The following is an 89649-nucleotide window of genomic DNA, read 5'->3' as shown; positions in this document are numbered from 1 at the left end:
GTGGCTCCGCACCAGTCGTTGGTGGCTGCGGTGCAGGCGTTCGAGGACGCGCTGGACCCCGACGGTCCGGAGCCCGACCCCACCGAGGGTCGCCGGCTCACGATCGCGAAGCACGCCGACGGCAGCGTCACCGGCCGGTTCGACCTGGATGCCGTGGGTGGGGAGAAGGTGCAGGCGGCGATCGAGTCGATCGTGCAGGCCGACCGACCCCAGGGCGACGACCGGACCCGAGCCCAGCAGAACGCCGACGCGCTCGTGCAGCTGTGCGACAACCAGCTGGCCTCGGGCGACCTGCCGATCCTGCGCACCGTCAAGCCGCACGTGGTGGTGGGCATCGACCTCGACGACCTGGTCGACCCTGCGACCGGCGCGGGTGCGGCGGGGATGGGCTTCGGGGCGACGATCTCGGCAGCGCAGGCCCGCTACCTGGCTTGTGACGGCAGCATCTCCCGGATCGTGATGGGCCCCGACGGGGTGCCGCTGGACCTGGGCCGGGACCACCGGGTGGTCACCCCCGGGCTGCGCAAGGCAGTGGAGCGGCGGGACAAGGCCTGCGTGTTCGCCGGCTGCGGCGCCCCGTCCTGGTGGTGCGACGTCCACCACCTCATCCACTGGCTGCACGGCGGCGAGACCAACCTGCAGAACTCAGCGTTGTTGTGCGAACGGCACCACACCAAGGTCCATCACGGCTTCCGGGTGGAACGCCCACCGGACGGGCGATGGCGCACCTACCGCCCTGACGGCACCGAGATCCTCATCGCTCCGCTGCTGTAGCGGCCTGCACTCGAACGGTCCTGCACTCGGACGGACCGCTCCTCAGACGACCCTGCGCTCGGCGGTCAGCTCGCTGGGGGTGTCGCCGGTGTTGACCGTCGCGCTCGGCTCGACCAGCAGCACCTGGGCGCCGTCCGGGCTGTACGGCTGGTGCGGGGTGCCCTTCGGCACGACGTACAGCTGACCCGGGCCGAGGGTGACGTCGCCGTCGTCCATCCGGATCGTCAGCGAGCCGGAGAGGACGAGGAACACCTCGTCGGTCTCCGGGTGGCTGTGCCGGGTGAACTCGCCGCGGGTGTGCACGACGCGCAGGTCGTAGTCGTTCAGCACGGCGACGGTGCGGGGTGACCACGGCTGGTCGACGGTGCTCAGGACGGCGGCGAGATCCACGGGTTCGGGCACCTGGTCATCCTCGCCCACCAGGGGAGCGCGTCAACGCCCGTAAGGTGGTCCTGCCCGAGCGAGCTTGCGAGCTCGGCCAATGCACACAGCAGTCCGGACGAACGCGGACGACGAGCGAAGCGAGGAGTACGCGTGAGTCTCACCATCGGGATCGTCGGCCTGCCCAACGTCGGCAAGTCGACCCTCTTCAACGCCCTGACCAAGAACGACGTGCTCGCGGCGAACTACCCGTTCGCGACGATCGAGCCCAACGTCGGCGTGGTCGGCGTCCCCGACCCGCGGCTGGCGAAGCTGGCCGAGGTCTTCGGCTCGCAGAAGATCATCCCGGCGACGGTGTCCTTCGTGGACATCGCCGGCATCGTGCGCGGCGCCAGCGAGGGGCAGGGCCTGGGCAACAAGTTCCTGGCCAACATCCGCGAGAGCGACGCCATCTGCCAGGTGATCCGGGTGTTCACCGACCCGGACGTGGTGCACGTCGAGGGCAAGGTCTCCCCGTCCGACGACATCGAGACGATCAACACCGAGCTGATCCTCGCCGACATGCAGACGCTGGAGAAGGCGATCCCGCGGCTGGAGAAGGAGTCGCGCAAGGAGAAGGACCGCAAGGTCCTGCACGACGCCGCCGTCGCGGCGCAGGAGGTGCTCGACAGCGGCAAGACGCTGTTCGCCGCCGGTGTCGACGCCGAGCCGCTGCGTGAGCTGACCCTGCTGACCACCAAGCCGTTCCTGTACGTCTTCAACGTCGACGCCGACGAGCTGGCCAACAGCGAGGTGCTCGACGAGCTGCGGGCCCTGGTCGCCCCGGCGGAGGCGATCTTCCTCGACGCGCAGACCGAGTCCGAGCTGATCGAGCTGCCCGACGACGAGGCCGCCGAGCTGCTGGCCTCCATCGGCCAGGACGAGCCGGGGCTGGACCAGCTGGCCTCTGTCGGCTTCCGCACGCTGGGCCTGCAGACCTACCTGACCGCCGGGCCCAAGGAGTCGCGGGCCTGGACGATCCCGGTCGGCGCCACCGCCCCCGAGGCGGCCGGCGTCATCCACACCGACTTCCAGCGCGGCTTCATTAAGGCCGAGATCGTCGGCTTCGACCAGCTGATGGAAGCCGGCTCGATGGCCGAGGCAAAGTCCAAGGGCTGGGTGCGGATCGAGGGCAAGGACTACGTCATGGCCGACGGCGACGTCGTGGAGTTCCGCTTCAACGTCTAGCCATCGCTGGGTGCTCTGCCCCCAACCGTGCGCCAGCCCGCGGCTGCGGACGATCGGTGCCAAGGTGAGCACCCAACGTGGCGACGGCGGTGGTGACCGCGCCACTCCCCGTACCCGGAGGACCTGTTCATGGTCGTGGCGCACACCGCGATAGCGATCGCCGTCATCGTCCTGCTCATCATCAAGGCCAAGGTCGACCCGGTCATCTCGCTGATCATCGGGTCGCTCTACCTCGGCCTCGCGACGGGTGTCGGCTTCGCGGCGACGCTGGTGGCGATCGCGACCGGCTTCGGCGAGATCATGGCCGAGGTCGGCCTGCTCATCGGCTTCGGCGTGCTCATCGGGGCACTGCTCCACGCGGTGGGCGCCTTCCGGAAGATGGTGGCGCTGCTCGTCAGCCGGGTCGGCGCGCAGCGGCTCCCGTACGCGTTGACGGCGGCCATGTCGACGGTCTTCCCGTCGATCTACGTGGACGTGCAGGTCGTGCTGGCCTCGCCGGTGGCGCGGTCGACGGCGCCGTTCATCGGCCGGACCGGCCTGCCCCTCATGGCCGGTGCGCTCGGTGCCGGGATCTTCGCCGGCTACGTCTTCGTGATCCCGGGACTGGCCGCGATCTCCATCGCGGGCCTGCTCGACGTCCCACTCGGGACCTGGCTGGTCTACGGCTTCGTGCTGGGGCCGTTGACCGCGATCGTGACGACGATCGTCCTCCGGCTGCTCCTCCGTGGCCGCTACTGGAACTCGGCCACGGACGAGCAGGTGGACGAGGCCATGGCCGAGCAGGAGAGCGCTGAGCTGGTCGAGGAGGAGAGGTCGACGCCCCCGCTGCTCGTGAGCCTGCTGCCGATCCTCGTGCCGCTGGTGCTGATCGCGTTCGGCGCGTTCGCGGAGCTCCTGGAGTTCTCCAACGACTTCATCGCCTTCCTCGGCGACGCGAACTTCGCCCTGTTCCTCGGCCTGGTCGGGGCCTACGTGCTCTGCCGGCGCACGCTGGGCTCGGCGGGCACGGAGACCGCGATGAGCGAGGGCTTCCACACCACCGGCGCGATCCTGCTCATCACCGGCATCGGCGGTTCCCTGGGTGCCGTCATCGGGGAGACCGGGCTCGACACGATCCTGGCCGGTCTCTTCGCTGCCGACGCAGCGGCGCCGGTCGTCCTCAGCATCCTGCTCGCCTGGCTGATCGCGGCGGTGCTGCACCTGGCGATCGGGTCGGTGTCGGTGGCGGCGATCGCGGCCGCCGGGATCATCGGCCCGGTGCTCGGGTCGATCGACGTGGCACCGATCGTCATCGGTCTCGCCATCGCCTCGGGTGCGATGTTCGCGCTGCAGGTCAACAGCAACTTCTTCTGGATGTACAAGTCGCTGCTGGGGCTGTCGACCCAGGGGACCTTCAAGACCCTGACCATGGGAACCTCCATCGCCTCGGTCGTCTCGTTGCCGATGGTCATGGCGGTGGCGCTCATCGCGTAGGGGCGAAATCGGGCGACCAGCCGGCCGCTGCGCGCGATGCTGTGCCGGTGGACGTGGGCGAGCCGATCTGGCAGGAACTCGATGGTCCGCGCGACCTGACCAAGGACGAGCGCCGGTTGCTCGAGCGGATGGTCGGCGTCGTCGGCGAGCCGGCGCTGCAGCGCCAGCTGGACGTCGCCGTCGTCACTGCCCGCTGCTGCTGTGGGTGCTCCTCCGTTCGGCTGCACAGCACGGAGCCGCCCGTGGCCGAGGGACGGGTTCGCCAGCTCTCGCGCCTCGACCGCTCGGACCACTTCTCCGTCGATGCGCGCAGTCGTGCTCCGGGCCTCACGGACGTGCACGTCGTCCTGCACGTCGTCCAGGGGCGGGTCGAGGAGCTGGAGCTGTTCGCCGGAGAGGGGATCGCCGTCCCACTCGCAGACCTCGCTGACCCGACCGACGTCACCGTGGCCTGAACACCCACGCGCCGGGTGCTCAGGCTTGCGGCACGCCGCGTGCCCCGTCGCGGGTCGCCCGGACGAGGCGGGGCGGGTCAGCCCAGGGTCGCGGTCATGACGACGTTCTCGGGCGTGACCGTCGTGCACTCGAGGTTGAGCGGCCCGGCCGACACGCTCTCGCCCTCGCTGCAGGAGACCTCCTGGCCGGCGATGCCGACGGTGGCCCGGCCGTCCTGGACCTGCCCGAGGGTCACGGTCGTGCCGAGCACGTCCACCTCGGTGCCATCGCCGGAGAGCGTGACCACGCAGGAGCTCCCGGAGCACTCCACGCCGGACTCGGTGCTCGTGGCGCCCCCGGTCTCGGTCGCCATGGCGTCGGTCTCGGTGGCGGTGGCGGAGTCGTCCGTCATCGTCGGCTCGCTCGTCTCCCCCTCGGCTGGGGTCTCGGTCGCGGTGTCCAGTGCGCTCGTGGCATCGTCCACGGGCTCGTCAGAGCAGGCAGAGAGCGGGACGAGCAGCAGGCCCGCGGCGGCGAGGCCGGACGCCAGGCGGCGGGTGCGGGTGGGAGTAGTGGCCATGTCGGGAGCGTAATGTGATCCAGATCACTTCGCGCCCGGTGTGGGGAAAGCTTCACGTCAGCGTGACCTGCCCGCCACCCACGGCCCGAGGGCGCGGCGCGGATGACTGACCGCAGCCTCCTGGAGCATCCTCCTCGCATGCCGGTCGACCTGCACCTGCTCGACGTCCTGGCTGCGGCCGCGGTCGAGGACGTCGACGTCGTCGTCGAGGACGACATCGCGGTCAGCGAGGTCCTCCAGGCGCTGGCGGTCTTCCTCGCCTCCATCCTGCTCGCGGTGCTGCTGCGACGGCTGCTGGTCCGCGCCCTCGACCGCGACGCGAACCGGCACGTGGGGCTCGTCGCCGGTCGCTTCCTCGGCCTGGTCGCGGTCGCCGTCGGCATCGTCTACGCCCTGGACCTGCTCGGTGTGCAGATCGGCCCGCTGCTCGGCGCCCTCGGCGTGGGCGGCATCGCCATCGCGTTCGCCGCCCAGGACATGCTGCAGAACCTGATCGCCGGGGTGATGTTGCAGATCCGCCGTCCCCTGCGGCTGGGCGACCAGGTCGCCAGCGGCGACTTCGAGGGCGTCGTCACCGACGTCAACCTCCGGACGACGGTGCTGCAGACCTACGACGGCCTGATCGTGTACCTGCCCAACGCCGAGGTGCTCAAGAACCCGATCATCAACTACACCAGCACCCCGCTGAACCGGACGACGCTGACCGTCGGGCTGGCCTACGACACGGACCTGGTCCGCGCTCGGGAGGTGCTGTTGGCCGCCTGCGCCGCCGCGGACGGGGTCGCGGACACCCCGCCGCCGGAGGTGTGGGTGGAGGAGTTCGGCGACTCCTCGATCAACCTCGCGGTGCGCTGGTGGCACCCCGCGGACATCGCCAGCCGCTGGCGGGTGCGCAGCGGCGTCGCCATCTCCGTGAAGTCCGCGCTGGACCAGGCCGGCATGACCATCCCGTTCCCCCAACGGGTCCTCTGGTCGGGGGAGTAGGACTGACCGGCGCCCGGGGTCAGGGCCGGATGACGACGTCGGTGCCCCGGGCGCGCACCACCAGCCCCTCCGCCGCACCCTCGATCGCGGTGAGCTCCTGGCCGAAGGGCAACGGGTCCAGCGGCACCCGCAGCGAGAACCGCTGCCCGAGCAGCAGCCGGCTGGCCGGGGCGAGGTCGGACTCGGTGTCCAGTGCGGTCGGGGCGATCGACAGCGCCCCGCCCTGCGGCGACAGCTGGGCCAGTGTGGAGGCCGACACGGACTGCCCGAGGAGGTCGACCGTCCCGGTCAGCTGCACCTCCTCCCCGGGTGCCGGCCCGAGGCTGATCGGGCGCCCGGTGACCTCGAGGTAGCGGTTGAGGTCGTCGTAGCCCAGGAACGCCTCCCCGACCGACCGCTCGATCCACACCGGCGCGGGCTCCTGGGTGAGGAGGTCGTGGAAGGAGATGTGCACGCCGGAGAGCCGGGCGTACACCGCGTCGACCGACATCGGCCCCGACGACACCTCGCGGATGCTGACCTCGACGTCGTCGTAGCGGCCGTCCACCGCCTGGAGCAGGAAGAACGCGCCGTGCACCTGGACCTGCGGACGGTCGGCGACGCCGGTCGCCTGCTGGATGTCGCGCGCCAGCAGTGACTCGGCCCCCCACCGGGCCAGCCGGTCGGTGCCCCACAGCAGCAGCAGCGTGCCCACCACCACGGCCACCCCCACGACCACGGTCCGCAGTGCCGGCCGGGGGCGTGGTGCGGTCTTCCCGTGGGCGGTCGCCCCGCCGACGTCCGAGTCGACCCAGCCGTCGTGCGCGGGCTCGCCGTCAGCGGTCACCGTCGTCCCACCTCCGCGCCGGCCGGCAGGCTCTCGCGTGCCTCGTCGTCCCGTACCTGGTCCTCCAGCGACTCGTCCCGCACCACCTCCGGGCCCCCGCTCCGGGCTCCCGCGGCCCCGGTGCGGCGCAGCTCGTCGACCGGCACCGACTCGGTGCGGATCCGCTTGCTGGGCCAGCTGGCCGCCCGCCCCATCAGGGTGAGCACCGCCGGGGTGAGCACCGGGCGGATCAGGAACGTGTCGATGAGCAACCCGGCGGCCATGGTGAACGCGACCTGCCGGAACGTCTGCAGCGGGATGATCGCCACCATCCCGAAGGTGGCCGCGAGGATGAGGCCGGCCGCGCTGATCGCCCGGGACGTGGCCGGCATCGCCAGCATGATCGCCTTGCTCAGCGGATGTCGGGTGGCCGCCTCCCAGATGGAGCCGACGGCGAACACGTTGTAGTCCGACCCCAGCGCCAGCAGCAGCACGGCGGTCGCGAACGGGACGTAGAAGGCCAGCCCGGGGTCGCCGAGCACCACCTGGAAGAGCAGGACGCTCAGCCCGAGCGCCGCCGCGACGCCCAGCGCGCTGCAGGCCATCAGCACCAGCGGGGCGCAGAGCGCGCGCAGGTACACGATCAGGATCAGCAGCTCCACCAGCAGCACCGCGGTCAGCGTGATCTGGAGGTTCTCCCGGGTGATCGCGGCGAGCTCAGCGGCGATCGCGGTCTGCCCGGTCACCGCCACCTCGGCGTCCTGCAGCCCGGCCTCTGCGGCCAGGGTGTCCAGCTGGTCGGTGAGCCCGCGCAGGTCGCTGATCGCCGGTGCGGCCAGGGGGTCGCTGTCCAGGATCACGACGAAGCGGGCGGCGTCGCCGTCGGGGGAGAAGACGACGCCGAAGCCGTCGGGGAGCGGGTTCTGGGCCGGGCCGAGCACCTCGGCCACCCCCGGCTGGGCCGCGATGGCCTGCTGCAGCTCCTCCAGCTCCGCCCGCTGCTCGATGACCGCGTCGCCCTCGACGATCACCTCGGTGGGGGCGATGACCCCCCGGATCCCGGAGTCCTCGAGCACCGCCGCGCCCCGGCTCACCGGGTCGTCGGCCGGCAGGCCCGAGGTGAAGGACAGGTCCAGGCGCATCTGCAGCAGCGGCGCCGCGGCCAGGAGGAGCACACCGGTGGCCAGCAGCGTCGCCACCGTCGCGCCGCGCCGGTCGACGACGATCCGGAGCAGCCAGCTGTTCCCGCGCCGGCTCGGGGGGCGGCGTGAGGTGCGCAGGGTCCCCAGCCCGAAGAGCCGCTCGCCCAGGATCGCCATCAGGGCCGGCACCAGGGTCAGCGACACCAGCACCCCGATGACGACGGTCAGCGACAGCGCCGGCCCGAAGGCCTGGAACAGCTCGAAGTCCGCGGCCAGCAGGGCCGCGGTGCCGGCCGCGACCGTGATCCCGGCGACGGCGATGATCGGCGCGTTGGTGCGCACCGCCCGCCGGGTCGCCTCCAGCCGCGGGAGCCCACGGTCCAGTTGCTGCCGGAGGCCGGCGAAGAACAGCACGCAGTAGTCGGTGACCACCCCGATCAACAGCGCGGCGATCAGCGGCTGCAACTGGTCGGGGAGCGCGAAGCCCAGCGCCGCGGCGAGCACCCCGAGGCTGCGGATGGCGACCAGGTACCCCAGCCCGGCGGCCAGCAGGACGACGAAGGGCGCCACGACCGAGCGGAAGGTGAGCCCGACGACGAGGGCGATCAGCACCAGGGTCGCGACCTCGAACAGGTGCAGCCGGGACTCGAGGTAGTCAGCCTGGGCGACCTGGGCCGGCACCACACCGGCGACGTAGGTCTGCACCGAGCTCTGGTTGTGGAAGTGGGCGGCGTACTCGCGGGCCAGGTCCCTGGTCCGTTCCAGCGACGTGTAGTTGGAGACGTACAGGTAGGTGACCGAGGTCTCCGGCGTCGAGGTGGGCAGCGGGACGGCGGCGACGATCTGTCCGCGCCCGGGCGGCACGTTGCCGTCGATGTACGCCTGCGTGTGGGTGGCCGCCCACAGCGCGATGTCGGCCTGGGTGAGGACGCTGAGGCCGTCGGGGTCGTGCACCACCACGGAGGTCTGGGAGAGCACCGGCACCCGGAACAGCTCCAGGGACCGTTCCTGGACGGCGGCCGCCGGGCTGCCCTCCGGCAGCAGGTTGCCGATGTCGGCGCCGCCCCCGCCGCCGGCGGTGGGGAGGGACGTCGACACCACCACGGTCAGCAGGAGCCACCCCACCACCACGAACCAGCGGGCCTTGACGACGGCGTCCCGGTAGGCGCGGGCGGCCCGCCGCAGCGCGTACCGGGCTGGTCGGGTCGCCCATCGGACGGCGGCGGCCAGCGCGGTGAGCCAACGCGGGACGGCCGTGGCTGGCACCGGGGCCTCCAGCCTCGCGGTCCTACCGGATGGGCTCAGCAGCCGTAGGCTACCGGCGGTTGTGCGCCCGCGCTCGACGGTGAGAGGACGACCATGGCCGACCCCGAGACCGATGCCGAGACCGATGCCGGGACCAGTTCCCCGGACCCCGACGAGCGGTCCGGCCGGGCGGTGCGGTGGTGGCTGGCCGCGGCCACCTTCGTGCTCGGCGTCTTCGTCGGCGGGCTCGTCGTCGGGTTGCTGGACGACGGGTCGGCGCCGGTCCCGGCCGCCACCCCGGCCGGGCCCGCGACCGACGTCGGCGTCCCGCTGCCGGGCGCCCCGCCCACGGGGGAGACCGCCGAGGTGGTCGTCAACGCCGCCTGCCTGCGCGCGGTCAACGGGGCACAGGACGTCGTCGCCGCCATCGACGAGCTGGGTGAGGCGGTCGGCGAGTTCAACGCGGCCCGGCTGGACGAGGTCATCCGGCAGCTGCAGCCCCTGCAGGGGCGGCTGAGCGGCGACATCGCCGGCTGCCAGGTCGTCAGCGAGGTCGCGGAGGCGACACCCACGGGGACAGGGACGCCCACGGGCACGTCGCCCGCGAGTCCGGCGCCGCCGCCGCCGCCCACCACCGTCGCACCGCCGAGCTGATCGGGGGGCGCCTCACAGGCTGGACACACCTCGGGCACAGTGGCGTGCCACCGAGCCCGGCGAGCCTGGGGGCATGGCAGCGACGACGTTCCCCGGCTCCGACACGACCGGACCAGCCCGGAGGGCACCGGACATGGACGACGGCGCCGGGATGACCCGGCGGGACTTCCCGTTCCCCGAGGCCGGCGACCACCACATGCGGGAGTGGCCGCTGGTCTGGCACCCGGTGCGCGGCCACTTCGAGCGCACCTGCCCGCACGGCGTCGGGCACCCCGACCCCGACGACGTCGTGTACCTCCAGTCGGTCGGCGGTGTCTCCGGCGCGCACCCCTGTGACGGCTGCTGCATCGCGCCGATGCGGGACTGACCCCGCGGTCAGCGTGGCTCCGTGGCCAGGTAGACCGTGTTGGTCGCCGGTCGGCCCTGCAGCGGGTTGGGGAAGCTGACGACCTCGGCGGCGACGTCGACGAAGACCTCGGCCAGCACGGCCAGGTAGCCGTCCTCGGGCGGGTCGTTCGACCACAGCGAGAAGACCCCGCCCGGCCGCAGGTGCCGGGCCAGCCGCCGGGTGCCGTCGACCCCGTAGAAGCCGGCGCTGCCGTCGGCGAGCAGGTGCCGGGGTGAGTGGTCGATGTCGACGACGACGGCGTCGAACACCCGGTCCGGCGCGGCGGGGTCGAAGCCGGTGCCCGTGGCCATGGCGAAGAAGTCCCCGTGCACGAACCGGCAGCGGGGGTCGGCGGTGAGCGTGGGGCCGACCGGCACCAGCCCGCGTTCGTGCCAGTCGATCACCGGCTCGAGCAGGTCGACCACCACCAGCTCGGCCACCCGTGGGTCGGCCAGCACGGCCTCCGCGGTGTAGCCGAGGCCCAGCCCACCCACCGCGACGGCCAGGCCGGGCGCATCCGGGGCAGGCGCGTCGAGGCGGGCCAGGGCGAGCCGGGCCACCGCCACCTCGGCCACGGTGAACTGGGAGGACATCAGGAACTCGTCGCCGAGCTTCACCTCGAAGACGTCCAGGCCGGTCGCCGGGTCCCGCCGCCGGCGCAGGCTCACCTCGCCGATCGGCGTGGGGCTCCAGTCGAGCTCCTCGAACCGGGCGCTCATCGGGTGACCACGGTCATCGGCCGAGCCTACGAGCGAGGGAGTGCGGTCCAGTCGATCCGGTCGGCCAGGCGGTGCAGCCGCGCGCCGAACGCAGGGTCGACCGAGGCGGCCCAGGCCACCCGGCCCAGCACGTGGTCGCGGAAGGTGTCCGGGTCGCGGTCCCGGGTCTGCGTCGTCCAGCCGTGGACGGCGCAGTTGTGCAGCAGCGCCCGCAGCGCGTCCCGCTCCGGCCTCGGCAGCGTGGGGTGGTCGTTGACCACGGTGCCCAGCACCGCCTGCCGGCGGGCGGCGCTGGTGGCCGAGGTCTTCGCCGCGTTCACCCGGAAGCCCTCCTCGGTCACCACCTCGGTGACCAGGTCGGCGAACCGGTCGCGGGCGATCCGCCGGTCCCCGCTGAAGGTCAGGTCGTCGACGTACCGGGTGTACGTGCCACCGGAGGCCGCGGCGAGGCCGGCCAGTCGGCGGTCGAGGCCGTGGCAGACCAGGTTGGCCAGCGCCGGGGACGTCGGTGCACCCTGCGGCAGGTGCGGCACCGTCAGCCGCTGCTCCAGGCGCCGGTGCCGCTCCCGCGCCTCGATGCCGTCCGGGGGCGGGATGCGTCGCCACACCTCGGTCGGCAGCACCGTCGTCATCAGGCCGGTGAGCACGTGGGCCACCGGTTCGGGCAGCCCGGCGACGCCGAGCAGCAGGCCGTGCACCCGACCGGCGGCGACGCTGGCGAAGAAGGCCTCCAGGTCCATCCGCAGCACGACCGCGGACCCGGCGTGCGGGGCGACCGCGGTGCGCACGGAGCGGCCGGGCACGCAGCCGTGCGCGGCGTCGTGCACCGGGACGCGGTCGAGCACGTGCCGCAGCAGCCGCCGCTGCGCCTCCTTGAGCCGCGGCTTGGGCGCGGCGAGCAGCCGGACCCCGGCCGGGCGCTGGACCACCCGCCACCGGTAGTGCCGCAGCGCCTCGCCGGCCGTGCGCTCCAGCCGGCGGGCGTCGGCGAACCACGCCAGCTCGCCGGCGTCGACGTCGAGCAGCCGGGCGACCGCGGCCTGGTCGGGGAGGTCGGCGACCGGCCGCCGGCGCCAGGCCAGCTCGGTCGGCACCGGCTCCCACCGCACGGGCCGGGGGCGCGGGCGCCGGGACTGCCCGCGGTCCCACCCGCGCGTCGTCCGGACGACGGCGGCCAGCTCCCGAGGCCGGTCGACCGGGGCGGTGGGGTAGACCGTCTGCACCTCGCCGACCAGCGTGCCCACCCAGGTGCGGGCGCGGGCCTGGCCCAGCGCCACCGCCACCCGGCGGACCATCTCCCGCCGTCGCCACGGGCCGGCCAGCAGCGCGGTCGCGATCGCGGCGGCGGTGGCGGCGGCCTGCCGCTCGACGGTCATCGCAGCTCCCGGCGTGCACGGCGGGGCGGGCAGCCGCTCCTCGCTGGAGGCGCCGCCTGGTGCGCGGAGCGCACAGCGCGGCTCATGACGCGATGCCCGACCTGCTCACGATGCCCCGGGGTTGCCCCGGGGTGATCGGCCGTTGCCGATCGTCCTGCCCGCCCCGTCGTGCACCCGGCCACCGTAGTGGTGTGCGGACCGCCGCCGGGGTCACATGCGGGACAGCCGGCCGCGGGATGCACCAGGATGGGCCCCCGTCGTCCCCGACCCCCTGGAGTGCCGCCGTGACCTCTTCGCCCTCCGGCCAGCCGCCGGCCCCGATGGCCGTGCCGGCCTTCTTCGTCTCGCAGCGGGTCACCATGATGGTCAACCGCTACGAGATCCGGGCCGCTGCCCCCGACGGCTCCGAGGGGCAGCTGCTGGCCCTGGCCGAGCAGAAGCGGATGAAGCTGAAGGAGGAGGTGGTCTTCTTCGCCGACGAGACGAAGAGCCGCCCGGTCTTCTCCTTCAAGGCCCGCCAGCGGATGGACGTCTCGGCCCAGCACGACGTCTTCGACGAGCACGGTGCGCCGCTGGGCATGTTCAGCAAGCAGTTCGGGGCGAGCCTGCTCCGCTCGACGTGGACCCTCTCGGCCCCGGGCATCGAGGCGGTCGGCCGGGAGCGCCGGCCGGTCCTGGCGGTGGTGCGCCGGGTCTGGACCGCGCTCCCGGTCGTCGGCGACGTCCCGGTGCCCTTCGTCTTCCACTTCGACTTCGTCGACACCGCGACCGGGGCCCCGGTGCTGATCAGCGAGCGGAAGAAGGCGATCCGGGACCGCTACACCGTCACGGTGCCGGACCCGCGGCTGGACTTCCGGGTCGCCGCCGCGATGGCCGTCGCCCTGGACGCGCTGCAGAGCCGCTGAGCCGGGCGGGCGCTACAGGTAGCGGCTCTCCAGCTCCGCGAAGAACGCCTTCGCCAGCGCGGTGAAGTCCGCCTCGCGGACGGCGATCTCGTCGCCCACCCGGTACTTGAGCACCGTGCGCGCCGGGTCCAGCCGGATGTGCTTGTCGGCGATCATCGTGCGGCCGTGCACCAGCGACTCGGCGATCAGCCGCACCTCGTTCAGCGCGTTGCCGTCCGAGCCCTCGATGCCCCGGCCGCGGTGCACGAACCAGTTCTCCAGCACCACGACCAGGTCGTTGAAGAAGACCGGTTCGAACTCCCGCAGGGCGGCCGGCTCGGTGGCGGCGGCCAGAACCCGGTAGGCGTCGACGCGGGCGTCGACCGCCGCACGCCGTCCGTCGATGTAGTCCAGTGCGTACGTGCTCTGACACAACACGGCTGCTCCTCACCCGATCGCGACGCTGCGTTCCGGCTGGCACCTCCAGGGTGACACCCGGTGCGGCGATCTGGAACGGGTTCGGGTGCGGGACCGGCGGTCAGGCCGAGGTGGAGTCGGGCTGCAGGCTGCGGGGGACCGGCAGCGGGGGGAGCGGTGTCGGGGTCCGCCGGGGCTGCCCCCGGCCGGGGAGCTGCAGGTCCGGCCGGGTCCGCGGCTCGGAGGCCGCTCGGTCCGGCCGGGGGAGGCGCAGGTCGGCCAGGTGCACCCAGCTGGCGCGGCGCAGTCCGCCGACGACGGCCTGGACGCGTACCCAGCAGGTGCCGTCGGGCTCGTGCGCCCAGCCGAGCAGGACGGCGGGGCGCCAGTCGCCGTCGAACAGGAACTCCACCGGCAGCGGCTCGCCCAGCAGCGACGTCATCTCCTGCACGACCGCGACTGTAGGTGCGCGGACGATCACTGAACGGCAGGCGCGCGTGCGCCGTCCCGGCTGGGAAGGGCACCGGGGCGCCGTGCGTTGTCCCGGACAACCAACGCGAAAGGCTCTTCCCCATGCGCATCCCGCTGTCCGTCCTCGACCTCGCCCCGATCGCTCGCGGGGAGACCGTCAGCAGCAGCATCGAGGCCAGCGTCGCCCTGGCGCAGCGCGCGGAGGAGCACGGCTACCAGCGGGTCTGGTACGCCGAGCACCACAACATGCCGACCATCGCGTCCTCGGCCACCAGCGTGCTCATCGCCCACGTCGGTGCCCGGACCAGCCGGATCCGGCTCGGTGCCGGCGGCGTCATGCTGCCCAACCACGCGCCGCTGACCATCGCCGAGCAGTTCGGCACCCTCGACGCGATGTACCCCGGCCGGATCGACCTCGGCCTGGGCCGCGCGCCGGGCTCGGACCAGAACACGATGTACGCACTGCGCCGGGACCCGAACTCCGCCGACACCTTCCCGCAGGACGTGCTGGAGCTGCAGGGGTACCTGACCGGCTCGAGCCGGGTGCCCGGCGTCGACGCGATCCCCGGCAAGGGCTCGGACGTCCCGCTGTACGTGCTGGGCTCCTCGCTGTTCGGGGCCCACCTGGCTGCCGCGCTGGGCCTGCCCTACGCCTTCGCCAGCCACTTCGCGCCGCAGGCCCTGGAGGCCGCCGTCGCCACCTACCGGCGGGAGTTCCAGCCCTCCGCCCAGCTCGACGCCCCCCACGTGATCGCCGGGGTCAACGTCATCGCCGCCGACACCGTGCGCCAGGCGGAGGAGAACCTGCAGGCGGTGCGCCGGACCATGGCCGTCGGCCTGTTCGGGCGGGGCCGCAGCTTCACCGACGAGGAGGCCGACCTGCTGCTCGAGCAGGGGGCCGGGCAGCACGTCAGCTCGATGTTCACCTACGCCGCGATCGGCACCCCGCGCGAGATCGGCGACTACCTCGAGGGCTTCCGCAAGCAGGCCGACGCCGACGAGCTGATCGTCGCCCACCAGGCCCCCACCACCGAGGGCCGGCTGCGCTCGGTGACCCTGACCGCGGAGGCCATGGAGTCCGTCAGCGCGTAGCCGCGTCAGGCGGTGGGGCGGGTGCCGCCGATGAAGCCGCTCCACCGCATCGACGTGACGCGGAGGACCGAGCCGCTCTGCGGCGCCTCCAGGATCTGGCCGCCCCCGAGGTAGATGGCCACGTGGTGGATGGTCGCGGGGCTGTTCGTGTTGGTGGCCCAGAAGACCAGGTCGCCGCGCTGCAGCTCCGACCGGGAGACCTTGGGCAGGGCCGCGTACTGGGCGCGGCTGTTGCGCGGGATCGAGATGCCGGCCTGGGCGTAGGCGTAGCGGGTGAGCCCGGAGCAGTCGAAACCGACGATGCCGGCGTCCACGCCCCAGCCCATGCTCGGTCCGTTGAGCGACCCGCCGCCCCAGGAGTAGATGGTGCCCAGGTGGCGCCGGGCGTCGGAGATCGCGGTCTCGACCGCGGAGGAGTCGCCGGTCCCGGCGGAGGTGCCGCTCTGCGGTGCGGAGACGAGGGAGCGGGTGGGAGCCGGCGTCCGCTCGGCGGTCGCCCGCTCGGCCGTGGCGCGCTCCGCTGCAGCCCGCTCGGCGGCCGCGGCGCGCTCGGCGGTCACCTGCTGGGCGGCGTACTGCTCGGCGGCGGCGCGGGCGCCCTCCAGGCCGAGGAGGGCCTGCTGGGCCTGGGCGAGCTCCTGCTCCAGGGTGGCCTGCCGGGCCGCCAGGCCGGAGGCCTGCGCGCGGGCGCCGGCTTCCAGCTCCCCGGCGGCGGCCAGCGCGTCCTCGGCCTCCTGCTTCAGCGTCGCGGCCTCGGCCAGGGTGGCGTGCGCAGCGGTCTCGGCGGTGCGGGCCCGCTCCTCGGCGGCCGTCACCTCGACGACGACGTCACCCTGGTGGGCGCCGGCGGCCTCGAGGAGGGCGGCGCGCTCCAGCATCTGGGCCGGCCCGTCGGCGGTGGTCAGCGCCTCCAGCGTCGGGGAGGTGCTGCCCTGCTGGTAGCTCTGCCGGGCGAACGCGGCGATGGCCGTGCGGGCGGTCGCCAGCTCGGCGGCGGCGTCGTCGGCGGTGGCCGCGGCGGCGTCGGCGGCGGCCTGGGCGACCTCGTACTCGGCCTGCTCGGCCTGGAAGGTGTCCAGCGCGATCGCCGACCGGGCCCGGGCGGCGTCCACCTCGGCCTGGGCGGTGGCGAGCTCGGCAGACAGGGCGCCGACCTGCTGTGCGGCGGTGTCCTGCTGTTGCCGGGCAGCGCCGATCTGCTCGTCGGAGGGGTTGGTCGGGGTCGCTCCGGCGGTGCCGGGAGCCGCCACCAGGCAGAGGGCCGCCACGACGACCACCCCGGCCATGCGGCGCACCGGACGGTGGCCGGTCCGTCGCTGGGTCGTTGCCTCGGTGCCCATGTCCTCGTGTCCCTCCACTGCCCTCGTTCACCCGATCAGGTGACCTGACAGAGAGGTCGGACGTTCCGGGACGCTCCTTGAGCCTCTCGACACCATGAGTTGTGGAAAGCAACTCGGGGCCTGGGCCCGGTCACTCGGGGGCACGGGCAGCGGAGGGGAGACCATGGGGGCATGAACGTCTTCACCGACTACGCCGAGACGCACTGGGTCCCGATCAACGGCGACATGGTGACCGTGCAGACCATCGACACCGCGGGGAAGCGGGAGACGCACGTGCTCTCGGTGCCGGACGCGCTGGCCCAGTTCAAGGTCAAGTACCCGTTCGTGGACGACGCCCAGGCCGCCGCGCTCTTCGCCCAGGGCGGCTGAGCCGCCGCAGCGAGGTCCGCGTCACGGCACACCGGGCGGCAGCGCGGCGTTGACCGAGGTGTGACCCTCCGCTTCCTCGTCCTCGGTGACTCCCTCGCGTTCGGCACCGGCGCCGCGACGGCGCGGGACACCCTCGGCGCACGACTGACCCGTTCGCTGCGAGAGGCCGGGCACGACGTCGACCCGCAGGTGGTCGCGGTGCCCGGTGCCACCTCACTCGACCTCGCCGCCCAGGTCCGCCGGGTGACCGGGCCCGTCGACGTCGCGTTGCTCGTGGTCGGCGCCAACGACCTGACCCGGCAGGTGTCACCGGTCCGGGCGGCCGCGGCGCTGGGCGCGGCCGTCCAGGACCTCCGGAGGGCGGGCGCGGCGGTGCTGGTCGTCCCCACGCCCGACCTGTCGTCGGTGGCCTGGGTGCCGCCGGCCCTGCGGGCGGTCGTCGCGGGCATCTGCGACCTGCTGCGCAACCGGCAGACCGTCGCCGCGGAGCGGGCCGGCGCCGTCGTCGCCCCGGTCGCCCCGGAGCTGGCGCGGCGGTTCGCCGCCGACCCCTCGCTGTTCTCCGCCGACCGGTTCCACCCGTCCTCGGCCGGCTACGCGCTGGTCGCCGAGGCCCTCGCCCCGACCCTGCTCCGCCTGGTCGCCGAGCGCACCGACGCAGCGGCCTGACTCAGCCGGCGTCCGGCGGGGGCACCCGGCAGGCCGCCGTCCCGCCGGGGAGCCGGTGCCGGTTGGTCGCCACCAGCCGGTAGGCGATCGGGGCGACCCACCGCACCGGCGGCACGGAGAGGACAACGCCGGGCACCGACCACGGCAGACCCGCCGCCCGCAGGGCCTGCGCGACCGCCGGGGCACCACCGGCCACCGCGCCGTCCCGGTCGAACCACAGCACCTCCGTCTGCGCCCGTGCGGCGCTCACCCCGGCCGCCGCCAGGTCGGTGGACTGCCACGGGACCACTCGCACGTCGGCCGGCAGCAGCCGCCGGGCCACGTCGGCGCAGCGGGTGCAGAAGGCGCAGTCGCCGTCGAAGACGAGCGCGGGTCCGGTCACGGGGGTCATCGTGTGTCTCCACATCGACTCGCAGGACGACGAACGGGCCGGCACCCCAGTGGGGTACCGGCCCGTTCGGTCGCGTCCTTCGTTCAGCTGGTCGGGACGCCGCCGGCCCGCAGCGCGCCGAGCAGGTCGTGGTTCAGCCGGGAGATGGTCTCCATCGAGATGCCCTTGGGGCACACGGCGGAGCACTCGCCGATGTTGCTGCAGCCACCGAAGTCCTCGGCGTCCTGCTGGGCCACCATCTTCAGCACCCGGCTGTCCCGCTCGGGCTGGCCCTGCGGCATGAGCCCGAGGTGGGAGACCTTGGCCGCGGTGAACAGCATGGCCGAGCCGTTCGGGCAGGCCGCCACGCAGGCACCGCACCCGATGCACGTCGCGGCGTCGAAGGCGGCGTCGGAGTTCTTCTTCGGCACCGGGGTGGAGTGCGCCTCGGGAGCCGTGCCGGTGGGAGCGCTGATGAACCCGCCGGCGGAGATGATCCGGTCGAAGGACGACCGGTCGACCGCGAGGTCCTTGACCACCGGGAAACCGCCGGCGCGCCAGGGCTCGATGTCCAGCACGTCACCGTCGGAGAACGACCGCATGTGCAGCTGGCACACGGTGGTCTGCTCCGGGCCGTGCGCGATGCCGTTGATCATCAGACCGCAGGAGCCGCAGATGCCCTCGCGGCAGTCGTGGTCGAAGGCCACCGGGTCGTCGCCGTCGAGGATCAGCTTCTCGTTGAGCACGTCGAGCATCTCGAGGAACGACATGTCGGGCGAGACGTCGGTGACGTGGTAGGTCACCATCTTGCCCTTCTTGGTCCGGTCGCGCTGACGCCAGATGCGCAGCGTCAGGCTCATCGTCCGTGTCTCTGTGCTGGTCACTTGTAGCTCCGCTGTGCGAGGTGGACGTACTCGTACTCGAGGGCCTCGCGGTGCAGCACCGGCGGCTCGCCCTCCGGGGTGTACTCCCACGCGGCGACGTAGGCGTAGTTCTCGTCGTCGCGCAGCGCCTCACCCTCCGGCGTCTGGCTCTCGGCCCGGAAGTGGCCGCCGCAGCTCTCGTTGCGGTGCAGTGCGTCGACGCACATCAGCTCGGCGAGCTCGATGAAGTCGGCGACCCGGCCGGCGTGCTCCAGGTTCTGGTTGAAGATGCCCTGCTCGCCGGAGACCTTGACGTTGGTCCAGAACTCGTGCCGGATCTCCGGGATCCGGTCCAGCGCCTTGCGCAGGCCCGGCTCCGAACGCTCCATGCCGCACAGGTCCCACATCAGCTTGCCCAGCTCGCGGTGGAACGAGGCCACCGTGCGGGTGCCGTTGATCGACAGCAGCCGCTCGGTCTGGGCGCGGACGGACTGCTCGGCCTCGACCGCCGCCGGGTGGGTGGCGTCGACCGCGGGGAACGGCCCGTCGGCGAGGTAGTTGCTGATCGTGCTGGGGAGCACGAAGTAGCCGTCGGCCAGGCCCTGCATCAGCGCGCTGGCACCCAGCCGGTTGGCGCCCTGGTCGGAGAAGTTGGCCTCACCGATGACGAACAGACCCGGGATGTTGGACGACAGGTCGTAGTCGACCCACAGCCCGCCCATCGTGTAGTGCACGGCCGGGTAGATCCGCATCCCGGTCTCGTAGGCGTTCTCACCGGTGATCCGGTTGTACATGTCGAAGAGGTTGCCGTACTTCGCCTCGATGGCGGCCTGGCCGACCCGGGCGATGGCGTCGCTGAAGTCCAGGTAGACGCCCAGGCCGTTCGGCCCGACACCACGGCCCTCGTCGCAGACCGCCTTCGCCTGGCGCGAGGCGATGTCGCGGGGCACCAGGTTGCCGAACGCCGGGTAGTTGCGCTCGAGGTAGTAGTCCCGCTCGTCCTCGGGGATGTCCTTGGGGTTGCGGTCGTCGCCGCGCTCCTTGGGCACCCACACCCGACCGTCGTTGCGCAGCGACTCGCTCATCAGCGTCAGCTTCGACTGGTAGTCGCCGCTGACCGGGATGCAGGTCGGGTGGATCTGCGTGTAGCAGGGGTTGGCGAACAGCGCGCCGCGCTTGTGCGCCCGCCAGGCCGCCGTGACGTTGGAGCCCTTGGCGTTGGTGGAGAGGTAGAAGACGTTGCTGTAGCCACCGGAGGCCAGCACCACGGCGTCGGCGAAGTGGCTGGTGATCTCGCCGGTGATCAGGTGCCGGACGACGATGCCCCGGGCCTTCCCGTCGACGACGATCAGGTCGAGCATCTCGGTGCGCGGGTGCTGCTCGACGTTGCCCAGCCCGATCTGCCGCTCGAGGGCCTGGTAGGCGCCGTAGAGCAGCTGCTGGCCGGTCTGGCCACGGGCGTAGAAGGTGCGCGAGACCTGGGCGCCACCGAAGGAGCGGTTGTCCAGCAGGCCGCCGTACTCACGGGCGAACGGCACGCCCTGGGCCACGGCCTGATCGATGATCGCGGCGCTGACCTCGGCCAGCCGGTAGGAGTTGTCCTCGCGGGAGCGGAAGTCACCGCCCTTGACGGTGTCGTAGAACAGCCGGTGCACGCTGTCGCCGTCGTTGCGGTAGTTCTTGGCCGCGTTGATGCCGCCCTGGGCCGCGACGCTGTGCGCGCGCCGGGGGCTGTCCTGGAACCAGAAGTTCTTGACCCGGTAGCCCATCTCGGCCAGCGTGGCCGCCGCCGAGCCACCGGCCAGGCCGGTGCCGACGACGATGATCGAGAGCCGGCGACGGTTGGCCGGGTTGACCAGCCGGGCGCGGAACTTGCGCTCGTTCCAGCGGTCGGGGAGCGGGACGTCGCGGGGTGCCGTGGTGTCGGCGATGGGCTCGCCCACGGTGAAGAGCTCGAGAGGCATGACGGTGTCCTTCTCTCTCAGTCGATCAAGCCGAAGGCGACGGACAGCGGTACGAGCAGGAAGCCCACGGTGATGACCCCTGCGACGAGGTAGGCGAGGCCGTTGACGGCGCGCTCGCGGCGCTTGTTCGTCTGGCCGAGGGTCTGCGTGGCGGCGAAGATGCCGTGCCGCAGGTGCAGGCCGAGCAGCACCATCGAGACCACGTAGAAGAGCGTGATCGGGATGTTGGAGAAGCTGGCGACCAGGCGGTCGTAGGGCGTGGAGTCGTGACCGACCGGGTTCACCGCACCGAGCGTGAGGTCCAGGATGTGCCAGATGATGAACAGCGCCAGGATCAGCCCGCCCCAGCGGACGGTGCGCGAGGCGAAGCTCTGCTGCACCCGCTTCTTGGTCACGTAGGGCACCGGGCGCGCGCGCCGGGCCTGGCGCCACAGCGAGATGGCCGCCCAGAAGTGCAGCACCACCGCGGCGAGCAGCACGATCCGGATGATCCACAGCGCCGTCTGGGCCGGGAGCGCCGGCTCACCGATGGTGCGGATCCACCCGGAGTAGCTGTTGAACGACTCGGGACCCGAGAAGGCCTTCAGGTTGCCCACCATGTGGGCGAGCAAGTAGAGGATCATGATGATCCCGCTGACCGCCATGACGGTCTTCTTCACGACCGAGTTGTCGAACCGGCCGGTCTTGGGGGCCCTGCGCTGGGCCGGCTGCGTCGTCACTGTCGCCACAGGGCCAAAGGTAAGCCCAGTGCCCACATGACACCCAGGTGAACGCACCGTGACACAGCTCATGTAAGGCGACCCTGACCGTTCCGGGGGTCCGGACGGGGGACCGGCCCGGCCGGGGGAGCGGTGTCACCACCCAGGGAGACGGCGGCCCCGGGGGTGGAGGAAGATCGTCCTCGCCCCAGTCCGGTGCCCCGAGAGGACGACGACGTGCCTGGACCAACCCGCGGCTTCCTCGGCCGCCGCCGCGCGGCCGGAGACCCCCGGCTCCCACCCGGCCAGTACGACGCCGGCAGTGACTGGCCGGTGCTGACCGCCGAGCCCACGCCCCGGATCGCCCCGGAGACCTGGAGCATCACCGTCGACGGCGAGGTGGCCACCCCGACCACCTGGACCTGGGACGAGGCGCACGCGCTGCCGTCGGCCGAGTACCGCGGTGACATCCACTGCGTCACCACCTGGTCGAAGTTCGACACCCGGTTCGGGGGCATCAGCGTCGACTCGCTGCTCGACATCGCCCAGCCCACGGCCGAGGGCCGGTTCGTGATGGCGACGTCCAAGACCGGCTACACCACGAACCTGCCGATCGAGGACGTCACCGGTGGCAAGGCGTGGCTGGTGTGGGAGTTCGACGGCAAGCCGTTGACCGCCGAGCACGGCGGGCCGGTGCGGATGCTGGTGCCGCACCTGTACTTCTGGAAGAGCGCCAAGTGGATCAGCCGGATCACCGTGCTCAAGCGCGACCAGCCCGGCTTCTGGGAGCAGAACGGCTACCACGACCGCGGGGACCCGTGGAAGCAGCAGCGGTACCAGGGTGACTGACGGAGGACGGGCGCCGGCGGGCGGCTGGACCACGGCGACTGTCGCCGGGCTGCGCCGGCCGATCGCCCGGGCGGTGGAGCTGCGGCTGGACGTGCACGACCGCATCGGCCACCTGCCCGGCCAGCACTACGTCGTCCGGCTGACCGCCGAGGACGGGTACACCGCGCAGCGTTCGTACTCGGTGGCCTCGGCGCCGGGCGACCCGCTGGTGGAGCTGTTCGTCGAGCGGCTGGACGACGGCGAGGTCTCCACCTACCTCGCCGACGTCGTGGAGCCCGGTGACGAGCTGGAGGTCCGCGGCCCGATCGGTGGCTGGTTCGTCTGGGACGGCGTCACCCCGGCACTGCTGGTCGGTGGGGGGAGCGGCGTCGTCCCGCTGGTCGCGATGGTCCGGCACGCCCGGGCGCTGGGCAGGCTGGACCTGCTCCGGGTGGCGGTCTCCGCCCGCACGCTCGCCGAGCTGCCCTACGCCGACGAGCTGGTCGAGGCAGGGGCGCTGATCGCGCTCACCCGGGAGACGCACGGCATCCGCCCGGGGGCCCGGTTGACCGCGATGGACCTGCTCCCGCTGTGGGAGCCCGGGCAGACCGCCTTCGTGTGCGGGTCCGCGGGCTTCGCCGAGTCGGCCAGTCAGCTCCTGGTGGGCCTGGGGCTGCCGCCGGAGTCGGTGCGGGTGGAGCGGTTCGGGCCGTCGGCGCTGGAGCTGCCGAAGCGCTGACCGGGGTGCCGGGACGCAGTCGCCTGCGTCCCGGCACCCCGGTGCGGGTCAGGCGGCCGGCGGCACCTGCGAGGCGGTGACCAGCGGCGCCCGCTCCCAGACGCGGTGCTTGCCCATCGCCGCGATCAGGTCACCGACCAGGGCACCGGCGCTGTCCGCGGTCAGCACGCCGGGGCCGTCGACGTCGATGCCGGTGGCGGTCAGCACGTCGGCGCCGTCGCCCCACGCGCCGATCGCCTTGAGCTGGCGGTAGCTCTCCAGCAGCAGGACGACCGACTTCACGTCCTTCTCCTTCGGCGCACCACCGGCGACGACGACCGCGTCGAACTCGACCGACCGCGCGGTCACGAAGGTCCGCTCCACGACCTCGGTGGCGCCCCCGTCGCTCAGCTCGCCGCCGGTGGGGGCGATCAGCTTGGTCATCGCGCCCTCGGCCTCCAGCGCCTCGCGCAGCGCGGTGACCCCGGCGATGTCGGCGCCGGGGCCGGCGACGACGCCGACCAGCCGGCCCTCGATCGGGTAGGACGCCCCGGTCACCTGGGCCAGTGCCGGGCTGGGCGCCAGGTGCTCCACCGGCGTCCCCTCCGGTGCCGGCAGGCCGAGGCCCTCTGCCACCGCCCGGCACAGCTCGGTGTCGATCTTCGCCAGCACGCCGAGCGTGCGCTCCTTGATCGCCTGCTCGTAGACCTTGCCGAGCTCGAACGTGTACGCCTCCGCGACGTGCTCCTGCTCGTCCGCCGAGAGGCTCGCGTAGAACAGCGCGGCGTGCGAGAAGTGGTCGTCGAAGGACGCCGGGGCGCCCCGGACGACCTCGCCGGCGACCTTCCGCGGGACGTGCACGTAGGCCGCCTGGCTCGCGTCGGCGAGGGCGGGGGAGTCGTCGTCCACGCTGTTCGGCTTGTACGCCGCCAGGCCCTCGGGGATCCCGTGCTGGTGGAAGCCGTCCCGGGAGTTGTCGTTGACCGGGGCGTGCGGGCGGTTGATCGGGATCTGGGTGAAGTTCGGGCCACCGAGCCGGCTCAGCTGGGTGTCCAGGTAGGAGAAGTTGCGGCCCTGCAGTAGCGGGTCGTTGGTGCCCTCGATGCCGGGCACCAGGTGGCCGGTGTGGAAGGCGACCTGCTCGGTCTCGGCGAAGTAGTTCGTCGGGTTGCCGGTCAGCACCAGCTTCCCGATCCGCTGCACCGGGCAGAGCTCCTCCGGGACGATCTTCGTGGGGTCGAGCAGGTCGATCCCCTCGAAGGTCTCCTCGTCGGTGTCCGGCATGACCTGGACGCCGAGCTCCCACTCCGGGTACGCGCCGGCCTCGATGGCGTCGGCCAGGTCGCGGCGGTGGAAGTCCGGGTCGACGCCGGCGGCGATCTGCGCCTCCTCCCAGATGAGGGAGTGCACGCCGAGCTTGGGCTTCCAGTGGAACTTGACCAGCGACGTCTCGCCGTCGGCGTTGACCAGCCGGAAGGTGTGGATGCCGAAGCCCTCCATCGTCCGGTAGGAGCGCGGGATGCCCCGGTCGCTCATGTTCCAGATCGTGTGGTGGGTCGCCTCGGTGTGCAGGGAGACGAAGTCCCAGAACGTGTCGTGGGCCGACTGCGCCTGCGGGATCTCCCGGTCCGGGTGCGGCTTCCCGGCGTGGATGATGTCGGGGAACTTGATCGCGTCCTGGATGAAGAAGACCGGCATGTTGTTGCCGACCAGGTCCCAGGTGCCTTCCTTGGTGTAGAACTTCGTCGCGAAACCGCGGGTGTCGCGCACGGTGTCGGCCGAGCCGCGCGAGCCCAGCACCGTGGAGAACCGGACGAACACCGGCGTCTCCAGGCCCTCCTCGGCCAGCACCGCGGCCCGGGTGACCCCGGCCGCGTTGCCGTAGGCGGTGAAGACGCCGTGCGCCCCGGCGCCGCGGGCGTGCACCACGCGCTCCGGGATCCGCTCGTGGTCGAAGTGCATGATCTTCTCGCGGAGGTGGAAGTCCTCCAGCAGCACCGGCCCGCGGCGTCCCGCCTTCAGCGAGTGGTCGGTGTCCGGGATGCGCACGCCGTTGGGCGTGGTGAGGAACTCGCCGGCCTGGGCGCGGGGGTCCCGGCCCTTCTCGGGGCCCTCGTAGGCCACGCCGGTGGCGCTCACGGTGGCCGGGGCGGACTGGTCGGGCTGGCGCTTCGGGGGCATGCGGGAGCTCCTGTGCTCGGAGGAGGGGTCGAGGTCCGCTACCCGGTCCTCGGCGGTGCAGAAACGGCGCCCGACGACGTGTGACGTGGTCGGTGTCGGGTGTGGTCGGGTCGGCAGCGGGTAGGCCCGCGCAGGACCGCGGCGCCCGACTGCCCGGCCGTCGTGGCAGGAGAGCACCGTGGGCACCACCCGTGAGGACCTCGGGGAGACCAACCCCTCCAACGAGGAGTTCGCCGACACCGACGCGGCGCGCGAGGAGCTCGGCGACGCCGACGGCGCCACCGAGGACGAGCTGCAAGAGGCCTTCGACGCCATCGTCAGCGACGGTGCGCAGCGACTGCACCGGAACTGGCGTGAGGTGCTCACCACCGGCTTCGCCGGCGGGCTGGAGGTCGGCACCGGGGTGCTGCTGCTCTTCGCCGTCTACGCCGAGACGGGCAGCCACCTGCTGGCCGGGCTGGCCTTCTCGGTGGGCTTCATCGCCCTCCTGCTGGCCCGCAGCGAGTTGTTCACCGAGGGCTTCCTCGTCCCGGTGACCGCCGTGGCCGCCGGTCGGGCCAGCTTCGCCCAGCTGGGCAAGCTCTGGGGCGGCACCCTGGTGGCCAACCTGCTGGGCGGCTGGGTGTTCATGTGGCTGGTCGTCCGGGCCTTCCCGGACCTGCGGGCCACCGCGATCGAGAGCGCCGTCCACTTCGTGGAGTCGCCGCTGGACCTGCAGTCGGCGTCGCTGGCCTTCCTGGCCGGGATCGCCATCACGCTGATGACCCGGATGCAGCACGGCACCGAGTCCGACCCCGCCAAGATCGTGGCTGCGATCGGCGGCGCCTTCGTGCTTGCCGGGCTGCAGCTGTTCCACTCGATCCTGGACTCACTGATCATCTTCGCCGCGCTGCACGCCGGGGCGCCGTTCGGCTACGGCGACTGGCTGGCCTGGCTCTGGTACACCGTGCTGCTCAACATGGCCGGCGGGTTGTTCGTGGTCACCCTGCTCCGGCTGGTCCGCAGCAAGGACATGATCAAGGAGGAGCGGGCCAAGGCCGGCCACTGAGGTCAGCCGGCCTGCGCGGCCCGACGGATCGCCACGACGTAGCGGTCCAGGGCCAGTCGCTGCACCCGCCGGCTGACCGGCGCGCCCAGCCGGGCCAGCGGCGTCGCCAGCCGGGAGAACGCCCGCAGCGTGTAGACGACGTCGCCACCGGGCTCCAGCGTGACGACGAAGCACTCCTCACCGCTCTCCGGGTGCCCGGGCAGCGTGCCGTAACCGAACCCGCGCCGAGCGGGCTCGTCGACCGCCCACACCACCCGGCAGGGGACGTCCAGCCCCAGCCGGCGCAGCCCCGCGGTCATCAGCACGACCGTGCCCGGGGTGCTGGCCGGCCCGTCGGCCAGGACCCGCAGGCCCGCGCTGCGCTGAGCGGCCCAGCGGAACACCGCAGCCCCGGCCCGGTCGAACTCCGCCCGGCCCGAACCGACGACGACGGACCGCTCGACGTGGTCGTAGCCGGCGGGCAGCGTCGCCTCCTGTGTGGCCCCGACCTCCGGGTAGGTGAACGGCGCGTCGGCCAGCTGCGGCAGCGTCGTGCGGCGGAGGAGTCCCACCGCGTCAGTGTCCCCGGACGGGCCCCGGCCCGCCGGTAGGGTGCGCAGCACTGTGCTCCCCGCCGTCTCCGCCACCCGCTACGTCACCCCGCTGCGCGAGGGTGGCTCGCTGCCGGGGCTCATGGAGGCCGACGACCTCGGCACCTACGTGGTCAAGTGGCGGGCTGCCGGGCAGGGCGTGAAGGTGCTGGCCGCCGAGGTGGTCTGCGGGGAGCTGGCCCGCCGGCTCTCCCTGCCGGTGCCCGCGCTGGTGACGGTGGACGTCGTCCCGGAGCTGGCGGTGGGGGAGCCGGACCAGGAGGTCCAGGAGCTGCTGCGCAACTCCGCGGGCACCAACCTCGGGATGGACTACCTGCCCGGTGCACTGGACTTCGAGGCGGGTGCGGCCCAAGTCGACCCGGAGCTGGCCGGGCGGGTGCTCTGGTTCGACGCGCTGATCGGCAACGTCGACCGGTCGTGGCGGAACCCGAACATGCTCTTCTGGCACGGGCGACTGCACCTGATCGACCACGGTGCCGCGCTGACGTTCCACCACAACTGGCCGGGGGCGCCCGCCGCCGTCCCCCGCGCGTACGATGCGGCCCAGCACGCGCTGGTCGAGTGCGACCCCGACGTCGTGGCCGCCGACGCCGCGCTGGCCCCGCAGGTCACCGGCCCGCTGCTCACCGAGGTGCTGGCGCAGGTGCCCGATGCGTGGCTGGAGGGACCGACGGCCGCGGAGCCCGCCGACGAGGTCCGCGCCCGCTACGTCGGGCAGTTGCTGCAGCGGCTGGCTGCCCGCGAGACCTGGCTCCCCGGCGTCGTCGCGGCGGCCGCGACCGGAGGAGCGGGCCGACGGACCGCGCCGCGGGGGGAGAACCGGCCGACCTGGCTCGGCCCGCCGCCGCCGGAGGGCGTGACCCAGCGATGAGGGCTGTGACACTCAGGGACACCTTCGAGTACGCAGTGCTCCGGGTGGTGCCGCGGGTGGAGCGTGGGGAGTCGTTCAACGCCGGGGTGCTGGTCTACTGCCGGCAGCGGGACTACCTGGGCTCCCGGCTGCACCTGGACGCCGACCGGCTGCGCGCGCTCGACCCGACCGCGGACCCGGTGGCGATCACCGCCGCGCTGCAGGCGGCGGCCGACGTCTGCTCCGCCGCGGTCGGGGCGGGCGCCGCCGGGCGGGAGGCGCTGGGGTCGCGGTTCCGCTGGCTGACCGCGCCGCGCAGCACGGTCGTCCAGCCCAGCGCCGTGCACACCGGGCTCACCGCCGACCCGGACGCCGAGGCCGACCGCCTGCTGCGGCTGCTGGTCCTCCCCGTCCGGGCCTGACCTCCCAGTCCGAGGAGCGCGGTCCTGTCCGCTCCGGTGGCGTGGCCGCGGCCCCGACGCCGCACCCGTCCCGGGCGGTGGCTACTCAGCGTTTGCGACTCGACACGATGCGCTCAGACGCCCCGCCGGGATCCCACGGGTCACCCAGCATTCGCCCCCCGCCCGTCGAGAGAGTGATGCACGTCACTTAGCGTCCCGGTCCTCAGCGCCCCACCTGACCAGAGGACTTCCCATGACGGACATCGCGCCCACCCGCCGTCGTCTGCTTCTCCCTCTCCTGGACTCCTTCCGCCATGGCAGTCGGACGCACACGACGTGCCACTACAAGTGCGGCAACGCCTGTGACGTCCCCGTACCGAACAAGTCGGACAACCCGACCATCGGCGAGGTCGTCGAGAGCGCCTTCAGCCGGCGGACCCTGCTGAAGGCCGCCGGCGCCGGGGCGCTGGTCGTGGCGGCGGGGCCGTTGCGCACCACGCCCGCGCTGGCCACCGGGGGGCCGGGCGGAGGCTGGCAGCCGCACCCGGAGGCACCGCTCACCTTCGAGCCGGTCGAGCAGAACTTCCTCGACGAGCTCGTCACCGCCACCGGCTACGAGTACGCCGTCGTCCTGCGCTGGGGCGATCCGGTGGAACCGGGTGCACCGGAGTTCGACGTCGACAACCAGACGCCGGAGGCCCAGGCGAAGCAGTTCGGCTACAACTGCGACTACATCGGAGTGCTGCCCCTGGACCGGAGCGGGCGCCGGGCGCTGATCGTGGTCAACCACGAGTACACCAACGAGCAGCTCATGTTCGCGGGCGTGGCGGACGAGGACGCGCCCACCACCGACCAGCAGAAGCGCATCGCGATGATGGCCCACGGGCTCTCGGTCGTGGAGCTGCACCGGGACGGGGACTCGGGCAACTGGCGACCGGACCCGCGGGGGAAGCGCAACCGTCGGCTGACGCCGGCGACGACCTTCGAGCTCACCGGACCGGCGGCCGGCTCGGAGTACGTGCAGACCAACGCCGACCCGGCGGGCCGCCACGTCCTCGGGACGCTGAACAACTGTGCCGGCGGCACGACGCCGTGGGGCACCACCCTGCACGGGGAGGAGAACTTCAACCAGTACTTCGGGCCGTCGACGCCGTTCGCGGAGGACCCGAGGGAGCCGCGGTGGTCGCGCTACGGGATCTCCACGGAGGAGCCCGGCGGCCGCCGGTGGGACCAGGTCGATCCCCGCTTCGACGTCACCCAGGAGCCCAACGAGCCCAACCGCTTCGGGTACATCGTGGAACTCGACCCGTACGACCCCACTTCCACGCCGAAGAAGCGGACGGCGCTCGGGCGCTTCAAGCACGAGGGGGCCAACGTCCGGATCGCCGAGGACGGCCGCGTGGTCGCCTACTCCGGCGACGACGAGCGGTTCGACTACATCTACAAGTTCGTGTCGAAGAAGCGCTACCGGCCCGGCTTCGACCGCGCGTCGCGCGCGCACAACATGACGCTGCTGGAGGAGGGGGACCTCTACGTCGGACGCTTCACCGGCGACTCGCCGCCCGAGCAGATCGACGGCCTCGCGACGCTGCCCGCCGACGGTGAGTTCGACGGCACCGGCCACTGGCTCCCCCTGGTCAAGGACGGGCAGTCGATGATCCCCGGCAAGTCGGTGCCCTGGGTGCTCACCTTCACCCGGCTGGCCGCCGACCGGCTGGGCAAGCAGCTGGACGCCAATGGCGACTTCCCCGACCCGGCCGCACCCGTGGTCGTCGACCCGTCCCAGCTGCCCACCCGGATGGACCGGCCCGAGGACATCCAGGTGAACCCGGTCAACGGGCGGGTCTACGCCGCGCTGACCAACAACTCCCAGCGCGAGGTGGCCGACGAGGCGAACCCGGTGTCCCGGTCCTTCGCCTTCGACCTCGAGGACGGCACCTACGAGTTGCGGGACGGGAACCGGAACGGCCACGTGCTGGAGTGGCTGGAGACCGACGGGATCGCCGGGGACGACTTCTACTGGCGGGTGTTCATCGTGGCCGGTGACCCGGAGACCCCGGGGACCTACTTCGCCGGCTACGACAAGACGCAGGTCAGTGCCCTCTCGTGCCCGGACAACCTCGAGTTCGACCCCGCCGGCAACCTGTGGATCTCGACCGACGGGACCGTGCTCTCGACGAGGAACCGGGAGGTCGGCACGTACGCCGGGACGAACGACGGGCTCTTCGCCGTGCCCACGGCGGGGCCGGAGCGTGGCCACCTCAAGGCGTTCCTGACGGTGCCGATCGGTGCGGAGTGCAGCGGTCCGCTGATCACCCCGGACGTCCGCTCGGTCTTCGTCGCGGTGCAGCACCCCGGGGAGACGCCCGGGTCGACCCGGGAGGCGCCGTCGAGCACCTGGCCGGACCGGCTGGCCGAGCGGCCGTACCCGCGGCCCAGCGTGGCGGTCGTCTTCCGGCCCGACGGCGGTCGGATCGGCAGCTGACCCGGTGACGCAGGAGCCCGGCTGTACCTGCGGCCGGGCTCCTGCTGCGCCAGTGCCTCGGCGCGACACGCCCGGTCGTCCCCAGGGACCCCACCGGTCACCCTGGTTTCTGCTGCCGTTCACCGGATGGGTGGGTGGGCCTTCCTAGCGTCCGGGGTCGGACCGTCCACCCGACCAGAGGACCCCTCCCATGACGGACATCGTCCCCGCCCGCCGCCGTCTGCTGCTGCCGCTGCTGAACTCCGTACGGCACGGCAGCCGCAGCCACACGACGTGCTACTACAAGTGCGGCAACGCCTGCGACACCCCCGTGCCGAACACCACGGGCAACCCCACCATCGGTGAGGTCGTCGAGGGCGCGTTCAGCCGGCGGACCATGCTGAAGGCCGCCGGGGCCGGAGCCCTGGTCGTGGCGGCCGGTCCGCTGCAGGCCACGCCCGCGCGGGCAGAGGCGACGGACCTGCTGGACTGGCGGCCGGCGCCCAACGCGCCGCTCACCTTCGAGCCGGTGGAGCAGAACCTCCTCGACGAACTGGTCACCGCCACCGGCTACACCTACGGCGTGGTGATGCGCTGGGGCGACCCGGTGCTCCCGGACGCCCCGGACTTCGACGTCGACGCCCAGACGCCCGAGGCCCAGGCCATGCAGTTCGGCTACAACTGCGACTACATCGGGCTGCTGCCGCTGGACCGGAAGGGGCGGCGGGCGCTGCTGGTGGTCAACCACGAGTACACCGACGAGCAGCTGATGTTCGCCGGCGTGGCGGACGAGGAGGCGCCCACCACCGAGGCGCAGAAGCGCATCGCGATGATGGCCCACGGCATCTCGGTCGTCGAGCTGGCCCGGGACGGGGACACGGGCAACTGGCTTCCCGACCGGCGGGGGAAGCGCAACCGCCGGGTCACCGCGATGACCACCCTGGAGCTGACCGGGCCGGTGGCCGGGTCCGAGTACGTGCGGACCAGCGCCGACCCGGCGGGCCGGCACGTCCTCGGGACGCTGAACAACTGCGCCGGAGGGACGACGCCGTGGGGCACCACCCTGCACGGGGAGGAGAACTTCAACCAGTACTTCGGGACGTCGACGGTCATCACGGAGGACGCGCGGGAACCCCGGCTGGCCCGCTACGGGATCTCCACCGAGGAGCTCCCCGGCCGCCGGTGGGACGAGATCGACCCTCGCTTCGACCTCACCCGCGAGCCCAACGAGGTGAACCGCTTCGGCTACGTCGTGGAGCTCGACCCGTACGACCCCACGTCCACCCCGAAGAAGCGCACCGCCCTCGGTCGGTTCAAGCACGAGGGCGCCAACGTTCAGATCGCCGAGGACGGCCGGGTGGTCGCGTACTCCGGTGACGACGAGCGGTTCGACTACATCTACAAGTTCGTGTCCAAGGCGCGCTACCGGCCAGGCATCGACCGTGCGTCGCGCGCGCACAACATGACCCTGCTGGAGGAGGGCGACCTCTACGTCGCTCGCTTCACCGGCGACTCGCCGCCGGAGCAGATCGACGGCCTGGCGACCGTGCCGGCCGACGGCGAGTTCGACGGCACCGGCCAGTGGATCCCGCTGGTGAAGGACGGGCAGTCGATGATCCCGGGCAAGTCGGTGCCCTGGGTGCTGACCTTCACCCGGCTGGCCGCCGACCGGCTGGGCAAGGAGCTGGACGCCAACGGCGACTTCCCCGACCCGGCCGCCCCGGTGGTCCTCGACCCGTCCCAGCTGCCCACCCAGATGGACCGGCCCGAGGACATCCAGGTGAACCCGGTCAACGGCCGGGTCTACGCCGCGCTGACCAACAACTCGCGGCGCGAGGTCGCCGACGAGCCGAACCCGGTGTCCCGGTCCTTCGCCTTCGACGTCGAGGACGGCACCTACGAGGAGCGGGCCGGCAACCGCAACGGCCACGTGCTGGAGTGGCTGGAGACCGACGGGATCGCCGGGGACGACTTCTACTGGCGGGTGTTCATCGTGGCCGGTGACCCGGAGACCCCCGGGACGTACTTCGCCGGCTACGACAAGTCCCAGGTCAGTGCCCTGTCCTGTCCGGACAACCTGGAGTTCGACCTGTCCGGCAACCTGTGGATCTCCACCGACGGGAACGTGCTCTCCACCCGGAACCGGGAGGTCGGCACGTACGCCGGGACCAACGACGGGCTCTTCGCCGTGCCGACGGCCGGACCGGAGCGCGGTCACCTCAAGGCGTTCCTCACGGTGCCGGTCGGTGCGGAGTGCAGCGGGCCGCTGATCACCCCGGACTCCCGCTCCGTCTTCGTCTCGGTGCAGCACCCCGGCGAGACGACCGGGTCGACGCGGGAGTCGCCGTCCAGCACCTGGCCGGACCGGCTGGCCGAGCGGCCGTTCCCGCGGCCCAGCGTGGCGGTCGTCTTCCGGACCGACGGCGGTCGGATCGGCAGCTGACCAGCTGACGCAGGAGCCCGGCCGGACAGCGGCCGGGCTCCTGCTGCGTCACGCCCTACGCGGTCTCGCCGGCGTCGTCGAGGTGCACATCGGCTCGGCGGGCGAACTCGACGTCGAGCTCGGTGACGCCGTCCACCGAGTGGGTGATCAGGTGGACGGTGAGGTTGCCGTAGCTGATCTCGACGTCGGGGTGGTGGTCCAGCTCCTCGGCGACGTCGGCCAGGGCTGTCACGCACCGGGCTGCGCCGCGGAAGTCGATCCCCTTCACCCTGCGGTGGATGCCGTGGACGTCCCCCGCCCACTCGGGCAGTTCCTCCAGGGCGTCGGAGAGCTCGTCAGGGGTCAGCAGGATGCGGCGGGCCATGCCGGCAGTGTGCTCGCCGGGTCCGACAGGATCAGGTGTGCAGCCCGCACTCGACCTTGTTCTTGCCGGCCCAGCGGCCGGCGCGCGGGTCCTCGCCCGGGGCAACCGGGCGGGTGCAGGGCGCGCAGCCGATCGAGGCGTAGCCGATCTCCGACAGCGGGTTGACCGGCACCTGGTGCTCGGCGACGTAGCCGTCGACGTCGTCCTGGGTCCAGGCGGCCAACGGGTTGACCTTGACCATGCCGCGCTTGGCGTCCCAGTCGACGACCCGGGTGCCCGTCCGGGTCGCGGACTCGTCGCGGCGCACGCCCGACCCCCAGGCGGTGAAGCCGGCCAGCGCCTGCGCCAGCGGCTGCACCTTGCGCATCGAGCAGCAGAGGTCGGGGTCGCGCTCGAAGAGCTTGGGCCCGTGCTCGGCGTCCTGCTCGGCGACGGTCAGCAGCGGCTGGACGTTGTGCAGCGTGATCGGCAGGACGCCGGTGATCCAGTCACGGGTGCCGATCGTCTCGGCGAAGTGGTAGCCGGTGTCGAGGAAGACGACGTTCACGCCGGGGACGGCGCGGCTGGCCAGGTGCGCCAGCAGCCCGTCGGCCATCGAGGAGGTGATGGCGAAGGAGTCGCCGAACGTCTCCCCGGCCCAGGTGAGCACGGCCAGCGCCTGCTCGACCGGGTCGGTGATGCCCTCGAAGCGCGCATCGGCCTCGGCCGCGAGCTCCGGCGTCGGTGTGGTGATCGCGATCGTCATGGGTGCTGCACCCCCGTTCCGGTCAGCCGCAGGGTGAAGGTCCGCAGGCAGGCACCGCAGTGCCAGCCGGTCGCATCGTCACCGTGCGGGGTGAGGTCTTCTTCGCCGCAGTACGGACAGTGGAACGGTGGCAGCTGGCGCGTCCTTCCGGACGTGCTGTCTGTCACACCAGCCACTCATCGTCGGCCCGCGCCACGTAGGCAGCGAACCGCTCGCCGGGCTCACGGCGGTCCAGGTAGCCGCGGAGCACGCGCTCGCAGTAGTCCGCGGTCTCCTCCTTGGCGATCTTGTGGCCGCGGAACTTCCGGCCGAAGGAGGCGTCGACACCGAGGTGGCCGCCCAGGTGGACCTGGAAGCCCTCGACGCTCTCACCTGCCGCGTTGCGGACGATCATGCCCTTGAAGCCGATGTCGGCGGTCTGGAACCGGGCGCAGCTGTTCGGGCAGCCGTTGACGTTGATCCCGATCGGCTCGTCGAACTCCGGCAGCCGGCGCTCCAGCTCGGCGTACAGCTCCTGGGCGTGCTGCTTGGTCTCGACGATCGCGAGCTTGCAGAACTCCAGCCCGGTGCAGGCCATGGTGCCGCGGCGGAAGGCGCTCGGGCGCACCAGCAGGTCGTGCTCGGCCAGCGCGGCGACCAGGTCCTCGACCCGGTCGTCGGGGACGTCGAGGATGACCAGCTTCTGCTGGGTCGTGGTCCGGATGCGCCCGCCCTGGGTGCCGTACTCCTCGGCGAGGTCGGCGATCCGGGTGAGCAGCGTGCCGCTGATCCGGCCGGTGCGCAGCGCGAAGCCCAGCGCGTTGTTGCCGTCCTTCTGCTTGCTGACCCCGACGTGGTCGCGCTGGTCGTGCGCCGCCGGTGCGGGAGCCGGGCCGTCGGGCAGCTCGGCGTGCAGGTACTCGTCCTGCAGCACCTGGCGGAACTTCTCCGGGCCCCAGTCGGCCATCAGGAACTTGATCCGGGCGTGGTTGCGGGACCGGCGGTAGCCGTAGTCGCGGAAGATCGAGGTGCAGCCGGCCCAGACGTCGGTGACCTGGTCGGGGCGGACGAAGACGCCGATCCGCTTGGCGAACATCGGGTTGGTGGACAGGCCGCCGCCGACCCACAGGTCGTAACCGGCCTCGCCGGCCTCGTTCACCACGCCGACGAAGGAGACGTCGTCGATCTCGGGCTCGGTGCAGTGGTCGACGCAGCCGGACATCGACGTCTTCCACTTGCGCGGCAGGTTGCTGAACGCCGGGTCGCCCAGGTACTTCGCGACCGTCTCGGCCAGCACCTCGGAGGCGTCGATCACCTCGTCGGCGAGGACCCCCGCCATCGGGCAGTTCAGCATCACGCGCGGGACGTCTCCGCAGGCCTCCATCGTGCTGAGGCCGACCGACTCGAGCCGTCGCCAGATCTCCGGCACGTCCTCGATCCGGATCCAGTGGTACTGGACGTTCTGGCGGTCGGTGACGTCGGCGACGTCCCGGCCGAACTCGGTGCTGATCCCGCCGATGACCCGGAGCGACTCACTGGTCAGCGCCCCGCCGTCGATGCGGGCCCGCATCATGAAGTAGGAGTCCTCGAGCTCCTCGGCCTCCAGCACGGCGGTCTTGCCGCCGGGGATGCCCTGGGCCCGCTGGGTGTACAGGCCCATCCAGCGCATCCGGCCGCGCAGGTCGCCGGGGTCGATGCCGTCGAAACCGGTGTGCGCGTAGATGTCCAGGATCCGCTGGCGCACGTCCAACCCGTCGGAGTCCTTCTTCATCCGCTCGTTCGGGTTCAGCGGCTCGCGGTAGCCCAGCGCCCACTGCCCCTGTCCGCGGACGGGGCGGTTGCTGCTGCGGGTGGGGGTCGACACGTCAGTCGTTCTCCTCTGCGCCAGCACGCCGAGCGTGCGCGACGCGGCCGGGTGTGGGTGCAGCAGGGAAGCTGCGGGGGAGCGGGCCGTTGGTCAGCGCGCGGCGCGACAGGCGGCGCTGGAGACCCGCGCCAGGTCGACGTGCAGGCGCTCCACGAGAAGGGCGCCGCAGTCCGTCACGGTTCGATCGTGCCACACCGAGCCGACTCGTGTTCCCGTCCGCGCTCGCGGTCAGTCCGCGGCCGGGACGCCGAAGGAGCGCCACGCACTGTCCAGCTCGATCATCTCGGCCACGTGCGGCGGCATGGTGCCGGCGACGACGTCGGCCAGGGTCACGTTCTCCAGCACCCGGCGGTAGGACTCCCGGGCCGCCACCCACACCGAGGCGAGCGGCCCGGCGGCGCCCGGGTACTCGACGTCCTCGGGGCGCTGCCCGTGCACCTCGGCGAGGAAGCCCTGCTCCACCCGCATGACCCGGGCGACGGAGATCTCCGACGGCGGCATCGCCAGCCGGTAGCCGCCCTCCCGGCCGCGCTGGCTGGTCACCAGCCGGGCGTGCTGGAGGTCGCCGAGGATGGCCTGCAGGAAGCGGGCCGGGATGCCCTGTGCCTGGGCGATCCGCTCGGAGGTCAGCGAGTCGGGTGCCACGGCGGCGAGTTCGACGGCGGCGCGGACTGCGTAGTCGACCCGGGCGGAGATGCGCACGACGTCCATCCTGCCGTGTCTGCGACGCTGCTCCCCGTGTTCCAGCTGCGGTTCACCACCTTGGTGGAGGCGCCCCTGACCGTCGCCTTCGACGTCGCCCGGTCCCTGGGGCGGCCGTGGCCGCACCCGTTGCAGGAGGTCGTCTCGGAGCGGCCCTGGCGCGACGTGCACGTCGCGGCGGCCGGCAGCGGCTGGCGGACCCTGGTCCACACCCGCTCCTTCACCGCCACCGCAGCCGGCACGCTCGTCGAGGAGCAGGTCGACGCGGAGGCCGCGCTGCCGGCGTGGCTGGCCGGGCTGGTGCCGCGGCGCCGGGTCGCGCGGGCCATGCAGGCACACCTGGACGCCTACGCAGCGGCGGCCGGCCGGCGGGCGCAGGAGGTCACCCAGGTCGTCGGTGCTGCGTTGGTCGACGACCGGCAGCGGGTGCTGGTCGCCCAGCGGGGCTCGGGGCCGCTGGCCGGGCTGTGGGAGTTCCCCGGCGGCAAGGTCGAGCCGGGGGAGCCCGAGGTGTCGGCGCTGGTCCGGGAGTGCCGGGAGGAGCTCGGTGTCGGGATCGCGCCCGAGGCGTTCCTCGGGGAGGTGCCGCTGGACGGCGTGGTCGCCGGCGGCCTGCCGGGCGCCTCGACCCTGCGTCTGTACGGGGGCCGGATCACCGCAGGTGAGCTGGTCGCCCACGAGCACAGCGAGCTGCGCTGGCTGGGGCCCGAGGAGTTGGACGACCTGGCGTGGATCCCGGCCGACCGTCCGCTGCTCCCCGCCGTCCGTGCCCTCCTCGCCCGCCGCTGACCCGCCCGATGCGAGAGCGCCGCCCCCGGCGGACCGGGGACGGCGCTCTCGACACGGCTCAGGACCGGGTCACTTGAAGACGTCCTTGACCTTCTCGCCGGCCTGCTTGACGTTGCCCGCAGCCTGGTCGTTCTGGCCCTCGGCCTTCAGGTCGGGGTCGTTGGTGGCGTCGCCGACGGCCTCCTTGCCCTTGCCGGACAGCTCCTGGGCCTTGTTCTTCATCTTGTCCATGCCGCTCATGGGGACTCCTCCGTCGTGGACGCCGGGGACCGGCGTCGGTGCAGCGGTACCCGGCTGCGGTGGGCGCACACGCTCAGTGAGCGGCCCGCGCGCGCGGCAAGATCACGTTCTACGGGGTGTGCTCCGGACGGCCGGAAAGTGTGCGGCCGAGGGCGTCGTATTGCCACGATGTTTCAGGTTCCCAGCCATGGTCGTTCGCACAGGTCACAAAATGATGACGGCCGTGGACGGCCTCTTCCAGCACTGCCTAGGGTCTGGCCGTTGCGCTCGTCCGAAAGCGTCCCGACAGCTGGATGACAGTGCGTGTTCATGTAGGTGCCCAGTCCGCCGGGCGATCCCCGGTCGGTCAGACCTGATCGTTCCCCCCGCTCCTGCGGGTCGAGGAGGCAAGCGAACGTGAAGTTGAGCAAGCGCACTTCCATGCTCATCGCAACCGGGCTCACCGGTGTGATGGCGCTCTCGGCGTGTGGTGGTGGCAGCGACGACGGCGAGGGCGGCGGCGAGGCCAGTGGCGGCTCGGGTCGCGTGGTCTTCGGTGAGTCGACCGACTTCCCGGAGAACCTGTACCCGAACATCGCCGCGGGCAACGCCACCTCGGTGGCCAACGTCCTGATCAAGGTGCTGCCCTCGGCCTACCAGGTCCAGCCCGACTTCACCGTCGAGTTCAACGAGGACCTCTTCACCGGCGAGCCGACCCTCGAGGAGGTCGACGGCCAGCAGGTGAACACCTACGAGATCAACCCGGACGCGGTGTGGAGCGACGGCACCCCGATCACCGTGGACGACTTCGAGTTCACCTGGCGGGCCAACCGCAGCGGTGACCCGGCCGACGGCGGCTGCCCCGCGGTGCTGTCGACCACCGGCTACGAGCAGATCGCCTCGATCGAGCCCGGCGAGGACGAGAAGACCGTCGTCGTGACCTACGAGACGCCCTTCGCCGACTGGCAGGGCAACTTTGAGAACCTGCTGCCGTCCCACCTCATGGACGCCGACGACCCGGCCGCGGTCTGCGAGACGATCACCGAGGGGTGGCCGATCTCGGAGGGTCTGCCGGAGGGCATCTCCGGTGGCCCGTGGCAGGTGTCGAACGTCGACGCCGGTGCGCAGGTCATCGTGCTCGAGCCCAACCCCGAGTGGTGGGGCGACGGGCCGCAGCTCGAGCAGCTGATCATCCAGAACATCGGCAACGACCCGACGACCGCCGTCCAGGGCCTGCAGAGCGGTGAGCTCGGCGTCATCTACCCGCAGCCGCAGCTCGACCTCGTCGAGCAGGTCCAGGCCCTGGAGCCGAACGTCGAGAGCGAGATCAACTTCGGTCTCACCTTCGAGCACCTCGACCTCAACACCCAGGACCCCCACCTCGGGGACCCGCTGGTGCGCCAGGCCATCGCGTACGCCCTGGACCGCCAGGAGATCGTGGACCAGACCGTCGGGCAGTTCTCCTCCGACGCACAGGTGCTGAACAACCGGATCTGGCTGAACACCCAGCCGGAGTACGAGGACACCGCGCCGGACGAGGTCAAGGAGCAGAACGTCGAGCTGGCTCGCCAGCTGCTGGAGCAGGCCGGCTACACCGCTGGTCCGGACGGCGTCTACACCCACCCCGAGCGTGGCCCGTTGAACATCCAGATCGACACCACGGAGAACAACCCGCTGCGGCAGACCACGATCGAGGTCATGATCCCGCAGCTGGCCGAGGCCGGGATCAACGCGTCGTTCAACGCCAACCCGGACATCTTCGCCGGTGCCGAGAAGCCGTCCTCGCTGGAGGGTGGTGGCTTCCAGGCAGCGCTCTTCGCCTGGGTGGGCAACCCGTTCATCACCTCCTCGCAGTCGATCTACCAGTCGCCGCAGGGTGACAACATCCAGCAGAACTACAGCCGGATCGGCAACCCCGAGATCGACGCGCTCTTCGCCGAGCTGGCCACCGAGCCGGACCGCGAGCGGCAGGCCGAGCTGGGCAACCAGATCGACGGGCTGCTCTGGGAGCAGATGGCCACCATCCCGCTCTACCAGAAGCCGACCTTCATCGCGCACCAGGCGAACATCGAGGGTGTGCAGGACAACCCGACCGAGGCCGGTCCGCTGTGGAACTCGGAGACCTGGACGATCGAGTGACCCGCAGCACGCTGAGCACCACCCAGCGCGGCTGAGCACCACCTGAGCACGACTGCACCACCCGGACCGGCGCCGCCCTCGGCGGCGCCGGCCACCGGCTGCCGTGGCCCCCGGGGAGACCGTTCCCGGGGGTCGCGGTGCGTCCGGACCCAGCACGACCTGCGCGGGTCCGGCGAAGGCACGCTGAACTGGTCGTTCGACCGGACGGCTTCCGCTCTCGGCGTAAGGTCACCACATGTTCTTCTTCACGATCCGGCGTCTGCTCGCGTCGGTCCTCGTGTTGCTGGTCAGCTCGTTCCTGGTGTTCGCGCTGTGCGCGGCGAGCTTCGACCCGCTGGAGAGGTACTACACGCAGAACCCCCGGCCGCCGGAGTCGTTCTTCAACAACCTCCGCGAGACGCTGGGCCTGAACGACAACTTCTTCGTCCGGTACTGGCGCTGGCTCTCCGGGGCGCTCACCGGCGACTTCGGCGAGACGATCAACGGCACACCGGTCGTCGACCAGCTCTGGCCGCGGCTGCTGGTGACCGGCCGGATGATCATCGGGGCCATCGTGATCGCCATCCTGCTGGCGATCATCGTGGGCGTCATCGGCGCGGTCCGGCAGTACAAGGCGTCGGACTACACCTTCACCTTCATCGCGTACATCCTCATCGCCCTGCCGACCTTCTGGTTCGCCGCGCTGCTCAAGGAGTACGTCGCCGGCGGCGTCAACGACATCTTCGGGCAACAGCTCCTGTACACGATCGGTGAGGAGACGCCGGGGTTGTCGCTGTACGCATCCGGCTGGGAACTCTGGTCCGACCGGCTCGGGCACCTGGTGCTGCCCACGGTCAGCCTGGCTGCGCTGTCCTTCGCCGCCTGGAGCCGGTTCCAGCGTGCGGCCATGCTGGACGTGCTGGGGTCGGACTACATCCGCCTGGCCCGGGCCAAGGGGCTCACCTACCGCCGCACCGTGGTCAAGCACGGGCTGCGCAACGCGCTGATCCCGCTGACCACGGTGGTCGCGCTGGGCATCGGCACGCTCTTCGGCGGCGCGGTCATCACCGAGACGGTCTTCGTCTGGCACGGCATGGGCGAGTACCTGATCAGAAACGGAATCGGCCAGGAGGACATCAACGTGGTGCTGGGCTGGCTGCTGGTCAGCGCCGTGTTCATCGTCGTCTTCAACCTGGTCGCCGACCTCCTGTACGCGGTGCTCGACCCGCGCATCCGGCTGTCCTGACCCGGCCCCGCGAGAAGGAACGAGCCCATGGCCACCACTCAGACCACCACCGGACCCGTGGTCCCCGCGACACCCGGCACCCCCGAGGGCGGCGGGGTCGAACGCGAGTTCACCGTCAAGGCGCGCAGCCAGCGCCAGCAGATCTTCGGCCGCTTCCTGCGCAACAAGGTGGGCATGACCGGGCTGGTCATCTTCCTGCTGCTGCTGGCCTTCGGGTTCCTCGGCCCGCTGGTCACCGGTGTCGACTACGCCGACCAGGACCGGGACTTCCAGTCGGTGCCCCCGGGCACCGCGAGCTACCTGCTGGGCAGCGATGCGATCGGCCGTGACCTGATGGCCGGGCTCATGACCGGGGTCCAGCGCTCGTTGTTCATCGTCCTGCTCTTCGTGGCGATCGCGCTCCCGCTCGGCCTGCTGGTCGGGGCGCTGGCCGGGTACTTCGGCAGGTGGGTCGACAGCGTCCTGATGCGGCTGGTCGACCTGATCCTCACCGTGCCGCTGCTGGTCGTGCTGATCGTCGTGGCCAGCAACTTCCCGGGCTCCCGCACCCCGCTGGGCGTCGGGATCATCCTGGGGCTGTTCGGCTGGCTGGACCTCGCCCGGATCGTGCGCAGCCAGTTCCTCTCCCTGCGCGAGAAGGAGTACGTCGAGGCCGCGCACGCGATGGGCGCCTCGAACGTGCGGATCATCTTCAAGCACCTGATCCCCAACGCGCTGGGGTCGCTGATCGTCTGGACGACGCTGGCCGCCGCCACCGCGATCATCCTCGAGGCCTCGCTGACCTACCTGGGCTTCGGCGTCAACGGCGCCAACCAGACCTCGCTGGGGCGGCTGGTGTCCGACGGTGTCCAGGCCGCGAGCACCCGCCCCTGGCTCTTCTACTTCCCCGGCATCACCCTGCTGATCATCGTGCTGTCCATCAACTTGATCGGCGACGGGATCCGCGATGCCTTCGACCCGAGCAACCGCCGCGTGCGGGCCTGAGGAGCTCCATGTCCACGATCGGGACCACGGGCCCCACCACGTCCGGTGCCACCTCCACGGGCACCATGACCCAGGGCCGGACCACCAGCCTCCCCGACTTCGACCCGGCGGCGCCGCTGCTGGAGGTCACCGACCTCAACGTCCGGTTCCCCACCGAGGACGGCCTGGTCCACGCCGTCCGCGGGGTCGACTACTCGCTGCGCTCCGGTGAGGTGCTCGGCATCGTCGGCGAGTCCGGCTCCGGCAAGTCCGTGACCTCGCTGGCGGTGATGGGGCTGCTGCCCGGCTCCGCCCGGGTCACCGGCTCGATCAAGTACCGCGGCCAGGAGCTGCTCGGGCAGAGCGACCGCAGCATGTCGCGGATCCGCGGCAAGGGGGTCTCGATGATCTTCCAGGACCCGATGACGTCGCTGGACCCGGTCTACAAGGTCGGCGCGCAGATCGAGGAGACGCTGCGCATCCACGACAAGCAGCTGTCCTCGAAGGCCGCCGAGGCGCGGGCCGTGGAGCTGCTGGAACTGGTCGGCATCCCCAACGCCGGCGACCGCGTGGACGCCTACCCGCACGAGTTCTCCGGCGGCATGCGCCAGCGGGTGGTCATCGCGATCGCCATGGCCAACCAGCCCGAGGTGATCATCGCCGACGAGCCGACCACGGCTCTCGACGTCACCGTCCAGGCGCAGATCCTCGAGGTGCTGCAGACGGCCCTGCAGGAGACCGGCGCCGCGATGGTCATGATCACCCACGACCTGGGTGTCGTGGCCGGCATCGCCGACCGCGTCCTGGTCATGTACGCCGGGCGGCCGGTGGAGATCGGCAGCGTCGAGGACATCTACTACGAGCCCCGGATGCCCTACACCCTCGGGCTGCTGGGCTCACTGCCCCGGCTGGACTCCGCCACCCGGGAGCGGCTCACCCCGATCAAGGGCGCACCCCCCTCGGTCGTCAACATGCCGCCCGGTTGCCCGTTCGCGCCGCGCTGCCCGCTGCACATCGCCGAGTGCGACGAGGCCGAGCCCGAGCGGTTCCAGGTCGGCCCCGGTCACACCGCCGCCTGCATCCGCACCGAGGAGGTCGCCGCCGCCCACGGGCGAGCCGCCGACATCTTCAGCGAGTCCGCCGACGACGCCACCCTCGAGGCGGCACGGGTCCCGGCCGGAGTCGCCGACGCCCAGAGCGACCTGGACGGCGACGGTCCCGCCGTCCCGCCCGGCGACCAGACCGCGCCCCGGGCCGGTCAGAGCGACGCCGGCACCCAGAGCGTCGTCAGCGCCCCGCCACGCCCCACGAACGGAGACCGGGCATGACCGCCCCCACCACCCAGCGCCCTGCCGACGGTGCGCCCGACCGCGGCGAGCCGATCCTGTCGGTGCGCGGCCTGGAGAAGCACTTCCCGATCAAGGGCGGCGGCCTGATCAAGCGGACCGTCGGCGCCGTTCGTGCCGTCGACGGCGTCGACCTGGACCTCTACCCCGGTGAGGTGCTCGGCCTGGTCGGTGAGTCCGGGTGCGGCAAGTCCACGACCGGCCGCGCCATCCTCAACCTGCAGCCGGCGACCGGCGGTTCGGTGGTCTTCGAGGGTCGGGAGATCGTCGGGCTCAACCGCAAGCAGATGCGCCCGCTGCGCCGGGACATCCAGCTGGTCTTCCAGGACCCCTACGCCTCGCTGAACCCGCGGCTGCCGGTCTTCGACATCGTCGCCGAGCCCATGATCATCCACGGGCTCACCAAGGACACGGCCGAGCTGCGCTCCCGGGTGAAGGAACTGGTGGAGACCGTCGGGCTGAACCCGGAGCACACCAACCGGTACCCGGCCGAGTTCTCCGGTGGACAGCGGCAGCGCATCGGGATCGCCCGCGCGCTCGCGCTGCAGCCCAAGGTGCTGGTCCTCGACGAGCCGGTGTCGGCGCTGGACGTCTCGATCCAGGCCGGCGTCATCAACCTGCTCGAGGACCTGAAGAGCAACCTGGGGCTGAGCTACCTGTTCATCGCCCACGACCTGTCGGTGGTCCGGCACATCTCCGACCGGGTCGCGGTCATGTACCTGGGCCGGATCATCGAGACCGCCGACCAGGAGGAGCTGTTCAACCGCCCGGCGCACCCGTACACGCAGGCGCTGCTGTCGGCGATCCCGCTGCCCGACCCGCGCCGCGAGCGCGCCCGGCAGCGGATCATCATCACCGGTGACGTCCCGAGCCCGGCCAACCCGCCCTCGGGGTGCCGGTTCCGCACCCGCTGCCAGAAGTTCGCCAACGAGCTCACCGACGGCCAGCGCGAGATCTGCATGACGGAGGACCCGAAGCTCGAGGACCGCGGCGCCGGCCACCTCAACGCCTGCCACTACGCCGAGGTCAAGTCGGTGCTGTGACATGGCGATCCTCCGGATCGCACCGCGGCCAGGTGCCGTGCCCGGCTGGCGTTGAGCCGTTTGGTCGGATCTGAGCAGGACCCTCCGGGCCCGTGCTCGGATCCGACAGCTCGCTCCGCTCGCGTACTGCTGCGCGGCCGAGGCGCGGGTCGGCCGCTGTGACGCGCTTCCGTCGGTGGCAGGCGGGAGTCCTCCGGACGCCGCGCCTGGCACCGACAGCTCGCTCCGCTCGCGTCCGTTGGCGGACACGGGTACGAGCGTCCTGGGCCGTCACGGTGTAATTGCTCGTGTGACTGCTCCACGCCGGCTGATGCTCGTGCACGCCCATCCCGACGACGAGACGATCAACAACGGGGCCACGATGGCCCGGTACGTCGCCGAGGGGGCGCACGTCACCCTGCTCACCTGCACGCTGGGGGAGGAGGGCGAGGTGCTGGTGCCCGAGCTCGCCCAGCTGGCCGCCGACCAGGCCGACCAGCTCGGCGGCTACCGGATCGGTGAGCTGGCCGCGGCGATGGCCGCGCTCGGCGTCACCGACTGGCGCTTCCTCGGCGGGGCGGGCCGGTACCGCGACTCCGGGATGATGGGGACGGCGGCCAACGACGCGCCCCGCGCCTTCTGGCGGGCCGACCTGGACGAGGCGGTCGCGCACGCGGTCGCCGTCGTCCGTGAGGTGCGCCCGCAGGTGCTGGTCACCTACGACGAGGACGGCGGCTACGGGCACCCCGACCACATCCAGGCGCACCGGGTCGCGATGGGTGCGGTGGAGGCGGCCGCCGACCCCGGCTACCGGGCCGACCTCGGGCCGGCCTGGCAGGTGGCGAAGGTCTACTGGAACGCCGTGCCCCGCTCGGTCGTGCAGCGGGGCATCGACGCGATGGCCGCCCTGGGGGAGGAGTCGCCCTTCGCCGCGCTGGGCGACCTGGACGAGGTGCCGTTCGCCGTCGCCGACGACGTCGTCACCACCGAGGTCGACGCCCGCGCCCACGCCGGGGCCAAGGAGGCCGCGATGCGCGCCCACCCGACCCAGATGACGGTGGACGGCCCGTTCTTCGCGCTGTCGAACAACCTGGGCCAGGAGGTGCTGGCCACCGAGCACTACCGGCTGGTGCGCGGGGAGCGGGGCCCGGCCGGGTCGGGCCCGCAGGGCTGGGAGGACGACCTGTTCGCCGGGCTGCCGGGGTGAGGGTGCTCCGACTGCTGGGCTGGTCGGTCGCGGCGGTGGTCGTCGCCGGCTGGCTCGCGCTGGTCGAGGTGCTCTGGCTGCCCTGGCGGGTCGGCGGGGTCCCGGTGCCGCTGTCCCTGCTCGTGGCCGTGGTCGGCAACCTGCTGCTGGTCGACGCGGCCCGCCGGCTGTCGGGCTCGCGGCTGGTCGCCGTCCTGCCCGCCGTGGTCTGGCTGGCCGTCGCGCTGACCGGCACGATGCGCCGGCCGGAGGGCGACCTGCTGCTCCCCGGCGGCGACGCGGTCACGCAGGCGACCACCCTCGGGTTCCTGCTGCTCGGCGTGGTGGCTGCCGCCTTCGCCGTCGGCCGGGCGCTGGGCGCTGCGCCGGTCAGGCCGGCCGGTGCCGGTAGTGGTAGCGGTGGTGCTCGATGAACCCCGCCTGCCGGTAGAGCGCCCGGGCTGCGGCGTTCCCGGCGGTCACCTGCAGGTAGACCGAGTGCGCGCCCCGTTCGGCCGCCCACCGTCCCAGCGCGGCCATCACGGCGGTGGCCAGCCCGCGACGCCGGTGCTCCTCGGCCACGGTGACCGCGGTGACCCCCAGCCAGCCGTCGGTCAGTGCCCCCCGGGCGACCGCCGCCAGCGGGGCCGGCGCCGGGTCGAGGCGCACCGAGGCGAAGACGACGTCCGCGGCGGAGGTGAGCACCTGGCGGGCGACCGGCGGCAGCGCCGCCCCCCGGTGCCGGTAGCCGGCCAGCCAGGCGTCGTCCGGCGTGGGGGAGAGGTCGACCGGGACGGCGGGCTCGGCCGACCGACCGACCGGTGCTGTGAGCACCAGCACGTCCTCGTCCCGGGTCCACCCGGCCGCGTCGAAGGCCGCATCGGCGCGCCGGGACTGCACGCCGGGCAGCTGGGCGGACGGCCGGAGACCCCGGTCGTCGTACCAGCGGGTGACGGCGGCGACCGCCTCGGGCAGCGGCAGCCCGGGGTCACCGACGACCAGCGCCGAGTTGGCCCGCCCGGTGAAGCCACCACCGGCGCGCAGCAGCCAGTCGCCCAGCCGCTCCTCCGCCAGGGCCTGCCAGCCACGGGCGGCCAGCAGTTCCAGCTCCGGTACCCCCAGGGGTGAGCGCCGCTGTCCCATGGGTCGATCCTGCGGTCTCAGGTGGGCGGGGCAGTCACCGGGGTCGGCAGCCGCTCGGCGAGCCAGTCGAGGACGTGCTCGGCCGCCATCGGCCGGGCCACGTGGTAGCCCTGGGCGACGTCGCACCGCCACTCCCGCAGGGCGGCCAGCGCGGCGGCGTCCTCGACGCCCTCCACCACGATCGTCATCCCCAGGTCCCGGCCCAGCTGCAGCGTGCTGCGCACGATGGCCGCCGCCCGGACGTCGGAGGTGAGCTGGCCGACGAAGCTCCGGTCCAGCTTCAGCTCGTGCACCGGCAGCGCACGCAGGTACGACAGGGACGAGTAGCCGGTGCCGTAGTCGTCGATCGAGAGCCGGACGCCGAGGGCCCGCAGCCCGGCGAGCACCTGGGAGCTGCGCGCCGCGTCGGCCATCAGCACGTCCTCGGTGATCTCCAGGGTGAGCGCGGCGGCCGGCACCTCGGTCGCCTCCAGCAGCATGGCGACCTGGTCGGGCAGGGCGACGTCGGCGAGGTTGGACACCGACAGGTTCACCGCGACCGACAGGTCGTGGCCGGCGGCCCGCCAGCCCTGCAGGTCGCGGAGGGAGCGCTCCAGCACCCGCAGCGCGAGCCGGCGCATCAGGCCGGCCTGCTCGGCGAGGCCGAGGAAGGTGTCCGGGGCGAGCAGGCCCCGTTCGGGGTGCTCCCAGCGCACCAGCGCCTCCACGCCGGTGACCTGGCCGCTGCGCAGGTCCAGCTGGGGCTGGTAGTGCGGCACGAGCTGGTCGGAGTCGAGCGCGGCGCGCAGCTCCTCGAGGGTCTGCAGCCGGTCGCGGGGGTCCGTGGCGCCGTCCGGCGTCCAGACCTGGGAGCCGTCCCGGGCCCGCTTGGCCGAGTACATCGCGGTGTCGGCACGGGCGAGCAGCAGCGAGCGGTCCCGGCCGTGGTCGGGGCACACCGCGATGCCGATGCTGGCGTCGACGTGCAGCGACATGCCGTCGAGCACGAAGGCCTCGCGCAGGGCGGCGCCGAGCCGGTCGGCGACCTCCTGGGCCCGGGCCGCGTCGGCGTCGGGCAGCAGGACGGCGAACTCGTCGCCCCCCATCCGGGCCAGCAGGTCCGCCGGTCCCAGGGGCTGCTCGAGGCGGGGGCCGACCAGGCGCAGCAGTTCGTCGCCGACGCTGTGCCCGAAGCTGTCGTTGACCTCCTTGAAGCGGTCCAGGTCGATCATCAGCACCGCACAGGACCGGGCGGGCGTCGCGTAGACGGTGCGCTCCAGCTCCTCGGTGAAGCGCCGTCGGTTGGCCAGGCCGGTGAGCGGGTCGTTGTGCGCCTCGAGCGCCAGTTGCTGGACGCGCAGCTGCTCCACCGCCCGCAGCTCGGCGTTCTGCACGACCAGGGCCCCCTCGAGCACCACCTGCTGGACGGCCTGGCGCAGCGACGGGGACCACTCGCCGGTCCCGCTGGAGGAGCCGGTGACGACCATGCCGAGCAGCCGGTCGCCGGACAGCAGCGGCACGCTGAGGTAGGAGGTGAGGCCCAGCGCCTGCACCAGGTCGGCGTCCAGCAGGTCGCTGGCGACGGCGTCGGGGACGAAGACCGGGCGTCGGTCGCGGACGGTCAGCTGCCACAGCCGGACGTCGCTGACGTCCTGGCCGACCAGCCGGTCGCGGATCACCTGGATGTTCTGCTCGGGCCACCCGACGTGGCGCACCTCGCCCAGTCGGCCGGCGTCGTCGAGCAGGTAGGCGGCGCTGCGCTCGGTGCCGGCGAGTCCCCGCACGACGGTGGCCAGCACCTCGGCGGCCTCGGCCACCCCGGTCGCCGACGCCCCGTCGACGAGCAGCTGGCGGACGGCGCGGGCGGTGCTGAGCGATGCGGCGCGGGCCTCGGTGGCGCGCGCCTGCTCGATGACCCCACCCAGGTGTGCACCGGCGGCCGAGGCGAGCCGGCGGACGTCCTCGGAGAAGGGCTGGATCGAGGGGCTGTCCAGAGTCAGCACGCCGGACAGCTGGGGGCTGCGGCCCAGGGGCACGGCGAGGCCCGAGGCGATGCCGAACGCGTCGACCCACCAGCCGGTCAGCAGCTCGGAGTCCCGGTCGGCGGACATCGGGCGACCGGTGCGCAGCACCTCGTCGGCCAGCCGGAGCGGCTCCGGTGCCTGGCGGAACTGCGTCCAGGAGCCGATGTCGCGCCGGCCGTCGGCATAGCTGGCCATCCGTGGCACCAGGACGCCGTCCTCCAGCAGGAAGACGCAGGCGCGGTGGACCTCGCCCAGCGCGGCGAGCTGCTCGCAGGCCGAGCCGAGGAGCTGGTCCATCGACCGGGCGAGGGCCGCGCTCTCGATCAGCCCGAGCAGCACCTCGGCCTGGGCCAGCCGGCGCTGCTCCGACCGGCGCGTCCAGGCCTCCTGCAGGGCCACCGCCAGCCGCGGGGTGGCGTGCCGCAGCTGCGACGCCGAGGCCGCCGCGGCCGGTTCGATGACGAGGGCACCGACGACCTCGTCGCCCACCAGGAGCGGCTCGCCGTGGGCGGAGCGGACGCCGTAGCGGTCCGCCTCGTCGGCGAGCGACCGCGGGGCGTCGTCGAGGTGCATGTTCAGGGTGCGGCGTTCGCCGATCACCGCGGAGAGCACCGGTGAACGCTCCAGGGACAGCGGCACCCGTTCGCCGGGCGGCACCTGACCGACCGGTCCACCGGAGCGGACCTGGCGGAAGGGGACGGCGACGCCGGTGCTGGCCTCGTGCACCCAGACGGCGACCCGGCTGGCGCCGGAGGTGCGCTGCAGCCGGAGCATGAGCTGTTCGAGGGCGGCGACGGCGTCGTACGGCGAGGGCGGGTCACCCTGCGCCTGCACCCCGTCGCCGGACGTCCTCGACTCTGACACACCGCTCCATCGGCGGGACGGGCCGGCTCTTGAGGGTGTGCGGCAGGTCACCCCCCGATCGGGTGGCGCGGTCCGGCGGCGCGTCGGCGGCCCACCCATCGCGCTGAGCGGGCAGGCCTCGGGTGATACTGGACATGATCCACCGCAGTCCCTGGCCCGCCAGGGAGCTCACCGCCCCGCACGTCCCGGAGGAACCCCGTGACCTACGTCATCACCCAGGCCTGTGTCGACGTCCTCGACAAGGCGTGCATCGACGAGTGTCCGGTGGACTGCATCTACGAGGGCGACCGGATGCTCTACATCCACCCCGACGAGTGCGTGGACTGCGGCGCCTGCGAGCCGGTCTGCCCGGTGGAGGCCATCTACTACGAGGACGACGTCCCGGACAAGTGGAAGGACTTCTACAACGCCAACGTGGAGTTCTTCTCCGACCTGGGCAGCCCCGGCGGCGCCGCCAAGACCGGCAAGATCAACAAGGACCACCCGCTGGTGGCCGCGCTCCCGCCCCAGGGCGAGTGAGCACGGTCCGGCTGCCGGACTTCCCCTGGGACTCGCTGGGCCCCGCCCGCGCTCGCGCCGCTGAGCACCCCGGTGGCGCGGTCGACCTGTCGATCGGCACGCCGGTGGACCCGACCCCGGCCCTGCTGGGGGAGGCGCTGGCAGCGGCCGGCAACGCCCCCGGCTACCCGACGGCGTTGGGCACCGTGGACGTGCGGCGGGCGGCGGCCGGCTGGCTCTCCCGCCGGCTCGGCGTCCAGCTGGCCGACCCGCTGGGGGCCGTGCCGTCGGTGATCCCAACGGTGGGCTCCAAGGAGCTCGTCGCGCTGCTGCCGACGCTGCTGGGGCTCTCCGGCACCGGGACGGTGCTCATCCCCGAGGTCGCCTACCCGACCTACGAGGTGGGCGCCGTCGTGGCCGGGCTCTCCGTGCAGCGCACCGACACCCCGCCGGCGGTCCGTGGCGACGCCGTCCTGGTCTGGCTGAACTCGCCGGGCAACCCGCACGGCCGGGTGCTCACCGACGACGAGCTGCGCGCCTGGGTGGCCTGGGGCCGCACGCACGGCGTGCCCGTGGTGGCCGACGAGTGCTACGTCGAGCTGGGCTGGGACGGCGTCCGGCCGAGGTCGGTGCTGCACCCCGACGTCGCCGGGCCGGACCACACCGGTCTGCTGGCCGTCCACTCGCTGTCCAAGCAGTCGACCGCCGCCGGCTACCGCGCCGGCCTGCTGTCCGGTGACCCGGCGCTGGTCCGCCGGGTGTGGGAGGTGCGCCGCCACCTCGGTCTGCTGGTGCCCACGCCGGTGCAGGCGGCGATGGCCGCCGCGCTGGCCGACGACGGCCACGTGGACGCCCAGCGGGAGCGCTACCGGTCCCGCCGGGACCGGCTGGCCCCGGCCGTGCGGGCCACCGGCGCCCGGATCGACCACTCGGAGGCGGGCCTGTACCTCTGGGTCACCCGCGACGAGGACTGCTGGGCGACGATCGACTGGCTCGCGGGGCTGGGCATCTTGGCCGCACCCGGCAGCTTCTACGGCCCGGCCGGGAGCCGGCACGTCCGGCTGGCGCTCACCGCCACCGACGAGCGGATCGACGCCGCCGTGCAGCGCCTCACCAGCTAGCCCGCGAGCGTGGCGCGGTGGGCCGCCGGGCTGACCCCGGTGGCCCGCTTGAACGCGGTGCTCAGCGCGAAGGGGCTGGCGTAGCCCACCCGGTGGGCGATGCCGGAGAGGGTCAGGCTGCGGTCGCGGAGCAGGTCGGTGGCGAGTGCGATCCGCCAGCTGGTCAGGTAGCTCATCGGCGGCTCGCCCACGAGCTCGGTGAACCGCCGCGCCAGCGTCGCCCGGGCGACCCCGACGCCGTCGGCGAGCGAGGCGACGGTCCACGGCTCCGCCGGGCGGTCGTGGAGCAGGGTCAGCGCCGGCCCGACGACCGGGTCGCCGGCGGCCACGTACCAGCCGGGGGCGCGCGCCCCGGGGCGGGCGGCCCAGACCCGCAGCGCGGACACGAGGGTGACGTCCAACAGTCGGTCCAGCACGGCCTCCTGGCCAGGCGCCTCCCGGGCCACCTCCGCGGCGAGCAGCCGGGTCACCGCGGACGTGCCCTCGTCGGCGGGGACGACCACCAGGGGCGGGAGCGCCCGCACCAGCCGCTCGCCCACCGCGCCGGGCTGGGGGTAGGTGCCGGTGAGCAGCACGGTGCCCCCGGCGGCGTCGTTGCCCCACGCGCGGGTGCCCAGCTCGGCCATCCCGGTGCCCGATCCGACGGGGGTGCACTGCTGCCCGGGGCCGACGGACACCTGCGGCGGCGTCGACGGCTCGTCGGCCACCGTGTAGTGCTGCGGGCCGCGGACCAGGGCGACGGCGCCGGCGCCGATGCGCTCGGTACGCCCGTCGGCGAGCACCACCCACGCCGAGCCGTGCAGGACGGCGAGCAGGGTCAGCGGAGCCTCGTCGGCGATCCGCATCGACCAGGGCGGGCTGAGCAGGGAGCGCAGCAGGAACGCCCCACGCGCGTGCGGGCCGTCGAGCAGGGCGGAGACGGCGTCCATGCGCCGCAGCGTAGACGCTGACGCATGCCATCGCGCTCCTCGGCGATGGATCGTCTCGATCCGTCTCGCTGTACTGACGTCATGACCGAACAGCTGATCCTCGTGACCGGCGGCACCGGGACGACCGGCCGCCGCATCGCCCACCGACTGCGGGCCCGGGGCGTGCCCGTGCGGGTCGCGTCCCGGAGCGCCGCCTGCCGGCTCGACTGGGCCGACCCCACCACCTGGGACGCCGCGCTGGCCGGCGCCTCCGCGGTCTACCTGGCGTACGCGCCGGACCTCGCCGTCCCGGGGGCGGACGACGTCCTGGCCGCCTTCACCGACCGGGCCGCCCGGGCCGGGGTCGGCCGGGTGGTGCTGCTGTCCGGCCGCGGCGAGCCCGCCGCGCAGCGGGCGGAGCAGGCGGTACGGGAGACCGCCAGCAGCGCCGGGCTGGACTGGACCGTGGTGCGCTGCAGCTGGTTCGTGCAGAACTTCACCGAGGGCCAGTTCGCCGATGCGGTGCGCACCGGTGAGCTCGCGCTGCCCGTGGACGACGTGGTCGAGCCGTTCGTGGACGCCGACGACATCGCCGACGTGGCCGTCGCCGCGCTGCTGGAGGACGGGCACGCCGGGCTCACCCACGAGCTGACCGGGCCGCGGGCACTGACCTTCGCCGCGGCGGTGGCCGAGCTCGCCGCGGCGACGGGCCGGCCGGTGGCCTTCCGGTCGGTGCCGCTCCCGGAGTTCACCGCTGCCCTGGCGGGGGAGGGCGCGCCGCCGGAGGTGGTCGAGCTGATGACCCACCTGTTCACCGAGGTCCTGGACGGCCGCAACGCCGCGCCCACCGGCGGGGTGCAGCAGGCGCTGGGCCGCCCGGCCACCGACGTCACCGACGCGGTGCGGCGCAGCGCGCTCGCCGGGAGCCGGGCGTGACCGCGGAGCGCCCACCCGTGCTGGTGGTCGCGACGATCGGGTCCGGGCTGGTCGCCGGGGCCTTCGCCGTCTTCAGCCTGATGGTGGTGCCGGCGCTGACCGCCCTGCCCGGGGCCGCCGGTGCGACGGCGATGCAGTCGGTCAACCGCACGGCGGTCCGCCCGGGCTTCATGACGCTGCTGTTCGGGACCGCGCTGGTCTGCCTGGTGCTGGGCGGGGCCGAGCTCGCCGGGGCCCGTCGGCCGGCCGTGCTGACCGGGGTCGCGCTGTACCTGTTCGGGGTCGTCGGGGTCACCGTGCTGGCGAACGTCCCGCTCAACGACGCGCTGGCCCGGCTGGACGCCGCGGCGCCGGGTGCGGCGGAGGCGTGGCGGGAGAACGCCGGCCGCTGGACCCGGTGGAACACCGTGCGCTCGGTCGCCGCGACGGGCGCGGCGACCGCCTTCCTGCTCGGGTCGGCCGACTGACCGCCGGTCACTCCAGGCGGAGCCGGAGCGGGAGCTCGAAGGCGCTCGGGGTGCTCTCCCAGCCGACCGCGGGGGTCCAGCGCCAGCCGTCCATCGCCACCTCGGTGAGTCCGAAGCCCTCGGCGTGCGCCACCGCCCAGGTGGCCTCCGGCCAGCCGGCGCCGGCGATGGAGACGGTGCCGTCGGTCTCGACCGTCGGCGGGCCGGCCTCCCGCCGGGCGGCCTCGGTGACCACGGCCGTCCGATCGGCCAGGGTGGCCGGCCCGGCGCCCGGAGCGGCGCCGCAGGTCAGGGCGGAAGGAGAGGTGGCGAGCAGGGCACCGCTCAGCGCGCTCGCCATCGGCTCCCACTGCTGGTACGCCTCCGGGTACCCGCTGCGCTGGACCGCCTGGGCCACCTCGGTGAGCCGTCCGGTCTCCCAGCCGGGCACCTCGACCAGGCCGTCGAAGAACTTGCCGGCCGAGTAGACCGGGTCCCGCACCTGCGCCTCGCTGCCCCAGCCCTGCGAGGGCCGCTGCTGGAACAGACCGAGGGAGTCACGGTCGCCGTAGTCGAGGTTGCGCAGCCGGGACTCCTGCTGCGCGGTCGCCAGCGCGATGACGGTGGCCCGCGGCGGCAGGCCACGCGAGCGGGCCACCGCCGCGATCGTCGCCGCGTTGGCCGCCTGCTCGGCGGTGACGCTGACGTCCGAGCCGGGCACCGTGCACCCGGCGAGCACCGACGGCGTGCCCTCCTCCTCCCGCCACAGCAGCGCGATGGCGGCGAGGAGGGCGGCGACGAGCACCAGCGGCCACAGCGTCCGTGCGGGGCTCGTCCGGCGGGCACGGCGCCGCGGGGCGGGTCGCGCCGGGGGGCGGCGCGCCGGACGTGCCGCGGGGCGGGCGGCCCGCGGCGGGGGCCGTCGGCCCGCGACCGGGGTGCTCACCATCGCGCCGATCGTAGGTCGCCGAACTGTCAGGAACCTGGAAGGCGGGGGCCCGCGCGGCGGCCCCCGGCCTCAGTTGGCGTGCAGTGCGGCGTTGAGGGCGCCCCAGTCACCGTCGCGGGGCAGGGCCTCGAGCGCGCCGCTGAGGGAGTTGCGGCGGAACAGCAGGCCGTCGCGACCGGAGAGCTCGCCCGCCTTGATCGTCGTTCCGTCGGGGAGCGCGACCTTCGACCCGGCGGTGACGTAGCAGCCGGCCTCGACCACGCAGCCGTCGCCGAGGGAGATGCCGATGCCCGCGTTGGCGCCCAGCAGGCAGCCCTTGCCGATCGAGATGACCTGCTTGCCGCCACCGGAGAGGGTGCCCATGATCGAGGCGCCGCCGCCGACGTCGGAGTCGGCGCCGACGACGACGCCCGCGCTGATCCGGCCCTCCACCATCGAGGGGCCCAGCGTGCCGGCGTTGAAGTTGACGAAGCCCTCGTGCATGACCGTGGTGCCCTCGGCGAGGTGCGCGCCCAGCCGCACCCGGTCGGCGTCGGCGATCCGCACCCCCGAGGGGACGACGTAGTCGACCATCCGCGGGAACTTGTCGACCCCGAAGACGGTCAGGTGCCCGGCGTCCGAGCGCAGCCGGGCGCGCGCCGCGTCCAGCTCGGTGGCGAGCACCGGGCCCGCGCTGGTCCAGGCCACGTTGGCCAGCAGCCCGAAGACGCCGTCCATGTTGACCCCGTGCGGCTGCACCAGCCGGGCGGAGAGCAGGTGCAGGCGCAGGTAGACGTCGTGGGCGTCGACCGGCGGGGCGGACAGGTCGGCGATGGTGGTGGAGACGGCGACCGACTGCACGCCGCGGGCCTCGTCGGTGCGGACCAGCCCGGAGAAGTCGGGCCCGAGCAGCCCCTCCAGCTCCAGCACCCCGATCGGCTGGGTGCCGCTCTCGCCCTGGTCGGCGCTGCTGAGCGTCGGGGACGGGAACCAGGTGTCGAGCACCGTCCCGTCGGAGGTGAGGGTGGCGATGCCGACGCCGTTCGCGCCGGTGGTCTCTGCAGCGGTCGTCACGGGCAGTCAGGCTACCCAGGGCGCCGCAACGTGGCCCGGCTGCCGGGGCGCGACGCGAGCGTCAGCGAGGGGCGGGGGGCAACCAGGTCCTCCCTCACTACCCTCGGCGGTCGTGAGCCCTGCCGACCAACCGCTGCCCCCGCTCGACCTGAGCGCCGACGTCCTCACCCTGACCCGGGCCCTGGTCGACGCCCCCTCGGTCTCGGGCGCCGAGGGGCCACTGGCCGACGCCGTCGAGGCGGCGCTGCGCGGGCTGGGCGGCCTGGAGGTCGAGCGGGTGGGGGACACCGTGCTGGCCCGCACGAACCTGGACCGGCCCACCCGGATCGTGCTCGCCGGGCACCTGGACACCGTGCCGATCGCGGACAACGTGCCCAGCCGGGTCGAGGTCGTCGACGGCGAGGAACGGCTCTACGGCTGCGGCACCAGTGACATGAAGGCCGGCGACGCGGTGATGCTGCGGCTGGCCGGGATGTTCGGCGTCCCCGGGGCGCAGCCGGCCCGCGACCTCACGTTCGTCTTCTACGACAACGAGGAGGTCGAGGCGGTCCGCAACGGCCTGGGCCGGGTGGCCCGGGAGCGCCGCGGCTGGCTGTACGGCGACCTGGCGGTGTTGCTGGAGCCCACCGACGGGGTGGTCGAGGGCGGCTGCCAGGGCACGCTGCGCGTCGTCCTCACGGTGCCCGGCACCCGTGCGCACAGCGCGCGTTCCTGGCTCGGCGTCAATGCCGTGCACGGCGCCGCCGGCATCCTCGCCACCCTGGCCGCCCACCCGGCGCGGGAGGTCGAGATCGACGGTCTCCGCTACCGCGAGGGGCTCAACGCCGTGCGGATCGAGGGCGGGGTCGCCGGCAACGTCGTCCCGGACGTCTGCCGGGTGACCGTGAACTTCCGGTTCGCCCCGGACCGGGACGAGGACCAGGCCCTGGCGTACGTGCGCGAGGTCTTCGCCGACGCGCTGGCCGCCGGGGTCACCCTGGAGCTCACCGACACCTCCGGCGGCGCGCTGCCCGGCCTGTCGGAGCCGGCCGCCGCGGCGTTCGTCGCCGCGGTCGGGCAGCCGGCCCGGGCGAAGCTGGGCTGGACCGACGTGGCCCGCTTCGCCGCGTTCGGCATCCCGGCGGTGAACTACGGCCCGGGTGACCCGAACCTGGCCCACACCGTCGAGGAGCACGTCCGGGTCGACCGGTTGCAGCCGGCCGAGGACGCCTTGATCGCCTACCTGAGCGGGAGTGACGCATGAGCCAGACCGACGACGGTGCCCGGCGGCGGCCGATCCGACACCGCGGGCCGATCACCCTGCGCGGCGGCGAGCCCGACCCGCAGAACGCCGGGACGACGACCGACCAGCGCCTGCTGGACCGCCGCGGCAGCAGCGACTGGGTGCACACCGACCCGTGGCGCGTCCTCCGGATCCAGGCCGAGTTCGTCGAGGGCTTCGGCCTGCTGGCCGACCTGCCGCGCGCGGTGAGCGTCTTCGGCAGCGCCCGCACCCCGCGGGACTCCGCGTACTACGCCACCGGGGTGCAGCTGGGCGCAGCGCTGGCCGACGCCGGCTACGCGGTGATCACCGGCGGCGGCCCGGGCGCGATGGAGGCGGCGAACAAGGGCGCCTGCGACGCGGGGGGCACGTCGGTCGGGCTGGGCATCGAGCTGCCGTTCGAGCAGGAGCTCAACGAGTGGGTCGACGTCGGCGTGCTGTTCCGCTACTTCTTCGTGCGCAAGACGATGTTCGTCAAGTACGCCCAGGCGTTCGTCATCCTGCCCGGCGGTTTCGGCACGCTCGACGAGCTGTTCGAGGCGCTCACCCTGGTGCAGACCCGCAAGGTGACCCGGTTCCCGGTGATCCTGTTCGGCAGCGAGTACTGGTCCGGGCTGGTCGACTGGATCCGGCAGACGATGGTGGCGCAGGGGACGGTGAGCCCGGCGGACCTCGACCTGCTGCACGTCACCGACGACGTCGCCGAGGCGGTCGCGATCATCCAGGCCGCGGACGCCACTCGCGGTGAGCACGAGTCGGAGCCGCCCCCCGGGGAGGCGGTCCCCGACCCCGCTCCCGTTCCCGGCTCGGCCCCGGTCGACGACTGAGCATGGCCGGACTCGTCTTCGTCGTCAGCCTGCTGCTGGTCGGCGGGCTGCTGTTCCTCGGCGCCTCGCTGCTGCTCGGCCGGGGCGAGACGCAGCCCCCGGCCGAGCCCGAGCGCTCCCCGGTGCAGCTGCCCGAGGGGCGGGCGGTGGTCGCCGACGACGTCCGGGCGCTGCGCATCTCGGTGGCCGTGCGCGGGTACCGGATGACCGAGGTCGACTGGCTGCTGGACCAGTTGGCCTCGGTGCTGGACGACCGGGACGCGGAGATCGCGGCCCTGCGGGCACAGCTGCCGGGCGTCCAGCGTCCGGTCGACCAGCGAGACACCGACCCCGGAGGCCTCCCCGTCCTGGAGGACGGCCCCGGGAGTGACGAGGAGAGGCGGGCCGATGCCTGAACTGGTGGAGCAGGTCGAGGTGGACGCACCACCGGAGCAGGTGTGGGCGGCGCTGGTCGACTGGGACCGGCAGGGTGAGTGGATGCTGCTCACCGACGTGCGGGCCGGCGCCCGCGACGGGCAGGGCGTGGGTGGGGAGCTCGCGGCCACCACCGGCGTCCGGCTGCCCGGTCCCCTCGGGGGCCGCCGGTTGGGGGTGCTGGACACCATGCTGATCACCGGCTGGGAGCCGCCCCGCCGGGTCGACGTGCGGCACACCGGGCGGGTGGTGCGCGGCACCGGCACCTTCGAGGTGCGGCCGCGGGACGACGGCGGGTCGACGTTCGTCTGGACCGAGGGGCTGGACCTCCCGCTGGGCGCGCTGGGCCGGGCCGGCTGGCCGCTGGTGCGCCCGGTGATGGCCGCCGGGGTCCGGCTGTCGCTGCGCCGCTTCGCCGCCTACGCGCAGGCCCACCCCGCCTGACGGGGCTGCGCTCAGGCCGGTGCGGGGAGGGCGGCGCGTTCGGCGTCCCGGACCGTCGCCCGCGACCGGTACCACTGCCGCCACAGCAGGGCGGCCACCAGCACGTGCACGACCGTGCCGCCGTGGTACATCAGCTGGGCGCCGGCCTCGGCTCCGGTGACCCCGGCCGGCGGGGCTGCGTACAGCGCCTTGGCCAGCACGTCGTGGGCGGCTGCTCCCGCCGCCAGCGCCACCGCGCGGGCGACCACGCCGCGGCGGTGCCCGATCGGGTCGAGGGCCAGGACGGCGGCCGTGGCCAGCCAGCCGGTGAGCAGCACGTGCACCGAGACCAGCAGGTGCAGCCCCGGCGAGTGCAGCATCGCCGTCAGCAGGCCGGTGCCGTAGAGCAGCCAGAGCCCGGCGGCGTTCAGCCCGGTGGCCACGAACGGGTCGGTGAGCACCCGCGCCGGTGCCGTGCGCAGCGCCCGGCTGACCCGCCGGGCGGCGGGCGCAGGGAGGGCGCGCAGCAGCAGGGTCGAGGGGCGGGCGAGCACGAGCAGCACCGGGGCGACCATCCCCAGCAGCAGGTGGGCGGCCATGTGCGCGCGCAGGTCGCCGTGGCTCGTGGCGAGTGGCCCGGTGAGCGCGACGGCCAGGCAGCCCAGCCCGGCCAGCCAGGCCGCCGTCCGGCCCGCCGGCCACGGGGAGCGCGAGCGGGCGACCCCGGCCAGGTAGAGCGCGGCCGGTACCAGCACGAGGGTCCACACGGCCTGGTTCACGGTGCCGGGGCTCCCGGGGCGCTGCGGGTGCGGGCCCGCCGGAGCAGCAGCACACCGGCCAGCAGCACCAGGGCACCGGCGCCGATCCAGGCCGCGTCGTAACCGGTGAGGTCGACGCCGTAGCGGACCTGGTGCAGCCGCAGCAGCTTGTGGTGGACGACGCCGTCCCAGACCTGGAACGCCCCGGCGCCCACCAGCACCGCGCCCCACCAGGCGCCCGCGGCGAACGACCGTCGCCGGCGGACGTCGGCGAGCAGTGCCAGGCCGGCCACGGTCGCCGACCAGGTGGCGGCGTGCAGCAGCCCGTCGGAGACCAGGCCCGCGGCTCCGCTGGCCCGGTCGTAGAAGTGGTGCCAGTGCAGCAGCTGGTGGAAGACGATCTCGTCGACCGCACCCGCGGCGCCGAGACCGAACAGCAGGCCGGAGACGAGCAGCCGCCGACGGTCGGGCCGCCCGGGATCGGCTGCTGTCACGCGGGCCTCCGTCGTCGGTTCGGCACGTGCCCGCTCGCTGCCCGCCGGGCCGACCGGGGAAACCCGCCGGTCGTACGACCCCGGGTGGACCAGGCCGCCGGAGTTCCACCCCCGGGACGACGCGGACGGGGTGGGGGAGCGCCCACGCTGGGGCCATGACCGCGATCCTCGCTGCCCATGACCTCCGGATGACCTATGGCGACGGCGCCGTCGCGGCGCACGCCCTCGCCGGCGTCGACCTCGACGTGTACGCGGAGTCCCTGGCCGTGATGGGGCCGTCGGGGTCGGGGAAGACCACGCTGCTGCACTGCCTGGCCGGCATCGTGGCGCCGACCAGCGGGTCGGTGAGCTGGCGCGGGCAGGACCTGACCCAGCTGTCCGACGCGAAGCGGACGGTGCTGCGCCGCACCGACTTCGGCTTCGTCTTCCAGTCCGGCCAGCTGCTGCCGGAGCTGCCCGCGGTGGAGAACGCCGCGCTGCCGCTGATGCTGGCCGGGGTCGATCGGCGGACGGCGACCGAGCGGGCGGCGCGCTGGCTGGCGCACCTCGGGCTGGCCGGCCTCGAGCAGCGTCGGCCCGGTGAGCTCTCCGGCGGCCAGGGCCAACGGGTGGCGATCGCCCGCGCCCTGGTCACCGAGCCGGGCGTGGTCTTCGCCGACGAGCCGACCGGCGCGCTGGACGCGACCACCGGCCAGGAGGTGATGGGCCTGCTGGTGAGCGCCACCTCGGCTGCCGGGGCCGCCCTGGTGGTCGTCACCCACGACCCGGGCGTGGCGGCCTGGTGCGGGCGGGCGGTCACGATGGGCGACGGCCGGCTGGTCGACGACCGCCGCACCCCGGTCGCGGCGCCGGACGGGGCCCTCCGATGAGGGCGTCGCTGCGGCTGTGGTGGGCGCTGGCCCGGCGGCAGGGGCCCGACCGGCTCACCACCGGCCTGGCGGTGCTGGCCTTCGCCGCGGTGACCTGGGCGCTGCTGACCACCCTCGGCGGGCTCCGGGCGTTCGTCGGCCGCGCCGCCGGCGAGTGGACCGGCCCCGAGTCCTCGAGCACGGGGGAGGTGTGGGTCCTCGGCATGGGGGAGGTGTACGTCGTCCTGGCGGTGGTCGCGGCAGCGCTGATCCTGGTCCCGCTGATCACCCTCGGCGGTGCGGCAGCCCGGCTGGCCGTCGCCCGGCGCAACGCCCGGATGGCGGCGCTGCGGCTGGCCGGGGCCACCACCGGGCAGGTGGCGGGGATGGCGGTCGCCGACGCGCTGGCCCAGGCGGTCGCCGGCGCGCTGGCCGGTGCGGCGCTCTACGGGGCGACCCTGCCGCTGGTGGCGCTGCTGCACTTCCAGGGCCGGGCCTTCGGGGTGGGCGAGCTGTGGGTCGGCTCCTGGGGGGCGCTCGCCCTGCCGGCGGTGCCGCTGGTGGCCCTGGTCTCCGCGCTCGCGGCGCTGCGGCGGGTGGCGGTCACGCCGCTGGGCGTGGCCGCGCGCACCGGCGTGAAGCCGTTGTCCTGGACCCGGCTGCTGCCGCTGTTCGTGCTGGTCGGGGTGTTCCTGCTCGCCGCCAACGGGCTGCTCCACGTGGGGGCGGTCGTGCTGCTGGCCATCCTGGTCGGGACGCTGGCCGGCGCGATGTGGGTCTTCAACCTGGTCGGCCCGTGGCTGATCTCGGTGCTGGGCCGGGTGGTCGCCCGGCGGGCGCGGACCGTGCCCACCCTCCTGGCCGGCCGGCGGATCGCCGACGACCCGAAGGCCGCCTGGCGCAGCGTGGGCGGGGTGACCCTGGTGGCCTTCGTCGCCGGCGTGCTGAGCGTCAGCCCGGGCCTGGCGGCCACCGGCGCGGAGCAGGACCACCTCGGTGTCGACATCGCGACCGGGACGGCGCTCACGCTGGTGATCGCGTCGCTGCTGGCCGCGGTCTCCACCGGGGTCACCCAGGCCGGCCGGGTGCTCGACCACGCCGGGGAGTACCGCGCCCTGCACCTGGCCGGCACCGAGGTGGCCACCCTGCACGCGGCCCGGATGCGGGAGACCTGGATCCCGCTGACGGTCTGCGTGGGCGGCGCGAGCGTCACGGCGCTGGCGCTGATCACCCCGTTCATCGACGTGCTGGCCGGCGAGCCGATCGGGGTGGTGCTCTTCCTCGGCTCCGTGGTGGCCGGCTGCGCGCTGGTGCTCGGCGGCACGGCGGCCAGCCGGCGGATGGTCGACCGGGCCGCCGGGGCGGCGGTCCCGGCCTGACCGGGAGCGGCCTGCGGCTCTGGGGCCGCCGCCGTCGGGATCCGTCGTACCGGGGAGCCATGATGACCCGGTGACGGCGGCGGCTGGGGGACGAGGATGAGTCGGCGGGGCTGGGCGCTGTTCGTGGCGATGTCGCTCATCTGGGGCCTGCCGTACCTGCTGATCAAGGTGGCGGTTGAGGACTTCTCCCCGGTCGTGGTGGTCTTCCTGCGCTGCGCGATCGGCGCGGCGCTGCTCGTGCCGTGGACCCTCGCCCGGGGGCACCTGGGCACGGCGCTGCGCCGGCACTGGCGGGCCCTGCTGCTGTTCACCGTGCTGGAGATGACCGGCCCCTGGCTGCTGTTGCCGTACGCCGAGCAGTCGCTGTCCAGCTCGCTGACCGGGCTGCTCGTCGCGGCGGTGCCGTTCGTGGCCGCGGTGGCGGCCCTGGTCGCCGGGGACGAGGACCGGCTCTCCCCGCTGCGGGTGGTCGGGATGCTGATCGGGGTGGTGGGCATCGTCGCCCTGCTGGGCCTGGACGTCGGCGGGGCCCAGCTCAGCGCGATCGGGGCGGTCGCGCTGGTGGTGATCGGCTACGCCGTCGCCCCGATCGTGATCAGCCACAAGCTGCCCGACGTGCCGGGCGTGACGGCGGCGTCCTTCGCGCTGCCGTTCACCGCGCTGGTCTACGCGCCGTTCGCGGTGCCCCGGCTCGGCGACGCCGTCGAGGCACCGACGCGGCCCTGGCTGGCGCTCCTGGCGCTGGGCACGGTCTGCACCGCGCTGGCCCTCGCGCTGTTCTTCGCGCTGATCCGGGAGGCCGGCCCGCAGCGGGCGCTGGTGATCACCTTCGTCAACCCGGCGGTCGCCGTCCTGCTGGGCGTCCTGGTGCTCGACGAGCCGTTCACCCTGGGCCTGGCGCTCGGGCTGCCGCTGGTGCTCCTCGGCTGCGTGCTGGCCACCCGGCGCAGCCCGGTCCGCACCGCGCGGTCGGAGTTCGACGACCTCGACACCGCCGTCCCGTGACCGGCCGGACGCCGGACTCTGTGGAGGTGGCCGTGGTCGAGCGGTGCGGCTGGGCGACGAGTGCGCCCGAGTACGTCCGCTACCACGACGAGGAGTGGGGGGTGCCGCTGCACGGCGACGACGCGTTGTTCGAGCGGGTCACCCTGGAGGCCTTCCAGTCGGGCCTGGCCTGGATCACCATCCTGCGCAAGCGCCCCGCCTTCCGGGCCGCGTTCGCCGGGTTCTCGATCCAGGCGGTGGCCGCCTTCACCGACGACGACGTGGAGCGGCTGATGGCCGATGCGGCGATCGTCCGCAACCGCGCCAAGGTGACGGCCGCGGTGCGCAACGCCCGGGCTGCGCTCGACCTGCCGGAGGGGTTGTCGGCCCTGTTGTGGTCCTTCGCCCCGACCGCGCCGCGTCCGCGGCCACAGGCCCTCGCCGACGTCCCGGCGACCAGCCCGGAGTCGGTTGCGCTGGCCAAGGAGCTGAAGCGGCGGGGGTTCTCCTTCGTCGGACCGACCACCTCCTACGCCCTGATGCAGGCCACCGGGATGGTCGACGACCACGTCGCGACCTGCTTCCGGGCGGGGGCGACGCACCCGGACTGAGGGGTCCGGGTTGGTCGATGGCCGGGGATACGGGATCATGGACCGCACAGCTCTGCACGAACAGTCGCCACACCACGGTCCAACCGGGCTGTGGGTGGCCGGTGAAGGAGGCACGCATGGCGGCCATGAAGCCGCGTACGGGTGAAGGTCCCCTCGAGGTCACCAAGGAGGGCCGCGGCCTGGTCATGCGCGTCCCGCTGGAGGGTGGCGGCCGGCTGGTCGTCGAGCTGTCCCCCGACGAGGCGAGCGCCCTCTCCGAGGCCCTGAAGGGCGCGATCAGCTGAACACCGACGCGAGTCTGCCCCCGGGCAGCCCCGCGACAGACGACGCGGCCCCGGCCGTCGGCAGCACGCCGGCGACCGGGGCCGCGCCGTTGCCGCGGGTCGAGGTCGTCCCGGCGCTGCCGGTGCTGGGTCCCGACGACGTCCTGGCCGTGCCGGTCGGTGCGAAGGGCTCGCTGCCCGACTGGCTCACCGCGGCTGCCCAGCCGCCGGTCGACCCGGAGTTCCTCGCTGCGGCCCTGGCCGACACCGGCAACGGCGGCAAGCCCGGCGGGATCACCAACGTGCCGCTGGAGAGCCGCCGCCCGCGCAGCGTGCTGGCGGTCGGGGTGGGCGAGGCGACGCTGCCGCACCTGCGCTCCTACGTGGCGGTCGCCGTCCGGCGGGCGCAGACGCTCGCCGAGTCCGGCGCCCGCCGGCTCGTCCTGCCGGTGGACACCGGCGTCGCCCCGGCCGGGGCCGACGAGGTGCGGACCGCGGTCGAGACGGCGCTGCTGGCCGGCTACCGCTTCCGGGACACCTCCACCCCGCACCCGCCGAGGCTCGCCGAGGTGCTCGTGGTGGCCGCCGGTGCCGACGACCCGGCGGTGGCCGCCGGTGAGCTCGCCGGCCGGGTCGCTGCCGAGTCGGTGGTGTGGGCCCGCGACCTGGTCAACACGCCCAGCAGCACCAAGGACCCGGCCTGGCTCGCCGACCAGGCGCTCGGGCGGCTCGGCGCGGTCGACGGCGTGACGGTCACCGTGCTGGGGCCCGACGAGCTGCGGGCCGGAAGCTTCGGCGGCGTGCTCGCCGTCGGCGGGGGATCGGCCTCGCCACCGCGGGTGGTGATCGCCACCTACCGACCGCACGGGGCCGGTCAGGCGCACCCGGTGCTGGTCGGCAAGGGCATCACCTTCGACACCGGCGGCATCTCGATCAAGAAGAACGCGGGCATGCGGGAGATGAAGACCGACATGGCCGGCGCCGCCGCGGTCCTCGCCGCCGTCGACGCCGCGGCCCGGCTGCAGCTCCCGGGTGCCGTCACCGCCGTCGTCGCGCTCTGCGAGAACGCCGTCTCCGGTGCTGCCTACCGGCCGGCCGACGTCGTGCGGCACGTGGGCGGCCGTACCACCGAGGTGCGCAACACCGACGCCGAGGGCCGGCTGGTGCTCGCCGACGCGCTGGCACACGCCCGGCTGGCGCTGGGAGCGACCGTGCTGGTCGACGTCGCCACGCTCACCGGGGCGATGCGGACGGCGCTGGGGGCCCGCACGGCCGGGCTGTACGCGACCGCCGACGGCCTGGCCGACGCCTTGCTCACCGCCGGCGGGCACGCCGGCGAGGCGTTCTGGCGGATGCCGCTGACCGAGGAGCACGTCGGGCACCTGCGCGCGCAGCTCGACTCCCCGGTGGCCGATGCGAACAACGCCCCGGGCGACCCCGGGTCGACCACGGCGGCGCTGTTCCTGCAGCCCTTCGCCGGGGGCCTGCCGTGGGCGCACCTGGACATCGCCGGCCCGGCACGCGCCGGCCGGGACGACGCCGAGGTGGTGAAGGGCGGCTCGGGGTTCGCCGTCCGCACGCTGCTGCACTGGCTGGAGGCCGGCGCACCGGCCGACCTGCCGGAACCGGTCGTGCGCGACTGAGCGGTTGCCGCCACCGCTCGTTGGGCACTGGCCGGGACGAGCCGCGCCGTCGGGCGCGACCGGATCCGAGGGGACCAGCCATGAGCATGATGGACAAGGCCAAGGGCGCGCTGGACAGCGACAAGGGCGAGCAGATCAGCGACAAGGGCCTGGACAAGGGCGAGCAGTTCGCGGACAAGAAGACCGGTGGCACGCACGACGCCCAGATCGACAAGGGCCGGGACGCCGCCGACGGCAAGATCGGCAACCAGTAACCGACGGTGTCGGCGGCTGGGGCCCGAGCGCCCCAGCCGTCACCGGCGGGCCGGGTCGGGCAGGATCGGTCCGTAACCGAGGAACAGCGCGGAGTCGTCTTCCCAGCCGGGCCCGACGGCCGGCGCAGCACCGCCACGCTCGGCCGGGCGGTCATCGCCGACGCGCTGCGGCCGGTCGACCCGACCGGGGCGCGGGCAGCTGAGCAGGAGACCAACTGGCGGGCCGGCTACCTGCCCCACCTGCGCCGCACGGTGGAGGCGGGACTGAGCTCCCCCGACGCGGCGCTGCAGATCGCCGGTGCGGGGCTGGACTCGCTGCACGCCCGGATGCGGGTGGCCGGGCCGGACGGCGAGACCGACCTCGGCGCGCTGCAGACCGCGCCGGCCGCTCGCCGGCTGCGCACCGTCGAGGTGACCGGGGACGCCGAGCCCGAGCGCGAGCTGTCGTTGCCCTATCGCGGCGCCCGGCTGCGCGGTGACGACCTGCACCGCCGGCTGGTCGCCTGGGTCGACGCCGGGGTGATCGAGCCGACCTGCGCCGCTGCGGTGCGCACCGTGGCCGACCACCCCGAGTGGCTGGCGCTCCCCGACCGCACGGTCGCGGTGCTGGGTGCCGGCGCGGAGATGGGGCCGCTGACCGCGCTGCTGCGCTGGGGAGCCCGGGTCGCCGCCGTAGACCTGCCCCGGCCGCCGCTGTGGCAGCGGGTGCGCGACACCGCCCAGCGGGGCGCGGGCGCGCTGCTGCTGCCGGTCGCCGACGACGACGCGGCCGGCGCCGACCTGATCACCGAGGTGCCCGAGGTCGCCGACTGGCTCGCGGCCCTGCCCAGCTCCCCGGTGCTCGGCAACTACGTCTACGCCGACGGTGCGACCAACGTCCGGGTCTCCACCGCCGTCGACGCGCTCACCCGGCGGCTGACCGACGCCCGCCCCGAGCTGGCGCTGGCGTTCCTGGCCACCCCGACCGACGTCTTCGCGGTGCCCGGCGAGGCGGTCGACCACTCCGTCGCCGCCTACGCCTCCCGGCCGCGGACGGCGAAGCTGGTGGGCCGGCCGCTGCGCACGCTCTCGGCCGGGCGGCTGCTGCGCCGGGCGTACGTCCCGGGCACCGACCCGGGCATCGCCGACAGCCTGGTGCCGCAGCAGGGGCCGAACTACGCGCTGGCCAAGCGGCTGCAGCGGTGGCGTGCCTCGGTGGCCCGGGCGGCGGGCAGCACGGTGTCGATGAACGTCGCCCCGCCCACCCGGACCCGCTCGGTGGTCAAGAACCGCGCGCTGGCCGCTGCCTACGCCGGGGCGCACCGCTTCGGCGTGGAGGTGTTCGAGCCGGCGACGTCGAACGTGCTGATGGCGGCGCTGCTCGTGCACGACCTGCACACCGGTGGCGGGCCCGCGCAGCAGCACCCGTGGCAGGACGAGGCACACGCCGCCGCGCACGGCGGGCTGTGGCGCACCCCGTACGCGCCGCGCAGCGCGCTGGGCCTGGCGGCGGTGCTCGGCCTGGGCGCCGCGCGCGGTTGATCCGGCCGCTGTCGTCCCGCTGACGGCTGGGCCTGGTCCTGGCTGAGCTGGCCCCCGATCGGCAGCTTGGCGTTCCTGCTGTTGTCCGGTCCGTTCCCCGGCATTCCGGTGCCACGCCCGGGAGCTCGTCGGCTGAACGGTGGCTGGGCGTTCCTGCTCAGCTGGTTGGTCGTCGGCGCAGTCGCCGGGAGCTGACCCGGTGGCCCGGGATGCCACCTCCCGGCCGGCTGTGCGCACCGCACGTGCGGTACGCCGACGCCCGCCGGGCGCTGGTCACCACGCTCATCCGGTCAGGCAGGGCGTCGACGGTCGGCCGCGGGGCGGTCCGGCTGCCCGGTCGTCGTCGGGCGGGTCCGCCGGCCTCGAGCCACCTCGGTGGCCAGCGCGTCCAGCGGCTGGGCGAACTGCGCCAGCGGGTCGACGAGCTCGGCCAGCCACGCGCGGGCGGCGTCCAGGCCGTCCGGGTCGAGTGCGTAGAACCGTCGAGGCCCCTCGGCGCGCACCGTGACCAGCCCGGCGTCCCGCAGCACCCGGAGGTGCTGCGAGACGCCGGGCTGGGAGATGGGTGCACGGGCCTGCAGGGCCACGACGATCTCACCGGCCGGCCGCTCGCCTGCGGCGAGCAGTTCCAGGACGTGCCGCCGGACGGGGTCGCCCAGCGCCTCGAATGCTCCGGTCGCTGCTGCTCGGGTCACTGAGCTCCTGGGGCGTCCTCGGGCGGGGTGGTGTAGAAGTCGACCGTACGGGCCGCCGCCTCGTGCGCCCGGCCCCGTTCGTCGCCGTCGGCGACCGCCGCGTCGGCCCAGCCGGTCGCCGCCCGCCGGACGAACTCCCGCCCCTCCGGCGTGAGGGGGAACGCCAACGCCTCGGCCGGGTCGACCGCGGCGCCGCTGTCCAGGTGCAGGCCCAGCCCCATCAGGCCGAGGTCCCAGCCGACGCCCACCGCGCCCGGGCCGAACTGCTCCCACATCTCGGGCTCGACCGGAGCCTCGTGCAGCAGCTCCAGCTCGGTGCCGGTGGCAGCCGGGGTCAACCGGACCTGCAGCCAGGACACCATCGGCCCGTACTCCCAGGTGACCGAGAAGGTCTCCGGCGCCACGCAGTGCTCGACGGTGCCACCGGCGTTGCCCTCGAGCTGGTAGCGGCCGCCGACGCGCAGGTCACCGCTGACCGGCAGGAACCAGCGGGGGAGCCGATCCTGGTCGGTCACGGCGGCCCAGAGGTCGGGCCGGTCGGTCGGGTAGGTGCGGCGGGCGACCGCGATCCGGGTGGGTGTGCCCCCGCGGGAGCCGGTGCGGACCTCTCGGGTCACCAGCCCGGCGGATGCGGCGGCGTCGGTGATGGTCATGAGCCCCTCCTCATAAGTGGGAACTTATAGAAGGACCGTAGCCCTGGGGCCGGAGTTGGACAAGGCCGTGCGGCACCGCTGCTCAGGGGCCGCTCAGGGACGCAGGTCAGGGGCGGCTCAGGGTCGGTTCAGGGCGCTCCCCGATGTTCCCGGGAGCCCCTCGCCGACAGGCTCGTCGGCATGGACACCACCTCTTCCGCCCACCTCGGAGGGACACTGTGATCGTCGCCCGGGGACTCACCAAGACCTACGGCCCCAAGACCGCCGTCGACCACCTGAGCTTCACCGTCGAGCCCGGCCGGGTGACCGGCTTCCTCGGCCCGAACGGGGCCGGCAAGTCCACGACGATGCGGATGATCCTGGGGCTGGACCGCCCCACGTCGGGCAGCGTGACCGTGAACGGCCGGTCCTACGCAGCCTCGCCGGCGCCGCTGCGGGAGGTCGGTGCGCTGCTGGAGGCGCGGGCCCTGCACCCGGGCCGCAGCGCTCGCGACCACCTGCGCTGGCTGGCCGCCAGCAACGGCATCCCGCGCACCCGGATCGACGCAGTGCTCGACCTGGTCGGGCTGGAGGCCGTCGCCGACCAGCGGGTGGGGCGCTTCTCCCTCGGCATGGGCCAGCGGCTGGGCATCGCAGTGGCGCTGCTGGGCGAGCCGCCGGTCGTCGTCCTGGACGAGCCGGTCAACGGCCTGGACCCGGAGGGCATCCGCTGGGTGCGCAACCTCGCCCGGGAGCTCGCCGGGCAGGGGCGCACCGTGCTGGTCTCCAGCCACCTGATGTCGGAGATGGCGCTCACCGCCGACCACCTGATCGTCGTCGGCCGCGGCCGGATGCTGGCCGACTGCTCGATGGCCGACTTCATCACCGAGCACGCGTCCTCCTACGTTCGGCTGCGCAGCCCACGGATGGGCGACGCCGAGGCGCTGCTGCGCAACAACGGCCTGGACGTCGACCGGGTCGACGACGAGCTGCGGGTGCGCGGCCGGAACGCCGCCGAGATCGGTGAGCTGCTCGGCGGCGCCGGGCTGTACGTCCACGAGCTCGCTCTCGTCCAGTCCTCACTGGAGGACGCCTTCATGACCCTGACCGCCGACAGCGTCGAGTACGCCACCCACCCGGCCGAGACCGCAGGAGCCGTGCGATGAGCGCCACCCCGACCGTGAGCACCGCTGCAGCCCGACCCGGGAACGGCTCCTCGTCCGCCGCCGACGTGGTGCGGCTCGACCCGAACCGGCACGTGCCCGGCGTCCGGCAGCCCGGCTTCGCGCAGGTGCTGAACGCGGAGTGGGTCAAGTTCTGGACCGTCCGCTCCACCCGCTGGTCGCTGGGCCTGCTCTTCCTGCTCGGCGCCGGTCTCACCACGCTGATCTGCTGGGCGGTGGCCGCGGACCTCGCCGCCGGCGACACGGGGGAGTCCCCGGCGTCCTTCATCACCTGGGGACTGCTGTTCTCCCAGCTCACCGCCATCGCGCTGGGCACGCTGGTGGTCACCAGCGAGTACGGCACCGGGATGATCCGGGCGACGGTGACGGCGGTGCCCCGCCGCGGCCGGGTGGTGGCGGCGAAGGCGCTGGTCCTCACCGGGGTGCTGTTCGTCGCCGGTGTCGTCACCGCGTTCGTGGGCTACCTGGGTGGCAACTGGTTCCTCGACCGGGAGGGCGTGGGCCTGGCGCTGTCCGACGACGGGGTGCTGCGTGCCCTGTTCGGCAACGGGCTCTACCTCACCGGCCTGGGCGTGCTCGCCCTCGGCGCCGGCTTCCTCATCCGGAACACCGGCGCGGCGCTGACCGTGGGCATCGCCCTGGTGCTGATCGTCGGGAACCTGGCCTACGCGCTGCCCGGCACCTGGGGCGAGTGGGTGGCCAAGCTGATGCCCGGCAACGCCGGCGGCGCGGTCGCCCAGGTGGTGCCCTTCACCGGCGGCGCCGTCCTCGCGCCGTGGACCGGGTTCGCGGTCTTCGCGGCGGAGGCGCTGGCGGTCCTCGCCGCCGGCTACCTCGTCCTCCGCCGCCGCGACGCCTGAGAGGACCCCCGTCGCCCCCCGCGCGGGGGGCGACGGCAGTACCCGGAGCCTCTGCGAGGCCCCGGGTACCGCCGCGTTCAGGGGAACAGCCGGGCGACGGCGCGGTCCCACTCGCGCACCAGGTCCACCTCGTCCGGCGCCCGCAGCCACTGTTCCTCCAGGCCGCCCATCACGGCCAGCAGCTGGCGGGCGGTGGAGCCGGGGTGCTCGACGTGCCCGGTGAGCAGTCGGGCGAAGGTGGCCAGCACCCGGGCGTCCCGGTCGCGGAAGTACCCGTGTGCGGGATGGCCCTCGAACAGCGACTCGGTGCGCAGCATCGAGTACAGCCGGACGATCTCCGGCTGCGTGGTGTTCCGGACGACGACCGCACGCAGCACCGCCTGCGTCTCGGCCACCGACGAGCCGTCCAGGTCGGCCAGGCCGGCGCCGAGCTCCCCGGCGACCGCGGCGGCGTCACGGCGGTCCCGGTCCTGCAGCAGCGCCACCAGCAGTCCGTCCTTGGAGCCGACGTGGTGCAGCAGGCCGGCGACGGTCAACCCGCACGCCTCGGCCACGGCGGCCACACTGAACCCGTAGTAGCCCCGTTGCCCGACGATCCGGGTCGCCTCGTCCAGGATCTGGCGGCGGCGCTGCTCCGGTGTCCACCGGCTGCCGGCACCGCGGGGCCTGACCTCGCGCACCGTCAGGCCAGTCGCAGGGTGACCGCTCGGGGGTCGGTGGCGTGCGCGCCGACCTGCAGCTCGACGTCGGTGGCCGCAGGCAGCACCCGCTCACGCCGGTCGTCGTCCCAGCGGGCCAGCGCCAGCAGGCTCACCGGCACCTCGACGGTCACCGACTGCCCGGCGGGGACGGCGACGCTGCGGAAGCCGACCAGCATCCGCTCGCCCGGGTAGCCGCCGGTGCGGGTGCGGCCGTAGACCTGCACCACGTGTCGGCCGTCGCGGTCGCCGGTGTTGGTCACCGTCGCGGTGACCCGCGACCCGTCGGCGGTCACGTCGCCGAGGGCGAACGACGTGTAGGACAGCCCGAACCCGTGCGGGTACGCGGCCTCGACGCCGAGGCGGTCCAGCAGCCGCTGGCCGTGCCACCGGTCGTAGGTGATGGCGGTGGCGTCCCGGTCGAAGGACGGCAGGTGCTCCTCGCTGGTCGGCACGCTGAACGGCAGCCGGCCGGCCGGCTCGGCGGCGCCGGTCAGCACGTCGCCCAGCGCCGGGCCGCCCTCCATGCCGGCGTACCACTGCAGCAGCACGGCCGGGACCTCGTGTCGCCAGGCCTCGGTGAGCACCGGGCCGGCGGCGACCATCGCGACGACGGTGCGCGGGTTGGCCGCCGCCGTCGCCCGGATGACCTCCTCGTGCTCCGGGCGCAGCCGCAGCGAGTCGCGGTCACCACCGAACCCCTCACCGGCGGTCATCACCACCTCGTCCCCGGTGGCCCGGACGCCGTCCGGCCGCGGCGGGTAGAGCGCCAGCAGGTCGGGGTCGCTCATGGTGTCCGAGCCGACGTACTCGCCCTCGTCCTCGGCGGTGAAGCCGGCGATCACGATCGCCACGTCGGCCTGCCGTGCCGCCTCGGCAGCGGCCGCCGGGTCGTCGTCGGCGACCAGGGTGATGCGGGCGCCCGGGAAGGCCGCGGTGATGCCCTCCAGCGGGGTGGTGCTGCTGGGTGGGCGGACGTCGGAGGAGCCGTGGTCGCCCTGGTTGACCTCGGTCGCCAGCCGGCCGATGACCGCGATCGACGACACCGCCGTGGGGTCCAGCGGCAGCACCGGGGCGCCGCCGACCGGCTCGTTGCGCAGCAGCACCATGGCGCGGGCGGCGACCTCGCGGGCCAGCGCGCGGGCGTCGTCGTCGGCCATCAGCCCGGGGCCGAAGACGCCGTCCTCGCGGGTGGCGTAGGAGCGCAGCATCGCCGCGATCATCCGGACGCCGGACCGCGCGACCAGCTCCCCGTCCACGCTCTCAGCGGTCAGCGCCTGGGCGCGCTGCTGGCGGAAGGGCTCCTCCAGGTCCAGCCCGGCCTCCAGCGAGGCGCCGGCGTCGCGCAGGCCCCAGATGAAGTCGCTGACGGTGATCCCGTCCCAGCCCCACTGGTCGCGCAGCACCTCGGTGAGCAGGTGCCGGTTCTGCCCGGCCCACTCGCCGTTGACCGAGTTGTAGGCGCTCATGATCGCGGCGACGCCCTCGTCGACGGTGCGCTTGAAGTGCGGCAGGTAGACGTCCTGCAGCGTGGCCTCGTCGATGGTGACGTCGACGGTGAACCGGGCGTTCTCCATCGAGTTCAGGGCGTAGTGCTTGGCGCACGCCATCACGTACCGCTGGGTGCCGCGGACCAGCGCCGCGCCCATCTCGCCCAGGTGGAACGGGTCGTCGCCGTAGGTCTCCTGGGCCCGGCCCCAGGCCGGGTGGCGCAGCAGGTTGATGCAGACGCCGCCGAAGAAGTTGCCGCCGACGGCGCGCACCTCGCGGCCGATCACTTGCCCCACCCGCTCCTCGAGCTCGGGGTCCCAGGTGGCACCGCGGGCCATCGAGACGGGGAAGGCCGTGCCGTTGCCCGAGACGCAGCCGCGCGGCCCGTCGACGAACTGGGTGCCGGGGACGCCCAGGCGGGGGACGGCGCCGTGCGGGATCGGCACGGTGTTGTAGCCGCCGGTGAGCATGGCCAGGAAGCCGTCCCAGAACCCCCAGTCGCCGTCGAGCAGGCCGAGCCGCTCGTCCGGGGTGAGCTCCTCGAACAGGTCCGCGGCCTGCTGCTGGACGTTGGCCCCGCCGCGGACCGCGGCGACGGCCTGGCCGAAGGCAGTGGCCTGGCCGAAGGCAGTGGCCTGGTCGGAGGGGGTGTGCTGAGCGTCGGGGCTCACGGCGTCCTCGCTTACCTAGTGACTTGTAGGTAGCGCGGACCCTAGTCGCCGCGCACTCAGCCGGGGGCGGGGAGGGGTCTGGACGGCGGGACGTCGGGCACGGGAGGCTGCCGCTCGTGCGCCAGCGTGTGCTCGACCTCGCCCGCCGGCGGCCGCTGACCCTCGCCGCCGGGGCCACGGTGGTCTGGCACCTGGTGCTGTTCGCCGTCGAGGACCTGCTGCCGCCGTTGCAGCCGGGGTGGTTCCCCGACCTGGGGGCGGCGGTGGTCAACGTCGTGCTCGCCGGTCTCACGCTCGCCCTGATCGGCTGGCTCGGCTGGTGGCGCGAGACCGGGCTGGCCTGGCGGTGGCCGGACCGCTCGTGGTGGCTGCTGCTGCCGCTGCTGGGCGAGGGGCTGCTGCACCTCGTCGACGGGCTGGCGGGGTCGGCGACGGTGCTGGCCGGCGTCGCGGTCACCATGCTGGCGGTCGGGCTGGCCGAGGAGTCGCTCAGCCGGGGGCTGGTGCAGCGGCTGCTGAGCCCGCTGGGCCTCGCCCGCGCGGCCGTCCTGGTGGGAGTGCTGTTCGGTCTCGGGCACCTGATGAGCGGGCTCTGGTTCGGGCGGGCGCCGGACGAGATCGCCTTCCAGGTGGTCAACACCGCCGCCTTCGGGTTCTGCCTGGCGGCGCTGCGCTGGCACGTCGGCACGCTCTGGCCGCTGGTGGTGCTGCACGCGTGGGTGAACGTCGCCAGCATCCGGAGCCCGGGAGCGTTGCCCGACGTCGTCCAGGTGTCGATCATCCTGGTGCTGATCGGCTACGGCTGGTGGCTGCTGCGGCTGCTCGACCGGAGACCGGGGCGGGTCCCGGACCCGGCCCGCACCGGCTGACCAGGGCTCCGGCCCCGAGCCCGCGGCGGCCAGGACTCGCGGTGCCGTCCGGTCGTCCCTCCCGCATCATCGGCTGGGCGGGGCGGCGACGGAGCCGGCCCGGAGGACGGGAGTCGTCGATGCGCAGGTGCTGGACGGTGCTGGTCTGTGCGGTGGTGGTGCTGCTGGCCGGCCAGGGAACGGCGGCGGCGGCCCCGGTGGCCGGTGGGTACGCGGACCTGGACCAGCGCGGCCCCGCACTCGCTGTCCCGGCGGCGCAGCTGGCCGCCTCGCTGCACTGCAACGGCCCGGTCACCAAGGGCGGGCGGGCGCCGGTGCTGCTGCTGCCCGGCACCACGATGGACCCCGCGGTCGGCTTCGCCTGGAACTACGAGCGGGCGTTCGACCGCCTGGGCTGGCGCTGGTGTGCGGTGACCCTGCCGGACGACGCCACCGGCGACATCCAGGTGGCCGCCGAGCACGTGGTCTCTGCGGTCCGCACGGTGAGCAAGCAGGCCGGCCAGCGCGTCGACGTGGTCGGCTGGAGCCAGGGCGGCATGATCGGACGCTGGGCGCTGCGGTTCTGGCCGGACACCCGGGCGATGGTGGACGACCTGGTCGGGTTGAGCCCCTCCAATCACGGGACGACGGTCGCTGACCTCGCCTGCCAGACCACCTGTACACCGGCGAACTGGCAGCAGCGGTCGATCTCCGCGTTCACCGCCGCGCTCAACAGCGGCGCGGAGACCTTCGACGGCGTCTCCTACACGGTCGCCTACACCCGGGCCGACGAGGTCGTCGTCCCGAACGCCGGGCCCACCGCGAGCTCGGTGCTGCGGACCGGTGAGGGGTGGATCTCGAACATCGCCACCCAGGACGTCTGCCCGGCCAACGCTGCCGACCACTTCGCGATCGGCAGCTACGACCCGGTGGGCTACGCGATCGCGATCGACGCGCTGACCCACGACGGCCCGGCGGTGCGCGCCCGCGTCCCGGTGAGCACCTGCCTGCAGGTCTTCCAGCCCGGCGTCGACCCGGCGACCTTCGCCACCGACCACGCCGCGTTCGTCGCCTACGCCACGGACGGGAAGGGGGACGCCGCTGACGTCCCGGCTGAGCCCGCACTGCAGCCGTACGTGTTCGCCCGGCGCTGAGTGCCCGCCCGGCGCCGGGTCAGACCGCCGCTGGGTCAGGCCGGGCCGATGAGCCCGGCGACGATCTCCGCGGAGAGGGTGACCAGCGGGAGCCCACCGCCGGGGTGCGCCGAGCCGCCGACCAGGAACAGGCCCGGGAGGCCGGCCGCGTTGGCCGGCCGCAGGAAGGCCGCCCGGGCCCCGTTGCTGGACGTGCCGTAGATCGAGCCGCCGGGGCTGGCGGTCTCGCGCTCCAGGTCGGCCGGGGTGCGCACCACCCGCCAGCGGACCCGGTCGCGCACGTCGAGCCCGCGGGCGGCCATCGTCGCCAGCACCTGGTCGGCGTAGCGGTCGGTCAGCCCGGGGGCGGTCCAGTCGACGCCGGTGCCGGGCTCGTGCCGCGGTGCGTTGACCAGCACGAACCACGACTCGCTGTCGGCGTCGGGTCGGGTGGCCGGGTCGTCAGGGGCGCTCACGTAGACGGTCGGATCGGCCACCGGCCGGCTGGGCCCGCGCCGGCCGAACAGGGCGTCGAACTCGGCGTCGTAGTCGGTGGGGAAGAGGACGGTGTGGTGCGCCAGCCCGGGCGTGCGGCCGCGGAGCGCGAGCAGCAGCACGAACCCCGAGGACGACGGCGTCACCCGCCGCAGCGCGGCGCGGGCCCGCCGTACCGGCGCCTGCGGCGGCAGCAGGCTGCCGTAGAGGCTCATCGCGTCGGCGTTGCAGACGACGACGTCGGCCGGCACCACCTCGCCGTCGGCCAGCCGCACCCCGGCCGCCCGGCCCGCCGCCACCAGCACCTCGGTGACCGCGGCGCCGGTGCGCACGACCGCTCCTCGCTCGACCGCGCGCGCGGCCACCGCCTCGGGCAGCCGGCGCAGTCCGCCGGGGACGTACCAGGAACCGAAGGCCTGCTCGGCGTAGGGGACGGTGAGCAGCGCGGCGGGTGCCCGCCGGGGGTCCGAGCCGGAGTAGGTCGCGTACCGGTCCAGCAGCATCCGCAGCCGCGGGTCGGTCAGGTACCGGTGGCCCAGGCCGCGCAGCGTGCGGCCGGGCGCGACCGTGCGCACGTCGGCGGTGTTGCGGGCCAGCCGGGCCAGGGTGGCCGCACCGGCCAGCGGGGTGCGCAGGAACGGCTGCTCGGTGGCCCGCCACATCGCCTCGGCGCGGGTCAGCAGCGCCGTCCACTGCGCACCGCTGCCGGGGCCGAGGTCGGCGTCGAGCCGGGCCGGGATGTCGTCGCGGTGCCCGGGCAGCGCCGTCGTCGTCCCGTCGGCGAACCGGTAGGCCACTGCCGGGTCGAGCCGCTGCAACGGCAGCACCTCCGACAGTGGTGCGCCGGTCGCGGCGAAGAGGTCCTCGAGCACCTGCGGCAGGGTGACCAGGCTGGGACCGGTGTCGAAGCCGTGGCCGTCGCGGGCGTACCAGCCGAGCTTGCCGCCGACCTGCGGCGCCTGCTCCAGCACGGTCACCGCGTGGCCGGTCGCGGCCAGCCGGGCGGCGGCGGCGAGACCCCCGAGCCCGGCGCCGACGACGACGACCCGGGCCACGCCCCTCACGGTAGCCGCCCGGGTGCGAGCGCCGACGGTCAGAAGTCGGACTCCAGGTGGGCCAGCAGGGTGGCGCCGTCCCAGGTGGGCGGCGGCATGATCCGGCGGATGGTGAGCAGCGGCTGCGCCGGGTCCGTGGGATCGGAGAGCTGGAACGCGGCCCGGTACCCGGCTGCGGCGACGTGCGGCAGCGCCTCCTGGTCCCACATCCCGTGCGGGTAGGCGAGCAGGTCGACCGGGTGCCCGAGGATGCCGGCCAGGGTGGCCCTCGGGTCGTCGAGCTGCTCGGTCCACTGGCCGCCGGTCAGCTGGTCCACCCGCTGGTGGTCCCAGCTGTGCGCGCCGATCGTCATGCCGGCCGCGTCGAGCTCCCGCAGCTGGTCGCTGCTGAGCCAGTCCGGCTTGTCCAGCACCACGGTCATCGGGAAGAAGGCCGCCGGGAAGCCGAACTCACGGAGCGCCGGCAGGGCCGCCGTGGCGTGGGTGACCGACCCGTCGTCGAAGGTCAGCAGCACGGGCCGGTCGGGGAGGGGGGTGCCGAACTGCAGGTGGTCGACGAGCGCCGGGGCGGTGACCGGGGTGTGGCCGCCGTCGCGCAGCGCCTGCAGCTGGGCGGTGAGCACGGCCGGGGGTGTGATGATCGTGCGGGCGTAGGCGCTGTCGTCGGGGCGGAACTCGCGGATCTGGTGGAAGCAGAGCACCGGCACCGTCGACCGGGCGAGGATCTCCGCCGGCGTCCCCGGGGTGGGCGCAGGTTCCTCGGTGGGCGTGGCGGCCGCACTGGTCGACGCGGCTGCAGACTCTGCTGCCGACGTCGTGGGCGCAGCCGCCGAGGAACTGCCGGATCGGCTGCAGCCGGCGAGGAAGAGTGCGCCGCCGGCGGCCAGGAAGTCTCGTCTGCGCACGGCACCACCGTCGCCCACCGGGGGGTGCCGAGGCAAACCCCCGGCGTGGCGCCGCCCGGGTGAGCAGCCGCAAGGCGCCGTGGCGGCGTGCCGACGAACGGACGTGTCGAGGCGGGGGCCAGTCGGGGCGGGCGCCTGGCCCGCCGAGCGCTTGTTGACACCAGTGCTTGTCGACACGAGCGCTTGTCGACACCAGTGCTTGTCGACACGAGCGCATGCCGACGGGAGGGCTCATCGACAGGGGTGCTCGTCGACACGAGGACGGGCGGGCCGGGGTGATGTCTGCCGACGTGGGGTCAGAAGGGCGGTGGGTCGTCGACCGGTGGTGGTGCTCCCGGTGGTGGTCCGGACTGTCGGGTCGGGGTGTCCGGTCGTCGGGAGTCGGGTGGTCGGGAGTTGGGTGGTCGTTGGCCGGGTGGTCGGGTGATGCGGGTGACGCCGGAGGGGGTGGTGACGTGCAGGGTGCCGTTGCTGTCGAGGCGGTACTGCCAGCCGGGGGCGAAGGTCTTGAGCCGGTGGTGGGAGCGGCACAGGCAGCAGAGGTTGGTGCAGTCGGTGGGGCCGCCGCAGGCGTGGGCGGTGACGTGGTCCAGGTCGGTCCAGCCGACGCGTTGGCCGCAGTTGGGGAACCGGCAGCGCCGGTCGCGGGTGGTCACGAACGACCGTTGCCGTGCGGTGGGGGTGTAGGCGGTGGTGGCCGGTGGCGGGCCGAGCACCGGGCACTCGCAGGTCGGGGCGTCCGGGTGGTGCGGGCAGCCGCGGCGGGCGAGGCGGGCCAGTTCGGCGGAGGTGATCGTGGCCAGCAGTTCCCCGTCGGGGCCGGTGAGGGCGTAGGTGAGGCTGCCGCCGTCGGGGGTGGTGAGGCCGAGGGCGCCGACCCGGGCGAGCAGTTCGCGCAGGTGGGTGGCGGTGATCGGCAGCCCGTTCACCTCACCCGGGGTGCTGCTCGCCCCGGTCAGGGCGGCCAGGTCGGCGGTGATGGTGACGTTGGCGGCCACGGCGGGCAGCCCGGAATCGGCCGGGCGGCGGATCAGTGTGGACAGCACGTGCGCCCGCAGGGCGCCGATCGGGCGCTGATCACCGTCGGCCTTGAGCATCCGGGCCAACTGGTCGACCAGGTCGTGGCACTCCACGGCCTCGTCGGTGGGCAGGTCCGCGGACAGCATCGACCGGCCGTCGGTGGGGGAGGGGAACACCCGCACGTCGGCGTTCTTCGCGGCGGCTTCACGGCGCTCGTCGGCTGCGGCGGCGTCGAGGCAGAGCAGTTCCTCGGTGGCCCGCTTCTCCAGCCGCGCCACCGACAGCTCGGTCGCCTCACCCAGCAGTGCGCCCTCGACCTGCCCGGCGATCACCGCCGGGGTGTGTTCCAGCACGTCGGCGAGCACCTGCGCCCGCCGCTCGTCCAGCTGGCCTGTGCCGAGGGCGGCGAAGGTGGCCGGCAGCTTCTCCGACCAGGTCAGTGCTCGCCGCAGCCGCACCGCCGCCGTCCCACGACCGAGGTTGAGGACGGTGGACAGCTCGGCGAGGAAGAACTCGCTGATCTCCGCGCCACCGGTCTCGCTGGCCCAGCCGGGCCGGCGGGCACCGGGGCCGTCCGGGTCGAGAGCGGCAGGACGATGGCCGGCCAGGGCCAGGATCAGCTCGGCCTCCTCCGCGGCGTCCATCGCCCGCTGGCGCTGCACCGACCGCAGCCGGGCAGCCAGCTGCTCATCGGAAGAAGCAGCCTCCCGCGCGCCGTGCGCAGTGCCGGTGAAGAAGACGTCGACCGCCACACCCCAGAACCCCGGTGGCATCGCCGTCGTCGTCATGCACTCGAACATACGTACGGGGTCTGACAGTTCCGGACGCCGGTCGGCGGGACGGGAGCGCCGTCCCGCCGACCGCCGAGGTCAGCGGTAGACGACGTCCACGCTGCGGAAGGCGCCCAGCTCGTGGTCGGCGACGAAGTACTCGTGGTCCCGGCGGATCCGCTCGGCGGCCTCCTCGGCGAAGCGGAGGATGTCGTCGACGAACAGGTCCCGCCCGCCGATCGCCTCCAAGATCGCCGGCTCGACGTCGTAGTCGACGTTGCCGGTCTCGTCCGACATCGCGTGCGTGTGCGCCAGGACCCGCCCGCAGATCTCGGCGTACTCCTTCCACTCGCTGGTCGACAGCGAGCCGAGGCTGAGGTCGTCGCGGAAGGGTGCCCGCTCGCGCACCATGAAGCTCTGGCCGTCGATGTCGACGCTCCCGTAGAAGACGTCGCCGCTGACCAGGTGCACCCGCTGGGCGTGCCGGATCCGGTCGCCCTGACCGTCCACCTCGTACCCCGACGGCGGCACCAGGCCGGACAGGGCCGAGCGGCGGGCGCGCTTGAACTCCAGGAGCAGGTCGTCCGTGCCGTCGTCGCGCACGCCGGCGATGAGCACGTAGTACCGGGTCAGGCCCAGCGAGGCGGTGCCGGCGCCGCGCCGCTCGGCGACGTCCTTCACCCGCATCCGGCCGGCCCGCTCGGGCACCTCCACCTCGTTCTCGGCGACGTAGCGGTCGACGATCTCCTGGAACTCCTCCCGGCGGCTGCTGACCGGCACCAGCTCCTCGTCGGTGCGGAAGCCGCGCCGGGTCTCCTCCAGGAGGTCCTCCAGCCACTCGGCGCGGCTGGTCTCCAGCGTGCTGCCGATCAGCTCCGCGATCAGCGGCGGGGCGTTGTCCATCCGGAGCTGCTCGGTCTGCTCCTGGCCGTCGGCGGCATAGGCGGCGATCCCGGCCACGTAGCCGCGTACGAACCGGCGGGCGATGGCCCGCTGCTTCTTCTGGCTCTGGCCGGTCTTCTCGGCCGCGCCGAGCATGAACCCCACGGTGCCGCGCTTGAGGTCCCAGGTGAAGGGCGCGTAGTAGGCGTCGTCGAAGTCGTTGACCCCGAAGATCGGCACGTTGTCGGAGCTGGGCATGACGCCGAAGTTGCCGGGGTGGACGTCGCCGAGGGCGAGCACCGTGGGCAGCCGGGCGTCCTCGCCGACCAGGTCGCGGTAGAAGAGCAGGTTCGTGCCGCGGAAGAAGTGGAAGACCGAGCCGGCGAGCTTGTCGAACTTCGCCCGCGCCTCCAGGTCACCGGTGGCGATGCGGGTCTCGTGGTCCTCACGCACGGTCTCCCGTACGTGCACCCGGCGGTCGTTGCCACTGAGCATCCGGGGGATGAGCACCATCTCGCCCCGGGCCCGGGCCTCGGCCAGCAGGCGGAACGCCTCGACCCGCGAGTGCACCGGCCGCGAGCCGTCGCCACGGACGCCGTCGGACGAGGCGCCCTCGGACGGGGCGCTGTCGCCGGAGTCGCCGGACGTCAGCGCGTCGACCAGTTGGTCCTTGGTCATCGACGAGCGTCCGGGTACGTCCTGCTCACGCGCGCGGCGCAGCAGTTCGGTGCGGGTGGCGGACTCGAGGTCTGTGTCCATGCCCCTCCGCCTACCCCGACCCGCCCGGGTGCTGAAACCCCGGCCGGCTGACGGGTCAGTGCAGGTCGCGGCGGGTGAACAGCACGGTGCCCATGGTCAGGACGACGGCGGTCACCACGGCCATGAAGACGCCGGCCTGCAGGTTGCCCAGCAGGTACTCGGTGGACTCCCCGGTGAACGGGTCGGAGCCGAGGAACAGGGTCAGGCCGTCGGGCACCACCAGCGCCGAGGCGTTGTTGGTGAGCAGCCAGGGCTGCCAGTCCGGGCGTACGGCCCGTACCGCCGTCTCCAGCACCGCGAAGTAGACGAACCCCACCCCGAGCGCCGCGCCGGTGTTGCGCACCAGGTTGGTCAGCCCGAACCCGAGCAGCCCGGTCAGCGTGGTGAGCAGCACCCCACGGCCCCCGGTGGCCAGCAGCTCCGACCAGAACCCGTCGGGCAGGGCGACCCCGTCGCCGGCGAACGACTGCCAGAGGCCGGCCATCGCCAGCCACGCGCCCTGCGCGACCACGCCGAGGACGGCGGAGGCCACGGCGACGACGACGATCTTGGCGCCGAGCACCCGGGGCCGCCGGGTCTCCCAGAACAACAGCGCGATTATCGACCGGGAGGACCACTCGGCGCCGACGAACGTGGCGCCGATCAGGAAGGCCAGCACCGCACCCGCTGCGCTGAACGCCACCGCCCCGGCGACGCCGTCCGCGGCGAAGGAGAACGGCGCCGGGTCCAGGTACCAGTCGAGGTCGAGGTCCGCGGCGGTGACCGGCGCGCCACACCACTCCTCGGGGGAGACGTCCGCCGGGACGTCGTCCGAGGCCAGGCACTCCGCCCGGAACTCGTTCGCCCGTTCCACCTCCACCTGCAGCTGCTGCTGTGCCGCGGCGAGCCGCTCGGGCGTGGGGGAGGCGTACTGGGTGAGGCCGATGGCGGTGAAGGTGGCCCAGCCGAGCGCCGCGAGGAGCAGCAGCACCTGGATGAACCGGCGGGCTGCGAAGCGGTGCGCCTCGGCCCTGAGCAGCCCGCTGAACCGGCCGGCGGGTGTGGTCGGGGGCGCCTCGGTGCGGACGGCGGTCATGCCGGCTCCGCCGTCAGTGCCAGGAACGCGCTCTCCAGGTCCGCCGCCACCGGGGTCAGCTCCTCCAGGTAGTGGCCGTGCTCGGCGAGCACCCGGGTGACCTCACCCGGCGCCGGGACGGCGGAGACCAGCAGCGCGTCCTCGGTCGGGGTGACGGTGAAGCCGGCGGCGGTGAGCACGGCGGTCGCGGCCGCCCGGTCGGGAACGCGTACCCGCACGTCCCCGGAGGACCGGCCGGCGAGCACCTCGTGCACCGGGCCGGAGGCGATGCACCGGCCCCGCGCCATGATCGAGACCTGGTCGGCGACCTGCTCGATCTCGGCCAGCAGGTGCGAGCTGAGCAGCACCGTCGTCGACCCGTCGCGGCCCAGCCGGCGGATGAGCTCGCGCACGTCCCGGATGCCGGCCGGGTCCAGCCCGTTGCTGGGCTCGTCCAGGATCAGCAGCTGCGGGGACTTCAGCAGCGCGGCGGCGATGCCCAGCCGCTGCTTCATCCCCAGCGAGTAGCCCTTGAACCGGTCGTCGGCCCGGTCGCGCAGCTCGACGGTCTCGAGCACCTCCTCGACCCGGCTGCGCGGCACCCCGGCGGTCTCGGCGAGCAGCCGCAGGTTGCGGCGGCCGGAGAAGCCGGGGAAGAACAGCGGGGTCTCGACCAGCGCGCCCACGCTGCCGATCACCTGCGGGAGCCCATCGGGCACCGGCCGGCCCAGCAGTCGCACGTCGCCGGCATCGGGCCGGATCAGGCCCAGCAGCACCCGGATGGTCGTCGTCTTGCCCGAGCCGTTCGGGCCGAGGAACCCGTGCACGCCGCCGGACTCGACCACCAGCTCCAGGGAGTCCAGGGCCTGCTGCGGCGGGCGGCCGCGTCGGGCGTAGCTCTTGGACACCGCGTGCATCTCCACGGCCGGCACGAGGGCCTCCTGTCGGGACGGGGCTGGGCGGGAGCACCGTGGCACAGCGCGCGCCCGGGCGACACCACCTGGCGTGCGTGTCCGGAACGGGTCCGGCCGCCGGGGGTCAGTGCGCGGTGCGCGGTGCGCCGAGGAGCGCTGCCAGTGCGGCGTCGGAGTCGGCGAGCGCCGTCCGGTCGTGCGTGCTGCTGGAGGCGACCAGCTCGGCGGCGCCGGTCCGGTCGAGCAGCTCGCCCAGCCGGCTCGCCACCTGGGCGGGGGTGCCGGCGATCGCAGCGGCCACGGTCTGCTCGACGTAGGACTGCTGGCGCGGGGTGGGTGTGCGGGCCCGGATCCCCGCCACCGGTTCCAGGGGCGGGAAGACGCCGGTGGTGCGGGCCTGGGCCATGGCCCAGGCCTCGGGCAGCAGCAGGTCGGCGGCCTCGCCGGCGGTGTCGGCGACCAGCACGTCGAGGCTGATCGCCACCCGCGGCTCCGGTGCCGACTCGCTCGGCCGGTAGCTGCGCCGATACCCCGCCAGCGCGGCCAGCCCGGGCTCGGGGTCCCCGGCCACGCCCAGCAGCGGGCCGCCGACGATCACCGGCAGCCCCAGCTCGGCCGCCACGGTCAGTCCCGAGCCGGTGGCCAGCACGTACATCGGCACGGCGGCGGCCGGGCGAGGGTGCGCGGTGATCGGTGCCGAGCCGGCGAGGAAGGCCCGCAGCTCGGTCAGGTCGTCGGCGGAGTCCGGCTCGACGGTGGAGCGCAGCGCCTGCCGGACGGGGGCGGTGAAGCCGGGGGAGCGGCCCAGGCCCAGGTCGACCCGGCCGGGGGCGAAGGCGCTCAGGGTGGCGAACTGCTCGGCGACGACCAGCGGCTGGTGGTGCGGCAGCATCACGCCCGCGGAGCCCAGCCGGATGGTCGTCGTCCGGCCCGCGATCACGGCCAGCAGCACCGCGGGTGCCGCGCCGGCGACGCCGGGCACCCCGTGGTGCTCGGCCACCCAGAACCGGTCGTAGCCAAGCTGCTCAGCGCGCACCGCCCGCTCCACGGTGCCGATGAGCGCCGCCGCATCGGACTCGCCGACCCGGGTGCGGGAGCGGTCCAGCAGCGAGAGACCCGGGCTCAGCACCGCAGTGCGAGGACGGCCAGGTCGTCCCGCTCGTGCCGGGAGTCCTGCCGGTGCCGGTCGACGGCGGCCTGCACGGCCTCGACCGTCTCCTCGGCCGAGCGCCGTGGGCCGGTCTCCAGCAGACGGACCAGACCGGACTCCTCGAACTGCACCCCGGCGTCGTCCCGGGCCTCCGTCACGCCGTCGGTGTAGAGCACCAGGGTGCTCCCGGTCGGCAGTTCGACGGCGACCTCGTCGTACTCGGAGTCGACGGCCAGGCCCAGCGGACGTCCGACCTCACCCACCTCTGCGCACTCGCCGGTGGGGGAGCGCAACACCGGACGGGGGTGTCCGGCGACGGTGAGCCGTGCGGAGGCGCCTGAGCGGTGCGGGCGGAGCACCAGGCAGCAGGCGGTGACGAAGCGGAGCGGGCCGGGGCCGGCCTCTCGGATCAACGCGGCGTTGACCGCGCGCAGCACATCGGCTGGACCGGAGTCGGCTGTGGCGGCGGCCCGTGCGGTGTGCCGGGCGAGCGCGGCGGTCGCGGCGGCCTCGGCTCCCTTGCCGCAGACGTCGGCCATCAGGACCATCCAGCTGCCGCACGGCAGTGGCAACACGTCGTAGGTGTCCCCGCCGACGAGCAGTCCTCGGCCACCGGCGCGGTAGCGGGCCGCGATCTCGATGCCGGGGATGGCGGGCAGCGAAGGCGGCAGCAGGCTGCGCTGCAGTGTCTCGGCCAGGGAGCGGATCTGTGACTCGGCGCGCAGCCGGCTGAGGAACTGGCCGATCTGCCGCCCGGCGGTCGCCAGCACGTCGAGCAGGTCGTCCGGCACCGGACGCGCTTGCCGGGAGAACAGCTCGCACACGCCGAGCAGGGTGTCCCCGTACAGGACCGGGAAGGCCACGCCGGTACGGACGCCATCGGCGCGTGCGCTGTCCCGGCGCAGGAAGCGCGGCTCGGACCACAGGTCCTCGAAGACCACCGGCCCGCGCTCCTGCCAGGTGACCCCGGGCAGTCCCTCGCCGCGGCCGAGCGAGAGCCCGCGCGCGCGGGCACGCAGGTTGGGCACCTCACCACCCGGTGCTGCCCAGATGTCGGCACAGGTGAGGCGGCCGGTGACCTCGTGAGGACGCCAGATGGTGGCGGCGTCCCAGTCCAGCTCGGTGCAGAGCGTCGGCAGCAGCTGCTGGAAGGCGGCGTCGGCGTCGGGTGCCTCGGTCAGCGCTGCGGTGACCCGCTGGATCGCAGCCAGGTACCGGCTCACCTGGAACTGACGTTCGAGGAGGATCGTCGTGCTGGCATCCCGCAGGACGGCGACCACCAGGGCGCCGTCGTCTGCTGCGCCCTCGGCCGCCAGCCGGGAGATCGTCAGGTCGACCGGCACCTCGTGCCCGGCGGCGTGCAGCGCCGGCAGCTGCGTGGTCGCCCCGACCAGCTCACCACGGCCGGTGGCCGCGTACCGGGCGAACCCGGTGCCGTGCCCGCGGCGCAGGCGTTCGGGCATGAGCACCGTCAGGGACCGGCCGATCAGCTCCTCTGGCCGGTGGCCCAGCAGCGTGTGCACGGCTGGGTTGACGTAGGCAATGCTCCCGTCCCGGTCGGCGACCACGACGGTGTCCGGGAGTGCCTCGAGCAACGCCGGTGCCGCACGCGGGTCGAACGCCATGTGATCTCCCTGGGAACGAGGTCTGGGCGCCCCGACCACAGACCGTTGAGGGTCGCACACAGCGGGACGCCGCGCCGCCAGCGCCTCGCCTGGTGCGGGCGGCTCAGAAGGCGTACCGGACGTGCAGCCACGGCGCGTGCTGCCGGATGAGCTGCTGCAGCCGGTCGACCCCGGCCCGCTTCACGTCGTTGCGGTAGCGGACGTTGTGCATGCCGTTCTGGCTGACCTTGGGCTGCTGGAGCTCCGGGCGCCAGAGCAGGTCCTCGGCCTGCGGGTGCCAGCCGAGGTTGACCTCGTGCAGCTGCTCGTTGTGGGTCAGCATGATGATCTCGACAGCCGCCTGGGCCTTGGTGGCGTCGGACAGCTGGTCGTCGAGCTGCTGGAGCAACGTCGTCCAGTCCGCCTCCCAGCCCTCGCGCAGCACCACGGGGGAGAAGTTGAGGTGCACCTCGTAGCCGGCCTCGACGAAGTCGTCGATCGCGGCGATCCGCTCGGCGATGCGGCTGGTGCGGACGTCGAGGAGGTGCGCGTCGGCGTCGGGCATCAGCGAGAAGCGGACCCGGGTGCGGCCCTGCGGGTCGAGCTCGAGCAGCTGCCGGTTGACGAACTTCGTGGCGAAGGAGGCCTTGGCGGTGGGCAGCGTGCGGAAGGTGGCGACGAGGTCGGCGATGTTGTCGCTGACCAGCGCGTCGACCGAGCAGTCGCTGTTCTCCCCGAGGTCGTACACCCAGTCGAAGGGGTCGCACTCGTTCGGCTCGGGCTTCGCACCCTGCCGCCCGACGTGCCGGCGCACGGCCCCGGTGATCTGGTCGATGTTGGTGAAGACGGTGATCGGGTTGGCGTACCCCTTGCGCCGCGGCACGTAGCAGTAGGCGCAGGCCATCGCGCAGCCGTTGGCGGTGGAGGGCGCGATGAAGTCCGCGGACCGGCCGTTGGGCCGCACGGACACCGCCTTCTTCACCCCCAGCACCAGCGTCTCGGTCTTCACCCGCACCCAGCGCTCGACGTTGCCCTCGTTGCCGTGCAGCTCGGGGATCTGCCAGTGCGAGGGCACCTCCACCACCTCGGCACCGGGGAACCGGGCCAGCACCTGCCGCCCGCGCGGGGAGGCGGCGGCCGCGGGCTCGGCGTAGACGGTGCGCACCTGCAGCAGTCGGCTCCGCACCGGCTCCTCGGGCGGGAGGACGTCGTCGAACAGGGTCAGTGCGTCCGTCACGACCGGTGCAGCGTCGCCGGATCGGCGGCTGTTCCACGGGGCGATGTGGTGATGGCCCTAGGCTCAGCGCTCCGCCGTCCCCCCATCTCGGAGGTCTTCTGTGCTGGCCAGCATCGGTTACGCCGTCGCCTACACCGGCGTCGGCATCATGCTGCTCGTGGTGGGCGCCCTCGCTCTCGACCTGCTCACCCCCGGCCACCTGGCCAGGCACATCTACGAGGAGCGCTCGGTCAACGCCGGCATCGCGCTGGCGGCCGGGTTCCTCGGCCAGGGCGCGATCGCGTTCACCACCATCTGGACCAACGCGACCAGCGGGTTCGGGCGGGCGCTGCTCTACACCGTGGTGTTCGGGCTGCTCGGCGTGCTGCTCCAGGCGCTGGCGTTCCTGCTGCTGGACCTGCTCACCCCCGGGCGGCTGGGCCAGCACCTCACCGAGGTGGCCTTCCACCCCGCCAGCCTGGTGTCCGCCGGCGCGACGCTGGCCGTCTCGGCGATCATCGTCGCCTCCATCTGGCCCTGACGGACCCCCGGACGGGTCCGTCGGGTCGTCGTCGCCAGCAGCACCCCGGTGACGACGAGGGCGCCGCAGCCGAGCTCCACCACTGACGTGCTGTCGCCCAGCACCAGCCACGAGGTGCCGATGCCGACCACCGGCACCAGCATCGAGAAGGGGGCGACGGTGCTGGACGGGTGCCGGGCCATCAGCGCCGTCCAGAGCCCGGACCCGAGCAGCGTGGCCACCACGACGGTGTAGAGCAGCCCCGCCAGCGCCAGCAGCCCCTGCTGGCTGCCCAGCGTGGTGAACGAGCGGGCGATCGCCTCGGGGCCCTCGGCGACCAGGGAGACCCCGAGCATCGGCAGCGGGGGCACCACGCTCATCCAGAGGGTGAGCTTGAGCGGCTCGGACGCCCGTGCCTGCCGGGCGCAGAGGTTGCCCAGCGCCCAGCCCAGCCCGCCGCAGAGGGTGAGCAGCACCGGCAGCGCCAGGGCGGTGCCCCCGAGGTCGGCCCGGTAGAGGGCGATGCCGCCCAGTCCGGCGACCGCGACGCCGATGCCGGTGAGCTGGCGGGCGGTGAGCCGCTCGTGCAGCAGCAGCCCGGCCAGCAGCACGGTGAACGGTGCCGAGGACTGCAGCACCAGCGAGGCCAGCCCGGTCGGCATGCCGTTGTCCATCGCCAGGTAGAGGAAGAAGAACTGCAGGACACCGAACCCGGTGCCGTAGCCGATCAGCCAGCGCAGCGGGACGTCGGGGCGCGGCACGAACAACAGCGTCGGGACGGCGAGCAGGGCGAACCGCAGCGCCACCAGGGCGAAGGGCGGGAACTGCTGCAGCGACAGGTGGATGGCGGTGAAGTTCAGCCCCCAGAGCACGGCGACGAGGCAGGCGAGCAGACGGTCACGAGGGGGCACGGGGTGAGCTTGCCGCCCGGCGTCGTCCAACTCCAGTGAAGAGATCTTGACTGTCCTTGCAGACTCGCTTCATGGACCTGCGCACCCTGGAGACGCTCCGTGCCGTCCGCAGTCAGGGCGGGGTGACCGCGGCGGCCGCCGTGCTGCACCTGACGCCCTCGGCGGTCTCGCAGCAGCTGGCCGGGCTCGCCGCGGAGATGGGCGTGCCGCTCACCGAGCGGGTGGGGCGCGGGCTGCGGCTCACGCCGGCGGGTGCGGCGCTGGCCGATGCCGCCGTCGACGTCGCCGTCGCCGTCGAGCGGGCCCGCGCGGTCTGTCAGGGCCATCGGGACTCACCCGTCGGCACGGTGCGCGTGTCGGCCTTCCAGAGCGCGGCGCAGCTGGTCTTCCCGCGGCTGCTCGGCGCGGTGGCCGAGTGGGACGGCGTGACACTCGAGTGCGCCGACGAGGACGTCGCGCTCGCCGACTTCCCCGACCTCACCGATCGCTTCGACGTGGTGGTCGCCCACCGGCCGGACGGCGCCGCGGACTGGCCTCCCGGCGTGCGCGTGGTGCCGCTGTTCCGGGAACCGCTGGACGTCGCGGTGAGCCCGGGGCACCCGCTCGCCGGCCGGGCGGAGATCAACCCCGAGGAGCTGGCCGACGAGGCCTGGATCACCGTGCGGGAGGGCTTCCCCGTCGCACCCGTGCTGGCCGCGGTGGCGGCGCGGTCCGGGGCCGCGCCGCGCATCGCCCACCGGATCAACGACTTCACGGTCGCCACGGCGATGGTCGCGGCCGGGCACGGCATCTCGCTGCTGCCCCGGCACACCACGCCCGCCTTCCCCGGGGTGCGGTTGCTGCGGCTGACCGGGGTGCCGGCCGGGCGTCGGGTGGAGGCGCTGCTGCGCCCGGACCGGGCGGAGCGGCGGGTGGTGGCGCGGGTGGTCGACGCACTGACGGGGCTGGCTGCCGAGATCGACGGCCGGGCCGGCTGATCGGCACGGCCGCCGTCTGAGCGACTCCCGCCGGACGGCAGCGCCGTTTGGCCTGGTCAGGCGAGGGCACCGGGGTCTGGACGACGCATCGTGCGTCCCGACGAACGGAGCCCCATGAAGGCAGTGACCTGGCACGGCAAGCAGGACGTCCGGGTGGACACCGTGGACGACCCCTTCGTCCAGGCTCCCACCGATGCGGTGATCCGGGTGACGAC

90 protein-coding genes and 1 pseudogene (1 of these 91 running past the window's edge) are annotated in these 89649 nt (G+C 73.6%); 49 read left to right on the top strand and 42 right to left on the bottom strand.

From position 1 onward, the window contains the following. Positions 1-774: HNH endonuclease signature motif containing protein (locus O2W53_RS20860; protein ID WP_269164980.1), on the top strand; the 774-nt coding region annotated here is incomplete at its 5' end. Positions 775-816: 42 nt separating this feature from the next. Here O2W53_RS20860 and O2W53_RS20855 read toward each other — a convergent pair. Beyond that, complete coding sequence (locus O2W53_RS20855) at positions 817-1176, bottom strand: cupin domain-containing protein (protein WP_269164979.1); 360 nt, start codon at positions 1174-1176, stop codon at positions 817-819. Positions 1177-1308: 132 nt separating this feature from the next. On the opposite strand from O2W53_RS20855, the gene ychF reads away from it, so the two are divergent. The 3 genes from ychF (at position 1309) to O2W53_RS20840 (ending at position 4310) form a co-directional block, all read left to right on the top strand. Continuing rightward, positions 1309-2382, top strand: a complete 1074-nt coding sequence (ychF, locus tag O2W53_RS20850; RefSeq protein WP_269164978.1) for a redox-regulated ATPase YchF — start codon at positions 1309-1311, stop codon at positions 2380-2382. A 129-nt stretch (positions 2383-2511) separates the two neighbouring features. Further along, complete coding sequence (locus tag O2W53_RS20845) at positions 2512-3855, top strand: GntP family permease (protein ID WP_269164977.1); 1344 nt, start codon at positions 2512-2514, stop codon at positions 3853-3855. A gap of 47 nt (positions 3856-3902) precedes the next feature. Further along, a complete protein-coding gene (locus tag O2W53_RS20840) occupies positions 3903-4310 on the top strand; it encodes a hypothetical protein (protein WP_269164976.1) in 408 nt (135 codons plus the stop codon). Positions 4311-4387: 77 nt separating this feature from the next. On the opposite strand, the gene O2W53_RS20835 is transcribed toward O2W53_RS20840, so the two are convergent. Next, entirely contained in the window at positions 4388-4870 is a 483-nt protein-coding gene (locus O2W53_RS20835; protein ID WP_269164975.1) for a hypothetical protein, read from the bottom strand. 138 nt (positions 4871-5008) lie between these two features. On the opposite strand from O2W53_RS20835, the gene O2W53_RS20830 reads away from it, so the two are divergent. Continuing rightward, entirely contained in the window at positions 5009-5854 is an 846-nt protein-coding gene (locus tag O2W53_RS20830; protein ID WP_269164974.1) for a mechanosensitive ion channel family protein, read from the top strand. Positions 5855-5873: 19 nt separating this feature from the next. Here the strand turns inward: O2W53_RS20830 and O2W53_RS20825 are convergent, their stop codons facing one another. Continuing rightward, positions 5874-6680 carry an LmeA family phospholipid-binding protein gene (locus tag O2W53_RS20825; protein ID WP_269164973.1) on the bottom strand — a complete coding sequence of 269 codons (807 nt, stop codon included), beginning with the start codon at positions 6678-6680 and terminating at the stop codon, positions 5874-5876. After that, on the bottom strand, positions 6677-9067 hold the full coding sequence (locus O2W53_RS20820) for an MMPL family transporter (protein WP_269164972.1): 2391 nt from the start codon (positions 9065-9067) through the stop codon (positions 6677-6679). The genes O2W53_RS20825 and O2W53_RS20820 overlap by 4 nt, the downstream gene beginning before the upstream one ends. A 93-nt stretch (positions 9068-9160) precedes the next feature. Here O2W53_RS20820 and O2W53_RS20815 point away from each other — a divergent pair, with 93 nt between their 5' ends. Then, on the top strand, positions 9161-9700 hold the full coding sequence (locus tag O2W53_RS20815; protein WP_269164971.1) for a hypothetical protein: 540 nt from the start codon (positions 9161-9163) through the stop codon (positions 9698-9700). 73 nt (positions 9701-9773) lie between these two features. Next, positions 9774-10067, top strand: a complete 294-nt coding sequence (locus O2W53_RS20810) for a hypothetical protein (RefSeq protein ID WP_269164970.1) — start codon at positions 9774-9776, stop codon at positions 10065-10067. Positions 10068-10075: 8 nt separating this feature from the next. On the opposite strand, the gene O2W53_RS20805 is transcribed toward O2W53_RS20810, so the two are convergent. Continuing rightward, entirely contained in the window at positions 10076-10807 is a 732-nt protein-coding gene (locus tag O2W53_RS20805) for a spermidine synthase (RefSeq protein WP_269164969.1), read from the bottom strand. Positions 10808-10833: 26 nt separating this feature from the next. Then, the gene (locus O2W53_RS20800; protein ID WP_269164968.1) at positions 10834-12183 is read right to left on the bottom strand and encodes a reverse transcriptase family protein; all 1350 of its coding nucleotides are present in this window, start codon (positions 12181-12183) and stop codon (positions 10834-10836) included. 284 nt (positions 12184-12467) lie between these two features. Here O2W53_RS20800 and O2W53_RS20795 point away from each other — a divergent pair, with 284 nt between their 5' ends. Beyond that, positions 12468-13088, top strand: coding sequence for a hypothetical protein (locus O2W53_RS20795; RefSeq protein ID WP_269164967.1), 621 nt, complete (start codon positions 12468-12470; stop codon positions 13086-13088). A gap of 12 nt (positions 13089-13100) precedes the next feature. Here O2W53_RS20795 and O2W53_RS20790 read toward each other — a convergent pair whose 3' ends face one another. Continuing rightward, positions 13101-13505: a hypothetical protein gene (locus tag O2W53_RS20790; protein ID WP_269164966.1), complete on the bottom strand. Its 405-nt coding sequence runs from the start codon at positions 13503-13505 to the stop codon at positions 13101-13103. A gap of 100 nt (positions 13506-13605) precedes the next feature. Beyond that, the gene (locus O2W53_RS20785; protein ID WP_269164965.1) at positions 13606-13935 is read right to left on the bottom strand and encodes a hypothetical protein; all 330 of its coding nucleotides are present in this window, start codon (positions 13933-13935) and stop codon (positions 13606-13608) included. A 122-nt stretch (positions 13936-14057) separates the two neighbouring features. On the opposite strand from O2W53_RS20785, the gene O2W53_RS20780 reads away from it, so the two are divergent. Further along, positions 14058-15047, top strand: a complete 990-nt coding sequence (locus O2W53_RS20780) for an LLM class flavin-dependent oxidoreductase (protein WP_269164964.1) — start codon at positions 14058-14060, stop codon at positions 15045-15047. A gap of 5 nt (positions 15048-15052) precedes the next feature. Here the strand turns inward: O2W53_RS20780 and O2W53_RS20775 are convergent, their stop codons facing one another. Beyond that, on the bottom strand, positions 15053-16387 hold the full coding sequence (locus tag O2W53_RS20775) for an NlpC/P60 family protein (protein WP_269164963.1): 1335 nt from the start codon (positions 16385-16387) through the stop codon (positions 15053-15055). 171 nt (positions 16388-16558) lie between these two features. On the opposite strand from O2W53_RS20775, the gene O2W53_RS20770 reads away from it, so the two are divergent. Together O2W53_RS20770 and O2W53_RS20765 are read left to right on the top strand one after the other, a co-directional pair. After that, positions 16559-16756 carry a hypothetical protein gene (locus O2W53_RS20770; protein ID WP_269164962.1) on the top strand — a complete coding sequence of 66 codons (198 nt, stop codon included), beginning with the start codon at positions 16559-16561 and terminating at the stop codon, positions 16754-16756. Positions 16757-16816: 60 nt separating this feature from the next. Continuing rightward, on the top strand, positions 16817-17425 hold the full coding sequence (locus O2W53_RS20765; RefSeq protein ID WP_269164961.1) for an SGNH/GDSL hydrolase family protein: 609 nt from the start codon (positions 16817-16819) through the stop codon (positions 17423-17425). Between the two features lies 1 nt (position 17426). Here the strand turns inward: O2W53_RS20765 and O2W53_RS20760 are convergent, their stop codons facing one another. The 4 genes from O2W53_RS20760 to O2W53_RS20745 form a co-directional block, all read right to left on the bottom strand. Further along, positions 17427-17807, bottom strand: coding sequence for a thiol-disulfide oxidoreductase DCC family protein (locus tag O2W53_RS20760; RefSeq protein ID WP_269164960.1), 381 nt, complete (start codon positions 17805-17807; stop codon positions 17427-17429). Between the two features lie 92 nt (positions 17808-17899). Further along, positions 17900-18679: a succinate dehydrogenase/fumarate reductase iron-sulfur subunit gene (locus tag O2W53_RS20755; protein WP_269164959.1), complete on the bottom strand. Its 780-nt coding sequence runs from the start codon at positions 18677-18679 to the stop codon at positions 17900-17902. Continuing rightward, on the bottom strand, positions 18676-20622 hold the full coding sequence (locus O2W53_RS20750; protein WP_269164958.1) for a fumarate reductase/succinate dehydrogenase flavoprotein subunit: 1947 nt from the start codon (positions 20620-20622) through the stop codon (positions 18676-18678). The genes O2W53_RS20755 and O2W53_RS20750 overlap by 4 nt, the downstream gene beginning before the upstream one ends. Before the next feature lie 17 nt (positions 20623-20639). Next, a complete protein-coding gene (locus tag O2W53_RS20745; RefSeq protein ID WP_269164957.1) occupies positions 20640-21350 on the bottom strand; it encodes a succinate dehydrogenase cytochrome b subunit in 711 nt (236 codons plus the stop codon). A 207-nt stretch (positions 21351-21557) separates the two neighbouring features. Between O2W53_RS20745 and O2W53_RS20740 the strand changes: the two genes are divergently transcribed. Together O2W53_RS20740 and O2W53_RS20735 are read left to right on the top strand one after the other, a co-directional pair. Continuing rightward, positions 21558-22169 (top strand): sulfite oxidase-like oxidoreductase, encoded by a 612-nt coding sequence (locus O2W53_RS20740; RefSeq protein ID WP_269164956.1) that lies wholly within the window; start codon positions 21558-21560, stop codon positions 22167-22169. Continuing rightward, on the top strand, positions 22162-22887 hold the full coding sequence (locus tag O2W53_RS20735) for an FAD-binding oxidoreductase (RefSeq protein WP_269164955.1): 726 nt from the start codon (positions 22162-22164) through the stop codon (positions 22885-22887). The genes O2W53_RS20740 and O2W53_RS20735 overlap by 8 nt, the downstream gene beginning before the upstream one ends. 48 nt (positions 22888-22935) lie before the next feature. Here the strand turns inward: O2W53_RS20735 and O2W53_RS20730 are convergent, their stop codons facing one another. Beyond that, positions 22936-25047, bottom strand: coding sequence for a catalase (locus tag O2W53_RS20730; RefSeq protein WP_269164954.1), 2112 nt, complete (start codon positions 25045-25047; stop codon positions 22936-22938). Positions 25048-25225: 178 nt separating this feature from the next. Between O2W53_RS20730 and O2W53_RS20725 the strand changes: the two genes are divergently transcribed. After that, a complete protein-coding gene (locus O2W53_RS20725) occupies positions 25226-26095 on the top strand; it encodes a formate/nitrite transporter family protein (protein WP_269164953.1) in 870 nt (289 codons plus the stop codon). A 2-nt stretch (positions 26096-26097) separates the two neighbouring features. Here the strand turns inward: O2W53_RS20725 and O2W53_RS20720 are convergent, their stop codons facing one another. Beyond that, the gene (locus O2W53_RS20720; protein WP_269164952.1) at positions 26098-26646 is read right to left on the bottom strand and encodes a DUF1990 family protein; all 549 of its coding nucleotides are present in this window, start codon (positions 26644-26646) and stop codon (positions 26098-26100) included. 40 nt (positions 26647-26686) lie between these two features. Between O2W53_RS20720 and O2W53_RS20715 the strand changes: the two genes are divergently transcribed. From O2W53_RS20715 to O2W53_RS20700, 4 genes are all read left to right on the top strand, one after another. Then, positions 26687-27556, top strand: a complete 870-nt coding sequence (locus O2W53_RS20715) for a HipA family kinase (RefSeq protein WP_269164951.1) — start codon at positions 26687-26689, stop codon at positions 27554-27556. Further along, a complete protein-coding gene (locus tag O2W53_RS20710) occupies positions 27553-27957 on the top strand; it encodes a DUF3037 domain-containing protein (protein ID WP_269164950.1) in 405 nt (134 codons plus the stop codon). Before O2W53_RS20715 ends, O2W53_RS20710 begins: the two co-directional genes overlap by 4 nt. A gap of 232 nt (positions 27958-28189) precedes the next feature. Further along, complete coding sequence (locus tag O2W53_RS20705; RefSeq protein WP_269164949.1) at positions 28190-30421, top strand: PhoX family protein; 2232 nt, start codon at positions 28190-28192, stop codon at positions 30419-30421. Between the two features lie 190 nt (positions 30422-30611). After that, a complete protein-coding gene (locus O2W53_RS20700; protein WP_269164948.1) occupies positions 30612-32843 on the top strand; it encodes a PhoX family protein in 2232 nt (743 codons plus the stop codon). 55 nt (positions 32844-32898) lie between these two features. On the opposite strand, the gene O2W53_RS20695 is transcribed toward O2W53_RS20700, so the two are convergent. From O2W53_RS20695 to O2W53_RS20680, 5 genes are all read right to left on the bottom strand, one after another. Next, a complete protein-coding gene (locus O2W53_RS20695; RefSeq protein ID WP_269164947.1) occupies positions 32899-33207 on the bottom strand; it encodes a 4a-hydroxytetrahydrobiopterin dehydratase in 309 nt (102 codons plus the stop codon). A 31-nt stretch (positions 33208-33238) separates the two neighbouring features. Beyond that, on the bottom strand, positions 33239-33952 hold the full coding sequence (locus tag O2W53_RS20690) for a phosphoadenylyl-sulfate reductase (RefSeq protein WP_269164946.1): 714 nt from the start codon (positions 33950-33952) through the stop codon (positions 33239-33241). Positions 33953-34115: 163 nt separating this feature from the next. Further along, positions 34116-35795: a nitrite/sulfite reductase gene (locus O2W53_RS20685; RefSeq protein ID WP_269164945.1), complete on the bottom strand. Its 1680-nt coding sequence runs from the start codon at positions 35793-35795 to the stop codon at positions 34116-34118. 93 nt (positions 35796-35888) lie between these two features. Further along, positions 35889-35975 carry a putative leader peptide gene (locus O2W53_RS24000; RefSeq protein WP_371327776.1) on the bottom strand — a complete coding sequence of 29 codons (87 nt, stop codon included), beginning with the start codon at positions 35973-35975 and terminating at the stop codon, positions 35889-35891. A gap of 51 nt (positions 35976-36026) precedes the next feature. Next, on the bottom strand, positions 36027-36509 hold the full coding sequence (locus O2W53_RS20680) for an RrF2 family transcriptional regulator (RefSeq protein WP_231558426.1): 483 nt from the start codon (positions 36507-36509) through the stop codon (positions 36027-36029). Between the two features lie 27 nt (positions 36510-36536). Here O2W53_RS20680 and O2W53_RS20675 point away from each other — a divergent pair, with 27 nt between their 5' ends. Then, the gene (locus tag O2W53_RS20675) at positions 36537-37289 is read left to right on the top strand and encodes a (deoxy)nucleoside triphosphate pyrophosphohydrolase (protein WP_269164944.1); all 753 of its coding nucleotides are present in this window, start codon (positions 36537-36539) and stop codon (positions 37287-37289) included. 69 nt (positions 37290-37358) lie between these two features. Here the strand turns inward: O2W53_RS20675 and O2W53_RS20670 are convergent, their stop codons facing one another. Continuing rightward, a complete protein-coding gene (locus O2W53_RS20670) occupies positions 37359-37529 on the bottom strand; it encodes a CsbD family protein (RefSeq protein WP_269164943.1) in 171 nt (56 codons plus the stop codon). Between the two features lie 396 nt (positions 37530-37925). On the opposite strand from O2W53_RS20670, the gene O2W53_RS20665 reads away from it, so the two are divergent. The 7 genes from O2W53_RS20665 to O2W53_RS20635 all read left to right on the top strand — a co-directional run bounded on the left by O2W53_RS20665 (position 37926) and on the right by O2W53_RS20635 (position 45823). Next, on the top strand, positions 37926-39647 hold the full coding sequence (locus tag O2W53_RS20665; protein WP_269164942.1) for an ABC transporter family substrate-binding protein: 1722 nt from the start codon (positions 37926-37928) through the stop codon (positions 39645-39647). Positions 39648-39882: 235 nt separating this feature from the next. Next, entirely contained in the window at positions 39883-40872 is a 990-nt protein-coding gene (locus O2W53_RS20660; RefSeq protein ID WP_269164941.1) for an ABC transporter permease, read from the top strand. A gap of 27 nt (positions 40873-40899) precedes the next feature. After that, on the top strand, positions 40900-41856 hold the full coding sequence (locus O2W53_RS20655; protein WP_269164940.1) for an ABC transporter permease: 957 nt from the start codon (positions 40900-40902) through the stop codon (positions 41854-41856). 8 nt (positions 41857-41864) lie between these two features. Next, positions 41865-43163, top strand: a complete 1299-nt coding sequence (locus tag O2W53_RS20650) for an ABC transporter ATP-binding protein (protein ID WP_269164939.1) — start codon at positions 41865-41867, stop codon at positions 43161-43163. Further along, a complete protein-coding gene (locus O2W53_RS20645) occupies positions 43160-44224 on the top strand; it encodes an ABC transporter ATP-binding protein (RefSeq protein WP_269164938.1) in 1065 nt (354 codons plus the stop codon). Before O2W53_RS20650 ends, O2W53_RS20645 begins: the two co-directional genes overlap by 4 nt. Positions 44225-44513: 289 nt before the next feature. After that, positions 44514-45410: an N-acetyl-1-D-myo-inositol-2-amino-2-deoxy-alpha-D-glucopyranoside deacetylase gene (mshB, locus tag O2W53_RS20640; RefSeq protein WP_269164937.1), complete on the top strand. Its 897-nt coding sequence runs from the start codon at positions 44514-44516 to the stop codon at positions 45408-45410. After that, a complete protein-coding gene (locus tag O2W53_RS20635; protein WP_269164936.1) occupies positions 45407-45823 on the top strand; it encodes a hypothetical protein in 417 nt (138 codons plus the stop codon). Before mshB ends, O2W53_RS20635 begins: the two co-directional genes overlap by 4 nt. On the opposite strand, the gene O2W53_RS20630 is transcribed toward O2W53_RS20635, so the two are convergent. Both O2W53_RS20630 and O2W53_RS20625 read right to left on the bottom strand, forming a co-directional pair. Beyond that, complete coding sequence (locus tag O2W53_RS20630) at positions 45780-46532, bottom strand: GNAT family N-acetyltransferase (RefSeq protein WP_269164935.1); 753 nt, start codon at positions 46530-46532, stop codon at positions 45780-45782. The two genes, O2W53_RS20635 and O2W53_RS20630, sit on opposite strands and share 44 nt — an antisense overlap. Before the next feature lie 17 nt (positions 46533-46549). Next, a complete protein-coding gene (locus O2W53_RS20625; RefSeq protein ID WP_269164934.1) occupies positions 46550-49399 on the bottom strand; it encodes a bifunctional diguanylate cyclase/phosphodiesterase in 2850 nt (949 codons plus the stop codon). 198 nt (positions 49400-49597) lie between these two features. On the opposite strand from O2W53_RS20625, the gene fdxA reads away from it, so the two are divergent. Both fdxA and dapC read left to right on the top strand, forming a co-directional pair. After that, a complete protein-coding gene (gene fdxA / locus O2W53_RS20620; protein ID WP_014739194.1) occupies positions 49598-49918 on the top strand; it encodes a ferredoxin in 321 nt (106 codons plus the stop codon). Then, positions 49915-51018, top strand: coding sequence for a succinyldiaminopimelate transaminase (gene dapC, locus O2W53_RS20615; protein WP_269164933.1), 1104 nt, complete (start codon positions 49915-49917; stop codon positions 51016-51018). Before fdxA ends, dapC begins: the two co-directional genes overlap by 4 nt. Here the strand turns inward: dapC and O2W53_RS20610 are convergent. Continuing rightward, entirely contained in the window at positions 51015-51947 is a 933-nt protein-coding gene (locus O2W53_RS20610; RefSeq protein ID WP_269164932.1) for an AraC family transcriptional regulator, read from the bottom strand. The genes dapC and O2W53_RS20610 overlap by 4 nt on opposite strands. Before the next feature lie 81 nt (positions 51948-52028). Here O2W53_RS20610 and O2W53_RS20605 point away from each other — a divergent pair, with 81 nt between their 5' ends. Beyond that, positions 52029-52862 carry an NAD(P)H-binding protein gene (locus O2W53_RS20605; RefSeq protein ID WP_269164931.1) on the top strand — a complete coding sequence of 278 codons (834 nt, stop codon included), beginning with the start codon at positions 52029-52031 and terminating at the stop codon, positions 52860-52862. After that, positions 52859-53329, top strand: coding sequence for an anthrone oxygenase family protein (locus tag O2W53_RS20600; protein WP_269164930.1), 471 nt, complete (start codon positions 52859-52861; stop codon positions 53327-53329). Before O2W53_RS20605 ends, O2W53_RS20600 begins: the two co-directional genes overlap by 4 nt. A gap of 7 nt (positions 53330-53336) precedes the next feature. Here the strand turns inward: O2W53_RS20600 and O2W53_RS20595 are convergent, their stop codons facing one another. Further along, entirely contained in the window at positions 53337-54113 is a 777-nt protein-coding gene (locus O2W53_RS20595) for a hypothetical protein (RefSeq protein ID WP_269164929.1), read from the bottom strand. A gap of 213 nt (positions 54114-54326) precedes the next feature. Further along, on the bottom strand, positions 54327-55310 hold the full coding sequence (dapD, locus tag O2W53_RS20590) for a 2,3,4,5-tetrahydropyridine-2,6-dicarboxylate N-succinyltransferase (protein ID WP_269164928.1): 984 nt from the start codon (positions 55308-55310) through the stop codon (positions 54327-54329). A gap of 112 nt (positions 55311-55422) precedes the next feature. On the opposite strand from dapD, the gene dapE reads away from it, so the two are divergent. From dapE to O2W53_RS20570, 4 genes are read left to right on the top strand one after another with little or no spacing between them, the layout of a single operon-like run. Then, positions 55423-56553 (top strand): succinyl-diaminopimelate desuccinylase, encoded by a 1131-nt coding sequence (gene dapE / locus O2W53_RS20585; protein ID WP_269164927.1) that lies wholly within the window; start codon positions 55423-55425, stop codon positions 56551-56553. Further along, complete coding sequence (locus tag O2W53_RS20580) at positions 56550-57398, top strand: TIGR00730 family Rossman fold protein (protein ID WP_269164926.1); 849 nt, start codon at positions 56550-56552, stop codon at positions 57396-57398. The genes dapE and O2W53_RS20580 overlap by 4 nt, the downstream gene beginning before the upstream one ends. 2 nt (positions 57399-57400) lie before the next feature. Further along, complete coding sequence (locus O2W53_RS20575) at positions 57401-57793, top strand: DivIVA domain-containing protein (protein WP_164701177.1); 393 nt, start codon at positions 57401-57403, stop codon at positions 57791-57793. Beyond that, positions 57786-58256 (top strand): SRPBCC family protein, encoded by a 471-nt coding sequence (locus O2W53_RS20570; RefSeq protein WP_269164925.1) that lies wholly within the window; start codon positions 57786-57788, stop codon positions 58254-58256. The genes O2W53_RS20575 and O2W53_RS20570 overlap by 8 nt, the downstream gene beginning before the upstream one ends. An 11-nt stretch (positions 58257-58267) precedes the next feature. Here O2W53_RS20570 and O2W53_RS20565 read toward each other — a convergent pair whose 3' ends face one another. After that, positions 58268-59014 carry a cytochrome c oxidase assembly protein gene (locus O2W53_RS20565; protein WP_269164924.1) on the bottom strand — a complete coding sequence of 249 codons (747 nt, stop codon included), beginning with the start codon at positions 59012-59014 and terminating at the stop codon, positions 58268-58270. After that, positions 59011-59487, bottom strand: coding sequence for a DUF2243 domain-containing protein (locus tag O2W53_RS20560; protein WP_269164923.1), 477 nt, complete (start codon positions 59485-59487; stop codon positions 59011-59013). The genes O2W53_RS20565 and O2W53_RS20560 overlap by 4 nt, the downstream gene beginning before the upstream one ends. Positions 59488-59642: 155 nt before the next feature. Between O2W53_RS20560 and O2W53_RS20555 the strand changes: the two genes are divergently transcribed. The 8 genes from O2W53_RS20555 to O2W53_RS20520 all read left to right on the top strand — a co-directional run bounded on the left by O2W53_RS20555 (position 59643) and on the right by O2W53_RS20520 (position 66990). Further along, entirely contained in the window at positions 59643-60356 is a 714-nt protein-coding gene (locus O2W53_RS20555) for an ABC transporter ATP-binding protein (protein WP_269164922.1), read from the top strand. After that, positions 60353-61714 carry a hypothetical protein gene (locus tag O2W53_RS20550; RefSeq protein ID WP_269164921.1) on the top strand — a complete coding sequence of 454 codons (1362 nt, stop codon included), beginning with the start codon at positions 60353-60355 and terminating at the stop codon, positions 61712-61714. The genes O2W53_RS20555 and O2W53_RS20550 overlap by 4 nt, the downstream gene beginning before the upstream one ends. Before the next feature lie 96 nt (positions 61715-61810). Beyond that, the gene (locus O2W53_RS20545) at positions 61811-62719 is read left to right on the top strand and encodes a DMT family transporter (protein WP_269164920.1); all 909 of its coding nucleotides are present in this window, start codon (positions 61811-61813) and stop codon (positions 62717-62719) included. Between the two features lie 26 nt (positions 62720-62745). Next, positions 62746-63309: a DNA-3-methyladenine glycosylase I gene (locus O2W53_RS20540; protein WP_269164919.1), complete on the top strand. Its 564-nt coding sequence runs from the start codon at positions 62746-62748 to the stop codon at positions 63307-63309. A gap of 116 nt (positions 63310-63425) precedes the next feature. Then, a complete protein-coding gene (locus O2W53_RS20535) occupies positions 63426-63593 on the top strand; it encodes a DUF3117 domain-containing protein (protein WP_064972432.1) in 168 nt (55 codons plus the stop codon). Positions 63594-63682: 89 nt separating this feature from the next. Then, positions 63683-65215: a leucyl aminopeptidase family protein gene (locus O2W53_RS20530; protein WP_269164918.1), complete on the top strand. Its 1533-nt coding sequence runs from the start codon at positions 63683-63685 to the stop codon at positions 65213-65215. An 80-nt stretch (positions 65216-65295) separates the two neighbouring features. Further along, on the top strand, positions 65296-65469 hold the full coding sequence (locus tag O2W53_RS20525; protein WP_269164917.1) for an antitoxin: 174 nt from the start codon (positions 65296-65298) through the stop codon (positions 65467-65469). A gap of 6 nt (positions 65470-65475) precedes the next feature. Then, positions 65476-66990, top strand: coding sequence for a hypothetical protein (locus tag O2W53_RS20520; RefSeq protein ID WP_269164916.1), 1515 nt, complete (start codon positions 65476-65478; stop codon positions 66988-66990). Between the two features lie 290 nt (positions 66991-67280). Here O2W53_RS20520 and O2W53_RS20515 read toward each other — a convergent pair whose 3' ends face one another. Together O2W53_RS20515 and O2W53_RS20510 are read right to left on the bottom strand one after the other, a co-directional pair. Beyond that, positions 67281-67685: an ArsR/SmtB family transcription factor gene (locus O2W53_RS20515; RefSeq protein ID WP_269164915.1), complete on the bottom strand. Its 405-nt coding sequence runs from the start codon at positions 67683-67685 to the stop codon at positions 67281-67283. After that, a complete protein-coding gene (locus O2W53_RS20510; protein WP_269164914.1) occupies positions 67682-68338 on the bottom strand; it encodes an SRPBCC domain-containing protein in 657 nt (218 codons plus the stop codon). The genes O2W53_RS20515 and O2W53_RS20510 overlap by 4 nt, the downstream gene beginning before the upstream one ends. 218 nt (positions 68339-68556) lie before the next feature. Between O2W53_RS20510 and O2W53_RS20505 the strand changes: the two genes are divergently transcribed. Both O2W53_RS20505 and O2W53_RS20500 read left to right on the top strand, forming a co-directional pair. Beyond that, the gene (locus O2W53_RS20505) at positions 68557-69483 is read left to right on the top strand and encodes an ABC transporter ATP-binding protein (RefSeq protein WP_269164913.1); all 927 of its coding nucleotides are present in this window, start codon (positions 68557-68559) and stop codon (positions 69481-69483) included. Continuing rightward, positions 69480-70361 (top strand): ABC transporter permease, encoded by an 882-nt coding sequence (locus O2W53_RS20500; RefSeq protein ID WP_269164912.1) that lies wholly within the window; start codon positions 69480-69482, stop codon positions 70359-70361. The genes O2W53_RS20505 and O2W53_RS20500 overlap by 4 nt, the downstream gene beginning before the upstream one ends. Positions 70362-70438: 77 nt before the next feature. Here O2W53_RS20500 and O2W53_RS20495 read toward each other — a convergent pair whose 3' ends face one another. Then, positions 70439-71041: a TetR/AcrR family transcriptional regulator gene (locus tag O2W53_RS20495; RefSeq protein ID WP_269164911.1), complete on the bottom strand. Its 603-nt coding sequence runs from the start codon at positions 71039-71041 to the stop codon at positions 70439-70441. 2 nt (positions 71042-71043) lie between these two features. Next, positions 71044-73221 (bottom strand): beta-glucosidase family protein, encoded by a 2178-nt coding sequence (locus O2W53_RS20490; protein ID WP_269164910.1) that lies wholly within the window; start codon positions 73219-73221, stop codon positions 71044-71046. A 116-nt stretch (positions 73222-73337) separates the two neighbouring features. On the opposite strand from O2W53_RS20490, the gene O2W53_RS20485 reads away from it, so the two are divergent. Both O2W53_RS20485 and O2W53_RS20480 read left to right on the top strand, forming a co-directional pair. Continuing rightward, positions 73338-74090: a CPBP family intramembrane glutamic endopeptidase gene (locus O2W53_RS20485; protein ID WP_269164909.1), complete on the top strand. Its 753-nt coding sequence runs from the start codon at positions 73338-73340 to the stop codon at positions 74088-74090. A gap of 119 nt (positions 74091-74209) precedes the next feature. Further along, positions 74210-75223: a lipase family alpha/beta hydrolase gene (locus tag O2W53_RS20480; protein WP_269164908.1), complete on the top strand. Its 1014-nt coding sequence runs from the start codon at positions 74210-74212 to the stop codon at positions 75221-75223. Between the two features lie 35 nt (positions 75224-75258). Here O2W53_RS20480 and O2W53_RS20475 read toward each other — a convergent pair whose 3' ends face one another. The 9 genes from O2W53_RS20475 to O2W53_RS20435 all read right to left on the bottom strand — a co-directional run bounded on the left by O2W53_RS20475 (position 75259) and on the right by O2W53_RS20435 (position 87047). Continuing rightward, positions 75259-76752, bottom strand: a complete 1494-nt coding sequence (locus O2W53_RS20475; protein ID WP_269164907.1) for a phytoene desaturase family protein — start codon at positions 76750-76752, stop codon at positions 75259-75261. Between the two features lie 38 nt (positions 76753-76790). Next, a complete protein-coding gene (locus tag O2W53_RS20470) occupies positions 76791-77657 on the bottom strand; it encodes a polysaccharide deacetylase family protein (protein WP_269164906.1) in 867 nt (288 codons plus the stop codon). A gap of 296 nt (positions 77658-77953) precedes the next feature. Then, positions 77954-79465: an HNH endonuclease signature motif containing protein gene (locus O2W53_RS20465; protein ID WP_269164905.1), complete on the bottom strand. Its 1512-nt coding sequence runs from the start codon at positions 79463-79465 to the stop codon at positions 77954-77956. An 81-nt stretch (positions 79466-79546) separates the two neighbouring features. Next, on the bottom strand, positions 79547-81088 hold the full coding sequence (locus O2W53_RS20460) for a DUF2252 domain-containing protein (protein WP_269164904.1): 1542 nt from the start codon (positions 81086-81088) through the stop codon (positions 79547-79549). A gap of 55 nt (positions 81089-81143) precedes the next feature. Then, positions 81144-82163, bottom strand: a complete 1020-nt coding sequence (locus O2W53_RS20455) for an ABC transporter permease subunit (RefSeq protein ID WP_269164903.1) — start codon at positions 82161-82163, stop codon at positions 81144-81146. Further along, entirely contained in the window at positions 82160-83074 is a 915-nt protein-coding gene (locus O2W53_RS20450) for an ABC transporter ATP-binding protein (RefSeq protein WP_036337515.1), read from the bottom strand. The genes O2W53_RS20455 and O2W53_RS20450 overlap by 4 nt, the downstream gene beginning before the upstream one ends. A 106-nt stretch (positions 83075-83180) precedes the next feature. Further along, positions 83181-84185: an MsnO8 family LLM class oxidoreductase gene (locus O2W53_RS20445; RefSeq protein ID WP_269164902.1), complete on the bottom strand. Its 1005-nt coding sequence runs from the start codon at positions 84183-84185 to the stop codon at positions 83181-83183. Next, positions 84179-85831, bottom strand: a complete 1653-nt coding sequence (locus O2W53_RS20440) for a SpoIIE family protein phosphatase (protein WP_269164901.1) — start codon at positions 85829-85831, stop codon at positions 84179-84181. Before O2W53_RS20440 ends, O2W53_RS20445 begins: the two co-directional genes overlap by 7 nt. Positions 85832-85934: 103 nt before the next feature. Continuing rightward, a complete protein-coding gene (locus tag O2W53_RS20435) occupies positions 85935-87047 on the bottom strand; it encodes a spore photoproduct lyase family protein (protein WP_269164900.1) in 1113 nt (370 codons plus the stop codon). A gap of 100 nt (positions 87048-87147) precedes the next feature. Between O2W53_RS20435 and O2W53_RS20430 the strand changes: the two genes are divergently transcribed. Then, positions 87148-87567, top strand: coding sequence for a DUF350 domain-containing protein (locus O2W53_RS20430; protein ID WP_269160570.1), 420 nt, complete (start codon positions 87148-87150; stop codon positions 87565-87567). A gap of 41 nt (positions 87568-87608) precedes the next feature. Here O2W53_RS20430 and O2W53_RS20425 read toward each other — a convergent pair. Next, a pseudogene (locus O2W53_RS20425) lies at positions 87609-88457 on the bottom strand (EamA family transporter); the annotation flags it as partial. Positions 88458-88528: 71 nt separating this feature from the next. Here O2W53_RS20425 and O2W53_RS20420 point away from each other — a divergent pair. Both O2W53_RS20420 and O2W53_RS20415 read left to right on the top strand, forming a co-directional pair. After that, positions 88529-89434, top strand: a complete 906-nt coding sequence (locus O2W53_RS20420) for a LysR family transcriptional regulator (protein WP_269164899.1) — start codon at positions 88529-88531, stop codon at positions 89432-89434. 114 nt (positions 89435-89548) lie between these two features. Continuing rightward, positions 89549-89649: the 5' end (the start) of a zinc-dependent alcohol dehydrogenase gene (locus O2W53_RS20415; RefSeq protein WP_269164898.1), read on the top strand. Its footprint extends 1087 nt past the window's final position; the window shows 101 of its 1188 coding nt (coding positions 1-101); it begins with the start codon at positions 89549-89551; its stop codon lies beyond the right edge, outside the window.

Origin of the sequence: Modestobacter sp. VKM Ac-2978 (genome assembly GCF_026968025.1) — a bacterium.
Lineage (GTDB): Bacteria > Actinomycetota > Actinomycetes > Mycobacteriales > Geodermatophilaceae > Modestobacter.
The sequence above is the reverse complement of the archived record's forward strand: the minus strand, read 5'-3'. Positions and strand labels throughout refer to the sequence as shown.

Excerpts from the sequence above, each read along its gene's own strand:
- O2W53_RS20730 (WP_269164954.1), bottom strand. The coding sequence starts at position 25,047 with ATGCCCCCGAAGCGCCAGCCCGACCAGTCCGCCCCGGCCACCGTGAGC.
- O2W53_RS20605 (WP_269164931.1), top strand. The coding sequence starts at position 52,029 with ATGACCGAACAGCTGATCCTCGTGACCGGCGGCACCGGGACGACCGGC.
- O2W53_RS20830 (WP_269164974.1), top strand. The coding sequence starts at position 5,009 with ATGCCGGTCGACCTGCACCTGCTCGACGTCCTGGCTGCGGCCGCGGTC.
- O2W53_RS20695 (WP_269164947.1), bottom strand. The coding sequence starts at position 33,207 with ATGGCCCGCCGCATCCTGCTGACCCCTGACGAGCTCTCCGACGCCCTG.
- O2W53_RS20420 (WP_269164899.1), top strand. The coding sequence starts at position 88,529 with ATGGACCTGCGCACCCTGGAGACGCTCCGTGCCGTCCGCAGTCAGGGC.
- O2W53_RS20580 (WP_269164926.1), top strand. The coding sequence starts at position 56,550 with ATGAGCCAGACCGACGACGGTGCCCGGCGGCGGCCGATCCGACACCGC.
- O2W53_RS20815 (WP_269164971.1), top strand. The coding sequence starts at position 9,161 with ATGGCCGACCCCGAGACCGATGCCGAGACCGATGCCGGGACCAGTTCC.
- O2W53_RS20705 (WP_269164949.1), top strand. The coding sequence starts at position 28,190 with ATGACGGACATCGCGCCCACCCGCCGTCGTCTGCTTCTCCCTCTCCTG.
- O2W53_RS20455 (WP_269164903.1), bottom strand. The coding sequence starts at position 82,163 with ATGACCGCCGTCCGCACCGAGGCGCCCCCGACCACACCCGCCGGCCGG.
- O2W53_RS20780 (WP_269164964.1), top strand. The coding sequence starts at position 14,058 with ATGCGCATCCCGCTGTCCGTCCTCGACCTCGCCCCGATCGCTCGCGGG.
- O2W53_RS20440 (WP_269164901.1), bottom strand. The coding sequence starts at position 85,831 with ATGGCGTTCGACCCGCGTGCGGCACCGGCGTTGCTCGAGGCACTCCCG.
- O2W53_RS20555 (WP_269164922.1), top strand. The coding sequence starts at position 59,643 with ATGACCGCGATCCTCGCTGCCCATGACCTCCGGATGACCTATGGCGAC.
- O2W53_RS20645 (WP_269164938.1), top strand. The coding sequence starts at position 43,160 with ATGACCGCCCCCACCACCCAGCGCCCTGCCGACGGTGCGCCCGACCGC.
- O2W53_RS20550 (WP_269164921.1), top strand. The coding sequence starts at position 60,353 with ATGAGGGCGTCGCTGCGGCTGTGGTGGGCGCTGGCCCGGCGGCAGGGG.
- O2W53_RS20660 (WP_269164941.1), top strand. The coding sequence starts at position 39,883 with ATGTTCTTCTTCACGATCCGGCGTCTGCTCGCGTCGGTCCTCGTGTTG.
- O2W53_RS20570 (WP_269164925.1), top strand. The coding sequence starts at position 57,786 with ATGCCTGAACTGGTGGAGCAGGTCGAGGTGGACGCACCACCGGAGCAG.
- O2W53_RS20650 (WP_269164939.1), top strand. The coding sequence starts at position 41,865 with ATGTCCACGATCGGGACCACGGGCCCCACCACGTCCGGTGCCACCTCC.
- O2W53_RS20575 (WP_164701177.1), top strand. The coding sequence starts at position 57,401 with ATGGCCGGACTCGTCTTCGTCGTCAGCCTGCTGCTGGTCGGCGGGCTG.
- O2W53_RS20775 (WP_269164963.1), bottom strand. The coding sequence starts at position 16,387 with ATGGGCACCGAGGCAACGACCCAGCGACGGACCGGCCACCGTCCGGTG.
- O2W53_RS20680 (WP_231558426.1), bottom strand. The coding sequence starts at position 36,509 with ATGGACGTCGTGCGCATCTCCGCCCGGGTCGACTACGCAGTCCGCGCC.
- O2W53_RS20510 (WP_269164914.1), bottom strand. The coding sequence starts at position 68,338 with ATGACCATCACCGACGCCGCCGCATCCGCCGGGCTGGTGACCCGAGAG.
- O2W53_RS20700 (WP_269164948.1), top strand. The coding sequence starts at position 30,612 with ATGACGGACATCGTCCCCGCCCGCCGCCGTCTGCTGCTGCCGCTGCTG.
- O2W53_RS20525 (WP_269164917.1), top strand. The coding sequence starts at position 65,296 with ATGAGCATGATGGACAAGGCCAAGGGCGCGCTGGACAGCGACAAGGGC.
- O2W53_RS20535 (WP_064972432.1), top strand. The coding sequence starts at position 63,426 with ATGGCGGCCATGAAGCCGCGTACGGGTGAAGGTCCCCTCGAGGTCACC.
- O2W53_RS20655 (WP_269164940.1), top strand. The coding sequence starts at position 40,900 with ATGGCCACCACTCAGACCACCACCGGACCCGTGGTCCCCGCGACACCC.
- O2W53_RS20805 (WP_269164969.1), bottom strand. The coding sequence starts at position 10,807 with ATGAGCGCCCGGTTCGAGGAGCTCGACTGGAGCCCCACGCCGATCGGC.
- O2W53_RS20460 (WP_269164904.1), bottom strand. The coding sequence starts at position 81,088 with ATGGACACAGACCTCGAGTCCGCCACCCGCACCGAACTGCTGCGCCGC.
- O2W53_RS20480 (WP_269164908.1), top strand. The coding sequence starts at position 74,210 with ATGCGCAGGTGCTGGACGGTGCTGGTCTGTGCGGTGGTGGTGCTGCTG.
- O2W53_RS20835 (WP_269164975.1), bottom strand. The coding sequence starts at position 4,870 with ATGGCCACTACTCCCACCCGCACCCGCCGCCTGGCGTCCGGCCTCGCC.
- O2W53_RS20710 (WP_269164950.1), top strand. The coding sequence starts at position 27,553 with ATGAGGGCTGTGACACTCAGGGACACCTTCGAGTACGCAGTGCTCCGG.
- O2W53_RS20670 (WP_269164943.1), bottom strand. The coding sequence starts at position 37,529 with ATGAGCGGCATGGACAAGATGAAGAACAAGGCCCAGGAGCTGTCCGGC.
- O2W53_RS20810 (WP_269164970.1), top strand. The coding sequence starts at position 9,774 with ATGGCAGCGACGACGTTCCCCGGCTCCGACACGACCGGACCAGCCCGG.
- O2W53_RS20465 (WP_269164905.1), bottom strand. The coding sequence starts at position 79,465 with ATGACGACGACGGCGATGCCACCGGGGTTCTGGGGTGTGGCGGTCGAC.
- O2W53_RS20750 (WP_269164958.1), bottom strand. The coding sequence starts at position 20,622 with ATGCCTCTCGAGCTCTTCACCGTGGGCGAGCCCATCGCCGACACCACG.
- O2W53_RS20545 (WP_269164920.1), top strand. The coding sequence starts at position 61,811 with ATGAGTCGGCGGGGCTGGGCGCTGTTCGTGGCGATGTCGCTCATCTGG.
- O2W53_RS20800 (WP_269164968.1), bottom strand. The coding sequence starts at position 12,183 with ATGACCGTCGAGCGGCAGGCCGCCGCCACCGCCGCCGCGATCGCGACC.
- O2W53_RS20610 (WP_269164932.1), bottom strand. The coding sequence starts at position 51,947 with ATGGACGCCGTCTCCGCCCTGCTCGACGGCCCGCACGCGCGTGGGGCG.
- O2W53_RS20630 (WP_269164935.1), bottom strand. The coding sequence starts at position 46,532 with ATGGGACAGCGGCGCTCACCCCTGGGGGTACCGGAGCTGGAACTGCTG.
- O2W53_RS20770 (WP_269164962.1), top strand. The coding sequence starts at position 16,559 with ATGAACGTCTTCACCGACTACGCCGAGACGCACTGGGTCCCGATCAAC.
- O2W53_RS20500 (WP_269164912.1), top strand. The coding sequence starts at position 69,480 with ATGAGCGCCACCCCGACCGTGAGCACCGCTGCAGCCCGACCCGGGAAC.
- O2W53_RS20845 (WP_269164977.1), top strand. The coding sequence starts at position 2,512 with ATGGTCGTGGCGCACACCGCGATAGCGATCGCCGTCATCGTCCTGCTC.
- O2W53_RS20690 (WP_269164946.1), bottom strand. The coding sequence starts at position 33,952 with ATGACGATCGCGATCACCACACCGACGCCGGAGCTCGCGGCCGAGGCC.